Source organism: Massilia rubra (assembly GCF_011682065.1).
Lineage (GTDB): Bacteria > Pseudomonadota > Gammaproteobacteria > Burkholderiales > Burkholderiaceae_D > Telluria_A > Telluria_A rubra.
The window spans coordinates 57,672-173,014 of the sequence record NZ_VUYU01000003.1; the positions used below are offsets into that span (position 1 = coordinate 57,672).

Consider the following 115,343-nt stretch of genomic DNA (forward strand, 5'->3'; position numbering starts at 1 on the left):
CTGGCCCGTGCCACCGCTGGTTCCGCCTGCTCCGTTCATGTCCACATCTCCCGCTGTTGAAATAATGCCGACACTATAACAAAAAGTAATTTCGGTAAACATATCCGGTCAAGAGACGGATAAACAGGCAGTTGCCGGATGGCTTGTGTCTTTTCTTCGCTACACCAACGCCGCCACCGGCTCGCTGACCACGACCTGGTTGCGGCCCTGGTGCTTGGCCTGGTACAGCGCCTGGTCGGCCGCGCGCAGCAGGGCCGCGGCATCGTCGCCGGCGCACGGCAGGCCGATGGTCACGCCGATACTGACGCTCAGGCTGCCGAGGTCGCTGTCGGAATGCTCGATCCGCAGCGCCGCCACCGCCGCCGTGAGCACCTCGCCCATGGCCTGCAATTCGCCGGGGACCGGGTTATGCCAGATGACGGCGAATTCTTCGCCGCCATAGCGCGCGGTCAGGTCGAGCGGGCGGCGCGCCTGGGCGGCGATGACATCGGCCACCGCTTTCAGGGCCGCGTCGCCACGGGCGTGCCCATAGCGGTCGTTATATAGCTTGAAATAATCGATATCGATCATGGCGATCGCCACCGTTTGCCGGTCGCGCAGGGCCTGGCGCCAGACACGCTCGAGGTGGATATTCAGGGTGCGCCGGTTGGATAATCCGGTCAGGCCATCGAGCGCCGCCAGCTCGTGCAACAGGGTATTGACCAGGAAGGTGGTGCGGATGCTGTGTTCGAGGAAGTAGGCGCCGTAAGCACCCACCCCATTGGCCGCGCACATGAAGACGATCTGGTACAGGCGCGCGCGCGGATCGGTTTGCAGCCAGAATTCCATGATGACGAATGCGCACAAGGTCACCATATTGGCCAGCAGCGCGCGGCGCCATTCGAGGCAGGCGATCAGGTAGATGAACAACGCCACCAGCAAGATGCCTTCGTAGGGGATCTGGTAGCCGGCATCGAGCGCGCTGCCGATGACCGCGACGGTGCTCAGTCCCGTGACCAGCGCTGCCGAAAACACTGCCGTTCCAAGATACGGTCGCCAAGCGGCGCGATAGCTGGCCAGCAGCACCACGATAAAGCTCGGAATAATCAGCGCGATCCGGATGCTGACCGTGCGGATCGACACAAACCCCGGCAGCGTGGCCAGGTCGAGAATCACGAACATGATGAACAGGACAATGCACATATACGCGGCCAGGCGCACGCGCGCCACGTGTCCCTGTATATAGAAGTCGTGGAATTGCTGTTCCAGCCCGTCTTCGAAACGCAGCCAGCGATATCCCTGTTCCAGGGCGCGCCGGTGCGGCGACGGGCTGGCGTTATTCAGTAATTCAGGATCGATTTTCAGCATTGGCGGCGCGCAAGATGAGTTGGGACGGGCCAGCCAATCATACGCGTGCCAGGGTGCGCACAGCACATCGATTGCGCCATTTCATTTATCAGCACAAACGTGAGTGTGCCAGCCCGTCCGGGCTATGATGGGGCGTCTTCAATCAAGCGGGAACCAACGACAATGAAAATCGCCATTTTCAGCACCCAGGCCTACGACCGGCGTTTTCTGGACGAAGCGCTGGCGGCACGCGAAGAGCGCCGGCATATCGAGCTTGAATATCAGGAAGCGGCGCTGGCGCTGCATACGGTAGCCTTGGCGCAGGGCTGCGATGCGGTATGCGCATTCGTCAACGACCGGCTCGACGCGCCGGTGCTGGAAGCATTGCACCAGTTGGGCGTGCGCGCGGTGCTGATGCGTTGCGCCGGGTTTAACAATGTCGATATCGAGGCTGCGCAGCGGCTCGGGTTTTTCGTCGCGCGCGTGCCGGCCTACTCGCCGGAAGCGGTCGCCGAACACACGCTGGCGCTGATCCTGACGCTCAACCGCAACACGCACCGGGCTTACGCGCGTGTGCGCGAAGGAAATTTCGCGCTTGATGGGCTGCTGGGCAGCAATTTGCACGGAAAAACTGCCGGGGTGGTCGGCACCGGCAAGATCGGACTGGCGACGGCGCGCATCCTCAAGGGCTTCGGCTGCCGCGTGCTGGGCCATGATCCCTTCCCGGCGCCCGAGTTCGGTGCGCTAGGGACCATGGTTGACTTGCCGACCTTGCTGGCGGAATCGGACATCGTGTCGCTGCACTGTCCGCTGATGGATACGACCCGGCACATGATCAACCGCCACAGCCTGGCCGGCATGAAGCGAGGGGCGATGCTGGTGAATACTTCGCGCGGAGCGTTGATCGATACGCCGGCCGTGATCGCCGCGCTTAAATCGCGCCAGTTGGGGTTCCTGGCGATTGATGTGTATGAGCAGGAAGGATCGCTGTTTTTCCACGACCGCTCGGGCGATATCATCGAGGATGATGTGTTCCAGCGTTTGATGACGTTTCCGAATGTGCTGGTCACGGGGCACCAGGGGTTCTTTACTGTGGAGGCGATGCGCGAGATTGCGGAGGTGACGTTTGGGAATATTGAGTGTTTTATTGCAGGGAAGTGCAGCACTAACGAAATTTCTCCTTGATGCCTTCTGATCGACATTGCCTGAACCACCATGCCCGGCGCTCCTTTATGCGTATCAGCGTGCGGCTGAATTCGTGATCATGCTTAGATGCCACATGGAGCTACAGTGATAATTCCAAGCAGGTGTTTCCGCTCCCCGGGCTCCGACGCCGTCGTAAGTGAAAAGGAATCAGCGAATAGTCGATTTATTTATGAATGCGTTTAAGAATAACACCCATGGTTCCAAATGTTTTCCCTTCTCTACCTTTCCCCTTTAAGAATATTGGCAATATTAGATCTCCTCCTTTGGTGACCCACACCTCAAACGAATGTTGCTTACTTAGCGAAACCCATGAATAACTAACAGGTTTGACGTTAGTCCATAATTTTGCGCTTTTGATATTCTCAGCATGCCACTTAAAGATCTCTACGATCATAAAAGTATTTACCAATTCAGATTCATCGCCGCTGCAAACAAAGTTCCAATATCCTGTACACAGTTTTTTTTCTAAAGGCATTAGAAACGAAATGGACAGAGCCTCACCAACCGGGCCCTCGAACTTCATTCTCTCAGTGTTGTAACTGCCCGGCATCACGACCGCGCCATCGCAATCAATCGCCAATCTCTGCCCCACCGGAAATGATGCAGATTTTCGCTGCAACTGCGTATCCAAATCGCTTGGAATCTCGCTGAACTCTCGAAAATCGTACGCTTCTACACGCCACGTTCCGGCAAATTGAACGGCGGGGTTTTCAAATTTCTTCATGTGTGATTTTGCATTTGCAGAATTTAAGAGAAATATGATTGAAATGAAAGTAGGGACAATTATTCGCTTCATTTACGGCTCCTTAATTTTTCTTTTTTGCCTCCCATAGCGGCCAACAGATATTCATATTCTCGCACTGTTGGAGGTATTTCTTTTCCATTTTGGTGAATAATTGCCATAATTAAATCCATGTCTGGACTTCCTTTCTGATAACTATTCGAAAGAAGAGCCGTTTGCTGCTCAAGACTCAAGTTTAAAAATTTTTTACCATGATTCTGCGCAGCCAAGCCATCATATTTATCAATCGCTATCTTTAAGGCTTCTTCGTGTGCAACTTTATTTAAGAAATGTGACTCTTTCGCACTTAAAATCAGAGGATTTTCACGTAGAAATTTGCAAGCCTCACCTCCGAATTTTTGAAAATAAGGCCGAATTTTTTCGTGCAATTCACTCAGCTCTTTTTCAGAAATTTTTTGCGACCCCATATTCCCTGTCTTCATTTTTATCAAAAACGTTTGAGCCGACGATTGCCCCAGATCAACTCCAATTCCAATTGTGGCTCCCGATCTATTGTCTGGCTTTCCCTTGTAATAACCAGCAAGCCTCGGGATTTCTTTCGCTGTTGTTTTGGAATAAAATTTGATGGTTGGGCGATCGTTTTTTAAATATGGCCACCATGGTATATATGCAACAGTATGTTCCCCGCCTTCAAAAAAAGAAATTTTTTCAAAATCGATTTTTGTTCCGTAAGTTTCATTTATCTCTTCTCCCATAGATTTCGGGGCAATGATCTTTTTTGAAGTGTTGGAGGGGACACAACCAAAATGAGATACAGCACATTCTTTATTTGCTACAGCTTGGAGAATTCTTATTTTTTCGCCAATTTCCCTGGATAGAATACTCATGTCCGGATCTTTTTTCGCCAAACCGTTTCGTTGTTTATTTAACTTGGCCATTTCTAATCTGGCCAGCCTCGCATTTACTTGGCATGCCTTCGCTTCAGCAATCAAATTTCGCTCTTGTTGAAGCTCATACTTATCGGCCTCAGAAAGATTTTCTTCAGTTCTAGCCGGGCGGGACGAGATGGAAATTTTACGGGGCATGTCAAATAATTTCCTCTAGGTAAATCTCAATCCAATTCTTAGCATAATTTACATTATTGGCTTGTGCATGAAATAAGAAAAAGTTCGCAATGCACGCTACATCTTCATTGGAACAATTTAGCGTTTTTGCTTGCAGTACAATTAACCCCAACAACGAAATATCATCCAAATTTTGCATGTTCTCGTTATAGCAAGCGAAATAGATCCATTGCAAATCCGCTACTAACGCAACAGCTGGGTAGCTCGTTGCATTCGGGTAGTCACTCGTGTACCACGCACGAACCATCAGTTGTGTCCAGACCCGGCAGTCTCTCCGCATAGCTCTTCTTTCCTGATCCTCTGTGAACTCGATCATGGCTACCCTGTTCTGTATTGTTGAGTGCAGATATCTCGCACCTCGAACTGCATCATCCCTGGATCGAAAATCCGGCTGATCAGCGTTGTCTTCTTCCCTGCCAGCGCAATAATTTTCCCGCTACCGGCATCTTCAAAATAGATCGTGCGGCACACACTTCCAAAGAACTGGCCCAGCTGTTCGTTATTCGCCATCCTTACAAACCGTGCAAACGCCCGCGCGTCGTAATAGCGGAAGTAGCATTCCACTCCCTCGCTATTCCTGACGAAGCTGTTTTTCTTCAACTGAATTTTGAGCGCCTCGCACCCCGCATCGGATTCCACCAGCATCGTCACGCCCCGATGCCAGACCTGCTCGATGAATGCCGCCGCATCCGGTCCAAACTGCGCGCAGGGAATCAGGTACGGCGCCACGTTGCGTAGCGTGATTTCCTTGGTACCGCTATACAGGCACTCGTGCGTCACACCATCGCGCTGCAAATCGGACAGCAAACCGTTGTCCGCCGCCGCGTCATACAAGGCATATAGCGTCCCGCTACGCTCGCTGAGCAGCCCGTGTAACGCCTTACGCGTGGCGTCGTCCGTCATCATCATTTCCCTGGCTGGACCGTCATCGCGCCAGCTTCGGCGGCCTCGATCAGGCAGGTTTCGTCCTTGTCCTTCCCAAACAAAACCGTCATGCAGCCGCCGGTGATGATGCCGTGGCAGCTGACCCGGTCGCTCATGCACGCCGCCGGTTTGCCGTTGATCAGGACCGTCTTTTCGCCCTCGACGATGGTGTCGCGCGCGCCGTTGTGCTGGACCTTGTCGCCAATGCGCGATGCAGGCAGACTCCCGATCAGCACATTGACGCTGCCTTCCAGAATGGCGCCGCTTCCGCGCGGATGCGCCACGTCATCCGTTTGCCTGGCTGATGGTTTTCCCATTGCTGACACCTCCTCAAACTGAAACGATTAACTACCGCCGCCACCTTTGCCAGCGCCCTTCATCACTGCCGACGCGCCACCGACCACCGATCCCAGCACGCCGGCAATGGCGCCGACGTCGCCGTTTTTGACCGCTTTCGCTGTCTGCGCGAGATTCTTGAGTTCCTTGAATATGGCCAGGGGACTCATTTCTCCGCTCATCAGCTTTTCCAGGCCGGCATCCACGCCGGACGTGCCCGCACGTCCGCAATCGACCAGCGACGATCCCGCAGTTGCCGCTGTATCCGCAGGCGCTTCCTGCTTCGGCCCCGGCGCGGCCGGCGCGGCTTTGGCGGCGCCGCAATTGAGCTGCACCAGGCCACCATCGGCATTGATCTGCGCGCTGCCCTGCAAATGGATCTGGGTACCTTGCAAAAAAATGCTGCCATCGCTGCGCAGAACAATTTTGGCCGCGCCGCACACCAGTTCCAGATGCTCGCCCACCGACGTCACATGACTCTGGCCGATGGTCCGCGTTTCGGTTTTTCCGATACTGACTTCCTGCGTTTCGCCAATGGTCACCTTGCGCGATTTACCCACCGTCAGGAAGTCGCTCACTCCCACGGCGGTATTGCGTACCATCCCCACGATCAGCGAGTACGCAATGCCGATATTGGTCATGCGCGCCAGGCCGATATTTTCCAGATTGGCCATGCCGATGTTTTCCTTCTTCAGCTTCGCCACCTTGATCGACCAGTTTTTTCCGATCTTGTCGGTTTCGTTATTGCGCACGTGCTTGTCGCGGTTCTTGCCGATGGTGATGCGCTCGTTCTGATCGACCGTCTCGGTGCGGTTGCCGCCTATATGGATGGTTTCGTTCTTGCCCACGTCCTCATCGCGATGCTCGCCAATGCTGATGGTCTCGTTATGGTCTACCCGCTCGCTGCGGTTGCGATGAACCGTAATGGTTTCGTCGCGGTCGACCGTCTCCGTGCGGTCGCGCTTGATATGATTGGTTTCGTCGCGATCGACCGTTTTACGCCGGTCGTTGCCGACCCATTTGTCTTCGTCGTGCTCGACTTCGGTCAACTGGTCTTTTTCGGCGTGCAGCCAGAGTTGCTCCTCGCCTTTCTTGTCTTCGAATCGCAGCGCATTGGCGTTGTCGTACGCCCCGCCGGGCGTGGAACGGGTCAGGATGCCGGACTGGGTTTTGTTCTCGGGCAGCGTCCAGGGTGGCATGGTATTCACGTTCGGTACCATGCCGGTGATAATCGGCCGATCCGGATTGCCATCCATGAACTGCACCAGCACTTCCGTCCCGATGCGCGGAATGGTGGTCATGCCGAAATTGGCACCAGCCCATGGCGTTGCAACGCGAAGCCAGGTGGAGCTTTTCTCGTCATTACTACCCGCCCGGTCCCAGTGAAATTGCACGCGCACGCGCCCGTATTCGTCGGTGTGGATTTCTTCACCGGCGGGGCCGACCACGGTGGCGGTCTGGATGCCGTGAATGCGGGTGTCGCTGCTGTTATGCGCGTGCGGCGGGCGCCAGGTAATGATCTTGCGAATCGCCTTAAACCGGTTTTCATAATGCGATGGTGTGGCGGCGTGGCGGTGGTAGTTATTGCTCGCGCTGTGCTGGACTTCGGTAATCAGGAATTCGCGCGCCTGGGCATCGTCGCCGGTCGTGGCGGCATCGAAGTGGCCGCACAGCCGGAACCAGCGACCGGGCATGGCATGCCGGTTATTACCGCTGCCATCGAATTGCTTGCCGCCCGCTTCAAGCGCTTCGATCTGGCGCTGCGCGACTTCACGCGCATTGGCGCTGTTCTTGAAACCGTAAGCGCCGGCGTATTCGTACGATTCGATCTGAAGGACGTCGCCTTGCTGTTGCACCGTCGGCAGCGAGGTTGTCGCGGGTTGGCCGGTCTTGAAATCATAGGATGCCAGCGCCACGCTGCCCTGCGTAATCCGGCGCCCGGGCGACCATTCGCCAATGCCATCCTCTTCAGCCGATCCGCCATGGCGCTGAAAAGCCACATCGGGATCGCCATCAATGGCGGGCGCACTGGTCGAATCGTCCGAGAGCACCAATTTGTGACCATGTTCAGTATGCTCGAACCAGTACAAGATGCCCGCCGTAGCCCAGCGCCGTTCCAGGTAATTGCTATCGGTCTCGCCAAACTGGCAGGCGTCGGTCATCACCGTCGTGGCGCCGCCAACCCGCCAGTCCCAAGCGGCCAGGTTGCCGTAATCGCTGAATATGCTGGCGGTCTGCTGGTAAAGGGTGGTGTTATGAAACAGGTAGTTGTCCTGGCGCATACCCAAGTAGTTATACCAGGGGCCGAGGCGCGCCTCGTAATAAGAAACGCCGCCGTCGACCGTCTTCAGGCTGAATCCGAAAACAAGCCCGGTGAAATAGCGCATGCTGCCATCCTTGCGCACCAGCTGCACGCACAGCATCTTTCCCTGCATGCTTTTGAGCGGGATATTCGGGTCATCCGACAGCAGCTCGACAATGTACTCGAATGGACGGGACAATCCTTCCGATGCGTCGATCGCGTTGACCAGCAACGGCGCTGCCGGCCCGTCGTCGTGCGGAAACGAGAGCCGCAGCAGGCGGTCGTGCTGGCGGTCGCTGATGAGGTCGCGCAAGCTGTTCGGCGCTTCGCTCATGCCGGCGTCCTCCCCTGCGTCAGGTCATGGAGCGGGCTGCGGCAGGGGGCGACGAAGGCGGCGGCTGGCATGAGTATCCCGAAAATTGAACGATTGGCGAACGCGGATGTCTGACTTTAGGCTTCGCATGTCATCGCTCAGATGACCGAGCGCAAAGTTTCCATGAGGAATGTAAATCACGCTGGCCGTACGTGTCGGCGGGACTCAAACAGGAGGGGATTCGTGCGATAAATACGACAAATAGAAGACGTGCCAACGGCGGGGTGGTGCAAACAGCCTCACAGTCCGCACCCGTGCATGTTGCACCGGTGCGGATTGGCGATCAAGGCCTTAGCGCTTGCCGGCGTTCTGCTCGTTTGCATCGCCCACAACAGGCGGTTTGACTCCGGCGGCCGGGGCCGGTGTTTTGGCGCCCACCTTTGCCCCGCCAGGCGTTGCGCCATGTCCGGCGCCGCCTGCCGACGTGTGGTCGTTCGCTTCGCCCGTCACCGGGGCTTTGGCGCCTTTGGCGCCGCCCTTGGCGCCCGCCACGCCGGTCGCCGTGTGCAGGTGTTGTTCTACCGTCGGCAGCATTTTGGCGGCCAGGGCTTTGACGTCCGGGTCTTTGGCCTTGGCTTCAAATTTTTTCAACGCCGCGTGCACGGCCTTGTGATCGCCCACGCCCGCCTGGGCCATGTAGGCCTTGTCGAAGGCGTCGCCGTTCAGCTTGCCCAGCGTGGCGGCCATCGCCCTGTGTTTGCTGTCGAGCTCGGTTGGGAGTGTGATGCCTTTGGTTTGCGCCAGTTGCGTCACGTCGTTCAGGGCCTTGGTGTGGTCGTCAATCATTTGCTGGGCGAAGGTTTTGACTTGCGCACTCTGGCTGTTGGCCAGCGCCAGCTTGCCGGCCTCGATTTCCGCCATGTTGGCGCGCGCCATGTCGGCCACGATTTTCTGGTCCGCCTTGTTCAGCGCGCTCGCTGCGGGGGTGTTCATGGTCGCCGCGCCCGTCTGGGCGTAGCTGCTTACCGGCAGGGCGAAAGCGGTGGCAACGGCGGCGCCGAGTACATAGTTGATCAACGTCGTTTTCAGCATGCGGATCTCCTTGAATAGAAATAGTGTCATTGAAACAATAACGCTGCGGAGCCAGTCTAGCTGTGCAGGCATTTTCTGAGCGCTCGATAGCCAACACGCAAGCTTACTTTCTGGCTGGCGATGAATCGCAGCGGGCGCTATGTTCGCAAGGGGACAAAGGCGACGAGGAGATTAAAAGCGAGGGTCGTGAGGCGCCGTGCGCGCGCCGAGGGCGATAAGAGCCGAGGCTGGCGCGGCTATGCAGGTGTGGCGTGCGGGCACCGCGGCAGCGGCAGCCCTGCGATAAGACCCTGCGTACGCGGATGTGGGCGCGCAGCCTGCGCAGCTCGCACGCAACCGCACGCGAGTGACAAGCCTGCGCGGTCCGCCGCGACCACAAGCCGGCCGTCCTTCGCCGGCCTCAGATCCCGACCACGCTCTGGATGCAGGAATACAGCGTTTCCCATTCGAAGGGTTTGAAAATGTAGGCATCGGCGCCGGTCTTCAAGCCTTTCATGACCTGGTCGTCGGATACCTCCGAGGTCACCATCACCACCGGCGCCTTGGCCCAGCCCTCGTTGCGGCGGATCGCGGCCAGCAGGTCGAAGCCATCCTTGCCGGGAAGCCCGGGCAAGACGATGTCGAGCAGCACCAGATCGGGCGCTATCGCGGTTTGCACCACCGCCAGCGCATCGTTCATGTCGCCGACCGCATGCACGGTAAAGCCCTTCTCGCTCAGCAACACCACCAGCAATTCCGACAGTTCATCATCATCTTCCACCACCAGGGCGGTCAGCGCATGTTTGCTCACGCCCAATTGCGCCTTGTTCCCGTAAGAATAGAACCCGGTATTTTTCAACTCCGTGGCGCCGCGCCGCGCCTGGGCCCAGGCTTCCACGCTTTCTTGCGGGCTCAGCTCGGTCACGTCGAGGGTCGGCAGGATTTCCGAAAACTCGAATCCATCATCGTGCAAGGCTGCCTGCTGCCGGGCGGTGGGCAGGGTTTGCTGCGCGCCGCCAAACACGCGGATCAGGCCCTGTTTGGTGAGCGCGTCGAGTTCGCTGACGAGCTTGTCGAGCGACATCCCGCCGAGCGCGAGAAAATCGTGCACGCTGGAACGTCCGTTAATCATCGATAGCACGCGGGATGGATCGCGCGACAGGTTCTTGCACCCGTTTTTCAGCTCCGTCATGCCTTTGGAAGTCTTGCTGTAGATCGTCGATGTATCCATGATGTCCTGGTCCTGTTCCTGTTACTGCCTGATCTGTCTTTACGCTGCCGGCGCGGGCGGCGTCATGTGCGCAAGGGCTGCCAGGTCGGCGCCGATGTCATTCAGATTCTCGATGCTCCAATCGTTTTGGGCAAGCATCGTTTTGATCTTTTCCTCGATGCGGCGCGCCGCCAGCCCCATCTCGGGCGCGCCGAAAGTGCCGGCCGCGCCGCCCAGCGAGTGCAACAAGCGGTACAACTCCTGCCAGTGCGCGCTGTCGCTCATCTCGCCCTGGCACAGCGCATACGCCGCATTCATCTGCTCGAAACGGGCCGGCAGGCGCGTGCGGAAACCCTGCGCCAGCAAGGCCAGCTTCGCTTGCAGGTCGGTTGGCGCGCTCATCCCATGGCCTCGTCCCACAAGGCGCGCACCTGCACTGGCAATTGCATCGGATCGAACGGTTTGGCGATCACGCCGATGGCGCCCAGCGAGCGGTAATGCGCCACTTCGCTGGCCTGCACCTTGGCCGTCATGAAAATGACCGGGGTGGCGCTGGTGCCGGGCAGCTTGCGCAGTTCGGCCAGGGTCGCCATGCCATCCATCCCCGGCATCATGACGTCCAGCAGAAGCAGGTCCGGCTGGCATTCGGCCGCCGCCAGCAGCGCTTCGCGCCCGGAGCTACAGGTACGCAAAGTAAAGCCGCCGACCATCTCCAGCGCCATCTGGGCCACGGTCTGGATATCGGGATCGTCTTCGACGTACAGGACAAGGGAAAGGTCGGTCATGAAAGGGGCGTCCTGGAAAAAGGCGTTGATGGCGCCAGCGCCGCGAGCGGCAGTTCAAAGAAAAATTCGGTGCGCACGCCGCATTCGCTGACGAAATCAATGCGCCCGCGGTGCCGCTCGATAATCGCTTTCGAGATATTCAGGCCGAGGCCGGTGCCGCCTTTCGGACGGCTGTCCGACGCATCGGCCTGGGCGAATTTCTGGAAAATGCGCTCGCGGAACTGGACCGGAATACCAGGGCCGTGGTCGGTCACCGACAGGCGCGCATAGCCGGGCAGGCGCAGCAGGCGCACCTCGACCACGCCGCCGGCGGGCGCGAATTTGGCGGCGTTCGACAGCAGGTTGACGATCACCTGGATCAGCCGGTCGGAATCGGCGGCGACCATCAAGTCGCCGTTATCGGAGCGCAGGTCGAAACTGACGCGAAAGGGCGAGGCGAAGGCGTGGGTGGCGGCGATGGCTTGCTCGACCAGCGGCAGCAAGGGCTGCACCACCGGTTCGAAACGCATGTTCCCGGATTCGATTTTTTCGACATCGAGAATGTCGTTAATCAGGCGCACCAGGCGGTCGCAATTCTTGCTGGCGATATCGAGCAGGACCTTGGCGCGCACCGGTATTTCTCCCGCCGCGCCGCCGGCCAGCAGGCCGAGCGAACCTTTGATGGAGGTCATCGGGGTTCTCAGTTCATGCGAGACCGTGGAAATGAATTCGTTCTTCATGTTTTCCATTTTCTTGCGTTCGCTGATGTCCTGCGCGATGCCGACAAAGCCCGCCAGCGCATATTCATCGTCCCAGACGGCGGAAATCGACAGCAGCACCGGCAGGCGGCTGCCATCCTTGCGGATATAGGTCCATTCCGTTTCATCGGGAATGCCCGCGCGCGCCTTGGCGATGAACATGTCGGGGCCGGGACGGATCGGGCGCCCCAGTTCGAGCGAGAGCGCATGCACGCGCGCTTCCAGCTCGGCCGGGTCGTGCAGCACCAGCAGCGACGCCTGGGTGCGCATCTCGGCTTCGGAATAACCGAGCATGCGCTGGGCGCCGTCGTTGAACATGATGACCTGGCCATGCGCATTCACGTAAATGATGGCGTAGTTATTGCTGTTCAAAATCGCCTGCTGCAGGCTGAGCGTTTCCGCCAGGCGCCGGTTCAGGCGTTTCATTTCATCGGCATTGCGGCGCCGCGCCGAAATATCGCGGACCAGGCAGGTAAAGGCGCGGCGCCCGTCGATATGCATTTCGCTGACCACCAGGTTGGCCGGAAAACGCGTGCCGTCGCTGCGCTGCCCGACCACCTGGCGGTTGATGCGCACGCCGTCGCCGATGCCGTCGCGCGCCAGCACGCGCACATAAGCGCCGACGGCGGCGCGGTAATGCCGCGCGATTAACACGTCGAATGGCGCGCCGATCATTTGGTCGGCCCGGTAAGCGAACAGGCGCTGCGCCTCGGGATTGAAGGTTTCGACCAGGCCGTGATCGTCGATGGTGATGATGGCGTCGCCCGCGTATTCCACGATGGCCTGCAGGCGCGCTTCCTTTTCGCGGCTGATCCGGGTGGCCTGCTTGATGGTGTACACGTTCAGTTCGAGTTCGGCCCATTGCGCCAGGTCGCACAGGGTGGACAGATCGTCGTCGGAAAAGCCGCGCGAGACCTGGTCGATCAGGCACAGGGTGCCGACCAAAGCGCCGTTGGCGGCGCGCAGGGGAATGCCGGCATAAAAGCGGATATGCGGGGGGCCGAGCACCAGCGGATTATCGGCAAAGCGCGGGTCGAGGGCCGCGTCGGGAATAATGAAGGGAAAATCGCGCAGGATCGCGTGGCCGCAGAACGAGATATTGCGCGGCGTTTCGGGCACATCGAGACCGCGCCGCGATTTGAACCACTGACGCTCGCTGTCGACCAGGGTGAGCAGGGCGATCGGGCAGCCGAACGCGCGCTGGGCGGTACGCGTGATGCGGTCGAAGCGCTCTTCGGGCGGCGTGTCGAGGATATTCAGGCCGCACAGTGCGGCCATGCGCGCGCTTTCATCGGCGGGGACTGGGGCATCAAGCAAGATCATGGTTTCCAGGTATGGCGCCGGCCCCCGGACAATCAAGCCACGGGCGCTCAATACACGTCTGGCGCAGTCCCGCCGCTATCTTCCGCTTACGATTCTGATAGCTATCGGTAAGAATGAAATATACCTGATTCTCTCCCTTCATGGTGTCGCTTACACTAGGCAAGACGGGTGCCGGGCCGGCGTGTTCCAGCCCTGTGGTGTGTTTCCGCCGGGAAGTTATATATTAGTGAATACTGATCGGTTTACTATATTATCGCCACTGCCCGCACCTGCCGGCCCCTTATAAAAACGACGACACGAAGGAATTACATGAACATCACCTCCAAAGCATTGCTGTTTGCTTCATGCCTGTTTAGTGCGGTATTGCTGCAAGGCTGCGGCGCCACCAAAATCAAGGCTTCTTCGACCAATAATCCGCCGCCCGCCGAAGCGTTTTCGGCGTTCGGCCGCATCGAAGTACGGCCGGTGGTGTTCGGACCCGATGTCAGGGCCGATCCGGATGGGCTGAACAAGATCGAGGCGAATATTCAAAAAGACCTGTCGGCGTCGCTGCTGGAGTGGAACGCGCGCAAGGCCAACGGCCGCACCCTGGTGATCCAGCCCGTCATCGAACAGATGAGCTTCAAGCGCGGCGCCAAGCGCGTGTTCCTGGGGCCGCTGGCGGGCAGTTCCGGCGTGTTGCTGCGCCTGAACATCACCGACAACAAAGGCCGCACGATCGCCAATCCCGAATTCTTCCAGCGCGCCGGTGCCATGTCGGCCGGCTTTACCCTCGGTGTGCATGACAACCTGATGCTCACCCGCGTGGCCAACCTCGCCAGCCGCTATGTGATCAACAATTACAAGCGTGCCGAAGGCGGCGCGACCGGCGCCGACGAACAGGCGGTCGCGCAGTAAGCGGCAGCTGTCAAGCCAAACAAAAGCGGCCCCGCGCGGGCCGCTTTTCTTTGGGCGCCGTACAAACAGTTTGTTTGATCCAGTCGGCACAGCGCGGACCGGCACGGGTGGAAACTAGCTTCATGGCGGAGTAGCAAAATGGCAATGCACCAGCCTGCAAAGCTGGGGAAGCCGGTTCGATTCCGGCATCCGCCTCCACCTCCCAGCACGATCCGGCGAAAAGGACTTTGTTGATGAACCGATCCAGGCCCCACCACCCACTTCTGCCGGCGGCGCTGCTCGCCGGCCTGGCCCTGCCGCTGGCCGCGGCCAGCGCCCCTGCCGCCAGCGTTGCCGCGCAGAGCGCCAATTACCACTACTACGTCGCCAGCAACGGTTCCGATGCCAATCCCGGGACCGCGACCCAGCCCTTCGAAACCATCGTGCGCGCCTCCAGGGTCGCCCTGCCCGGCACCACCGTGCACGTGGCGCCGGGCACCTACGCGGGCGGCTTTCGCACCACCATGAGCGGCAGCGCCGGACGGCGCATTTCGTACATCTCCACCACGCGCGGCGGCGCCCGCCTGGTGCCGCCGCGCGGCTCGCTCACCAAGATGGCGTGGGAAAACCGTGGCGACTTCGTCGACATCGTCGGCTTCCAGGTCGACGGGCGCAACGCCCACGGCGGCGTGCGCTGGACCTACGGCATCTACAGCGCCGGCTCGGACTCGCAGATCCGCAACAACCACGTGCATCATGTCGGCCAGGATGTGCCCTGCACCAGCGCCGGCGCGGCCGGGATCAGCGTCGACAGCTACTACAAGGGCCGCCTGAGCACGGTCAGCGGCAACACCGTGCACGACATCGGCCCGACCGACTGTCGCTTCGTGCAGGGCATTAACATGAGCACCACCGGCAGCGTCACCAACAACGTGCTGTTTACCATCGGCGGCGCGGCCATCCAGATGTGGCACGACGCCACCAACGTCATCGTCAGCCACAACACGATCGCGCGTTCGATGACGGGCATCCTGGTCGGCGGCGGCGACCCCTATTACATCAAGGGGCCGAACGATTTCACCAACGTCCACAACAACATCGTGTACGACAATAAATACGGCATTTCGGAACAGGGATCGACCGGCCCGCACAACAGCTACCGTAACAACCTGGTGTATCTGAACGCCGCCGCCGACTGGCAATTGAACAATGGCCTCAAGCATCTGGGCACGGTGGCGCAAGCGCCCCAGTTCATGCGCTACGGCAAAGGCGCGCTGCCCGACTTCCGCCTGCGCGCCGGCTCGCCCGGGGTCGGCCATGGTACCGGCGAGCACGCGGCCACGGCCGACATCGCCGGCAAGCCGCGCGCCAGGGACGCGCCGATCGATATCGGCGCCTACCAGCGCTAGGCGGAGCGCCAAGGCGACGCGCTGGCAGCCTGCGCGGCGGGGGGAACGGCCGGGGAAATTGTCCCGGCTTTTTTGTTGGCGGGCGCACGCCGCGGGAGCTTCGATCCGTACGGCAACAGCGTGCAGGGAAACAGTTGTCTTCTGTAGAATCGGCCCACTCTCATCTTCGCGCCGACGCTTCTCATGACGACTACCCACTGGTTCATCCTGATCGGCTGCCTGATGCTGGCGCGGGGCCTGATGGCCACCAGCATTGCCCGCCTGCCGTTCACGTCGGCCATCGTCTATCTGGGCGTGGGGCTCGGGCTTGGGCCGATGGTGCTGGGCATTTTTTCCTTCAGCCCGGTCGAGCAATCGCACCTGCTCGAAACCCTCACCGAAATCGCCGTACTGGTCTCGCTGTTCTCGGCCGGGGTCAAGATGCCGGTGCCGATCTCGCGCCAGCGCTGGATGCCGGCAATCCGCCTGGCCTGGGTCTCGATGAGCCTGAGCGTGGGCCTGATCGCCGCCTTTTGCTACTACGTGCTGGACTTGCCGCTGGGCGCAGGCGTGCTGCTCGGCGCCATCCTCGCGCCCACCGACCCGGTGCTGGCGACCGACGTCCAGGTGCGCCATCCGGACGACCGCGACCGGCTGCGCTTTACCCTCACCTGCGAAGCGGGCATGAACGATGGCTCGGCCTTCCCCTTCGTGATGCTGGGCCTGGGTCTGCTCGGCGCGCATGAACTGGGCGACTTCGGCTGGCGCTGGGTGCTGGTCGACGTGCTCTGGGCCACCCTGGCCGCGATCGCCATCGGCACCCTGGGCGGGGCGGCGCTGGGCCGCATCGGATGGATGCTGCGCGGCAAAGACCCCAAGCACGAAGTGCTCGACGACCTGGTCGGCCTGGGCCTGATCGGCGTCGTCTACGGCTTGAGCGTGGTGTTCGTGGCCTGGGGTTTCCTGGCCGTGTTTTTCGCCGGCGTGGCCTTGCGCCAGACGGAACTGGTGTTGTCCGGCGCCCACAAGGACCGCCAGGGCTTGCTGGTGCCCGAAAAGGCAAGGGACGATCCGGGCGCCGAAGCAGCGCCGGTCGGGGTGCCGCTGACCGTCAGCGCCGAGTCGCTGGTGTTCAAGGAGCATCTGGAACGCCTGTCGGAACTGACCCTGGTGCTGCTGCTGGGCGGCATGGTGTCGATGCACGACTGGAACTGGCGCAGCGTCGGCACGGCCCTGTTCCTGTTCGCCGTGGCAAGGCCGCTGAGCGTGATGATCGGCCTGGCCGGCTCGGACAGCTCGATGCGCATCCGCGGCATTACCGCCTGGTTCGGCGTGCGCGGCATCGGCTCGCTGTATTACCTGATGTATGCCCTCAACCACGGCCTGCCGGCCTCGCTCACGCGCGAGCTGATCCAGATTACGGTGGTCGTCATCATGCTCTCGATCGTCGTGCACGGCACCAGCGTCAAGCCGCTGCTCGATCGCTTCTGGAAGCGCAAGCGGCAGTAAACCGGGCGCCGGCGCGGCCATCGCGGCGCACCTGCGCCAGGCCAAACCGGGCCGGCGCGACGCGCCTAGAATCGAACTCCTCCGTAGTATTTTTCAACGAGGCGGTGACGGTCATGGCTACTTTACCCAGTGCATCTTTAGCGTGGCTGGCGGCCACGCTCACCCTTTCCTGCGGCGCCGCGATGGCGCAGCCGCGCTTCCCGGACGACCTGGCCCGCTTCGGCATCGCCGACAGCGCCTGGCTGACCGAGCCGCCGCGCTACTACACCGGCGCGGCCGCCCGCATCACGAAGCCGGCCGCGGTCGGACTCGGACGCGAGCTGCGCCTGTCCTCCAGCGCCTGGTGGGGCATGGCTAACGGCAACGACAGCAACTACGCGGTGGGCGGCCTGACGATCATGCTGGGGCACGACGGGGCCTCCGCCGCGCCGCTGGAAATGGCGCGCCTGCTGGCACGGAGCGCCCTGGACACGCCCTTGCCGCCGTTCGCCACCAGCTCCTGGTCCTCGTCCTCGTCCCCGACCTGCGTGGTGCCGTGGCTGCAATGCGCCGCGTTCGGCAGCCTGGAAGCGCGCATGCGCGAGCAACATGCCTTCCTGAACGGCCGCCATGCCGGCGACGACGCCATGGCGGGCCGGCGCAATTTTGTACGCGCCCTGAGCGCCGGCATGCGCTTCAATTTCCCTTACACGCGCACCGGGCAGCACGGCCCCTGGTTCCTGCAACTGCGCGTGTCGCGCCGTTCGTCGGAGTTCAAAAGCACGCTGCCGAGGCCGCGCCGCGCGGGCCTGTCGTTGACCATGGGCACCGAGTTCTGATCTATACTTGCTGGCATTACTCCACAGGAAAGCGATCATGCGCAGGTTCTCGATTGTACTGACGCCCTTGCTGCTGGCCGGCTGCATCAAGGGCTCGGCCACCTACTACATTACCGAGAGCAGCAACGAGCACGTCATCACCGTGCGCGCCGAGCAGGAATACTTCTGGAAGAAGCAGATGACGCTCACGCTGGTGACCTCGCACATGCCGGAATGCCAACGCGCGTTTCCGATGGAAAGCGTGGCGCTCGACGAGGTGTCGGTCGAACTGTTCGCGAACGGCGACGACGTCTATTCGGTGCGCTCGAGCGGCGAGTTGATCCAGATCGATACGCTCACCTGCACCCAGCTGGCCGAGCCGAAGCCGACTGCGCTGGGGCAGCCGGTCGGCACCTTTTTCATCGATGAAAAAACAGTGACGTTCGAAAAGGCAGCCGCAGCGGCGCCCGCGGCGCCTGGGGCTGCCGAACCGGCGCCAGGCTAACGGCGTCCCAGTACCTTGTGCAGGGCCGCGACGGTGGCCGGGCGGCCGGCCTGCTCCAGCGCGACTTCCAGCAACATCGGTTCGCCGGGCCGGCGCGCCGTCCACTGGGTAAAATATTCATGCACCGTGCGCCAGGGCGGGAAGCCCTCCGGCACGCCGCGCCAGGCGCTGCCAGTTTCCAGCAAGTACAACACTGCGCAAAACACATCGTACAAGTCGTGCTTGCGCGGACGCGTCTTGCGGCGCGCCGCTTCCAGCATGCCGCGTACCGCTTCAAACTCTTCGCGCGAAACGTCGCTCGCGAACTCGGGTCGTGCCATCGTCTTTAACCTCAAATATCATTTGAGGGTCTGATCTGGAACAGGTTCCCTAAATTTATTCCTTGACGTGCGCCGACAAGGACTTTCTTACTATTTCGACTTGCTCGCTGGCACCATTCCAGCCGATCAGCTTGCTCAACATGCGTTTGCGCTGGGCGCCGTTGCGGCCACAGTTGGCGTCGAGCATGCCTTCCAGCTCGGGCAGCAGCGCGGCGGCGACGGCGCCGATGCGGCCGGCGTCGGCCGGTGTGGCCTCGAGCAGCGCCAGCAGGAAGGTGGCGCCCCATTGCAGGCGCGTGGCCGGGCCGCCGGACTGTTCCCAGGCGCGCTGGTACCAGTCGAGCATGGCGACAGTGTCGCCGCGTTTTTTGGCGACACTCGCCAGGTTGTGCATGAAGTAGAACGGCGCCAGCGAGCAGGCCACGGCCGCCAGCAGCAGGCCCTCGGCCTCGTCCGGCAGGCCGGCATCGACCAGCAGGCCGGCTGCGGTGTTGAGGATCTGATGGCGCCGCACGTGGTCATTGGCGCTGGCCAGGGCCATGCCGATACGCACGTTGAGCGATGCCGCGTCCAGCCCGGCAACAGGGCTGCCGAGGCGCGCCATGCGCACCCGTACGCGCAAGGCGGACAGTTGATCGTCCGGGCTCAGGGCGTCGGATGATTCCAGCTGCTCTAGCGCGTCCGACCATGCCGCCGTCAATGCCAGGCGCGGCGCCGACTGCGGCGCGGTCAAGCCGCGCACCAGGTCGACCGCGTAGCCGGTCACCAGGTCGACCTGCGCCAGCACCGCTTGCGGGTCGGCCAGCGTGCCCAGCAGCATGGCGCTGGCCTGGTGCTGGTCCGGCGCGGCCTTGGCCGAGACCGCCGCGTGCAGCGCGTGCCATGCCAGGCGCAGTGCCGATGCGGGCTCGTCGCAAGCCGCGCGCAAGATGGCCAAGGTGGCGGCCAGGTCGCGGCCGGCCAGCAACTGGTCTTCGTCGGTATCCCAGGAATACCACGCCAGCAGGCGCCATTCGTCGGCCGACAGCGCGCGCTGGCCCGACAGGGCGGCCTGCAGCGATTCCGACGCGGTCAACGGCGCCGCCAGCGCCAGTTGCAGCAGGTGAAGGAAGCGCGGCCCTGTCAGTTCGCATGGCAGGCGCGTGATTTCAGCGCCGTCGGGGCGGTACAGCACCAGGGTCGGATAGCTACGCAGTTGCAGACGATCGGCGGCGCGCTGCGCGCCGGCAGCATCGCCATCAATATGCAGTGGGACGAACGCAGTCCCCAGCGAGGCAAAGCCGGGCTGCGACAACACCGACGCCTTGAGCCGGTTGCAGGGCGGACACCACATGGCTCCCCAATACAGGAACACCGGCCTGGCCGTGGCGCGCGCGTCGGCAAAAGCGGCGTCGGCATCGTGATGCCAGCCGATGACGGTGGTTGTCTGCGTGTTAGCGTCGTTCGCCATATTCCGGTTCCGGGAGTGTTGAAAATGGCGAAAGTATATCGAAAACAGGGGCATGCCATCGGGCTTGCCCGGTGCTACACTCGACGCCTTTCCAGCCTCCGAGTTTCGCCATGCAAGCACGCATCAGGATCGCCGTCATCGCGCTGGGCGCCACCGTGCTGGTGCTGGGCAGCGCCGTGGGCATCGTGGCGGCGCGCTTCGACCCGAACGCCTACAAGAGCGCCATCGTCGAGCGGGTACACGAAAAGACCCGGCGCACGCTGACCATCGGCGGCGATATCCGGCTGGCGCTGTATCCGCGCCTGGGCGTGAACCTGGGCAAGGCGAGCCTGTCGGAACTGGGGGGCAAGGGCGAATTCGCCGCACTCGACAGCGTGCGCCTGTCGTTCGCGCTGATGCCGCTGCTGCTGCGCCAGGAAGTCGTGGTCGACCGCATCGAACTGCGCGGCATGCGCGCCACCCTGGTGCGCCAGATCGATGGCAGCATGAATATCGACGACCTGACCGCCGCGCGCGTCAAACATCCCGGCCAGCAGGCGGGCGCGGCCGGCAATGCCGGCGCCGGCCCGGCCAAGGTCCGCTTCGCGGTCGACAGCATCCGGGTCGACAACGCCCACCTGCGCTTCGACGACCGCAAGGCTGGGCGCGTGTTCGACATCGCCCGCCTGAACATCGATTCCGGGCCGATCGCGCACGGGGTGCCGAGCCGGGTTGCGCTATCGGCCAATATCGGCGTCGACAAGCCGGCGCTCAACACCGTGCTCATTTTCGAAAGCGGCTTTTCGCTCGACCGCGACACGCGCCGGGTGGCGATGACCGAGCTCGACGCCAATCTCGACCTGTCGAGCCGGGCCGGTATCGAGTCGCGCGCCAAATTGAAAGGCAGCATCGAGATCGACTTCGGCAAGGAAGCGATCGCCGCCGCGCTCAAAGGCAAGATCGACGACAGCACCGTGAGCGGCAAAGGCGCGCTGCGCGGCGGCCTGCTGCAGCTCGACATCGATATCGACCGGGTCGACCTGGCGCGCTACCGCGCCCGCACGGGGACGGTGGAGGTGGCGCCGGCTAGCGCATCGGCGACCGCGGCGGCTAGCGCGTCGGCTGTCGATACGGCAGGCGCCAGCGCGCCGGACCAGCCCATCGACCTGTCGGCGCTGGCCCGCCTGCGCGCCAGCGGCACCTTGCAAGTGGGCGAGCTGACCGTGGGCGGCCTGCGCGCCGCGAACGTGCATGCGGTGTTGCTGGCCGACGCAGGCAAGACCACCATCAAGCCGCTCTCGGCCACGCTGTACGGCGGCAACGGCACCGGCGCGCTGAGCATCGATTTCACGGACGACGCCGACACCCCGCGCATGACGCTGGTGCAAGACTTGCGCGGCATCTCGCTCGGCCCCCTGTTGCTAGACGCCACCGGCAAGACGCCACTGAGCGGCCGTGGCGACGTCCAGCTCGACCTGGACACGCGCGGCGCCAGCACCACGGCCCTGCGCGAAGCGCTCGCAGGCACGGCGGCGCTGCGCCTGCGCGACGGCGTCATCGCCGGCATCGACCTGGGCCGGCTGGTGCGCGAGGCCAAGGCGGCCGCCGGCGTGGGCAGCGAGGCGGAGTCGACCGGCTTTGGCGAACTGAGCGCGAGTTTCCGCATCGAGCGCGGCGTTGCCCAGAATACCGATTTGACTGCGAGCACGGCGCTGCTGCGCATTGGCGGCGAAGGCCAGCTCGACCTCGCGCACGCCACCATCGATGCCCGCTTGCGTTGCACGGTGATACCAGGCCTGGCCGGCCAGGAGGGTCCCGCCATCGGCGCCTTGGGCGGGCTGACGGTACCGGTCGCGCTCAGCGGCCCGCTGGCGCAGATGACGTGGCAGGTCGATGTGGCCGCGCTCGGCAACGAAGCGGCGCAAAAGACAGGCGCCAGCATCCCAACTGGCGGCAAGGAAAAACTGAAAGACCGCGTCAAGGACGCGCTCGGCGGGCTGTTTCCCCGTTGAACGTGGCGGGCACGCTACAGCGCCCCCTTTTGTTGAGCAAACCTGTGCCGTCGAGGTCGCCTTTGGGCTAGCGTCGGAGATAGCAAACCCCTTGCAAACTCATCGGGAGGATCTATGTTCGGCAGCACAGTCCTTGAAGTGGCGGTTGGCCTGACCTTTTGCTACGCGACAGTGGCATTAATTGTCAGCACGGTGCAGGAAGCGCTGGCGTCGGCGCTGAAACTGCGCGCACGCGGGCTGCTCGAAGGCATCAAGAGCATGCTCAACGATCCGGATTTCACCGCCCTGGCGCGCACCCTGTACGCGCACGCGCTGGTCAATCCGCACGGCAACCCGGCCCAGCCGGGGCAGGAACACATCGGCGCCAAGCCGTCCTACATCAAGCCCGAGCATTTCGCGATCGCCCTGATCGACGCGGTGCAGTCGATTCCGGGCGACTACGACCAGCTCGGGCGCGACATCGACGCCCTCCCGGACCCGCAAATCAAGCGTGCGCTGCAGAGCATCTACCAGCGCGCCGGGGGCGACATGGCGCGTTTCCAGGCCTCGGTGGAAAGCTGGTTCGACAGCGCGATGGAACGCGTGTCGGGCGTCTACAAGCGGCGTTCGATGATGATCAGCGTGTTGCTGTCGCTGCTGCTGGCGGCGCTGTTCAACATCGACAGCATCCACCTGTTCCGCACGCTGTGGGCGCACCCCTCGCTGGCGGCCCAGATTGGCGCGGCCCCGGCCACGCTGAACCCGCAGGCGCTGCAGATGCTGTGGGCCTTGCCGATTGGCTGGGAACAATTTCCACCGGCCCTGAACCGACAGTTCGCACTCAGTGTCGCCGGCTGGGCGCTGACCGCCTCGACAGCCTTGTTCGGCGCCCCGTTCTGGTTCGACCTGATGAAGCGCACGGTCCAGATACGCGGCACCGGGCCGAAGCCATAGGGCCGGCGCCAGCCCCGCTGCCTGGACGTGTCAGGCCGGGCGGTGGGCGTCGACCAGAATGGTGGAGACGGAAAAATGCGGTACGCGTTCGGGCCATTCGTCATGCGGCCCGAACCAGCGCGCTTCGATGATTTCGCTCGGGTCGACCTGGATCTCGCCGTCGCGGCCCCGGTGTCGCCCCGGTGTCGTCGCCCCGGTGTCAGGTCTGACTCGCCCCGGTGTCAGGTCTGACATTCCGACACGGTCTCATCGGTGCAGCCCCGGTGTCAGGTCTCTTAAGCAAACACCATAAGGACAGCGGTTTTCATATCTGCCAGTTATATAAGGTGCTTGCTTCGGCGCGATTTTCGGCGCACCCCGCCGATTACTGCGCTGACATTCAGACACCAGCTGAACATTGCAAACCAGCGGTTCCTGTTTTTACAGATGGGGTCGTGTCCGAATGTCAGACCTGACACCCACGGGTCAAGCGGTTCCTGTTTTTACAGATGGGGTCGTGTCCGAATGTCAGACCTGACACCCACGGGTCAGATGGGGTCGTGTCCGAATGTCAGACCTGACACCCACGGTACTGACACCCACGGTAGATACGCGGCACCGGGCCGAAGCCATAGGGCCGGCGCCAGCCCCGCTGCCTGGACTTGTCAGGCCGGACGGTGGGCGTCGACCAGGATGGTGGAGACGGAAAAATGCGGCACGCGTTCGGGCCATTCGTCATGCGGCCCGAACCAGCGCGCTTCGATGATTTCGCTCGGGTCGACCCGGATCTCGCCGTCGAGATAATCGGCGGTGAAGGCAATCATCAGGGAATGCGGAAACGGCCACGACTGGCTGGAAAAATACTGCAGGTTGTGGACCCGCAAGCCGACTTCTTCGAACACCTCGCGGTGCACCGCTTCTTCCACCGATTCTCCCGCTTCAAGGAAACCGGCCAGCGGCGTGAAGCGCTTGGCAGACGATGCGGTGTGCAATGCCAGCAAGACATGGTCGCCCTTGCGGATCAGCACCATCATCGCCGGCGAAATGCGCGGATACGCCATCATCCCGCAGGCGCCGCACACATAGCAGCGCTCGCCCGCCTTGAGCTGCATCGGCTGGGCGCAGGCGCCGCAGAACCGGTGCGTGCGCGCCCATTCGGCAATCTGGCTGGCGCGACCCGCCACACTGAGCAAGTCTTCATCGAGCGCGCCGAACAGCGAGCGCATGCTGCGCCAGGCGTAACCCGGCAAGGCCAGCTCCTCATTGTCGCACCAGAATGTCTGGCAATAACGCTCTCCCAACAGGCCAACCGGATGGGGTGCGCCGGCCAGATTCAGCCGCACCAGCTCGTCTGCGCAAGGCATGGCCAGATCCGCCTCGCGCAGCAACAGGCGGCTGCCGTGGAACACAAACGTGAGCGGGTCAGGATGGGATTGCGCCGTAATCAGCGGCGTAAAAGACGAGGGCATTTGCAGCATGCGGCCAACCTTGGATGTTGTGGACTGCAGGCAGCATACCGCATTTTCAAAGCACAGATTGCGCGGCCATGGTGATGTCACCCGCACCGGATACGATCTGCATCAAGCCGCTGCGCGCCGCGCTGAACGCAAACGCGCGCGCTGTGTCCTATCCCTGGTACGAACGGCGCCGCGCGACGGCGGCACAGACACTCCCATGAATGACGCCGGGCCATGACATCTTCCTGGTTACACCAGCACGACAGCAACAGCGTAGTCATTTTCCGCGCGCTCCAGCTTGGCGATATGCTGTGCGCGGTGCCGGCCCTGCGCGCCTTGCGCGCGGCCATGCCACGAGCGCGCATCAGCCTGGTCGGCCTGCCCTGGGCGGACCAGTTCGCCAACCGCTTCAGGCGCTATATCGACGAGTTCATCGCGTTTCCCGGTCACGAAGCGTTTCCCGAACAAGCGGCCAGGCTCGACCAGCTGCATGACTTTTACGCGGGCATGCGTGCGCGCCGCTTCGACCTGGCGCTGCAGATGCACGGCAATGGCCAGTACAGCAACGCCGTGGTGCGGGCCTTCGGCGCGCGCGCGATGGCGGGCTTCGGAGCGGTTGCGGGCGGCGAGGATGAATGCCTGATTCGTTTTCCGGAAACCGGGGCGGAGCCGCTGCGGCTGCTGGAGCTGACCACCGGGCTCGGTGCGCCGGCCTGCGGTCCGCAGCTCGAATTTCCGATCACCGAGGCGGACGAGCGGGAGCTCGAAGCGAGCGGCGTCACGCGCGCCCTGGCGCCGGGCAGCTACGTGTGCATTCATCCCGGCGCGCGCTCGGCCGACAAGTGCTGGCCGGCCGCACGATTTGCGGCAGTGGCGGACCAGCTTGCGATCGGGCCGGGGCTCACCACGGTGCTGACCGGCTCGCCCGCCGAGGCGCCGCTGACGGCTGCCGTGGGGCGCCTGATGCGGCGCGCACCGGTCGATGCGGCCGGGCCGCTGTCGATCGGCGCCATGGCGGCCTTGATGAGCCACGCGCGCCTGCTGATTTGTAACGATACGGGGGTGTCTCATATTGCGGCCGGACTCGGGCTGCGCAGCGTGGTTATCTTCAGCAAGGCCGATATCCGCCGCTGGGCGCCGCTCGACCAGCAATTGCACCGTTGCCTGTGGGACCCGTTCGGCGAGCAGGCCCAGACCGTGATCGATCAGGCAAGGGCCTTGCTGATGCTGCGGTAAGCGCAGGCAGACGGGCTTGCATCTGCATGCAGCGCAATGGTGTGCGTTGGTGTACACGTCATGTACACGTCATGTACACGTCAGCTTCGCCTATTGGCGCCAAAGGTTCATGGTTGCCTGTCACCCCCTGGCGGTTCGCGCCGCCCCGTCGTTCGCGCGCCAATCCACGCTACCTCCTTCACGCAGCAACTCAAGCGCCAGCGCATTGACCTCCTCCTGCGTCACGTCGTCGACAAAGCTGGCGTCGTGCGCACAGCGCCGCTGAATGTTCTCTTCGCCGCAGACCGCACAATGCACCCGCAGCGACACCGCCGCGCGATGGCCTTCCTGCCTGAGCGGCCCGGATTCGATCAGGTTGGTCAGCCAGTAAATGCCGACGGCGGGCGTGCCGATCGCCAGCGCCAGGTGCAGCGGGCCGGTATCGTTCGATACCACCAGCGCACTGCGCGCCAGTATCCCGCACAGCGCACCGAGCGAGGCCTTGCCACTCAGATCGATCGGCGGATAACGCATTGCCGCCACGAGCTCGCGCGCCAGCGCCGCCTCCTGCGCGTTGCCATTGACCGCCACCAGCGCGCCCTCCCGCGCCAGCAGGTCGCCGAGCGCTGCGAAACGCCGCACCGGCCAGCGCCGGCGCGGGTCGGTCGCGCCCGGCTGCAGCAGGACCAGCGGCCGCGCGCTCCCACGTGGCAGCAGGCGCGCCGCCTGCGCCAGGTCGTCTTCGGTGACGTGCAACTCGCGCCGCATCGGCCACGCCGCCGCACCGGCCAGGGCGGCCACTTCCAGCAATTGCAAACGCCGGTTGACCAATCCTTCGTGGCGGACGTTGCGGTCGAGCGGCTCGGCGTCGGCCGTGCACATGCCCACGGCGAGGCGCGCGCCAAGACGACGGACGAAGGGATTGGCATGGCGTCCGCCACCGAACAACTGCACGGCAAGATCGATTCTTGCGGCGCGCAGCGTTTCCACGAAAACGTCGGCGGCACGCGGGTCGGCTTCTCCCTGCATGCTCATGCCGGCGGTCGGCGGCATGACCGACACCGCATCGACCGGGCCCGGCCGCCCTTGCAGGAATGCCGCATGCCACGCAAGGCCGATGTACACCACGTGCGCCGCCGGATAACACTGCCTGAGCGCATGCAAGGCCGGCAGGCAGAACACAAAATCGCCCAGCGCGTTGGGACGCAGCACGGCAATGGTGCGCACGTCGGCCAGCGGGGCGCGCTCCACGCCGCTCATGGCAGCACCCTGGGCGCATCGACCCGGCGCGACACCACCGTGGTCGGCAATTCCATATGATAGGCGCCCGATGGAATGATGCCGCAGCCGCCAGAGCGCGCCATCACGCGCAGTTGTGCCAGCACATCTTCGCCGCAGTGGTCCGGCGGCAGCACGCTCCAAAAATCGAAGCCGCCGGCCGCGCGCAGTTTTTCCGTATCAAACAAAACGCAGCCGCCGATCCATGCGACCCGGTACGCGCGCGTGGCGTCGCGCCCGATGCCCAGCCGCCGTTGCACATGGAACAGGTTGGCCGCACTGTGCAGGTGATGCCGCTCCCACGCGCCGCCGCCCGGCGCAATTGTTTCCGGCTCCACCTGCCCGTCCCAGAAGTCGATGGCTTGCTGATGCGGCCGGAAGTCGTGCGCGTGGCTGAGCCCGTGCAAGGCGCTGCCGACGAAGCCGCAACGCTGTTGCCGCATGGTGCGCGCCATGCGTTCGACCAGGTCGCTTTCGATGATGACGTCGTCGTCGAGAAACAGGCAGTAAGGCGCCGTTACTTGCGCCAGCAAAAAAGCGCGCTGCTCGGCCATGCCGCGCCGTGGCAGGTGGCGCAGCAGGTCGACGCGCAACTCTTGCGCCGCCATGTAGCGCAGCACGGCGCGCACTTCGCCGCTGGCGGCGGCGCCCTCGCCATCGGACTGGTCGGAGACGACGATGCGCAAGTGGCGCTGCGTTTGCGCCGCCAGCGCCGTCAGCGTCACCGCCAGCGCCGCCGCGCGATTGCAGGTCGGTACCAGCACGTCGATGGCGTCGTCGCTCATGGCGCCGCCCCGCTGCCCTGCCGCGCGGGCGCCGCACCGTACAGCCAGGGATTGAGCGCGGGATCGTTGTACATCTTGAACTGGCGGTAGACCTTGAAGTAAGCAAGTCCGCCGGCGGCTTCGGCCAGCAGGCGATCAAGGCAGCAAGCCAGGTCGTGCCGCTGCGCCACCAGGCGCTGCAACTTGGCCGTGCAGGCGGCCACATGCTCCGCGCCCGCTTCGCTGCGCCGCGTCTGCGCGTGCATATGAAAAATTTTGAGCGCGAGGATGGACAGCCGGTCGATCATGGCGCCCGCCGTCTCGCTGCTCAGGCGCGCGCCGGCGTGAAGCGTGATGCCGCCCAGCTGCGCCAGCAAGGCTTCGTCGATGAATTCGACCGCATCGTTGCGCAACTGGTTGTGCTGGTCGATCAGGCGCTTGCTGGCGGCAATGGCGGCGCTGCCGGCATCGGTGCGGCGGGCGCGGTCTTCTTCATCCCACAGCAGGCGGTTGTGACGGTGATTGGACTCGATCCAGCGCCACAAGCGCGTGTTCGCCGGCACCGGCAAGCGGGCGTCGGCCAGCCTGGCGTCGTGCCACTGCACCAACGATACGGCGTCGACATGCTCGAGCATCGCACTCTCCTTGGGGAAAACACCCGGATGCCAGCGCAACCGTGTACAGCTTGGAGTGGTGCGGCGTGCGCGAAGTTCCGCGCGCCGGTTTAAGCGTCGTCAATGTCTCCTTTCAATGCCTGGCGCAGGTTCACGCCAATCTGCCAGCCTTGCTATGCCGGTTGCGCGATCGCGTGGCGCGACAGCGAACGCTCCAGTTCGGCCATGCCGGCCGGCAGGTCAAGGCTGGCGCCGCCGGCCTGCATGCTCGAACCGAAGGCGTGCAAGGTGCGGAACAGGTTGTGCGCGCGGCTTTGCTCGCCCATCTGGCCGATCCGCAAGATGTTCAGGCCGAAGGCGCCGGAAATTTCGACCTTGTGCACGCGCGACATGTGCGCGCGCACCACGTCGGACGAGACGTGATCGGGCGTGACGATGCCGATGACCGAATTGAGCCGGTGCTGCTTGGGCACCAGCAAGTCCAGCCCGAGCGCTTCGATGCCGGCCTGTAGCGCTTCCGAGCATTGCTGGTGGCGCGCGAAACGGCGCGGCAAGGTTTCGGCGCACACCAGGCGCAGCGCTTCGTGCAGCGCCAGGATGCCGGACACGGGCGCGGTGTAGTGATATGACTTCTGGTTCCAGAACTGGTCGGCCAGCTGCGCGTCGAGGCACCAGTGAAACGGCTGGTGGGTGCGCGTGGCAATCTTTTTGGCCCAGGCATGTTCCGAAAACGCCAGCAGGGACACGCCCGGAATCGAGGACAACCCTTTCTGCCCGCCGGTAATGACGGCGTCGACTTGCCAGGCATCCATGTCGAGCGTCATGGTGCTGAGCGTGCAGACGGCGTCGACGATGACCAGGCAGCCGTGCTCGTGCGCCATGCGGGCGATGCTGCCCAGGCTGTGGTTGCAGACCGTGTTCGAGGTCTCGCCCTGCACCAGGGTAATGGCCGCGTAGTCGCCCTTGGCCAGTGCGCGCTGCACCAGCTCGACGCTGGCGCTTTCGTTGTTGTCGATGTGCAGCAAAGTCGGCTCGCCGCGCACGCGGCTGACCATCTCGGCCATGCGCTTGCTGAAGTAGCCGTTGCAGATGCATAAGACCTTGTCGCCCGGATGGACCAGGTTGGCGATCGCCATTTCCATCGCCGCCGAGCCCGGCCCGCCGACGCCCATCACATGCGAGGAACGGGTCTGGAACACGTAGCGCCCCATCTCCTTCACCTGCGCGATGACCTGGTTCATGGTGTCGCCCAGGTGGTTGATGACGATCGAATTGGCGGCCGCCACGGCCGGCGGAATCGGCACCGGACCGGCGCCCATCATCAATAAGGGTTCATCCGGCAGGATGTGTTCGAGCGGGACGATGTCGGGAACGCGGATTGCCTCAAGCATTGAATGACTCCTCATAAGGATGTGTTAGGGATCATTCATCATAGCTTGCAATCGATTAACAAGTTTCCGATGAGGATTTTTAGCGCCGGCGGCGGGGCGCTCGCCGTCTGTTTTATGCAAACCGGATCACTTTTTCTTCCCCAGTATGATTCAGATCAATAATCTGTCGAATATGCGTAAATACAACCATGAGATGTGCCTTTTGGCATAGCACTGCGGATTTTCCATTACCTTTGCGCATATTTAATCGGCATCAGCACAATAAACAGGCAGACGATTATGACGAGGGGATGACAATTATGGTCTTTTTACCATAACAATTAATGTTCAATTAATTAATCAGGGAGCCTCGCCAGCGCTGCGACTTGTTCCCCGCGCGGCTTCCCGCCGATGCGCAAATTTTCAACATCCCAATTGGCGCAACAACAACAGCGTGAAATAGAAGCGAAAACCAAAACCTTTTAAATTCAATCACTTATACCACTTTCTTATGCGACACAAATTACCGCTAGTAATGACCTTGCAATATTGATTGACACTCCGATGGTAAATCGTTTTTAATCGCCCCGACGAAATAACAATATTTCGTAAAAATGCCGGATCCGGCATTAACACCGCGTTCCCGGCATGCGCAAACCGCGTGCCGCTTTCATTGATCCGTCCTGCGAGTGATGAATACGATGTCCATAATCGAATCTGTCGATGTGAAATGCCGAGCCCGGCAATTGGCGTTAGCACAATGTGACGCCCCTCCGCTTGCGGCCCCGCAAGCGGAGGGGCGCGCGGGAGGGCGCCGATGAGCGCCGCCCTGCCCACCTTTGCCGACCTGGCCGCGCGCGTGGCCGGCGGCGTGATGAGCCGGCCGCGCATCGCCATCATCGGCGCCGGCAGCAGCGGCATGGCGGCCGCCGCCGAAATGCTGCAACGCGGCCTGGACCCGGTGCTGTTCGAAGCGCGTTCCGAGCCGGGCGGGATATGGGGCAAGGATCCGCTGTCGGCGCTGTACCCGGACCTGGTCCAGAGCGCCGCCGCGCAACTGCCGCTGTCGCATCCGGGCGCCGCCAGCTGGGCCGCGTACACCGAACAATGCCTCGACACCATCAAGCGCCAGGGCCTGGCTTCGCGCATCTTCACCTCGACCAAGGTGCTGTGCGTGACACCCTCGCTGTATGACGGCGGGGCCGACCTGCTGATCGCCAGCGCCGACCAGGCCGCCGCGCCGCTGCTGCGCCACTTCGAACACGTGGTGTATGCGGGCGGGCTGTACCACACACCGCAGTTGCCCCTCATCGCCGGCGGCGCCAACTTTGCCGGGCGTATCATTCATTCGTCCGATGTGCGCGACCTCAGCCGCTTCGTCGGCCAGCGCGTGCTCATCATCGGCCTGGGCAATACTGCGATGGCGTGCGCCGCCAGGCTGTTTCCGGTGGCGCAGCAACTGGTGCTGTCGGGCCGCAGTCCCACCTGGCTGGTGCCGCGCCTGCTCCACGGCAGCCCGATCGACGTCGCCACCCGCGCGTTGAAGGAAACCTTCCGCCACAGCTATCAGGCGCGGCTGTGGGACGCCTGCCGCGAACACGGCGCGATCGGCCATGCGGTCGATCCGTCCAGTCACGAGATCGACGTCGGGCGCCAGCGCATCACCGTCAGCGACAGCATGCTCGGACCGGTGCGCAGCGGCATGGTGCCCTTGCGCCCGGCGCTGGCGCAGGTCGACCAGCGCACGGTCTATTTCGTCGACGGCAGCAGCTGCGAGGCCGACGTGATCGTGTGCTGCACCGGCTACCGGAGCCAGGAGATCCTGGCCGAAGGCAGCGAGCAGCCGCAGCAGTTGGTCGGCAACGTGCTGCACGCGCGCTACCCCGGCCTGTGGTTCACCGGTGCCCCGGCGCTGTGGGGCAGCCCGGCCCCGATCGCCAAAAAACAGGGGCGCCTGATCGCCCATGCCATCGCCATGGGCTGGCGCCGCGACGAACTGGCCCAGGCCGTGCGTCCCTACGTCAACTACGACAAGGCGGCCGCGCGCCTGCCGTTCGGCTTCGAAGTCGCCGACTTCAGCGGCTACGCGCACATGGTCGACCAGGCCAGCGCCGGCCCCAGCGGCGAGCCCGCGCCGCTGGCCGGCGACCCGGTCGACTACGCAGGATAGTTCTTGCGTGCCGTGCCGCGCCGCGCATCGGCCAGGGATGCGCGGCGCGGCAGGCAGTGGCCGCTGCGCACGCAATGGTGAAATCAAGGCTTTTTTTACCGTGAGTGAAGTTACAATTCCGCCTTGTCAAATGATCGCCAGCACGGTCATGCAAGCTGGCCGGCACGCGCTGTCATCGCCCGGCCACACTCCCGGAAAAATCCTATGCCTGCACAGTATGTCAACACGCTTCGCTATTGGTTCGATGTCGAAGCACTCATGTATCCGGATATTCCCAAGGCAGGCAAGCGGCCGGCGTTTTTCAAGCGCTACGACGAGCCGCTGCCGTGGCTGCCCGCGCCGCATGGCAGCCTGGCCGCCGACGCCGTGCACGGCCAGCACAAGTATTTCGTCTGGTTCGGCCTGGTCGAAAAAAGCGTGCTGGAAGCCGAACTGGCCGAGATGTTTCCGCTCGAGCCGAACCCGGACACCTTCAGCGGCAACCACCTGCGCCCGGCCAGGGGCAACACCTTTCTTTGCGCGATAGAAATCGGCTCGGATGGCCGGCCCGACGTCGACACCTTGCAGTTGGGCGCGTTCGCGCTCGCCTTTGCGGAAAAGAAAAACAAGGCCCCGATCGGCTTCAGCACCACCCTGTTCGGCCTGCAAAACAAGCTGCACGAACTGGCCATGGGCAACCACGGCGTCGCCGACGCCGACTGGTTCGCCCAGGTCACCGACCACCTCTTCGCCGAGCTGGACTGGAAACCGCGCACCCTGCTCGCACGCGCGCAACTGTGCGCGCACGAGGTCGCGCTGATCGACCGGCGCGGCAAGAAATTTTCGCGCGAACCGGAGATGGACCCGATCAACTCCTTCTACCTCGACGACCTCGAGCGCCTGCGCCAGGACGCCGAGAGCGGCCCCGGCTCGGCCCAGATCCAGGCTTACCTCGACGGCCACCAGCGCAGCGGCGCCCGGCGCGACATCACGCGCCCGGGCCCGATCAACGCCGCGCTCGACCCGCGCCGCTTTCCGGCAGGACGCTGGCCGAGTCCCTTCCCACTGTTCCTGATGCAACAGGTGGCCGTCAACATCGGCCTGGAAACCCTGGCCGAGGGCGGCATTTTTTCGGTCAACGGCCCGCCCGGCACCGGCAAGACCACCCTGCTGATGGACGTGATCGCCGCCCGCGTGGTCGAGCGCGCCAAAATCCTGGCGGAATTCGCCCATCCGGAAGCGGCGTTTTCGCGCAGCCAGCACCAGATCGCGTATCCGGCCAACAGCAATGGCGTCACGCTCAAGGGCAATAGCTACCACCTCGACGAACGCCTGCTCGACAGCGGCATCGTGGTTGCCAGCGCCAACAACAAGGCGGTCGAAAACATCACGCTCGACCTGCCCAGCATCAAGAAGGTCGCCCCGCAGCCGCTGCTGATGAACGGCGAACCGTTCGACTACTTTGCCGCCAGCGCCGAATCGATCCTCAACGAAGAAAAGAAAAAACTGCCGGGCGAGGCGGGCGAGGCCGACAGCGAGGAAGCCGGGGAAGACGACGCTGAGGAGCACGGCAAAATCCGCTGCTGGGGCCTGATTTCGGTCCCGCTCGGCAAAAAAGCCAACCGCAACCTGGTCGCCAACCGCCTGGGCTTTTTCAAGGAACTGGGACTGGCCAAGCAACTGGCGGGCGCCGGCGCCTCGCTCAACTGGGAAGCGGCGCGCGCGCACTTCAACAGCGCCGTGGCCAGGGTCGAAGCGATGCAGGCGGCGATCCTCGCGTACGACAGTGCGCTGCCCGAACGCAAGGCGGCCGAATCCCTGTGCGCCGCCGCCGATGCCGCCGCCGACCTCGCCGGCCGGCGCAACGCCCAAGCGAGCGCGGCGCTGACAGCGCTCGACACGCAATCGGCCGACAACGCCGCCGCCCTCGCCGTCAACCTGCGCGAGCGCGAACTGCACGCGAGCGAATGGCCGGCCTGGCGCCAGTTGCTGGCGCGCTTTTTCGGCAAGGCGCGCTACGCCGGCTTCGTGGCGCGCCAGCAAGCGCTGTCGGACGAATACGACCACCTGCGCAGCGAACGCGCACGCCTGGCGCTGGCGCGCCTTGAAGCGGGCAGCAGCGCCAGCACCTGCGCCGCCGACTGGGAATCGGCCCGGCGCGACGCCGACACCCGCGCGCAAGCGCTGCACACGGTGGCCGAACGGGTCGACGCGCTCGCGGCCAGCCTGGGCGAGGCCGCGTTCGATCCGGCCGCGTTCGCCGCGCTGCCGGTCGAACAACAACAGAAGTCCCTCCCGCGCAGCAACGCCGACTACCATGCCGCGCGGGCCGACGTATTCATCGCCGCGATGCACCTGCACAAAGCGTTCCTCAAGCATGCCGGCAAACCGTTCGAGACCAACTTCCGCCTGGCCTTGTCCATGCTGGCGCAGGAAAGCCACATCAAGGCGCACCTGCCGGCCATGGCGCGCCACCTGTGGGCCAGCTTCTTCCTGGCGGTGCCGGTGGTGTCGAGCACCTTCGCCTCGGTGTCGCGCTGCTTTGCCGACCTGGGCGAAGGCGAGATCGGCCTGCTGCTGGTGGACGAAGCCGGGCAGGCGGTGCCATCGCACGCGCTGGGCGCCATCTGGCGCGCCAAGCGCGCGCTGATCGTGGGCGACCCGCTGCAAGTCGAACCGGTGATCACGATGGACAAGCAGCTCGACTACGGCATCCTGTCGTACCACGGGGCTCCGCCCGAGCACCAGTTGACGGCCTACTCGGCGCAGCACCTGGCCGACCGCGGCAACCGCTTCGGCGCCAACGTGGTGCAGTACGACGGCAGCGACCTGTGGGTGGGTGCGCCGCTGCGCGTGCACCGGCGCTGCGCCGACCCGATGTTTTCGCTGTCGAACCGGATTGCCTACAACGGCAAGATGGTCTACGGCCCGGCGCGCGCCGAAGAAGAACAGGCCACGGCCAGCCGGCCGCTGCTCGGACCGTCGTGCTGGCACGATGTCGGCGCGGGCGAATTCGACGAGCACTACAACGGGCGCGAAGGCGCGCTCGCGGCCGATATCGTGGTGCGCTACGCCAGCGAAGGCTGGGTTGGCAAAGCGCACGGCTTGCCCGAGCTGTTCCTGATTACCCCGTTCAAGTCGGTGGCGCAAGGGCTGACCGCCTTGTTGAAAGCGCGCGTGGACGACTGGGCGGGCGAGGCGGACGACGACGCTGTCGGCGCGTGGCTGCAAGGGCACGTCGGCACGGTGCACACCTTCCAGGGCAAGGAAAGCGAAACGGTGGTGCTGGTCCTGGGCGGCAAGAGCGACAGCGCGCGTCAATGGGCGGCGGGGCGGCCGAACATCATCAACGTCGCCGCCACGCGCGCCAAGCGGCGCCTGTACGTGATCGGCAACCGCCAGCAATGGTCACGTACGCCGTTCGGCAGCCAACTCGCCGACGCCCTCCCCCAACCGGGGTCAGAGCTTTAACTTGCAACTTTTTGCTGCCTGACAGGTACCGGAGCTTGGTTTTAAGCCATTTTCGCTGAAACTGGCGCGTTTAGCGAGGTATGACTGTTCTTGTAGGCCGTTTTCGTTTCGGGTGAACTTTTGTTTCCAATTAAAGCTCTGACCCCGGTTGTAGGGGGATGCCGATCGGCGTGTCGGGGTATTCGTAATTGGTGGTTTGGAATCTGCGAACCCGGCGCCAGTTTATCTGACAGGGACTCTGGGTAACACTGATGCCTCTCTCATCACTGTTCCAGGGGTTTCATGAAAACGCTACTGATCATCGATATGCAAAACGCGTGGCTTAACAATCCGGCCAGCCCGTGCCACGACACCGACGGCGTGGTCGAGCGCATCAATCACGCCGCCAAACACATCCGTGCGCAGGGCGGCAAGGTGATCTTCATCCAGCATGTGAATGCGGATGCCCCGCTCGGCTCGGCCGCGTGGCAAGTGATCCCGACCCTGCAACAGGCCGCCACCGACGGCACCGTGCAAAAGCTGGCCGCCGATGCGTTCGCCGCGACCGACCTGGCGGACCAGCTTGCAGCCAGCGCGACCTCCACCTTGTATATCAGCGGCTTCGCCTCCGAGTTCTGCATCGATACCGCCGTGCGCGCGGCAGCCTCGCGCCCCCTGCAGGTGGTGGCCCTGGCGGACGCGCACACCACCGCCGACCGCCCGCACCTGGCCGCGCCGGCCATCATCGCCCATCACAACTGGGTGTGGGCAGGCTTGCCGGTCACCGCCGGCAGCACCCTGGCCGTGCGCACGACGGCCGAGGCCTTCCCCGGCTGACGCGCCCGCCGCCGCGCGCGTCACAGATGCGGCAGCCACAGGATCATCGCAGCCGCGGCCACGCCGGCCGCTGTCGCCACGCTCAGCACCAGCATGGCGGCGGCCATTGCGATGCGCGCCGCCTTCCGCCCGCTCGCCTGCGCCCGCGCATACAGCTCCAGCAGCGCCAGCGGCAGCAGGTATTGGGCAAACGACAGGAAGCTCAGGAACGGCCCCTGGAAGGTCTCGGGATCGAATCCGACCGGCCCCCGGTTGGCGACGATCCATGCCATCAGGCCGATCCGGAAGAACCACACGCCACTGACCGCCAGGAACAGGCGCAGCGCCCAGCGCCGGTGCTGCGCGATGCGGCCGGCGCGCGCATGATGCACGGCCAGCGCCGCGCACAGCACGATCAGCACGGCATTGCCGCTGATGCCCAGGTGCTGCGCCAGGCCGCCCAGCGCGCCGCGAAACCACACCATGTACAGGCCGATCAGGCTCGACCCCACCGCCAGCAGCACGTAGACGCGCCCGTTCCAGCGGTGGAACGACGGCGCCAGTCGCCGCAGCGCCGGCAGCAGTTGGAGCGCGCCGCCGACGGTGATCAGCACCATCACGAGGACATGCACGCCAATGGCGGCATTGCCGGCCGTGTCGCCGGCGACATACCCGCGCGGCATGACCTTGTTCCATTGCGCCAGCTCGCCACGCACCAGGGCGCCGCCGTAGAAAACGGCGACGTACCAGGCAAACAGCAGTTGCCCGGCCACGGCCACGCCAAACCACAGGCGCGCCGACCACGCCAGCGCGCCGGCGCCGGTAGCGCGCCGCGCGGGTGCGCCCGCTTGGGCCGGCGCGGTGCGCGGCTGGCCGGCGGCAGTGTGCAAGATCATGGGATGCTCCTTGTGGTGTGATGGTCTGTACCCGCACAGTAGAAGCAGGCGGCGGCGCTGGCGAGCATGCGCGGCGAATGGCGCGACGGGCGGCGGTTTTCCGGGCTTGAACGACGCGCGCCGAACGGTTATTGTGACGGGATGACCACGCCGCCGCTCCTCTCCCCGCCCGCGCGCCATCCGGCCCTGCCGACCCTGCGCCAGTCGTTGGTGGCGCTGCTCATCACGCTGCAACTGTCGTGGGTGCTGTCGGCCTTGTCGTCCGGCCCTTTCCTGTCGGTGCTGCTGCGCATCGGGTTCATCGGCGCGCTCTTGCTGCTCACTTACACGGCGAGCGGCGCCTTGCGCTGGCGCCCGCTGCCGCGGCTGCTGGCGGTGGTACTCGTGGCGCCAGTGGCGACGCTGGCGATTTTCGTGCTGACCGAGCACATTCCGGCCCGGCGCGAGCTGGTGCTCGGCTACATCATGCTGGCCATCCTGTCGGTCGTGGTCGGCACGCTGGTGACGCTGGCGGCGCTGCGGGTCGAACGCAGGGCCAAGGAGCGCGCCGCGCGCCTGCGCGAGGAGCGCGAGCGCGACACGCTCGAGCGCGAACTGACGGCCGCGCGCCTGCGCTTGCTGCAGGCACAGATCGAGCCGCACTTCCTGTTCAATACGCTGGCCAATATCGCCGCGCTGGTCGAGGCCAAGTCGGACAATGCCGGCCCGGTGCTGCGCCACCTGATCGCCTACCTCAAGGCCGCCATGCCGCGCCTGAACGATGCCGACGCCACGCTCGACACCGAACTGCAGCTGGTGCGCGCCTACCTGGAGCTGATGCACATGCGCATGCCCGACCGCTTGCGCTTCAGCGTGCGGGTGGCGCCGGAACTGAACAGCCTGCCGTTTCCGGCGATGGCCCTGCTGACCCTGGTTGAAAACGCGGTGCGCCACGGCATCGATCCGAGCCTGGAGGGCGGGCGCATCGAGGTCGGCGGCAAGGCCGACGCCAGCGGGCGCGTCAGCCTGTGGGTGGGCGACAGCGGACAGGGCATGTCGGAATCGGCCCAGCCGGGCACGGGACTGGCCAATGTGCGCACGCGCCTGCAAGCGTTCTACGGTCCCGGCGCGCGCCTCGACCTGCATGAAGAAACGCCGCACGGCGTGCACGTCGAACTCACTTTTACGCCACGGAGCGCTACATGAGCCGCTTGAGCCACCCCACCGCCCTGATCGCCGACGACGAACCGCTGCTGCGCGAGCACCTGCGCGCGCAACTGGCGCGGCTGTGGCCGCAACTGGAGATCGTGGCCGACGCCCGCAACGGCGCCGAAGCGGTCGAGCTGTTCGACCAGCATGCGCCGGCGATCGTGTTTTTGGATGTGCATATGCCGGGGCTGAACGGGATCGAGGCGGCGCGGGCGCTGGCGCGGCGCGCGCAGATCGTGTTCGTGACCGCCTACGAGCAGTACGCGGTGCAGGCCTTCGAGCAGGGCGCGATCGATTACCTGGTCAAGCCGGTCGATGCGGCGCGCCTGGCTGACACGGTGCGGCGCTTGCAGGCGCGGATGGAAACGGCGCCCGCCGCCGGCCCGGCCTTCGACGCCGTGCTCGAGCGCATGGCCAGCGAGCTGCGCCAGCGCGCCGGGCCGCGCAACTGGCTGCAGTGGATCAAGGCCTCGGTCGGCAGCCGCGTGCGCTTGATTCCGGTGGAGCAGGTGGCCTTCATGCGCGCGGAGGGCAAGTACACCTCGGTCGTGTGGATGGACGGCGAGGCCCTGATACGCAAGAGTATCCGCGAACTGGGCGATGAACTCGATCCGGAGCGTTTCGTGCAGATCCACCGTTCGGCGATCGTCAATCTGCATTGCGTGAGCGAAGTGGTGCGCGGGGTGAACGAGACGGCCGAGGTGCACCTGCGCGGGCGTAGCGAGGTGCTGCCGGTCAGCCGCAGTTACCTGCATCATTTCCGGCAGATGTAGCGCGGGCTGCCGATACGGCGAAGCGTACCGGACGCGAATTCACCCGGCCAGGCGGAATGCGCAGGCCATGTCGTCCTGCTCGCGATCCGGGAGCTTGAGCGCGGTGGCCACTTTGCGCCATTGGCCAACCACGCTGACGCAGCGCCGGATGATCGTCCGCGCCTCGTCCTCGGTCACGCGAAAGTAAGGCGCTACCGACAGCACAAGGTCAAGGTCGAGCGCATTGTCATGCTCGCTGATGTTCAGCTTCAAGCCCGACGATTCCGGTACCGGATTCATGTCGTACGCTGGCGACAAGCGCCAGCCACGCCCTGGTTCAAGTAGAAATCCGTGATTGCGCAAATGATCGTCCGTGTTCGATACAAGTACGTTAAACACGATCCTGGTCCACAACTCGCGCAGGTCGACGTTGGTCCGGGCGCCATGATCGATCAGGACCCGCGCCAGTTCCAGGTAGCTGACACCGGTGTCGGCGTCATCACCGTCGTTGTGGCCGGTCAGCGTCATGGCGGAAGCAAAATGCAGACGGCGCCCGTCGACAGTGCGGTCGAAGCGCTTGACGAGAAAAGTGTGGTACGGGCTGGCGAACTGCCGCGCCAGGCTGGCCGGCACGGCAAGACCGCACTGTCTTGCGAGCGTTTGTGCCACCAGCTCCCATGCGCCAATGTTGCGCTCATCCTGCAAGCTCGGAAATTTGGCGATCCACAGCCGGCCGTCGGGGTCCACCACGCTGGCCTTGGGCCGGGCGCCACCCAGCGATCCACCGGGAGCAATCAACATGTTTAACCAATGCGCTCCGGCGGGAGCGGTATTGTCCCGGTCGCGCTCGAGCGCCAGGACGGCTGCTTCCAGTTCGCGCAGCTTGACGAATGGCGGCGCAGCCAGTTCCGACCTGCTGTCGAGAAAATCGCCCCGGTCGCCGACGCGAAACCTCAGCGCCCCGACGCGATATTGATCATGCACACCGAGCAGATAATCCGATTCCAGCAGACGGCGGCGCGGGTCGGCCATGCCAGCGCGCTGCTCGCGCTCCAGGCGTCGCCGCATCAACATTCGCCCCCAGCGGTCGGGGCTGGCATCGGCGAACAAGCCAAATAGCGTTCCCTGAGCTGGATATTGCCGGCCAGGGTAATAAGCCAAGCGAGGATCCAGGGATACACCAGCGATCTGCGAACTGGCTATGGCGTTTGGATCGAACTCGAACTCGAAGACCTCCTTACCGGCTCCCAGGTGCGCGTAAAGGGTGCCTACATTGCTTGGGCCGGCGAGCCCCTCCCAATCGGCATACACCGCGATGCTTCTGGTCACGGTCAACGCCCCTTCTTGACGACCTGGGTATCCGGCATGATCAGCTCCGCAAGGACTTCCGCACTGGAAAAACCACCTTCTTCGATCCAGTTGTCACCGGGCGCCAGCGCCGGGACGTCCGGCAAGGGCGCAGCGGCTTGCGGTACTGCATTCCTCATCTGTTTTCGTGGTGACGGCTCAGGAACTTTTTTCATCCGCTTGCCGGATGCATCGTGCAGCAATTGATCGACGCTTCGGCGCACCCGCGCATGCAGCCGCGCATCTTGAAGGTCCCTGCCCGTCTCATCTGCCTTGGCAAGCAAGGCGAAGTCACTCTCGAGGCCAAGGATTTGCATGACGGCGAGGTAGGCGCCGATCGTCACGCCCGCGCCACCGCGCTCAACCGCGCGCAGCGTCATCGGCGCCATTCCCGCACGTTGCGCCACTTGCTTGGCCGTGAGCTTGCGGCGCAGGCGAGCCAGGCGCAAACGTTCGCCGAAGTCACGCAACAGCGCATCGGTAGTGGGCAGTAAGGGAGAGATTGTCTTGGCCATAGCGCAGTGTATTTAGCAGGTTAACGACCCTGCTGAAAATAGTAGCACAACAGCGACGTTCATTAGCAATGCTATTATTTTAGATAATTTGCTATTAAAGCGCTAGAATAATGGCACTTCTGCCGTCATGCCGGCGGCTGGCAAAAGCGGATGCGGTTGCCGAAAGGATCGCCGACCTGCATCACCCTGCCCCACGGCAAATCGTCCACGCCCGGGCGCGCATACGGGTAATTCTTCGCCGTCAGTTCCTGGTGCAGCGCGTCGATATCATCGACGTGGACGAAGATGGTCGAGCCCGGCGTGGCGTCGCCGTGGTGCTCGCTCAGGTGGATGACCAGCTCGCCGCGTTTGACTTCCATGTACAAGGGCATGCCCTCCTCGAAACGGTGCTCCCATTCGCAGCTAAAGCCGAGAAAATCCAGGTAATGCTCGCGCGCTTTTTGCTCGGAAAAGATGCGCAGGATGGGAATGGGCGGGGAAAGATGCATGCGTCGCTCCTGATGGGTTTGATCCTCCCAGACTGCGCCATGTGGCGCGCCTTGTCAACGCAGCAGCGCTTCGAGTTCGTGCATCGCCTTGGGCACGCCGGCGCTCATCACTTCCCGGCCCGCCGGCAGCACCGCCACATCATCCTCGATGCGGATGCCGATGTGCCAGTACTGCTCCGGCACGCCCGGCCCCGGCCGGATGTACAGGCCCGGTTCGACGGTGAGCGTCATGCCGGGCTGCAGGATGCGCCAGGCGTCGCCGCCCGGCTCGCGGTAGCTGCCGACGTCATGCACGTCCATGCCGAGCCAGTGGCTGGTTTTGCACATGAAAAACTGGCGCCAGGCGCCGCTGCCGATGACGTCGTCCAGCGCGCCGACGCGGTCGGCCTGCAACAGTCCGGTATCGAGCATGCCCTGGGCCAGGATGCGCACCGCCGCCTCGTGCGGCGCCATGACATCGGCGCCGGGACGCACGGCGGCGATGGCGGCCAGTTGCGCATCGAGCACGATCTGGTAGATCCGCCTTTGCGCCGGCGAAAACCGCCCGCTGACGGGGAAGGTGCGCGTGATGTCGGCCGCGTAACTACCCAGCTCGCAACCGGCATCGATCAGCAGCAGCTCGCCATCCCGCAACACGGTGCGGCCGGGATTGTGGTGCAGCACGCAGGCATTCGCGCCCGCCGCCACGATCGACGGGTAGGCCGGCGCGGCCGCCCCCTGGCGGTGGAATTCGTACAGCAGCTCGGCCTCGACCTGGTACTCGGCCAGTCCGGCGCGGGCCATGCGCATGGCGCGCAGGTGGGCGTCGGCCGAGACGGCGGCGGCGCGCCGCATGAGGTCGAGTTCGCCGTCATCCTTGACCAGCCGCATCTCGTCGAGCAGCATGTGGACGTCATGGATGAGCGCCGGCGCACGCACGCCGGCGCGCCCGGCCTGGCGCACGCCGCGCAGCCATCCGTGCAGGCGCTGGTCGAAGGCGGCGTTGCGGCCCATGCCGGCGAACAGGGCCGGCGCGTTGGCCAGCAGGGCCGGCATCTGCTCGTCGAGCGCGGCGATCGGAAACGCCTGGTCGAAGTCGAAATGCGCGCAGGCTTGCTGCGGGCTATGGCGCGCGCCATGCCAGATTGCGTGCGCCGGGTCCTGGTCGCGGCAAAACAAGATGGCACGCGACTGCGCCCCGGCGACCAGGACGATCACCGCTTCCGGTTCGGTCACGCCGGACAGGTAATGGATATAGCTGTCGTGCCGGAACGGATACTCGACATCGTTGTTGCGCATGACTTCGGGCGCGGTGGGAATGACGGCCACGCCGCCGCCATGCTGGTGCATCTGCGCGATCAGCTGCGCGCGCCGGGTGCGGTAGGGATGCATCATGCCCCCTTCACGGCAGGGAATAACTGCCATTGCAGGTTGACGCCGAGCGTGGCGCAGGCGATCAGCCCGAAGCCGGCCAGTTGCAAGGCGCCGAGCGCGTGGCCGTAGACCAGGTAGTCGACCACCAGCGCGCAGGCCGGATACAAAAAGGTGAGCACGGCGATGGCGGCGGTGTGCATGCGCGGGGTGGCGCCGTACACCATCACGTAGGCGAGCGCGGTCGGGATCAGTCCCAGCCCGGCCAGCCAGCCCCACTGGGCGCCACCGATGCCGCCGGCCGGCATGCTGACAAAACCGGCCGTCAGCACGGCGCCGGTGAGGCAGTGGGTCAGGGCGGTGAGCTGGGGCGGCATGCCGCGGATGGCGCGCGTGGTGAGCGTCACCCCGGCATAGGCGATGGCGGCGCCGAGCGTGAAGGCGATGCCGGTCAGGTAGGCGGAATCGAGCGTCAGGCCGCTTTTCATCCCGCATGCCAGCACCAGGCCGGCGAATCCCAGCGCGACCCAGCCGACATTGCTGGCGCCGACCCGTTCCTTGAGCAGCAGCGAACCGAAGATCAGCACCAGGAACGGCTGCACGTGGTACACGGTGGTGGTCATGGAAATGCCGATGCGGGCGATGGCTTCGAAGAACATCACCCAGTTCAGGCACATCAGGACGCCGCTGCCGAGCGCCAGTCCGAGGTCGTTGAGCGAGACATTCTTTTTCGTGAGCAAGCCTTTGCAAGCGCAGTACGCCAGCAGGATGGCGGCGCCGAAGGCGCAGCGAAAAAACACGGTGATCACCGGCGCCAGGGCGGCTTCGTGGAAGAAAATACCGAGCGTGCCAAGCATGATCATGGCGGCGGCGAACGATACGGCGGGATGGGACATGGATGCTCTCCTGTGCGTGGTTTCAGGCTATGATCGGACAGCGCCACACATCAAACAAGCTGATTTATTTGATGAAATTCATTCGATAATCGAAACCATGACTTCCGACCTGAACCTGAACCAGCTGCGCACCTTCGTTGCCGCGTCCGACAACATGAGTTTCATCGGCGCGGCCGACGCCGTGCACCGTTCGCAGGCGGCGGTGAGCATGCAGATCATGAAGCTTGAAGAAACGGTCGGCCAGGCGCTCTTTGCGCGCCACACGCGGCGCATCGAACTGACGGCGGCGGGCGAGCGCCTGCTGCCGTACGCGCGCCAGATGCTGGCGCTCGAGGCGCAGGCGCTGGCCGCGCTGCGCACCCAGGAAGTGGTCGGGCGCGTGGTGCTGGGCGCGCCGGACGATTACGTGGCGTCCCTGCTGCCGCCGGTGCTGGAGCGCTTCACCAAGCTGTTCGCCAATGTCGAGATCGAGCTGGTGTGCCTGCAAAGCACGCTGCTCAAGCCGCTGCTGCAAAAAGGGCAGATCGACCTGGCGCTGGTGACCCGCGCCGACGACCTGGAAGGGACCCTGATCCGGCGTGAAGAGATGGTCTGGGTCGGCTCGCAACGGCATGCGGTGTGGAAAAAATCGCCGCTGCCGGTGGCGCTGTTCGACAAGGGCTGCATGGCGCGCGAGCACACCCTGGCCGCGCTGGCGAAAAGTGGCAGGCCGTATGGGGCAACTTACAGCAGCCCGAGCCTCTTGGGCATCGTGGCGATGGTCGATGCGGGCCTGGCGGTGGCCGCGCTGGCCGAGTGCAGTGTCCCGCCGCACCTGGCGCGCCTGGGCGACGCGGAAGGCTTGCCGCCGCTCGAGCCGCTCGAGGTGGTGCTGATCCGGGGCCGCAGCAGCAGTACCCCGGCGGTGGAGTGCCTGGCCGGCGAAATCATGGCGGCCTTACGGCCCTGGCGCGCGGTGGCGTGAGCTGGCCGCCGGCGCAAAAAAACCAGCCCCGCGAGGCTGGTTTTTAGTGACGGCAGCGGGAGCCGCCGCTGGCGCGCATCAGCGGCGCAGCCAGGGGAATTTCCAGAGCAGGACCAGGGTAAATCCAGCCGCGGCCACCAGGCCCATGCCGGCCGCCATCAAAATCGCGCCCCAGACACTTTCGCTGCGATCATGCGTATCGTATTCGGTCTTGAAAATGCCATTGTCCGGCTTGCCGGCGGCAAAGGCGACCTGCACCGGCTCGGACGCCATCTTTTCGGCTTGCTCAACCGTCTTGACCCAGTCCGTGTCGATCTTGTAGGTGGCGCCATCGACAGCGTACGTGTAATTGACCTGGTAGCTGGTGCTGAGCTTCTTGGTTTTCTTGGTGATGCCTTCCGGCGTGGCCAGCACGAATACCGGCGCCTTGGCGATCGCGCTGTGGGTATCGATCTTCTTGATGTTCATCAAGACGAACGCGGCAAAGAACCCGACAAAGGTGACGAGTAAGGTAAGAAACGGTTTCTTCATGATGACTCACGGATATTATGTAGTTAAAAACGCAACAAGTATCCCATATCGCTCGTCAATACGCCCGTTAATTATTGCATTTTTGCGATTTCTGTTTCATTATTGCAACGTGATCAGTTTGCCCATTCTTGCAGCTTCATCGGTCTTTTTCATGCATTTCACAATCAACGTGGCCCGGACGGGCATCGTGCCACGCCAGGAACTCCATGCTTTCCATCCATGACAGCCTGCTGCGTGCCGACGATGGCCGTGCTTGCCGGCTACGCTCGCTCGCGTGGCCGGGGGCGGCGATTGTCGATGCCTGCGCGGTCGACGCGCCGTATGGCGCCAATCCATGGGAAACCGAAGATGGCGCCGTCGGCCCGCACGCCATCGTCGAATGGCCGCTGGCATGGCTGGAAAACAATACAAAAGGAAACGAACATGATCACGATCAATGAAAGCTTCTTGCAGGCAGCACATGGCGCGGCTTATCCGCTGCGCTCGCTCGCATGGCCCGGCCCGCCCATCGTGGATGCCTGCCCGGTGCAGGCGCCCTACGGCCAGGTACTGGTGCTGACCACGGACGGCGCGCTGCACGGGGTCGATCTCGACAAGGGAACCAGCGTTGAACTGTGCCGGGTGGACGTTCCGGCAGTGCCGGCCCCGACTTGCAGCTTCCGGCCGGGCCTGCGCCTGCACGCGGCTGAGGACGGCGCGCATGCGGCCGTGGTGGTCGACGGCGGCCGGCACGGGATCGTGCTGGAGACGCAGTCCGGCGCCATCACGATGCGGCTGGACTGCGGCGACTACCACCCCGAACAGGTGCCCTTCAGTGCGTGCTTCCTGCGCCATCAAGGGCGCAATGTGATCGTCCACCGCAGCGCCTGGAACCGCCTCGATGTTGCCGATGCGGCGAGCGGCAAGTCGCTGACCGAACGCGTCATTGCAGACGTTGAGGCTGGCAAGGGCTCCCCTGAACATAAGCTCAACTACTTCCATGGCCAACTCCGGCCCAGCCCGGACGGCAGCCGCCTGCTCGATGATGGATGGATCTGGGCGCCGGTGGCGAAAATGCGGATCTGGTCCGTGGCCGACTGGCTCGACGCCAATCCGTGGGAAAGCGAAGATGGCGCCTCGATGGTGGAAGACGCCCAGCGCGACGACTGGAACACGCCCGCCTGCTGGATCGGCGAGCGCCACGTCGCGCTGTGGGGCACCGGCGAGTGGGTCTTCGACGAATTCGAGGAAAGGGGGAAAGGCCCGGGCGTGCGCATGTTCGATGCGTGCGTGGAGACGGCGCCGCCTGCCGGCTCGCCCTGGCCGATGGCGCTCGACGAGAACCTGCGCGTGTCCGATCTGTTCAGCGACGGCCGGCGCCTGGTCATCGCGGCCGATACCGGCAGCACCGTATGGGACCTGGCGACGCGCGCACACATCGCCGACCTGCCCGGTTTTACGCCGCGCTACCATGACAGGTCGCGTGCCAGCCTGGTGGCGGTCGGCGCGGCGGCGATCGTCGAGTTGCCGCTGGCGTGGGCGGACCGGGCATGAATGTATGTCGAGCGCGGGCGATAGTAGAATAACCGCCTTCTCATCGTTTTGACATTTGAAAGTACCTCACCCATGTTTCCCCGAAAAGATCTTCCCCGCGCAGCACTGGCTTTGTTCACCGCCCTGGTCGTTGCGGGTTGCGCCGCCCGGCCAGAAACATTGCGACGGCCCGCCAACGAGCAGGTATTGCAGGTCAAGGAGGAGGTGAAATGGAAACTGGGGTTTTGGGACGTCACACTCGTGCCGGGAACGTATGTTGGAAAATTCGAGGATGAGGCAGGAACCTACTTCGTCGGTCCCCCCATGTGTGTGTATCTGGCCGGTCGGCCGCGCAAGGAAGACGCCCTGGCCGGCAGCGCGTGGGAATGCGGCATCCTGCTGCCGAAAAAGCCGGGCAATGAACCGACCGTGTTCCAGATTATCGGAACCAATCGGCCATTGATGGTCTTCCATCCGGACGACAGGCCCGATTTTTCGAAAGTTGCGCCACTCGCGCCGCGCCCGGACGATATGTCAGGCGCGAAGACGGCCTTGGCCTTCACGCCTCTCAACAGCGGCGCTGGCATTGTCGGGGGCGCCCTGACCGGTGCCGTCCTGGGAGCACTAATCGAGGCCGAAAAAGGCACGTTCAGGGATTTTAAGTCGCAACCGGCAAAAGGCTGGTTGTTGCAAGCGCCGGCAAGCGCTCTCGTGCCATAAGCGCATCGCGCCGGCGTCAACCCGCGCCCGGCCTCCTCCTCAGGCTGCGGCGGGGTCGAAGTAGCTGCGCGACAAACCGCTGCGCCCCGGAAAGAACTTGAAGTAGGGCCGCGCCTGCTCGATGGTGAGCGCGACCGAGGGGTGCGCCATCAAGCGTTCGACATAGCTTGCCAGATGGACCTGCCGCGGCGGCAGCGGCACGTACGCCATGGCATAGAACAAGGCTGGCGCGGCGGCGCAGTCGGCCATGCTAAACGCCTCGCCGGCGACCCAGGTGCGGCCTTCCAGCTGGCGCTCGATGAACGCGTAGGCCGACGCCAGGCCATCGCGCGCCTGGGCCACGGCGCGCGCGTCGCGCTCGCTTTCGGGGCGCAGCAGGTCGGCTGTGAGCGCCTGCATCGGCGTCATCACGTACAGGTCGAACAGGCGGTCCCACAAGCGCACCTCGAGCGCCGCGTCGGGCGCGGCCGGAATGAGCGTGCGGCCTGGGGCGGCATGGTGGCGCTGCAGGTATTCGATGATGATGCTCGTTTCAGGCACCGCGCGCGGCCCGTCCATCAGGAGCGGCATCTTGCCGGTCGGGCACAGCGCCAGGTGCGCGGCGCGCTCGTCGGGGTCGCCCAGGTTGAGCAGCCGCTTGTCGAACTCGATGCCCAGCACGTCGAGCGCGATCAAGACCTTGTGGCAGCAGGATGACAGGGGGTGGTAGTGGAGCGTGAGCGCATTCATGGGAGGCCTTTGCTTGTCCGAAGTGGAAAAGTATGTGCCCGATAGCGCGCCGCGTCAAAAACCGGCTGTCGGGATGTGCGCACGCGGCAGTGTCGGAAAACTTTACACTGCCAGGAAGATGTGACGCGACCACTAATTTATCCCAATTGCAACTTATTGAATATTAACAACTTACTCATTTCTTGCGTAAATGGCATGAAATTTGCTTGTATAGATGATTACTTACCTCATCGGAACAAGCGCAATGAAATTCAAGATCGGCAAAGCCCTCCTCATCGCATCGACCCTGCTGGCCGCATCGAGCCAGGCTTCGGTGGCCCACTTCACCATGAACGGCACCGAGGGCGACTGGATTACTATAGGAAAGACGGTCGACAACGTGTATTCGTCGGCGGATCCTCTGCTGTATTGGAATACGGCCCGGTTCGACAATATTGGGACGGATGCGGCTCCGGCGACCAACTACCTGCGCTTCATTTTCCTGCTCGACCCTCAGCTCAGCGCTGAAGACCAGTTAACCACCCTGGATTTTTCGACCAGGCGCCTGGACACGCCATTGACGGCCGGGGTAACGTACACGGATGCGCAACGCGCGCCTTTCGACTTGCTGGGCCATCCGGGCCTCGACGTGAGCTATAACCACCGAGGCTGCAACAAGCTGAGCGGCAATTTCACCGTCAATGAATTGAGTTTCAAGAGCGGTGCCGTGGACACCTTTGGCGTATCGTTCAGCCAGTCTTGCGATGGCGGCCCGCTCATGGACGGCACTTTTTACTACAACGCCAGCCTGACCGCGCTGCCGACCAACAATGTGCCGGAACCGGGCTCGCTGGCCTTGCTCGGCCTGGGTATTGCCGGGATTGGTATCGCACGGCGCCGCAAGCAGGCGCACTAAGCTGCGCCAGAAGTCGACAAGCCCTGGCACTTGAGAGAGTGACAGGGCTTTTTCACAGACAGAACCTCATCGGGTCATGGCGCAGTTCTCCGTCGTGACATGCCCGCCATTCAGGCTGCGGCCGTCAAGTAGTTGCTGCCCTTGGCCGATGCCCGCACCGATTGCCAGATCATCAGCTTGCCTGCCAGGCTGCCCAGGAAATAGCCGTTAAAGACGCCGAACAAGGCGCACACCAAGGTCGAGAACAAGGCATTGTGGCTGGCGCCAGGATGCATCACCAGCGTCACCGCCGTGGCGTACTTGGTGAAGAAAATCGCCATCATCATCACCAGCGGCATCGCACTGCCATGGACGCGCATGCTGCCGGGCGTGGCGCCAGCGCTCGCCCCTGCCCTGCTGAACTTCGCAACGAGCAAGGTCAGCGCCACCGTAGCGCCAGCCCAGGCGCACAGCGGGAGGAAAGTGGCACCGAACTTTGCCACGATATCCTGCAGCGACAATGCCAGCATGATGACGGGAATGATGAACAGCTTGCGGATCGCCATCTCGCGATCACGCATGGCGATCACGCCGCGATACACCAGCAAGGCCAGAATGGCCCAAACGTAGAATGGGGTGTGGGTCAGGATCTGAATCAGCATGGTGGGCTCCGCAAAGTTGGTTAAGTTGGTGCCACTTTGCCAGCGACAGGAGCACGGAGGGAAGTTATGCGACGAATCACCGGATACCGGCGCGAAATGCAGTTGGGCAGCGCCAAATGCAGAGGCGCGCAATGCCGATGCCCAGGCTGCAAGCGCCGGTACGCACAGCCCGCACATAGAGAAAAGCCCCGGTAACGTCAATCCGTTACAGGGGCTTTTTCACAGAAAGGGCGTCACCGTTCTCAGAACGGAATGTCGTCATCCATGTCCGAGAAATTCGGCGCTGGCTTCGGCGCCGGACGGGCCGCTGGCGCAGGCGGAGCCTGGCGCTGTGGCGCCGGACGGCTCTGCTGCGGCTGCGAATCGTAGCCGCCGCCATCGTCCATGCCGCCGCCGGCGTCGCCGCCCATGCCCTGGCGTCCGCCCAGCATCTGCATCTGCTCGGCGACGATTTCGGTCGCGTACTTCTCGACGCCGTCCTTGTCGGTGTATTTACGGGTCTGCAGGCGACCTTCGACGTAGACCGAGGACCCTTTTTTCAGGTACTGCCCGACGATTTCGGCCAGGCGGCCGAAGAACGAAATGCGGTGCCACTCGGTCAGCTCTTTTTGCTCGCCGGTGTTGCGGTCCTTCGACTTGTACGAGGTCGCGACGGCGATGTTGGCGATAGCGTCACCGCTGGGCATGTAGCGGATTTCCGGATCGCGCCCCAAGTTGCCGACGATGATGACTTTATTGACTGATGCCATGTATTGCTCCTGTTGAACTGCTGCGGCGTGCGTCCCGCGGCGCGATGATTTTTTGCCAGAGGAGGATTATATGTCAGCCGGGATTCCAAATGTCTATTCTCTCCCGCACCGGCACCCTCCCCGTCCAGCCGCCTGGCCATGCAAACTGTAAGATCAGACAACAAAGCCGGCACGGAGTTCAGCCCTTGTCGACTCGTCATCCGTTTGCTGGCGGCATGAATACTGGTATTATGTACAGTAGAAGCACAGTAAAAGCTGCAAAATCCCTGAGCAAAATCAATACGCCCCTGGCGCACCTGTGGACGCGGCAATCGTCCCCGCAGACGTCGCTTTCGAAACACAGCTATAGTATGAGCTGACCCGTTTAAGGCACACAACACATGGAACAGATCCGCATTCGCGGCGCACGTACGCACAACCTGAAGAACATCAATCTCGACCTGCCACGCAACAAGCTCATTGTGATCACCGGCTTGTCCGGCTCCGGCAAGTCGTCGCTGGCGTTCGACACCTTGTACGCCGAGGGGCAGCGCCGCTATGTCGAATCGCTGTCGGCCTACGCGCGCCAGTTCCTGCAGTTGATGGAAAAGCCCGATGTCGATCTGATCGAAGGCCTGTCGCCGGCCATCTCGATCGAGCAGAAGGCCACCTCGCATAATCCACGCTCCACCGTCGGCACGGTCACCGAGATCCACGATTACCTGCGCCTGTTGTACGCGCGCGTCGGCACGCCTTACTGCATCAACCACCCGGACCATGCGCTGGCCGCACAGACGGTCTCGCAGATGGTCGACGCGGTGCTGGCCATGCCCGAGGACACCAAGCTGATGATCCTGGCGCCCGTGGTGGCCAACCGCAAGGGCGAGCACAGCGACCTGTTCGAGTCGATGCAGGCGCAGGGCTTCGTGCGCTTTCGCATCCAGAGCGGCACCCACGACGCCAAGATCTACGAGATCGACGACCTGCCCAAGCTGAAAAAAACCGAGAAGCACACCATCGACGTGGTCATCGACCGGGTCAAGGTGAACGCCGAGATCAAGCAGCGCGTGGCCGAGAGCTTCGAGACCGCGCTGCGCCTGGCCGACGGGCGCGCCGTGGTGCTCGAAATGGATGGAGGGGCCGAACACGTCTACTCCAACAAGTTCGCCTGCAACACCTGCGGCTACTCGCTGCAGGAGCTCGAACCGCGCCTGTTCTCGTTCAATAATCCGATGGGCGCCTGCCCCGAATGCGACGGCCTCGGTCACATCGAATTTTTCGACCCGCGCCGCATCGTCGCCTTCCCCAACCTGTCGCTCGCCTCGGGCGCGGTGAAGGGCTGGGACCGGCGCAATCAGTTCTACTTCCAGATGCTGTCGAACCTCGCCAGCCACTACGAGTTCGATATCGACATGCCGTTCGAGCAGCTCGACCTGGCGTCGCAGCAGGCGGTGTTGTACGGCTCCGGCAAGACCTCGATTCCGTTCACCTATGTGAACGAGCGCGGTCGCACGGTCATTCGCGAGCATACGTTCGAAGGCGTGGTCACCAACCTGCAACGGCGCTATCGCGAAACCGATTCGATGGCCGTCAAGGAGGAGCTGGCGAAGTTCATCAACGAGAAGCAGTGCCCGTCGTGCGAAGGCGCGCGCCTGCGCGTGGAAGCGCGCCACGTCAAGGTCGGCACCGGCAAGCAACAGCGCGCCATTTACGAGGTCGCGCGCAAACCGCTGCGCGAATGCCTGGAGTTCTTCGAGAAGCTCACGCTCAAGGGCGCCAAGAAAGAGATCGCCGACCGCGTGGTCAAGGAGATCGTCTCGCGCCTCAAATTCCTCAACAACGTGGGCCTCGATTACCTCTCGCTCGACCGCAGCGCCGATACGCTCTCGGGCGGCGAAGCGCAGCGCATCCGCCTGGCCTCGCAGATCGGTTCGGGCCTGACCGGCGTGATGTACGTGCTCGACGAACCGTCGATCGGCCTGCACCAGCGCGACAACGACCGCCTGATCGAAACGCTCAAGCACCTGCGTGACATCGGCAACAGCGTGCTGGTCGTCGAGCATGACGAAGACGCAATCCGCACCGCCGACTACATCGTCGACATGGGGCCGGGCGCCGGCGTGCATGGCGGCGAGATCATCGCCGAAGGCACGCTCAAGGACATCCTCAAGAACAAAAAATCGCTGACCGCGCGCTACCTGAATGGCTCGCTCAAAATCGCGGTGCCCAAGAAGCGCCACGTGGCCGACGCCAACAAGCAGGTGGTGATCACCGGCGCCACCGGCAACAACCTGAAAAAGGTCACGCTCAAGCTGCCGGTCGGCCTGATGACCTGCGTGACCGGCGTGTCCGGTTCGGGCAAGTCGTCGCTGGTGAACGACACCTTGTACCCGGCCCTGTCGCGCCACCTGTATGGCTCGCAGACGGAACCGGCGCCGCACGACTCCATCAGCGGCCTGGAACACTTCGACAAGGTCATCTCGGTCGACCAGGCCCCGATCGGGCGCACGCCGCGCTCGAACCCGGCCACCTACACCGGCTTGTTCACGCCGATCCGCGACCTGTTCTCGGGCGTGCCGGCGGCCAAGGAGCGCGGCTACAGCGCCGGGCGCTTCTCGTTCAACGTCAAGGGCGGGCGCTGCGAAGCGTGCCAGGGCGATGGCGTGATCAAGGTCGAGATGCACTTCCTGCCGGACGTGTACGTGCCGTGCGATGTCTGCCACGGCAAGCGCTATAACCGCGAAACCCTGGAAGTGCAGTACAAGGGCAAGAACATCACCGAAGTGCTGGGCATGACGGTGGAAGAGGCGCACGAATTCTTCAAGCCGGTACCGCTGATCGCGCGCAAGCTGCAAACCCTGCTCGACGTGGGCCTGGGCTACATCCGCCTCGGCCAGAGCGCGACCACCCTGTCGGGCGGCGAAGCGCAGCGCGTCAAGCTGTCGCTGGAGCTGTCCAAGCGCGACACCGGGCGCACCCTGTACATCCTGGACGAGCCGACCACCGGCCTGCACTTCCACGATATCGACCTGCTGCTCAAGGTGATCCACCGCCTGCGCGACCAGGGCAATACCCTGGTCATCATCGAGCACAATCTCGACGTGATCAAGACCGCCGACTGGATCGTCGACCTCGGCCCCGAAGGCGGCGCGGGCGGCGGCAAGATCATCGCCGCCGGCACGCCGGAAGACGTGGCGGCCAATCCGGAGAGCGTCACCGGCAAATACCTGGTGCCGCTGCTGGCGTAAAGGAGCTGCGATGCGCGTTCTGATCATGGGCAATTCGGGATCGGGCAAGTCGTCGCGCGCGCGCCAGCTGGCCGCGCAATACCAGTTGATGCACCTCGATCTCGACACCATTTTCTGGGTGCCGGGCGAGGTGGCGGTGGCGCGGCCGTCCTACGAAGTGCTGGCCGACCTGTTCGCCTTCGTGCGCAGCCATCCCGACTGGGTGGTGGAAGGCTGCTACGGAGACCTGATCGAACAGGCGCTGCCGTTCTGCACGCAGCTGGTGTTCATCAATCCGGGCCAGGACGCCTGCCTGGCCAACAACGCGCAGCGGCCGTGGGAGCCGCACAAGTACGCGTCCAAGGAAGAACAGGACAGCATGCTGCCCTACCTGTTGAAGTGGGTAAGCGAGTACGATGCGCGCGACGACACCTGCTCGTATGCTTTCCACCGCCGCGTGTACGACGCCTTCCCGGGCGCCAAGCGCGAAGACGCGCCGCTGTCAGGCGACGCTGCCTGAACAGGGCGTGATCAAGCCGGCGCCGGCTCGTCGCCGAACACCGCCGGCAGGCTGGACGCATCCAGGCTGCGCTCGCACCACTGTTCCAGTTGCGCTTGCGTAGCCTCGTCGATGCGTTGCGTTGCCGACTGCGGGAGTTCGCCGAAACGCTTGTGCAACAGGGCGCCAAGCACGCCGCGCAGCGCGCTCACCCGCCCTTCAAGCTTGCCTTGCGCCACTCCTTGCGCCACCCCTTTCGCCACGCCTTCTTCCCTGGCTTTTTCCGCCAGCGCGAGTCCGCGCTGGAAGCCGATATCTTCGAATTCTTCGGACCAGGTTTCAAATTTACGTTCCATGTCAACCACCTTTTCCACACTGTCAAACGCGAACGAATCCGGGTTGCCGCGCCGCTGCGCCAGGTGCTTTATCCATTGCGCGACCGAGAGCCGCAGGCTTTCCTGGGGTGCGTCGTCGAACCAGGTAAGCAGCGCGGGCAACACCATGTTTCTGACTTCGGAAGCGCTTGAAAGTTCCAGCCGAAACAACAGCGCCAGCAGGGTGGAATTCGCTTCCAGCGCCGCCCTGTCCAGGCGCTGCTGGTCGATCAGCAGGTAGCGCTGGGATGGCTGGAACAACGCCAGTTCGGCGGGCCCGTCCATGAGCAGCGTGGCCAGGTCCGTGCTGGCGCTCCAGCCCGGCGCACCGTTGTAGAACACCAGCGGCAGCACCGGCGGCAATAGCAAAGACGGCGGCAATTGATGCTGCTTGACCAGGTTCTGGCACAGTAAACCAACATAGTTCTGCATGCGCAAGGCCATCCAGCGGTCCACGCCGGACTGGAATTCAAGCAGGATATACACGTACAGAAATTGTTCGCCGATCCGCACGCGCCAGACGATGTCGTTCTGGCGCGCCGCCAGGCGCTCGCTCACATACACCGGATCGACCGGTTCGAAGCAGGACAGCGCGATGTTGTCAAACAGCTTGAAGGGCGTAAAGTGCGTGACCAGTTCGCGCACCAGCTCCGGGTGGGCGAACAGCGAACGGTAACCGAGGTCGTTATAGGCGGGCATGGGGCATTCTAGCCAGCGTCCCCACCCTGGCCTTGCGCTATATCAGGCGTGCGCGAGGCCCGGTTCAAGCCTGTTACCGCGCCCCGGCGCTCCAGCCGCCGCCCAGCGCGCGGTACAAGGCCACCATATTGTTCACCTGGTTCTGGCGCAGGGTCACCGCATTGAGTTCGACCTGGTACAGATTGCGCTGCGCATCGAGCACTTCCAGATACGAGGCATAGCCGGCCTGGTAGCGGTCCTTGGCAAAGTCCAGCGTGCGCGTGAGGATGTCGCGGCGCTTTTGCGCGTGCGCCATCTGGGTTTGCAGGCGCGTCACGCCGGCCAGGGCGTTTTCGACTTCGCTGAAGGCCGTCAGCACCACGCCGCGATAGGCAAACGCCGCCTGGTCGCGCTGCGCGGTGGCCGCGTCCACCAGCGCGCTCAAGCGCCCGCTTGAAAAGACCGGCGCCAGCACGCTGCCGCCCAGGCTCCACAAGGTCACCGGATCGTAATCGCGGCCGTTGGTCAACAGGCTGCCGAACTTGGCGCTGATGGTCACGTGCGGCAAAAAATCGGCGCGTCGCACCGCCAGGTTGGCATCGCTCGCGGCCAGCAGCAACTGGCTTTGCGCCACGTCGGGCCGGCGCGCCAGCAAGCTTGATGGCAGCGACGCCGGCGCCGGCAGCAGCGGCAAGTCCTGGAAGCGGCGTTCGCGCAGCACCGCGCCGGGCAGCTCGCCCACCAGCACGCGCAGGCTGTTTTCCTGGCGCCGGATGGCCAGCTCCAGTTCGGGAATCGCTTGCAGCACCGTTTCGTTTTCGTTTTGCGCCTGGGTCAGTTGCAACTGCGAGGTGTAACCCACGCGCGCCTGGTCGGATGCGAGCCGCAGCGCTTCGGCGCGCGAGGCCGCCGTTCCTTTGGTGATCCGCAGCTGGGCGTCCAGCGCCAGCAAACCCACATAGGCCTGCGCCGTGCTGGCCGCCACCGACAGCGCCACGCCATCGCGTTCGGCCTGGCTGGCTTGGTACTGCAGCGACGCCGCGCGCGACTGGTCGCGCAGGCGGCCGAACAGGTCGAGCTCCCAGCTCGCCTGCAGTTCCGGTTGCAGCGAGCGCGAATTGACCAGCCCCGCACCGGCCGGCACGCGCGCCGACGCGGCGCCCAGCACCGCGTTCACGGCCGGCAGCGCCGCCGCATCGGCCACGGCAACGAGCGCGCGCGCCTGGTCGACCCGGGCCACGGCGGCCAGCACGTTGGTGTTGTGCGCCAGCGCCGCTTCCACCAGCGCGCTCAAGGCCGGGTCGCCGAAGGCGCGCCACCATTGCGCATCGACCGCGGCTGGCCCGGCCGGGCCGTCGCGCCAGGCCTCGGGCACGGTCACTTTCGACAGCGGCGGCGCGGGACGCAGGGCCGGCACGCAGGCAGTCAGGCCGCAGGCCATGCCTGCAACAAGGAAGACGCGGCGCCTCACGGCTGCTGCTCCGCCGCGCCGACGGTATCGACCTTGACGATCACCGACATGCCGGGCCGCAGGCGCTTGGCCAGCTCCTGGCTCGGATCGATGGCGATGCGCACCGGCAGGCGCTGGACCACCTTGGTGAAGTTGCCGCTGGCGTTATCGGCGCGCAGCACGGAAAATTCCGAGCCTGTGGCCGGCGCGATCTGTTCGATATGCCCCGTCAATGCGGCGCCGTTGAAGGCGTCCACCGTGAACGTGGCGCGCTGGCCGATGCGCATTTTCCAGGTCTGGTTTTCCTTGAAGTTCGCCACGATCCACATGCTGTCGGGCACCAGGAACAGCAGCTGCGAGCCGGCCGTGACGTACTGGCCCAGGCGCACCGACGCTTCGCTCACCTGGCCGTCGCGCGGGGCCTTGACCACCGTATTCGATAAATCGATCTTGGCCAGCGCCAGCTGCGCTTCGGCCGTCTTGACCTGGGCTTCGAGGCCGCCGCGCGAGACAGTGGTGGCCTTGACGGTTTCTTCGGCAATCGCGATATCGGCCTTGGCCTTGAGCACATTGGCGCCGGCCAACTGGGTCGTCATGCGCACGCGGTCGCGCTCATTGAGCGACACCGATCCCTTGGCCGCCAGTTCCTCGACCCGTCCCAGTTCGGCCGCGGCGCGATTGCGCTCGGCCTGCACCGCCACCAGGGTGGCGCGCGCGGCGCCGCCACGGGCGCGGTTCTGGGCCTGGGTCTGGGTGAAGTTATCCAGCGCGGCGATGGCGCCGTCGCGCTGGGCCTCGGCCTGCTCCACGCGCGCCTTGTAGATGCGGTCGTCGATGCGCAGCAGCGGCTGGCCGGCCTTGACGAACTGGAAGTCCTTGACCAGCACTTCGGCCACGTAGCCATTGACCTGCGGCGCGAGCACCGTAATCTGGCCGCGCACGTAGCCGTTGTCGGTCTGGACCAGGGTGCTGTTAAAAGGGCCGAGGCGCCACGCCCACATGATCAGCACAATGCCGACCAGCGCGACGAGCGCCATCAGCACCACGCTCCACAGCTTGGGCTTGATGTACTTGGGTGGAGGTTCGGGAGCGACCGGCACGGCGGCCGGCGGGATCGGCGCGGCGGTGTTGCTGGAGTCGCCCGGTACTGGCGGATTGGCCTCGTCGGCGGGAGTGTCAACAGCGCGTTCGCTGCGCGAAGGAGGAAGTGGATTGCTCATATTTTTATCTGGCGGGTGCCTGGTTGAGTAAGGCTGCGGCTTCGCGCTTTTGGCGGCGCGCGAGGCGCACGGCGACAAACAGCGACCAGCCGAGGAAAAGGATGGCGATCACGCCGCTCAGGGCGAAGACATCGTTGAACGCGAGGACATTCGCCTCGCGCCGGCTGATCTGGGCCAGCTGGCCCACGCCCTGGGCAGCGCGCAGGGCCGGATCGGTGTTGACGCCCTGGTAGACCTGCTGCTGCAGGCGCAGGCGCTGGGCGACGACGGGATCGGCCGGGTTGAGCTGGGCGTTGATCTCGGTCGAATGCACATGCTCGCGGTGCAGCTGGTAGGTACTGAGCGCGGCGGCGCCGGTAAAGCCGCCCAGGCTCTGCGTCATCGCCAGCATGACCACGAAAGTGACCACATGGTCGGCGCCGAATTTGAGCGCCTGCATGATGCCGATCATGATCATCGGCCCCATGAACATGCCCGCGCCCAGCGCCACCAGGAACTGGCTCACAAAAAAGTCGTGCGGACGATCGAGGCTCGTGCGGCCGTAATCGAGCCAGGCGGCCACGCCGAACAGCAGGATCGAGAACAGGATTTGCGGGATCACGGTCTTGGGGCTGAAGGTGATGGAACTAGCCACCATGCCGCAAATGGTGCCGGCCAAAATCACCGCGAACAGCGGCTGCATCTGGTCCGGTCCCATGCCCAGGGTGCGCAGCAGGCCGACCGCGCCGTAGGTCTGCTCGGACGTCAAAAAGCGGATCAGGAACGCCCCGATCATGAAGCGGATGGTGGGACCCATCATCAGCCAGCGCGTCTGGATCAGCGGATTGGCGCGGTGGTGCTCGATGAACAGCGCCACCGTCAACAGCAGCACGGCGGCGATCAGGAGGTAGGCCAGCCAGGGCGTATCGAACCACCAGCGCGTGAAGCCCTGCGCCAGCACCGCCACGATCATGGCCACGGCCGGCGCGACCAGCGCAAAGGTGACAAAATCGAGCGGCTCGATCACCTTGATGTGGATCCCCGGCGGCAGCTTGAGCACCACCACCGCAGCCAGCGAACACAGGGCCAGGCCGGCTTCGAACAAATACAGGTTGTGCCACTGGCCCATGTCGAGCAAGGCCGGCGACATCAGCCAGGCCAGCGGCGTGGCGATCTGCGCGATGCCCACCCCGAGCACCAGCATCTTGCCGGTATATTTTTTGGGTGCGGCCTGCAGCATGTAGAGCATGGCGAGGGTGCTGGTGGTGGCGGCGGCCAGGCCGCTGACGGCGCGCACCAGGATGGCCATCTCGAAGCCGCCCACCAGCAGGTGCAGCAGGGTGACGAAGGCGTACAGCGACAGGCCGATCTCGGCGAACAGGCGCAGGCCGTACTGCTGGCGGAACTTGAACACCATCAGGTTCGAGGTCACGTTGACCATGATGTAGGCGGCCGGCAGCCAGGCCGCTTCGGCTGGCGTGAGGCCCAGGGTGCCCTGGATGGCCGGCAGGTTGGCCGACACCAGTGCATTTCCCAGGCCGCCGGTAATGCCGACCAGCAGCGCCACGCAAGCGTAGGCAAAGCGGATATGGGGCGGATGCCAGGGCATCGACGCCGAACCCGGCATGGTGGGTTTTTCGTGCTCTTCCCAGGCGGGAGTCGGTTTCAGGTACTGGGGCGCTGCTGCCATGCTGGCGGACTCCGGGCGACGGGCCGGCGATGTCGAGCGCATCGGCTCTGGGATTGATAATGGGAAAATTATAAGATAAATTGCCTGCAACCGTAGCGCGCCGGCAGTCAAGCGTGCGGACCCGCTTGTTGTCAACCCAACTGGTGTCAACCCAATCGGTGTCAGGTCTGACATTCGGACACGAGCTGTGCTGTAAAAATGGCATCGCTTGGCGAATAGCCGAGGTCGTGTCCGAATGTCAGACCTGACACCGGGGTGGCGGGGTGGCGCGCGGGGCCGTCAAACGTGCGGACGAAAAAAAGCGCGTCCGAAGACGCGCTTTTTTCATCCGGTCTTAGCCGGGGTCAACGCTATTTACGCTGCCAGACGCTTTTCCAGCGCCGCTTTGGTCTCCACCAATTCTTGCGGCAGGTGATAGGCCAGCTTCTCGAACAGCTCGTTGTGCAGCTTGAGCTCTTCGTTGAAGGCGCCCTTGTCGATCGAGGTGATGGTGTCGAACTGCTCCTGCGTGAAGTCGATGCCGTCCCAGTTCAGGTCGGTGAACTCGGGCGTGGTGCCGAACACGTTCTCGGTGCCGCCCGCTTTGCCTTCGATACGTTCCAGCATCCACTTGAGCACGCGCATATTGTCGCCGAAACCAGGCCAGACGAACTTGCCTTCCGCATCGGTACGGAACCAGTTCACGCAGTAGATCTTCGGCAGCGCGGCCGGGTTCATGGCTTCGATCTTCTTGCCCATGTTGAGCCAGTGCTGGAAGTAGTCGCTCATGTTGTAGCCGATGAACGGCAGCATCGCGAACGGATCGCGCCGCACGATGCCCATCTGGCCGGCGGCGGCGGCGGTGGTCTCGGAACCCATGGTCGCGGCCATGTACACGCCTTCGACCCAGTTGCGCGCTTCGGTCACCAGCGGCACCGTGGTCGAACGGCGGCCACCGAAGATGAAGGCCGAAATCGGCACGCCCGCAGGATCGTCCCAGGCTGCATCGATGACCGGATTCTGGGTCGCGGCCACCGTGAAGCGCGCGTTCGGGTGCGCGGCCTTGGCGCCGGAGGCCGGGGTCCAGTCCTTGCCCTGCCAGTCGATCAGGTGCGACGGCGCTTCCTTGGTCAGGCCTTCCCACCAGACGTCGCCATCGTCGGTCAGCGCGACGTTGGTGAAGATGGTGTTCTCGGTCATCGAGGCCATGCAGTTCGAGTTGGTGCGGGTGTTGGTGCCCGGCGCCACGCCGAAGTAGCCGGCTTCCGGATTGATCGCGTACAGGCGGCCATCGGCGCCCGGCTTGATCCAGGCGATGTCGTCGCCGATGGTGGTCACTTTCCAGCCGCCGAAGCTCGCTGGCGGAATCAGCATGGCGAAGTTGGTCTTGCCGCAGGCCGATGGGAAGGCTGCCGCGACATAGTGCTTTTTGCCTTCTGGCGATTCGACGCCGAGGATCAACATGTGTTCGGCCAGCCAGCCGGTGCCGCCGGCCTGGGCTTCCTGGTGGCCCATGTTCGAGGCGATGCGCAGCGCGAAGCACTTCTTGCCCAGCAGCGCGTTGCCGCCGTAGCCGGAACCGTAGGACCAGATTTCGCGGGTTTCAGGATAGTGAACGATGTATTTGGTCGCATTGCATGGCCATGCCACGTCTTTCTGGCCGGCCGCCAGCGGTGCGCCGACGGTGTGTACGCACGGAACGAACTCGCCGTCCGCGCCCAGCACGTCATATACCGCCTTGCCCATGCGCGTCATGATGCGCATGTTGACCGCCACGTAAGGCGAGTCGGACAGTTCGACGCCAATGTGGGCGATCGGCGAACCCAGCGGACCCATCGAGAACGGCACCACGTACAGGGTGCGGCCGGCCATGCAACCGTCGAACAGGCCGCTCAGGGTGGTGCGCATTTCCGCAGGGGCCATCCAGTTGTTGGTCGGGCCGGCCTGCTCTTTGGTGGCCGAGCAGATGTAGGTGCGGTCTTCCACGCGCGCCACGTCGGTTGGATCCGAACACGCCAGATAGGAATTCGGGCGCTTTTCAGGGTTCAGCTTTTTCATCGTGCCGGCGGCCACCATCTCGGCGCACAGGCGGTCGTACTCGTCTTGCGAGCCGTCGCACCAATAGATGCGCGCCGGCTTGGTCAGGGCAGCAATTTCGCTGACCCAATTGATGAGCTTTTGATGTTTGATGTAAGCTGGGACGTTGAGTGTTGCAACGCCACCCATAACGGGCTGATTCATAGTACCTCCAATGCCAATAAGAATTCTTTCTTGTCCCGGCACGGCAGGATCGTCGTCAGCGTTTCAGCTTGCGCTCAAGAATCCATTCCCTAAGAAAGGTTCGGCGATACGGCGGTCATGTCGACAACCTCGGATGACGGCGAGGCTGGTGGAACGGTAGTGCGGGGACTTGACAGGGCGGAAATCAGGGTCCGCAGCCGGGGCCAAATCCCGAAATGAGGGGCGATTGTACACCCGCTATTACCTGTTTTAAATGCTCAAACGTCAAAAATGTAGGAATAATAGTTGAGCAATGTAGTAGGCTATTTCGAATATTCCGGATCGTGTTATTTACCTACGAAGATTTATTTAACTTCTGCCATCTCCCATGAAAATAGCTATTCTTGATGATTACCAGGACGCGGTGCGTCAACTCGACTGCTTCAAGCTGCTCGACGGCCACGATGTCAAAATATTTAACAGTTCAGCCCGCGGTGCGGGGCAATTGGGCATCCGCCTAGCGCCGTTCGAGGCGCTGGTGCTGATCCGGGAGCGCACGGCGTTTCCGGCAGGATTGCTGGAAAAACTGCCGAACCTCAAGCTCATTTCCCAGACCGGCAAGCTGGCCGGGCATGTGGATGTGGCCGCCGCAACGGCGCGCGGCGTGGCCATCGCCGAAGGGGTCGGCTCGCCGGTGGCGCCGGCCGAGCTGACCTGGGCGCTGATCATGGCGGCCAGCCGCAAGATCGTGCCTTACGCGAATAATCTGAAGGACGGACTGTGGCAGACGGCCTCGGTCAACCCGCTGCTGAACGGCGTCGGGCGCACGCTCAAGGGACGCACCCTGGCGATCTGGAGCTACGGCAAGATCGGGCGCATGATCGCCGGCTACGGCAAGGCGTTCGGCATGCGGGTGCTGGTCTGGGGTGGCGAGGCCAGCCGCGCGGCGGCGGTGGCTGACGGGTTCGAGGCGGCGTCCACCCGCGAGGAGTTCTTCGAACGCGCCGACGTGCTGAGCCTGCATTTGCGGCTGGCCGACGGCACCCGTGGCATCGTCACGGCCGGGGACCTGGCGCGCATGAAGCCCGATGCGCTGTTCGTCAACACCAGCCGCGCCGAGCTGGTCGCACCGGATGCGCTGGAAGCGGCGCTGCGGCTGGGGCGGCCGGGCAATGCGGCCATCGACGTGTTCACCAGCGAGCCGCTGGCGGCGGACGCGCCGCTGCTGCGCATTCCAACCGTGCTGGCAACACCGCACATCGGCTACGTGGAAAAAGATAGTTACGAGTTGTACTTCCGGACCGCGTTCGAGAATGTGCTGAACTTCGCCAACGGCGCCCCGTCGAATATCTTGAACCCGGAAGCGTTGCAAGGGGTCTGACCCCGGTGTCACCGCGAGGGGTCAGACCCCGGTTTTTCCTTTAGGGGTCTGACCCCGGTGTTAGCCACTGCCCCGTTATCGGCAGGACCCCGGTGTCGCAGGTCTCGCCGCAGGAAGGGGTCTGAGCCGGTGCCACCAACTCCCACTCGCTACGACGTCTCACGCAACTTGCGCTCGCCGGTGATATCGATCGGCGGCACCGGCATCACATGCGCGCGCGTCCACAAACCGGCCCAGCCGGGCGGCCACCCAAGTGCCGGCCCATCGTAGGCAGGCAGGCTGGCGCGCACCGGCACCACCGGCACCGGTGGCGCATCCTGCAAGCCGCCGGCGCCGGGGCGCTCCACGTTCAGGCTGTACATATAGCCCGGCAGCAAGAGTTTGCACGCCCCTTCGAACCACGCCGTGTGGTCTTCGTCGCGTCCGAGCGCCTGCGCCAGGCCTTGCGGGTCGAAGCGCGCCAGCGCGGTGACCAGTTCGTCGGTGGTGGCGCCAGGCGAATCGCCCCAGCCCATCACCGGGTTGACGTTGTAGTCGGCGCCCGACCCGTACCAGCCCTCGCGCCAGGGGCGTTGCATCCAGTCGCGCTGGGCGGTGAACAAATGCCAGCGCCAGTGCAGGCCCGAAGGCTTGGGCCAGGAGTAGAGATAGAGTTTTTCGTAGCCGGCCTGGTGCAGTGCGCGCACCATCGCCATCAGGCGCGCGTGCGGCATGCGGTCGGGCGGGGCGCGCCGGAACAGGATCGCTTCGCCATCGGCATGCTGCACGTCGTCGGTCGACAGATTCAGGTCGAGCGTGCGCGCTTCGCTGCCGAAGCGCGCGGAGATCCAGCCGGTCAGCAGGTTGACGTGCGTAATGACGCCATAGCCACGATGGCGATGGAAAATAACAGTTCCTGGGGCAAGGGCTTTCATGGCTTCTTGAAGGACAAAAAAATGAGTGGACTCATGCGCAGACAACGATTCTAACGCACCGGCAAGTTGCGCGTTTTGCTTTGCGCGCACAAGGCCAACGCTACACGTTATCATACGGCACCTTCTCTTTACGAATTCCAGATCACTATGAGCTTGCGCATCATCGCCACCGGCGGCACCTTCGATAAACATTATGATGAACTGACCGGTAAGCTCGGCTTTGCGGAAAGCCATCTGCCTGCGGTACTGGCGCGCACGCGCATGACGGTTCCCGTTGAACTGGAGCAGCTTCCCCTGCTCGACTCGCTCGACATGCAGGACGCCGACCGCGCGCGCGTGCTGGCCAGTTGCCAGGCGGCGCCGGAGAAGGCGATTGTGATCGTGCATGGCACCGATACGATGCCGGAAACGGCGGCCGTGCTCGGCGCCGCCGCGCTCGGCAAAAGCATTGTGTTGACTGGTGCAATGATTCCGTACGAAATTGCGAATTCGGATGCGCTGTTCAATCTCGGCTGCGCAAGTGCCGCCGCGCAAATCTTGCCGCCGGGTGTGTACGTGGCGATGAACGGGCAGATTTTCACGTGGGATAACGTGACCAAGAATCGCGCGGCGGGGGTGTTTCAGCCGTTGTAACCTCGGTTGGGACAACGGCGTCCGAGCGTGCTCTCTGGGGCCGCTACGACTCAAGCAAATATTTGCGCTACATAAAAAACCGTCTTTCCCGCGTAGGCGGGAATCCAAGGCACCGTCGCTTAGCGTAGATGCCTTGGATTCCCGCCAAGGGGGCCACCGAGGCCGGGAAAGACGGTTTGGAGTGTAGCTAAAAACCGGACAGGGCGGCTGCTTCCGGAGGCGGAGACAGGAAACATAAAGCACCCTGTCCACGCGCTTTTATTCGGCCATCAAGCCTTCGCTTCCCCACCCAGCGCTTCCACTACTTCGCTCATCATCTTGGCCAGTTCGCCGGTCATGAGCATCATGTCGTTGTCGAAGCGCTCTTCATCGTTACGCGTGCTGGTGTCGCTTTCCTTGATCACGTCGAGCGGCTTGATGCCCTTGATCGCCAGCGACTCGGTCAGCACGAACGAAATCTTGTTGTCCCACGTCATCGCCAAGCGCGTGCATTGCTTGCCTGCCGCGATGTGACGACGGATATCGTCCACTTCCAGCGCATGTTTCACGTAACGCACGGCCGCCTTGCTCTCGCCAGTGGCGCGCAGCTCGGTATCCTGGTCGATCGTGAAGCCCACCGGCGCTTCGTCGGTTTCCAGCCAGGCCGTCATGACGGCCACCGGCGAGCGTTGCACGCGCAGGCTTTCGAGCGGCATGCGGTCGACCGCTTTCAGCAGCAGCTTGATGACTTCGTCGGCCTTGGCCGGGCTGGCGGCGTCGACCACCAGCCAGCCATTGACCGGATCGATCCAGGTAAAGGTGTTGCTGCGGATGCTGAAAGCGCGCGGCAGCAATTCATCGGCCACGCGTTCCTTGAGTTCCTTCATGGCTTTCTTGCCTGGGGCGAAGCCCTGGGCTTCTTCCAGCTCGGCCGCCTTGGCCTTGGCCACCTGGTTGATCACCGACGATGGCAGCAGCTTCTTTTCGGTGCCCAGCAGGATCAGCATCTGCTTGTTGACGGTGTGAACCAGGATGCCGTTGTTGCGCGGCGAATCCCAGCCCTGGCGCAGCAATTCGTTACTGGTGGCCGGAACAAAACTCATGGGCGCCAGCGCCGCTTCGAGTTGCTCGGGAGTGTATGCCCACGGTGCGGGAAGACGGTAAATCTGAAGATTCTTGAACCACATTATGCTTTACCTTGTTTGAGTCAGTATTTACAGCGGGGTGAAGCAGGAAGGCGCGCAAAACCGCTTTCACTTCCTGCGTAACGGCCTGCCCCGGAGGCAGGACTTGCGTCGTCCGCGACAAATCATCTGTGCGAAGGGAACGACATTTTACACGTCCGCATCGGCGAACAGGCTTAACTGTTCGAGGTTTTCGGCCTCGCCCAGGCGGACTCCGACACCCAGCAAGCGTACAGGCTGCATGCCGCGCGCGTAGCCGGTTTCCATCAGTTTGGCGTATTGCCCCACGTGTGGCGCGGTGCCAACACATTCCACGGTGGTCTGGTGAAAATCGGCAAATTTGAGTTTAACAAACAGCTTTTGCACGCTTTTCCCGGCGCCGGCGCGGGCAATGCGGGCATTGAGGTTGTCGAACAATTCCGGCAGCAGGGCGATGCAGGCCGGCAAGTCGGGCACGTCCGGCGTGTAGGTTTCTTCGACGCTGACCGACTTGCGCTCGCGCTCGTTGCACACGGCGCGGTTGTCGATGCCCCGGCACAAGTCGTGCAGGCGGGTGCCGAAGCTGCCGAAGTGATGTTGCAGTTCGAGCATGGTCCAGCTGCGCAGGTCGGCGCAGGTATGCGCGCCCAGGTTGTTGAGCTTGGCGGCGGTGACCTTGCCGACGCCATGCAATTTTTTGACCGGCAAGGCGGCCACGAAAGCGTCGACCTCGTCCGGACGCACCAGGCACAGGCCATCGGGCTTGTTCCAGTCGCTGGCGATCTTGGCCACGAACTTGTTGGGCGCCACCCCGGCCGAGGCGGTGATGCCGACGGTCGCGAAGATGCGTTTGCGGATTTCCTGCGCGATCAGGGTGGCGCTGCCTTTGCAGTGCGGCGAGTCGGTGACGTCGAGATAGGCTTCGTCGAGCGACAGCGGCTCGATCAGGTCGGTGTAGTCGCCGTAGATGGCCAGGATCTGGCGCGAGGCGATGCGGTATTTTTCCATGGCCGGGGGAATCACGACCAGGTCCGGGCACAGCTTGAGGGCCTGGGCGGTGGCCATGGCGGAGTGGATGCCGTAGCGCCGCGCTTCGTAGTTGCAGGTCGCCACCACGCCGCGCTGGTCCGGGCGGCCGCCGACCGCCAGCGCCACCTCGCGCAGGGCGGGATTGTCGCGCATTTCGACGGCTGCGTAGAAGCAGTCGCAATCGCAATGGATGATTTTTCGGGCTGGGGCGTTCACGCGCTCTGCTGTGCCCGGTTGAGGGCAACTACTGTAATTGCATACAGTATTCACTGAAACTGGATTTGTTGCAAGCTGGAAGGCCCGGCATGGCGGCGGGCGAGCACCAGCTTAACTCAGATGGCTGCGGATCATGGCCAGGATACTATCGGCAAAATCATCCACATGCACCTTGGCCGCGCGGTATTTCCAGCGCTTGATGTACCAATCCTGGAACATCGCCACGATATGCCCCGCCAGCAAGTCCGGATTGCCGGCCGGCACAGGCTTGAGCTGGCCGATCATGTCCGCAATTTCGGCCTGGATCGACAGCTCCGAATTTTTCGCCATGCCGCGCTGCTCGAAACTGAGCACGCGCGAGTCCATGTAGACGAAGTAAAACCACGGCTGCAAGATCTCGGACAGGTAAATCGTCGCCCGCACCAGCGATTCGAGCCGTTCCAGGGGCGCCTGCACATGCAGGAACATGCGCGGCAATTCCTGGCTGGCATGCCGCACCACGTCCTCGATCATTTCCGCCAGTTGATCCTTGCTGTCGATGTAGCCGTACAGGCCGCCCATCGACAAGCCGGTTTCGCGGCACAGGTCGCGCAAGCTCATCGCGCGAAAGCCCACTTCATTGGCCAGGCGGAAAGTGGCGCCGAAAATTCTTTCCATGTTTTCCAGCGCCGGCTTGCGGCGCTTGACGCCGATCCGCTCGGCGTGACGGTCAACAAGATAGGCCCAGATAGTGTCGCTCGTGAGCGGCGTCATCTTTTCAAACTGGGCGAAGTCGAAGCGGGTGGACACCAGCGTTCCCATAGTTGCGTCTACCGCTAGAGTTGGTTTCGGGAATGATTATAGCTCGTTAAAACCACAGATCAATTCAAACCGCAAAACAAGGCCTCCGTATGCTGCACTGCGCGATGCTTTCCGCATACGCCAGTGCTACATTCAAAAAACCGAGCGCTCGCTCTAATTCATAAAACAGCCTAAGCAGGGGCGTTTGCCGGTAGCCGGAGGAATGTGCAGCTTGAACTGCGCAACTCCGGTTCCAGTAGTTCATTTCATACAAAAACCATCAATGGAGACAACAATGATGAATCGCTTTTGGAAGTGCCTGTCCGTTTTGCTTATCGCCATCCACGTCGTACCCGCCCCGGCCCACGCCGCCGGCTACACCCAAACCAAGTATCCCATCGTGCTCGTGCACGGCCTGTTCGGCTTCGAAAAACTCGGACCGGTCGAGTACTTCTACGGCATCCCCTCGGCCCTGCGCAGCGGTGGAGCGAAAGTCTATACCGTCACGGTCTCGGGCGCCAACAGTACCGAAGTGCGCGGCGAACAATTGCTCTCGCAAGTCAAACAAATCATGGCGGCCACCGGCGCCGCCAGGGTCAATTTGATCGGCCACAGCCATGGCGGGCCAACCGTGCGCTACGTCGCCTCGGTGGCGCCGAACCTGGTGGCGTCGGTCAGCTCGGTGGCGGGCGTGAACAAAGGCTCGAAGATCGCCGACATCCTGACCGGCAACGCGCCTGAAGTCGGCAATGCGCTGGCCAACGCGGTGGCCGCGCTGATGGACTTCCTCACCGGCCGTTCCGGCTTGCCGCAGGATGGCGCGGCCGCGCTCAAGTCGCTCAGCACGGCCGGCTCGGTCGCCTTCAATAAGCGCCATCCGCAAGGGGTGCCGACCAGCGCCTGCGGCGAAGGCGCCAACCATGTCAATGGCGTGTATTACTTTTCGTGGAGCGGGGCCCAGCCCTACACCAATGTGTTCGATGCGATCGACCCGTTCATGGCGCTGACCGGCGCGGCGTTCGGCGGCAAGAACGATGGCCTGGTCAGCAGCTGTTCCAGCCGCCTGGGGCGCGTGATCCGCGACGACTACGCCATGAACCACCTGGACGAAGTGAACCAGTTCATCGGCATCGTGAACCTGTTCGAAACCAGTCCGGTGACCGTGTTCCGCCAGCAAGCGAACCGCCTGCAGGCGCTCGGTCTGTAAGGGGGCCGCCATGACCGCACGCATGCGATGGAAAATGTTCGGGGCCGGCGCGCTGGTGGCCGCTTTGCTGGTGGCCGCTTATCCGAGGCCGGAGGTGGCCGCCGTGGCGGCGGCGCCGCCGGCGCCGACGGACCCGTTTGCGTTCGTGCGGTCGATGGAAGGCACCAGGCCGGACGGCGACGTGCGCCTGGACGCCGATGGCCAGTTGGTGGTCGACGCCGAACTGGGGCATCTGTTCGACTACTACCTGGCCGGGCTGGGCGAGAAGGATTTGCAGGCGATCCGCGCCGAAATCGAGCGCGAGCTGGAGCGCCGCTTCGCTCCCGGCCCGGCGGCGCAGGCCAAGCGCTTGCTGGCCAGCTATCTCGATTACAAGCGGGCCCTGGCCGATGCCGAAAAGACGCTGGCGCCGCAGGCCGACCTGGCCAAGGCGGCACGCGCGCGGCTGGCGCTCAAGCAGCGCTTGCGGCCGCAGTTTTTCAGTGCAAGCGAGGCGACGGGACTGTTCGGCGCCAGCGACGCGTACGACGCCGATGCGCTGGCGCGGCTCGACATCGAGCAGGACGGCGCGCTGACGGCGCTCGAACGCGAGCAAAAGATGGCGGCGCTGGACCAGCGCATGCCGGCGTCGTTGCGCGAAGATCGCGAGGCGCCGACCAAGGTGATCCGGATGGAAGCGTCGGTGCAGAAGCTGCGCGAGCAGGGTGCGGGCGACGACGAGGTGTATCGATTGCGGGCGACGGCGTTCTCGCCGGAAGCGGCCAGCCGGCTGGCCGATCTGGATCGCGAAGAGGCGGCGTGGAAGGGGCGCATCAAGGCCTATCTGGCGCAGCGGGCGAGCGTGGGAACGGGGTCGGAGGCGGTGTTGCAGCAGGTGCGGAACCAGCATTTTTCGGCGGAGGAACAGCGCAGGCTGGGGGCGTATGAGTAAAACGGCCAAGGCTGACGCGATTTTTCCTTAGAAGCCACTAAGCTACAAACCGTCTTTCCCGCGCAGGCGGGAATCCAAGGCACCTTCGCTTAGCATAGATGTCTTGGATTCCCGCCTGCGCGGGAAGTCTTTTCTGCTAGTGGCAGAAAACACGGTTATCAATTTGGTTGCTATAAAAAGGGGACGAGCGGCAAGCCGGTCGTCCCCTTTGTCATGCAGCGGCCAGGCCGCCGCATTGACTTACATTACCACGACAGTTTCAGCGAGTACGCGCCGCTGGTGGCGCCCGTGCCGCCGTCGTAGTACTTCACGCGGACATAACGGGTGGTGGTGGCGGTGCCGGTGTTGGCGGTGTTCAGGCTGTCGGCTACGCCGGCGCCGTTTTCACTCGACGCCACCTGCGTGCCCGCGCTGTTGTAGGCATACAGATCGTAGTCGGCGGTGCTGCTGCCGATCGTCATTGTCGCCGACAGGGTTTTACCCGCTGGCAGTTGAACCACGAAGTAGTCGGAGTCGGTGGTCGAACCCATGTTGCCTTTAACAACCGTGCCGCTGACCGTCACCGCATTCGCCGTTGCGGTCGCGTTGTTCGCTTCCGTTTCGTTGATGGTGGTGCCGGCTGGCGGCGTGGTGCCGCCGGTGACCGACTTCACGGCCGCCAGCGCATCGACGATCCCCGTGCCGCAGCTGTTGCAGGTGGCCGGGAAGGCGCGTGCGGTCGACTTCAGCTTGCTTTCGATCTCATCCGGCGTCAGGGCCGGGTTCTTCGACAGCATCAGCGCGGCAACACCAGCGACGTGCGGGGTCGCCATCGAGGTACCGGCGTAGCTGGCGTAGCTATCCGCGCCTGGCGCGCCGGTGCCGGCGTTCAGGGTCGACAGGATCAGGCCGCCGGTGTCGCCACCAGGCGCCGCCACGTCGATCAGGGTGCCGTAGTTCGAGTACGAAGCGCGGCCGCCCGCCTTGTTGGTTGCGGCAATCGCAATCACGCCCGAGCAGTTGGCCGGGCTGGCGTTGCTGACGTTAACGTTGTCGTTACCGGCGGCGACAATCACCACGGTGCCGCGCGAACGGGCGCCGTTGATGGCGTTCTGGGTCGTGGTGTCGCAAGCGCCACCGCCGCCGAGCGACATGTTGATCACGCGCGCCTTGTTGGCATTGGCCGGCACGCCGGCAACGGTGCCGCCCGAGGCCCAGGTGATCGCATCGGCGATGTCGGAGGTGTAGCCGCCGCATTTGCCCAGCACGCGCAGCGGCAGGACCTTGGCGTTGAACGCCACGCCCGCCACGCCGAGACTGTTGTTGGTCTTGGCGGCGATGGTGCCGGCCACGTGGGTGCCGTGCCAGCTCGAATTCTGCGCCTGCAGCGGACGGCCGTTGCCGCACGCGCCGGCGGCGACTGCGTCGCCCGGATCGCTGGCGTCGCTGTCACGGCCATTGCCGTCGTTGGCGATGGTGGTGTCGGTGATGAAGTCGTAACCCTGGACAAACTGGCCGGCGAGGTCGGCGTGCGGACGGAAGCCCGTATCGATGACGGCAACGACGACGCCGGAACCGGTGGCCAGGTCCCAGGCCGCCGGCAGGCGCAGGCCGCCGGTGGTGTCGCCGTAGTGCCACTGCTCCGCGTAGCGCGGATCGTTCGGGGTGTACAGCGGCTGCATGATGCGGTCCGGCTCAGCGTACTCTATGCTGGCGTCGCGCTCCATCAGGTCCTTGGCGATGGCTGCCACGTCCTTGACGTCCATCTTCTTGTCGAGCTTGAGAATCTGGGCGCCATTGGCGGTGGTGTGCAAGGCTTGCATGGTCAGGCCGAACTGCTGGCCCGAACGCTGGACGATCGCCAGGCGTTCCTTGCTCGGCGCAGCCCGGAGGGTTGCGCCCGGCACGACAGGGCCGGTTTCCTTGTACTTGACGATCATGCGGTCGGTGCTCGTCGCTGCCGGGGCGATCTTCGCGTTCGACTCAATATCGAGCACGCTGGCGTGGGCAAACACCGGGCCGACCGTGATCACGGCGGCGGCGCAGAATGTCAGAAAGGATGGGTACTTCGATTGCGAATGCTTCATTGTCGTTCCTTAAGTTTTCCGATGAACATTTTATAAAGGGATCGTCGGCAGCGCGTGGCCGTCGCCGTCCCATTGTCTCCACGTTGTTCTGCAACGTAGCCCCGCCTTTTGTCAGCGAGCGTTGTACATTACTTGGATTCATGTCGATTTTTGGAAATTTCCAACAGGATTCGGCTGTTTCGCAACACAAAAAGCCAAAAAAATTTCTGCGGGCAAAGTTAATTTGGCAATCTTTGCTTTTTCCCAAATGCAAACTTGTTCATTTTTGTCTATTTCTGAACATTCGACTGATAATTGTCTAAAAATGAACAGTTTTTGACAAGCAATGAACATTGCGTCTCCCGCCGTAAGGCCGAGATCGGATGAATGATTCAGAACAATTTCCTGTGCTACCGTGAATATGCAGTAGACCGCTGAAGCCTGCCAAAAGTTCAGGCAGGCTCATACGGACGAGGACGGTTTTATCAGCGGATAACAATGGCGGCGATGCGCCTGGAAAGTGGGGGCCGCAGCGGCCCAAGCCGGCGCTTTTCCCCTATGGGAAGGCGGCTGCGCTGCGGAAAACAAGCTGCCCCCGAGGAGAGCGCCCGGCGTCTGGTCCGACAGGCCGATACGATGATGGCTTACCTAAAACTGATCCCCGCTCTGACAGATGGGCACGTATTTATCCTACGACCTTCGGCGAATTCTTACTCCATGGACGTAAAAAAGCCGCGATCGCTCGCGGCTTTGCTGACAGCGGGACGGGCTTAGAAGTTGCCCTTGAACTGCATCCCCCACTGACGCGGCTCGTTGGTGAAGCCGGTCAGGTTGTTGAAGTCGATCCCGCCCACAAGCCGTTCGGTGCCGGTGATGTTGCGACCGTACGCGGCCACTTCGTACTTGCCGCTATCCCAGGTGTAGCCGACGCGCAGGCCGCCTTCCACCAGCGGCTTGCCGGTAAATTCCTTCGCTTCGTACAGGAAGAAATTGATCTTGCTGCGGTACGCCCAGTCGGTGAACACGAACAGCTGACCTTCGGCCAGGTCCATCGAGTAACGCGCGGTGCCGTTGATGATCCACTTCGGCGCCTGCGGCAAAGGATTGCCGTCGATGACGACCCGGCCGGCGGCATTGATCGGATTGGTGATCGTGCACTGCGCGCATTTGTTGACCGAGATGCCGCCATCGCGGATTTCGGTGAAGTTGTAGCTGCCGCCCGCCGATACCTTGAAGCTGCTGGTGACAAAGCCTTCAAAGTCCAGCTCGGCGCCACGGCCGTTGGTCTTGGCCGCGTTGATCAGGCGGTTGACGTTCGAGTTGCCGCCGACCACGGTCAGCTGCTGGTTCTTGACCTGGTAATCGTACACGCTGAAGGCCACGCGCGCGCGGCGGTTCCACAGGTCGGCTTTCACGCCGGCTTCGACCGAGGTGATGGTTTCGGCGTCGGCCACGGTGATCGGTACCGCAGCCGAGGCCGCCGCGATACTCGGCGCGCGGAAGCCGGTCGCCACGCGGGCATACACGTTGACATCCTTGTTCAGCTTGTAGGTACCGCTCAGGTCCCAGTTGGCCTTGTTGCTGCTCTCGCCCACCGAACCCGGGCCGATCTGCGCCACGTTCCACGCCGTGACGGTATTGAAATCCTTCTTGTCGTTGGTGTAGCGCAAACCGCCGCGCACGTTGAAGGCATCGCTGATGACGTAGTTGACCGAGCCGAACGCCGCCCAGGCGGTATTCTTCTGGTGGCTCACCAGGCGCGACGTCTGGGCGCCGCTGGTGCTGTTGTAATTGTCGGTCGAGCCGGTGGCGTCTTCGTTGAAGTAGTACAGGCCGGCCTGCCAGTTCATCGGGCCGCTGTTCTTCGATTCGACCCGCACTTCCTGGCTGTATTGCTTGACGTCGCCAATGCCGCCGGCGGTTTCAACCTGGAACGGGATCACGCCCGGGCCGGTCGGCACGCCGCCGTCGATGTCGCCGCGGCTCAGGTAATGGTCCACGCCTTCGTAGCCGGTGATCGAATACAGCTTGAGCGCACCCAGGTCCCACGACAGGCGCACGTTGGCGCCGTTGGTGCGCAGGGCCTGGAAGTTCAGGCCGTTGTTGGCGATCTTGTCGGCGTCGAAACCGTCGACCAGCTCGTTCGTGCCTTTTTTGATGATATTCGCGCGGAACAAACGCGAGCTGCCCGTGGTCGAACGCTGGTGCACATTGAACAGGGCATTGAACGTCGTGCCTGGCTTGTACAGCACTTGCAGGCGTTCGGCGTGCTCGTTGTAGCCTTCCAGCGCGTCTTCCTGCTTGGTGAAGCTGTTGTCGACGAAATCGTCGCGGTGCTGGCGCAGGGTCGAGAAGCGCGCCGCCCATTCTTTGCTCAGCGGAATATTCACGGCGCCGTCAACGTTGACCGTGTTGTGGGTCGCGACGGAGGCGTTGTAGTAGCCGCCGAAGCTGTCGAGCTTCGGTTTTTCGGATTCGAACTTGACCACGCCAGCCGGGGTGTTGCGGCCGAACAGGGTGCCCTGCGGGCCGCGCAGCACTTCCACGCCGGCCAGGTCGAAAATCGGGAAGCCCTTCAGGATCGGGTTCTCTTGCACCACGTCGTCGTAGATCAGCGATACAGGTTGCGAGGCGAAGGTATTGAAGTCGGTGTTGCCGTAGCCGCGGATGTAAAAGCGCGGGAAGGTGCGGCCGTTTGACGATTCCACGTTCAGGCTCGGCACTTTGCCGGCCAGCACGCGAATGTCCTGTCCGCCGGACACGAGCACGTCGAGCTTCTCATCCTTGAGCAGGGTGACGGAGACCGGCACTTCCTTGATGTTCTCGGTACGGCGCTGGGCGGTCACGGTCACGGTTTGCAGTTCCGGAGCAGCTTGGGCTTGGGCCTGGACTTGGGCCATGGCCGACCCGATCGGCAGCAGTGCGGACAGGGCCAGCACGGCGCCGTGGGCGCCGATAACGCGCTTGTGCATCTTGGACATCTTGATCATTCGAGTTCCCTGGAAAAAGTTGATGAAGCGTACGACGAAGGTATTCTTGTCTCCTGCTTGTGCTCTTTTTCTGGACGTACTCGCATGCAAACGCGCGGCGATGGACGCCGTCGGCACCGCATCTTGTCGATGTCTGTGTTGCCGACTTTATAAAGCCGGTATTTTCTGCCATCACTGCTGTGAATGGCAAGGAAGTTCACTTGCAGCGTGATCTTCACGCAACATTTTTTGCAATAAACCACTGTTTGCTGTGTTCGTCGGCGGGAAAGAACGATTCGAGACGCAATTCATGCACCGTTACATCGTGCGGCGTGCCCATGGTGGTGATGGTCGTAAACACGTTCAGTTCGACGCCGTCCTTGCGGATGGCCAGCGGCAAAAACGGCAGCGCGCGCCGGTCGAGGTTGGGTGCGTGGGCCGCTATGCCGATGGCGTCGATGCCGGGCAAGGCCGCCAGTTCGGCCAGCAGGGTCGTCGCTTCGCTGCCGGGTCCGTCGCCCATGGCTTCGCGCTGGATCCAGTGCAGGGCGTCGGCGCACACCGCGTCCCAGTTGACGAGGTACTGGCGCAGGCCGTCAGGGTCGAGCATGAGCTTGAGGACGTTGAGGACGCCGTTGCCGGGAATCGGCTGGCCGGCAGGCAAGTCGAGCAGCCAGCCGAACAGGCGGGCGGCGGGGGCGTTGTGGAGTTGCAGGTTCCACAGGCGGTCGACCACCAGCGCCGGGTATGGCGCCTGTTGAGCCAGCATGAAGTCGAGCGCCTGGCGCACTGCGGCCAGTTCCGGGTCGGACAGGTTGCGCTCCTGGTAGGCGGGCGCGAAACCGGCGGCCAGCAGCATGATGTTGCGCTGCCTGAGCGGCACGTCGAGCGCCACGCCAAGCTTGAGGATCAGTTCCTTGCTGGGCTGGGCGCGGCCGCTTTCGAGGAAGCTGATATGGCGCTGCGAGACCGCGCTGACGGTGGAAAGATGCAGCTGGCTGTACCCGCGCTTGCCGCGCCAGTAGCGCAGCGCGGCCGAAAAGTCGCCGAAGTACTGGTCGCGCGAGGGGGGCGATTGGTTTGCTGCTGTCATTGCGCGCTCCTTCATCGTTCCTGTTCATACGGATTCGCATGCCGCCATGCGCGGCGGCCTTGCGGCGGGTCATGTACGACCGCCACCCCGGGGGGACTACGTCACGGCGCCGCTAACGCCGGACCCGACCCGATAAACGCCATCAGGTCCGCATTGACCCGCTGCGCATGCGTCACGAACATCCCGTGCGCCGCGTCATCGTACACCGTCAGGCGCGCCCCTGCGATCATGGCCGCGGTCCGCCGCGCCGTCAGCGCCAGGGGCGCGCTCACGTCCAGCGCGCCAGCGATAATCAGGGCCGGCACGTCCACCTTCGCCAGGTCGGCACGCATGTCCGCATGCTGGACCGCCACATGGCAATCATGCAGCGCCTTGTGCGAGCACGCCAGCGCCATCTGGCGCAGCCACCCGATCATCCCCGCCGGCGCATCGGGCGTCAGGAACGGCAGCGCATTCTCGTCGATCCAGCGCGGGAAATCGCGGTCCAGCTGCTGCTCCCGAAACGCCTCGAACAGCGCGCCATCGATGCCCTCCGGGTTGTCGTCGGCGCGCATGATCATCGGCGTCATCGGTCCCATCAACACAAGCCGCGCCACCCGTGCGCTGCCGTGCCGGCCCAGGTAGCGCACCACCTCGTTGCAGCCCATCGAATGCGCGACCAGGGTCACGCCGCGCAGGTCGAGCGTGCCGATCACCGCGGCCAGATCGCCGGCCAGGGTGTCGAAGTCGTAGCCCCTTCCCGGATCGCTGGAGCGCCCATGCCCGCGCCGGTCGAAGGCGATACAGCGCAGCCCTTGCCGCGACAGGGCCATCATCTGGTAGTTCCACGCATCCGACGGCAGCGACCAGCCGCCCACGAACAGCACCGGCGCACCGCTGCCCCAGTCGCGGTAGAACAGGTCGACGCCATCATTGGTACGGATAAAACCGGGGGCGGGGGAATGGGTCATGGCAGTTCTCCTTGGTTGGCTTGACCCCATTTTCACGCACCCTTGCCGGCCTGGCGATTACCTCCCAGGTAATCGATCCGCCGCCTCCACCAGGATCGCGCGGAAATCGTTGACGTTGGTGCGCGTCGGCCCCGTCAGCACCAGGTCGTCCAGCGCCGCAAAGAAGCCGTAGCCATCGTTATCGCGCAGGCGCGCCGCCGCATCGATGCCGGCCAGCGCGGCGCGTGCCAGCGAGTCGGGATCGAGCAGCGCGCCGGCGTTGTCCTCGGTGCCGTCGATGCCGTCGGTATCGCAGGCAATCGCATGCACGCCTGGCATGCCCTTGAGCGCGATGGCCAGCGCCAGCAAAAATTCGGCATTGCGCCCGCCCCGCCCCTGGCCGCGCAAGGTGACGGTGGTTTCGCCACCCGACAAAATCACGCACGGCGCTGCCACCGGCTGCCCGTAGCCCGCCACCTGGCGCACAATGCCCGCGTGGACGATGGCCACCTCGCGCGCCTCGCCCTCCATGCACCCGCTCAGGATCAGCGGCGTGTAGCCGGCCGCGCGCGCGGCAGCGGCAGCGGCGTCGAGCGCATGCTGGGCGCTGGCGATGACCACCGCCCGATTGCCGGCCAGGCGCGCATCGTCGATGGCCGGTGCGGCCAGCGCCGCATCGGCCAGCACCGCGCGCACCGCCGGCGGCGCCGCGATGCCGTATTTGGCGAGCAGCGCCAGCGCATCGGCCGCGCAACTGCCATCCGGGATGGTCGGCCCGGACGCCACCACCGCCGGATCGTCGCCCGGCACGTCGGACACCACCAGGGTCAGCACGCGCGCCGGATGGCAGGCCAGCGCCAGGCGCCCGCCCTTGATCGCGGACAGATGCCGCCGCACGCAATTGATCTCGCCGATCGGCGCGCCGCTGGCCAGCAGGCGGCGCGTGAGTTCGCGCTTTTGGTCGAGCGAGATGCCTGGCGCGGGCAGCGACAGCAGCGCCGAGCCACCGCCGGACATGAGGCACAGCACCAGGTCGTCCTCATTGAGGCCGCGCACCAGCGCCAGCATGCGCTGCGCCGCCATGCTGCTAGCCTCGTCCGGCACCGGATGGCCCGCCTCGATCACCTCGATATGCCGGGTCGGCGCGCCATGGCCGTAGCGCGTGACCACCAGGCCGTTGATCTCGCCCTGCCAGTGCCGCTCGACCGCCTGCGCCATGCGCGCGGCCGCCTTGCCGGCGCCGATGACGATGGTGCGCCCCTTGGGCGCGGCGGGCAGGTGCGGCGCCAGCACGGCCAGGGGGTCGACCGCCGCCAGCGCACTGTCGAATAGGTGCATAAGCAGCTGATGCGCCGGACTGCGCGGCGCGCTTGCAGGGTTCATGTCGTCCTCGTTAATTGGGTTGCAAGGCCGGCGCGAAAGAGCTATCTTTTTTCGCGCTGCCCAGCCTATGATATTGACACAAAAATATCTTCCAGGAGTGTTCGTGCCTTCCCCAAAAATCCCCGCCATCCTCACCGCGCTGATGATCGCCATGAGCAGTACCCTCCCCGCTTTTGCCGCCGACAGCGCGGCGCCGCCCATCGCAGCCAAGGCCGCGTGGCAGGAAACGCGCCACGGCGAGGTCGTCACCGACGACTACCGCTGGCTGCAAAAGAAGGAAGACCCGAAGGTGATCGCCCATCTTGAGGCCGAAAACGCCTACACCGAGGCGATGACGCGCGATATCGCGCCGCTGGCCGACAAATTGTTCGCCGAGATCAAGGGCCGCATGCAGGAAGTGGACCTGTCGGTGCCGGCGCGCACCGGTAAATACTACTACTACACGCGCTTTGAAGCGGGCAAGCAGTACCCGATCAACTGCCGCCGCCTGGCCGGCGCCAACCTGGCCTACGACGACAAGGCGCCGGAAGAAATCCTGCTGAACCAGAACGAGATGGCCGAAGGCCAGAAGTTCTTCGCCGTCGCGGGCACGTTTGTGAGCCCCGACGATGCGCTGCTGGTGTACCTGACCGACACCACCGGCTACCGCCAGTTCGAGCTGCACGTCAAGGACCTCAAGACCGGCAAGCTGCTGCCCGACAGCGTACCGCGCGTGACCTCGGTGGCCTGGGCGCTTGACAACAAAACCATCTTCTTCGTGCAGGAAGACGCCACCACCAAACGCTCCGACCGGGTGTTCCGCATGACGCCCGGCAGCGCGCCGGTCGAGGTGTATCACGAGCCGGTGGAGCAGTTCAGCGTGCAGGTGGAAGCCTCGCGCGACGGCAAGTTCATCCTGCTCGATATGGTCGCGACCGACACCACCGAGACGCGCATGCTGGCGGCGGACAAGCCGCTGGGCCCATTCCGCCCGGTGCTGGGACGCGAAAAAGGCCATCGCTACAGCGTCGAACACCGCAAGGGCGAGTTGTTCATCACGACCAACAAGGAGGCGAAAAACTTCCGCCTGGTGCGCGCGCCATTGGCCACGCCCGGTCCCAAGTTCTGGAAAGAGCTGGTCAAGCACGACAAGGCGGTCATGGTGCGCGAAGTCGACGCCTTCCGCGACTTCCTGGTGGTGATGGAAAAATCGAATGCGCTCAATCGCGCGCGCATCTACAACTTCAAGAACAAATCGTGGAAGACGGTGCAGTTCGACGACCCGGTCTACATGGCCACGCGCATGCGCACCCCCGCCTACGACGCCACCAGCTACCGCATGGCCTACCAGTCGCCGGTGACGCCGGCGACCGTGCTCGATGTGGACATGGCCAGCGGCGCGCGCAAGGTCCTCAAGCGGGTCGAGGTGGTGGGCGGCTACGACGCGAGCCGCTTCGAAAGCAAAGGCCTGTGGGTGACCGCGCGCGACGGCGCCAGGGTGCCACTGTCGGCCGTCTACAAAAAGGGCGTGAAGTTCGACGGCAGCGCGCCGATGCTGCTCACGTCCTACGGCTCGTACGGGATTGCGACGGAAGCGAATTTTTCGATCGGGCGTCTGAGCCTGCTCGAGCGCGGCGTGATCGTGGTGCAGGCGCACATCCGCGGCGGCACCGACATGGGCGAGGCCTGGCATGACGACGGCATGCTGATGAAAAAGAAGAACACCTTCTACGACTTCATCGACGCCGCCGATTTCCTGGTCAAGGAAAAGTGGACCAGCCCGAGTCGCCTGGTGATCCAGGGTGGCAGCGCCGGTGGCCTGTTGATGGGCGCCGTGGCCAACATGCGCCCGGAGCTGTTCCGCGGCGTGCACGCGGCCGTGCCGTTCGTCGACGTGATGAACACCATGATGGACGCCACCCTGCCCCTGACCACCGGCGAGTACCTCGAATGGGGCAACCCGACCGAAAAAGCGGCCTACGACTACATGCGCAGCTATTCGCCGTACGATAACATCGAGCGCAAGGCCTATCCGGCCATGCTGGTGACCACGGGCCTGAACGACAGCCAGGTGATGTACTGGGAGCCGGCCAAGTACGTCGCCAAGCTGCGCGCGCACAAGACCGACAACAACGACCTGCTGCTCAAGACGAACATGGGCGCCGGCCACGGTGGCGCGTCCGGGCGTTACAACGCGGTCAAGGAAAGCGCTTTCAACATGGCGTGGATGCTGTCGCAGTGGGGCATCAAGGAGTAACAGGAGACGGGAGCCGGCGACCGGCGCCGGGAATTTTGCGGGAATTTTCACTTTTTTCGCAAAAACCCTTGCGCACTTTCCGATCTCTGGATATGATTCGTGCCTCTTCAGACGTGGTGACAAACGTCGGATGCAGTCTCTGAGGTAAGCGAAGTTTTTGGGTGCTTAGCTCAGTTGGTAGAGCAGCGCCCTTACAAGGCGCGGGTCGGGAGTTCGAGCCTCTCAGCACCCACCACCATCAGAGACGGGGCATCATGATCAGCAGTACCGATCAGAGTAACACGGAGTGGTAGTTCAGTTGGTTAGAATACCGGCCTGTCACGTCGGGGGTCGCGGGTTCGAGTCCCGTCCGCTCCGCCAGCATCAAGAAAGGGTCCGATTCGTCGGGCCCTTTTTCTATTTCCCTTTTTGTTTTCTCCTTCACTTCCGGAACCGCCTTGGCCCACGCCTACGTTACGTTTCGCCGCCGTCTCGCCCTGCACGCGTTCCAGCGCTTTGCCGCCAGCCTGAAAGGTTCGGCCGAAATCGTGCTGCTGGTGTTCGCCCAGGTTCTGATCGGCCTGTTCGCGCTGGTCGCCCTGCCCCCCATGTACGCCGCCTCGCAACCGGCCTTGCAAGCCATTGGCCTGCTGCTTGCGCACGGCCTGGCGATGGCGCTGCCGGCGCTCCTGGTGCGCAAGCGCGTGCTGCCGCTCGACGTGGTGTACTGGCTGCGCCGCCTGCCGGTGCCGCCGTCCACCCAACTGGCGGCCGATGCGCTGGTCGCCGCCATGATGGTCGGGCCGCTGGCGCTGCTGTACGCGGTCTCGGCGACGGTCTGGGTTTATCAAAGCCCCGACTGGCTGCTGCCGCTGCGCGGCGTGCTTGGCACGCTGTTCTCGCTGATGCTGACGTATGCCTGCACCATCGCCGTGCTGTCGCTGCGCGCGCGCCGCGTGCCGTCCAGCGCGCGCTGGCAGCGCCGCCTGGCGCCGCCGCCGGCGCGCTATGCGGCGCGCCAATGGCGCTCGCGCGTGTTCATGCTGTGGCATCGTTTGTTCTGGCTGCCCTTCTGGCGCAACGAGAACATGGTGGGCCGCCAGCAAAGCCTGATGCTGGCCGCGGCCGTGGGCGCGGCGCTGCCGTGGATGCAGGCGCCGCCCGGCATCGCGCGCGCGGTCCTGGCGCTGGTCACCAGCGCGCTGATGGTGCTGCTCACCGACCGTGGCGACAAGGCCGTGCGCGAGCAGATCGCCGCGCTGCGCCCTGTCATGGCGGCCTGGCCGCTGCAAGCGCGTTCGGTGGAACTGGCGGCGCGCGCGTTTGCGCCGCTGCCCGCGCTGCTGGTGCTGGCGATGGTGTTCGCCGGTGGCCTGGCGCATGGCGTATGGGCGCGTCCGGCCGGCCGCGCTTATCTGGTGCTTGGCTGCGTGGCGCAGGTGCTGCTGGTGGCGATTCCGCGCTTTACGGCACGCGCGCGGGTAGGCCTGGTGGTGGTGCAGATTCTGGTGTTGACGGCGGTGGGGAGCGAAATATGGCAGTAGAACAGAAGGACGGCCCGGTGCTGCGCATCCGGGACCTGCATTTTCATTTCGATACGCGCCCGGTATTCGTCGATTTCTGTGCGCAGATCGAGCCGGGCATCACCTGGCTGCGCGGCGCCAACGGCATGGGCAAGACCACCTTGCTCAAGCTGGTGGCCGGCGCGCTCACGGCCAACCGCGGCACCATCGCATTGGACGGCATCGATTGCGCGGCGCAGCCGCTGGCCTACCGGCTGGCGGCGTTTTACTGCGGCGGCGACCTGCCGGACTTACCGTGGCTGACGGTGCAGGAGTTCCTCGACCTGCACCTGGCGCTGTATCCGGCCGCCCAGGCGCGCCTGGTCGAGCGCCAGCTCGACGCGTTCGGCGTGACCGGCACGCTGGGGCAGGCGCTGTCGACCCTGTCGCTGGGGCAGCACAAGAAGGTGCAGCTGTCGTTGGCGCTGGCCCTGCCGGTGCGCCTGCTGCTGCTCGACGAGCCGTTCAACGGGCTCGATGCGGCGGCGGTGGCGTATTTGCGCGGGCAACTGGCGGAACTGGGGGCGCGCCAGGATGTGTGCGTGCTGCTGACCAGTCACCTGGAGCCGCTGGTGGCGGTGCGGCGCATGCTGGACCTGGATCGCCCGCAGCAAGCCTAATTGGCCTGCCCCGCCTCGACCCGGTTGCGTCCCGCGCTCTTGGCCACGTACAGCGCGTGATCGGCGCGGGCCAGCGCGGCGTTGATATGCTCGCCCGGCTCGATCGTCACCACGCCGATACTGACCGACATCGCATACTCGTCCTGCAGCGCCGGCAAGCGCGCCGCCAGCACGGCCAGGCGCAAGCGCTCGGCCGCCTGCAGCGCGCCCGCCAGGTCGGTCCCCGGCATCACCAGCGCGAATTCCTCGCCACCGAGCCGGCCCATGATGTCATGCTCGCGCAAGCTGGCCTGGGCCGTGGCGCTGAACACGCACAGCGCCTCGTCGCCGGCGGCGTGGCCAAAGCGGTCGTTCAGGCTCTTGAAGTGGTCCAGGTCGAGCATCATCAGCGACACCGGGCTGCGCAGGCGCGCGGCGAGCATGCGCGCGCTCTCGGTGCGCTCGAAGAACGCGCGCCGGTTGACCAGGCCAGTGAGGCTATCGATGGTCGCCAGCAGCGCCATCGCGCGGTCGTCCTTTTCCTTGCACAGCAGCAGAAAGCCGAAGCCGTTCACGATCATCAACAGGTAGCCGGCGATATAGGCGACGCTTTGCACCACCCCCGGCGCGCCGCCGACCACGCCCAGGCTGGCATGGCTGAAGCAGGCGCGCAGCGCCATCGCCGCCGCGAACACCAGGTTATTGACGCCGATGATGCGCTGCAGGGCAGACGCCGCGCGTCCGGGACGCAGCAGCGCCCCCGCCATGGCGCCGCTGAACAGGGCGATCATCAGCGACAGCATCATGCCCAGGTCGCGCGCGCTGGCGCCGGCCAGCGGCGCCAGGTAATACAGCAGCAGCGCCAGCACCGTCAGCGGATAGAGCAAACGGCGCCAGCGCTCGTAACCCAGGAAGGTGCAGTAGGCGGCCGCTTCGAGCGTGATCCCCAGCACCAGCACCGAGGCCGTGGCCACCCCCATCCACAGCGGCGCGCCGGCGCTCTGCAGATAGGCCAGCAGGTTGGCAACGCCCTGCACCAGCTTGGCCCACTTCCACATCCGCATGGCCGGATGCACGGCGCCCGAACGCGCGTAACCCGCCATCAGCATGGCGAAGGCAATATTGCCCACCGCCAGTACCAACATGAAGGTCTTGATATCGATCACTGCACGTTCCTTGTGGATCAAACACGGCCTGTCCGCAACGCATGCGAGTAATTCGCTGGCGCCGGGAAGGGAATGAGGTAAACAAATGATAACAAATATTACGTTGAGGCATCATATTACACTAGTTATCGACTCGCTTCTTGCTGTGGCAAAATAATGGTAAACATGGACGACAGCGGCGCGGGCGGCAAATCTGCTGCACGGCCCGGTTGCATGGCGCATAATCGACATCGTGCGTGACATTCCCCCTCTGGAGTTAATTTGATCTTTGGTTTTCTGAAATCGCCGCCGCTGTCGCCCCGCCTGCACCGCCTCAAGAGTTCGGTCCTGTTCAATTCCCTGACCCCGCTCGAGCTGAAAATTGTCGATGGCCTGATGCACGAGCGCCGCTACCTGCTCGACGAAATCGTGTTCGACCAGGGCGAGGAAGGCCAGGCCCTGTACCTGGTCACGTCGGGCAAGGTGGCCATCAGCCGCGCCCAGGGCGGCGCCTTCATGGTGGTGTCGGAACTGGGGCCGGGCAGCGTGTTCGGCGACATGGCGCTGCTGGACGACTCGCCGCGCACCGCGCAGGCGCGCGCAATGGAGAATTGCGAGCTGGCGGTATTCTTCCGCGCCGATTTCCTGGGCCTGATGGAGACCGACGCCATCATCGGCTATAAAATTTCGCTGACCCTGGCGCGCCTGGTCGGCCAGCGCCTGCGCGACTGGATGGGCGGCAGTCCGCAGGTGGAAGCCTTATGACCTCGCGCGAGCGCGCGGGACCGGTGGTCTGGTGCGGCATCATCGCCGTGACCTGCCTGCTCCTGATCCTGCTCGAGCACATGCTGTGGCTGGCCATTCCCTTCATCTTCGGCACGGTCCTGTACTACATCCTGCTCGCGCCCATGCAGCGCCTGATCCGCGCCGGCGTCGGCCAGGACCTGGCCGCGCTGACCGTCGGCGGCGGCTTCGTCGCGGCCATCTCGCTGGTGCTGGTGCTGGTGTTTTCGTACGTGGCCGTGCCGGAAGAATCGTGGCAGGCGCTGCTCGGGCATTACCTGGAAGGCGGCGTCACGTTCGTGCGCAACACGATGCAGCTGCTGGAGCAAAAATTCCCGGTGCTCGAACAGATGAAGCTCACGCGCCTGGTGAACCGGCGCTTCAAGTCCTTCACCGACAACTTCGCGCAGCAGCACCTGGCCGGCCTGTTGGTGGTGATCGCCGGCTGGCTGCCGTCGCTGCTGCTGGCGCCCTTCCTGACCTTCTTCTTCCTGCGCGACGGCGCCAGCTTCAAGCGCTTTCTGGCGCGCGCGGTGCCGAATGCGTTTTTCGAAAAAACCCTGTTCCTGCTGCACGAAGTCGACCAGACCGCGCGCCGCTACTTCCAGGGGCTGATCAAGCTGACCGTGATCGACACCATCATGCTGGCGCTCGGGCTGTGGCTGATCGGCGTGTCCTCGCCGCTGGCGCTGGCGCTCATTTCGGCGATCCTGGCGTGGGTGCCGTTCGTCGGCTCCGTGGCCGGCTGCATTCTGGTGGTGGTGGTGGCGGCGACCGACGCGCCCTCCAATCCGGTGATCGGCTACGGCGCCATCGGGGTGTTCGTGGCGGTACGCCTGCTCGACGACTTCATCTTCATGCCGCTCACGCTCGGGCGCAGCCTGCAGATCCATCCGCTCATGACGGTGCTGATGATCTTCGTGGGCGGCTCGCTGGCCGGCGTGGCCGGCCTGATGCTGGTACTGCCGCTGCTCGGCGTGGTGATGGTGGTCGGCGAGACGCTCGGCTGCCTGGTGACCAATGCGCGCCTGCGCGCGCGCCACCGCAATGCCATGGCGCTGCGGGTCAGGCAGGCCAGCGTGGGATTGGCTAAGTAGGCTGGGTGGCAGCGGCGGCCGGCGCGCGCGATTCGGCGACCAGCAAGGCGTCGAATTCCTCGGCCGGCAGCGGGCGCGCGAACAGGTAGCCCTGGCCGTAGTCGCAGCCGGCGGCCAGCAGCAGGTCGCGCTGTTGGTGCGTCTCGACCCCTTCGGCGATCACGCGCAGGCCCAGCTTGTGGGCCATGACGATGATCGCTTCCGACAGCGCCATGTCGCTCGACTCGGGCGCCAGGTTGCGCGTGAAGGAGCGGTCGATTTTCAGGTAGTCGATGTCGAATTTTTTCAGGTACGACAGCGACGAGTAACCGGTGCCGAAATCGTCCAGCGCCACCTGGATGCCGGCGTCGCGCAGTTGCAGCAGCTTGTCGGTCACGCCGCTGCTGGCGTCGAGCAGCAAGCCTTCGGTAATCTCCACCACCACCGCCTGGCCCGACAAGCCCAGCTCGCGCAGGTGCGCCAGCCAGCCTTCGTAGCCCTTGCCTTCGCGCTGGAATTCGAGCGGTGACTGGTTCACGCTGACCTGGAACTCGGGATGGTGCGCGCGCCGCCAGCGGCTGGCCCAGCGCGCCGATTCCTTGAACACCCACTCGCCGATATCGATAATCAGGCCGCTCGACTCGGCCAGTGGAATGAATTCCAGGGGGCTCACCAGCCCGCGCTGCGGATGCTCCCAGCGGATCAGCGCTTCGGCCTTGTGGATCTTGCCGCTGCGCAGATGCACGATCGGCTGGAAGTACACGCGGAACTGGCCGCCCTTGAGGGCGCTGCGCAAGTCGTTCGTCATGCGCATGCGGTTGATCGCCGCCACCTGCAGCGCCGGCGTGAAGTAGCTGAAGCGGTTGCGGCCCGCGTTCTTGGCCGCGTACATGGCCTGGTCGGCGTGCTTGAGCAGGTCATCGATGTCGCGCGCGTCGTCCGGATACAGGGTAATGCCGACGCTGGCCGATATATAGGCTTGCTCCTGGCCGAGCGCGAACGGCGCCTGCAGCACGTCGAGGATCTTTTGCGCGATCACGCCCACGCTGCCGGTTTCATTGAGTTGCGGCAGGATCACCGTGAATTCGTCGCCGCCCAGGCGTGCCACCGTGTCCGAGTCGCGCACGCAGGCGCTGATGCGGCGCGCGGCGTCGACCAGCAGCACGTCGCCCTGCTGGTGGCCGAGGGTGTCGTTGACTTCCTTGAACTGGTCGAGATCGATGAACAGGATCGCCACGCGCGTGCCCTCGCGCCGGCAGCGCAGGATGTCGTGCTCGAGGCGGTCGTGGAACATGCGCCGGTTGGGGAGGTGCGTGAGCGGGTCGAAATTGGCCTGCTGCCAGATCAGCGCTTCCGAGGTTTTTTTCTCGGTCACGTCTTCGATCATGCACAGGTGGTGCGCGGCGTCGTCGGGGGCGTCGATGGCGGCGATCGACATGTCGACCCAGACCACGCTGCCGTCGGGACGCAGCAGGCGGCGCGCGCTCTTGAAGCTGGCGATGGCGCCGGCGCCCAGCTGCGCCATGCGCGCCGCTTCGCTTGCCACGTCGTCGGGGTGGGTGATGTCGTCGCAGCGCCCGCGCTTGAGCTCTTCCGACGAGCGCCCGGTGATCTTGGCAAAGCGCGGGTTGATGTCCTTGAACTGGCCGCTGGCCGAATCGATCAGGGCGATGCCCATCGGCGCTTCTTCGAACATGGTGCGAAACCGCAGTTCGCCCTGGCGGATGCTTTCCTCGGCGCGGCGCCGTTCGCGCGCCAGCAGCGACACGTGCACGATGGCGCCGCCGACGAGCAGCAGGCCGGCCGCCAGCAGCGAGCGGTACAGCCAGGTCAGGGAGGTGGCCGCCGGGTCGCTGCTGTACATGAAGCCGTCGAAGGCCGCGCCGCGTGGAAGCATGCCCAGGTCGGCGTAGATATCGGCGATGTGGCGCCAGCGGTCCGGGTTCATGTAGCCGATTTCGACCAATACCGGCTGCACCAGCGGCTCCATCTGGCGTGCCTCGAACAGCAGGTGCTCGCGGTCGTGGCGACGGGTGTACCTGGACAGGATCAGGTCGGCGATTTCTTCCTGGTTGGCCATGGCATAGGCCCAGCCCTTCATGCTGGCCGCGCGAAAGGCGCGCACCCTTTCCGGGTGGGACGCGATCTGGCGCTCGTTGGTGAACAGGTTGTCGCCGTAAAAATCGATGCCGGCCTCGCGCGGGCTGTGCACGTCGTAATCGAAGCCGAGGCGGTCCAGGTAATCGGGCTCGTTGGTCATGTAGGCCGAATAGGCGTCCACCTTGCCCTTGACCAGGTCGTCCGGATTGAAGCTGTGCTCGACGCGCACCAGGCTTTTGAGGGGGACGCCTTCCTTGTTCAGGTAAGCGATCAGCTCGTCGGCCTGGGTCAGTTCGTCGATGAGCGAGCCGATCATGACGCGCTTGCCCTTGAGGTCGCGAATGTCGGGGGTGCCCGCGCTTTTCCGGACCAGCAGAACATAGGGGGAATGCTGGAACACCACGCCCAGCACCACCAGCGGTTTGCCGGCCAGGCGCGCCAGCAACAGGCTGCTGCTGCCGACGCCGAATTCGGCCTTGCCGGCGCTGACATTGCGCTCCGGTTCGTTGCCGTCGGTGCCTTCGGCGATGTGGACGTCGAGGCCGGCGTCGCGGTAATAGCCTTTTTCGAGGGCGGCGTAGTAGCCGGCGAACTGGAACTGGTGAGTGTGCTTGAGCTGGAGCGTGACCTTGTCGCGCGCATGGGCGGGCGCGACGATGCCCATGGCGAGCGCCAAGGCGAAAGCGGACGCCAAGGCGCTCGCCGTCGACGCGCGGCAGGCCAGGGGAAATCGGATCATCAGTCGGTCACACGGCTAGGTGTGCACTAAAGCAACGTATGGATACGATTGTACTGACCTTCCCGGCCAGGGCGGCGGAAAATGCGGACTGTGTGCGTGGTACAACAATCGGTGTTGCAAAAGCGACTGCCAGCCTCCTCAAAACCGTCGCCCCCGCGAAAGGCGGGGGCCCAAGTTCGGGTATCCGCGACTGAGCGGAAAACTTGGGCCCCCGCCTTCGCGGGGGCGACGGTAGAGACGGTTGGTATTGCGGCAGGCTGCAGCCCTTACTTGCGGCGCGCCCCAGCTTTTGCCGCCGGCGCCGCCTTCGGCTTGCTCTTGATGGTGGCCAGGATCGACGGGCGCACTTTTGACTCCGGCGCAATGAAGGGCGACGGCGCCAGCGCGCGCTCGGTCTTGCGCTTGGGCGCGGCCACGAACTTGTCGAGCGTACCGGCGCCCGAGGTCTGCCGCTTGCGCTCGCCCGCCGCCAGGCCGCCGTCTTCCGACGCCTGCCAGCTCGGCACCAGGTGCTTGTCGCCATTGCCGATCAGGTCGCCCCGGCCCATCTTGACCAAGGTTTCGCGCAGGATCGGCCAGTTGGCCGGGTCCTGGTAACGCAGGAAGGCCTTGTGCGAGCGGCGTACCTTGCCGCTCTTGGCCGTTTCCACGATTTCGGAGTCGGCCGTCACTTTTTTCAGCGGATTCTTGCGCGAGTGGTACATGGTGGTGGCCATCGCCATCGGCGTCGGCATGAAGGTCTGCACCTGGTCGAGCTTGAAGTTGTTTTTCTTCAGCCACAAAGCCAGGTTGAGCATGTCTTCATCCGTCGTGCCCGGATGCGCCGCGATGAAGTAAGGAATCAGGTACTGCTTCTTGCCAGCTTCCAGCGAGAAACGGTCGAACATTTCCTTGAATTCGTCGTAGGCGCCGATGCCCGGCTTCATCATCTTCGACAAAGTGCCTTCTTCGGTGTGCTCAGGCGCGATCTTGAGCAGGCCGCCCACGTGGTGGGTCACCAGTTCCTTGACGTATTCCGGGGAGCGCACCGCCAGGTCGTAGCGCAAGCCCGAACTGATCAGTACTTTCTTGATGCCCGGAATGGCGCGCGCCTTGCGGTACAGCGAAATCAGCTTGCTGTGGTCGGTGCCGAGGTTGACGCAGATGGTCGGGTACACGCACGACAGGCGGCGGCACGATTCCTCAATGCTTTTGTCCTTGCAGGCCAGCCGGTACATATTGGCGGTCGGGCCGCCCATGTCCGAGATGGTGCCGGTGAAACCCTTGGTCTTGTCGCGGATGTGCTCGATTTCGCGCAGGATCGACGGTTCCGAACGGCTCTGGATGATGCGTCCTTCGTGCTCGGTGATCGAGCAAAAGGTGCAACCGCCGAAGCAGCCGCGCATGATGTTGACCGAAAAGCGGATCATGTCCCAGGCCGGAATCTTGGCCTTGCCGTAGCTCGGGTGCGGGGCGCGCGCGTAGTTCATGTCGTACACGCCGTCCATCTCGTCCATGGCCAGCGGCAGCGGAGGCGGGTTGAGCCAGACATCGCGTTCGCCGTGCGCCTGCACCATCGCGCGCGCATTGCCGGGGTTCGATTCGAGGTGGAACACGCGCGACGTGTGCGCGTACATCACCGGGTCGATGCTCACTGTTTCGTAGGACGGCAGGCGGACCACGGTCTTGTCGTGCTTTTCCTTGGCCATGGCCAGGCGTTCTTCGCGCGACATGATGCGGATCGGCTTGATCACTTCCTTCGGCTGGGCGTTGTCGGTGGCGCAGGCGGACTTGTCTTCCTGGGCCATCGCGTACGGATCGTGGTGGGCGTCGACCTTGCCGGGCACATCGACCCGGGTCGAGTTGTGCACGCCCCAGTCGTCGCCCGGCAACCAGCCCGCCGGCGCCATGAAGGCGGTGCCGCGCAGGTTGCGGATATCCTTGATGTTTTCGCCAGCGGCCAGACGGTGGGTCAGGTCGACCAGGGCGCGTTCTGCGTTACCGAACAGCAGCATGTCGGCCTTGGAATCGGGCAGCACCGAGCGCCGCACCTTGTCGGACCAGTAATCGTAGTGGGCGATGCGGCGCAGCGACGCTTCGATACTGCCGATGATAACCGGCACGTCCGGAAACGCTTCGCGCGCGCGCTGGGCGTAGACGGTCACGGTGCGGTCCGGGCGCTTGTTCGGCTCGCCGTTAGGCGTGTAGGCGTCGTCGGAGCGGATCTTGCGGTCGGCCGTGTAGCGGTTGACCATCGAATCCATGTTGCCGGCGGTAACGCCGAAGTACAGATTGGGTTTGCCGAGCACGCGGAAGGCGTCGGCCGACAGCCAGTCCGGCTGGGCGATGATGCCGACGCGGAAGCCTTGCGCCTCCAGCAGGCGGCCGACCAGGGCCATGCCGAAACTCGGATGGTCGATGTAGGCGTCGCCCGTCACGAGGATGACGTCGCACGAATCCCAGCCCAGGGCAGCCATTTCGGCGCGGGACATGGGAAGGAATGGCGCAGCGGGAGCGCGGCTAGACCGTTTCGGGACGGTCGCAAACAGGTTGGTTGGGGAGCTCATTGGGCGGTATTGTACCGGAAAACATCCCGGAGCAACTTGTGCCGCGCTTTTTTCAAAGCCGATTACAACGAAAAAACGTCTTATGTTTCAATAACTTGTGACGTTTCTGCTACATAAACAGGCAGCTGGCGGGGCGCGCGGGAACTGCCTGGCGCCCCGGCGTTCAAATACCCATGTTCGACAGCATGCGGCCCAGCTCGCGCAACGCCGGCTCCAGGCGCGGGTGTTCGGCGGCGAATTTGGCCGTGATTTCCTGGGTCCGCTCGGCCAGGCCGTAGGTGGTGGTCTCGGGCGGTTCGGCCAGCAGATGGGCGGCCGGGTCGGCCAGCTCGGCCGCTGCGGCCTGCTCGGCCAGCGCTTCGTCGCTCAGGGCGGCCTGGGCGGCGGCGGCGCGCTTGTCGAGCAGGGCCTGGATGTCGCCGTCGAGCTGCATCAGCAAGCCTTGCAGTTCTTCATCGACCTGTTCCGTCTGCGCCAGGTTGGCATGCAGGGTTTTCAGGTGCGACTTCAGGTTCGCTGTGTCGTCGTTCAACATGTCATCCTCATTCATCGGTAAATTGTGTTTCCAGGAACAGTTCTTCGACCTTGGTGCGCGCCCACGGGGTCTTGCGCAGGAATTTGAGGCTCGACTTGATGCTCGGATCGCTGATGAAGCAATTGATATCGATCCGCTTGCCGAGCTCGTCCCAGCCGTAATGCGCGACCAGCTTGGTCAACAGCGATTCTAAGGTAATACCGTGTAAGTCGTGAACACTCATTGCTGCGGTCGATCCTATGGCGGGTGAAGGGAAAGCTGATACCGTCCTTATACACCCAAATCGCGGCGCGATCCATGGCGCGCCGGGGCAAAGTTGCCCGCCATGCGAGCGGGCTCAGACGCAGGTGAAGTTAAACATGAGCTCCAGGTCGAGCAACTTGATCAGTTCGGTGGACGACTTTCCCGCGCGGATCATCGGATACGGCACTTCCGACAAGCATCCCAGGCACAGATCGGCCCAGGCCGCTTGCGCGATGACTTCCTTCAGGAAGCCGGCATGCGGTGCCAGGGCCTGGAGCAGCCAGTCGACATGGTCCTCGAGCGGCAGGGTTTCATCCAGCGGCGAGGCCAGCACCCAGATATCTTCTTTGGCAAGAAACGTGGAACCGGGACGGCGCGGCTGGCCGGCCAGCCGCGCGATTTTTGGCTCCAGCCCGGTGACTTCGCCGATCTGCTCATGGAACTTGCCTGCCCCACCGATACGCAGCGCTGCATCGTATTCAAAGAAGGGCGATGTATGGCGCTCAAGCTTTTTGGTGGAAAAGGTTTCCTGGCGCTTGTGGATGCGGCTCATCTTGCGCTTGAGCGAGGCGCGTACGTGGGACATGGAGGTTCCTGTTGATGATTCATTCGCGGAAAATCTGCACCTCGGTCCAGCACGTCTTGGCGTGCTCGACCATGTGGACGGTGCCGCGCGCGCAGCCGGGCTTGCCGTAATCAGCGTGGAAGGCCAGCACCAGGTCGACGCCGGTGGCCAACATGCGCTCGTTCAATCCGCGCCAGGCTTGGCCGGGAAAGGCCCGGTGATCGGCACGGTTCTTTTTCATGCGGCTCACCTCCAGGCCCAGTTCGGCGGCCACCGTCACCGCGCAGGCGTCGGCGCCCGGCGTGTCGCCGGTCACGATCTTGCTGCCCGGCGGCAGCGCCGCCAAGGCGCGCCGGATCGGCTCGGGATTGTCCCAGGTGGTCGAGCCCGTAACCAGGACGCAGCGCGGCATGTTGTCACGTATCGGCCAGCGCCACGTCCATTTACATCACCACCGAAAAATTGAACTTGCCGTTGACCGCCACCGCTTCCTGGGCGTAGGCAATGCTTTCTTCGAGTTCCTGCACGATGTCGTCATGCGCATTGTCTTCGTCGCCAAAGGCGATGTTCTTGTCCCGGATCAGCGCCAGCAATTGTTCGAGGGCGTCGACGGCCACGCCGGCGTCGGTCCAGACGCCGTCGGCAGCCATCAGCTCGTCGGTCGATTCGATGCCGTCGGGAAGTTCGTCCTCGTCACCGATGTTGAACGCCAGGTCGGTGGAGTCGCACCACTCGGACAGCGGCGCCAGGCCGGCGTCGCGGCAGAGCTCATCCAATTGGTCGATATGTTCGTGCAAGGCGTATTTGTCGGACTCATCGGAACTGACGACGCCATCGACCAGGTAATTGGCCCACAACACTGTGCTCATAAGGCTCCTCGAAAAATTGATTGCGAATCGGAATCACATTAAACCATGAATCAGGACCGGCCAGACCAGCGCGCCAGCAACGCCGCCAGGCCGACAGGACCGTGCGCAGCCTCATTCTAGCCAGGGGGACGGGCATCGTCGCCCGGCGGCAGGACGATGCCGCGCGCCCGCGCTTCGGTGGCCAGCACCAGCCGTTCGAGCAAGCGTGAATTCTTGTCGAAGCAACCCATATGCTCCTCCATCAGCAGCACCGCCTTGTAACTGCTCGACTGCTTGCCGACCAGCTTTTTCAACAAGTACACCAAAAAGCCGAGCAGCACCAGCAAGGGTACCCAACTGACCAGCATGTCGCGCAGGAACGGGTTCATCTCCGGTTCCCCCGGCTTGACCGGTTTGATCGCTTCGGCCGAGACAATCCGGACTTCCTGCGCTACGTAGGGTGTCATGAAATCGTAGATATTTTCGCGGATGCGCCAGCCTACCTCGCCGGCCGGCGGGGCGATCACATTGTCGACACAGCGCGTGAAGGTGTCGACCAGCACATGCTTTTCATTGAAGAAGCGCAGCTCCAGCATCACGTTCCTGAGCCTGTGGGGGGACCCGTTTTTCAGGATGCCGAACACCAGCAGCTTGCGCCCGTCGCCGGACGGCGTGAACGTGACCTTCTGGAGCGAGACCTGGTCGAGCGGCACCGGCAGCGCGCCGTCCTGGCCGCAAGCAGATGCCGTCCCGGAAAAAGCCAGCAGGCAGGCGGCGCTTGCGATATTGGCCCACCACACTGTGCTCATAAAGCCCCTCGAAACAATCGATTGCGAATCGGAATCATATTCAACCATGAATCAGGACCGGCCAGACCACCGCGCCAGCGGCGCTGCCGGCCCCGATCCATGACAGCAACAGGTGAGCGGCGCCCAGGCCCGCGAACAGCAAGGCGCGCAGCGTCATGTCAGTCTTGCGGCGCAGGCTGCGTAGCGCCATGGGACCGTGGGCCGGCCGCAGCGCAGTCGGCCGGCGTAAAGCGCGCGCCGGCCAGCATCGCGCCGGCCTGGAACCAGCCCCACGCGGCCAGCACCAAAGGGAGCAGCACCAGCAGCAGGCAGGCGGCGCCGATCAGGGTGGCGCGCCGGCCGCGCCGGATGCGCATGGGCCGCCACACCTTCACGCCGGCGGCCGGAAATTGTCCGCTGCGCAGGCTCTTGTAACCGGGTACGCCCAGGATCGCGCCGAACACCAGCGCCAGCAGCAGCGGCATGCCGACGAACACGCCATAAAAAACCAGCTTGACGCCGTTCACGCCGCCCATCTCGCGGCACTCGGCCGACGCCGCGAACGCCGCCAGCCAGGGGAAGAACCACAGCTTCATCGCCACCAGCAGGGCGAGCCCGGCAGGCAGGATCAGCAGCGCCAGGCGCCGCCGCTCGGCGCGCGTGTATTGCTCGGCAAATTCATTGGCGTGCTGCACGATGTCCCTTCCGTCGCGGCCCGGCTTACTTCTTCTTGCGTGCGGCGCGCGGCGCCGGCGTGGCGCACTGCTGGGCGGCGTCATGCGCGTCGAGCACGAACAGTTTGGCCTCGTCATCCTTGGCGCTCGACGGCTCCAGTTGCGCGGCGATGCGCCGCACTTCGGCGTCGAGCGCGCTGCCGCCGGCGCAACCGGCGATCTTGCGCTTGAGCGTGGCCGCCAGCAGGGCCGAGCGGCCGTGCTTGACCGTGTTGGGCATGCTCACGCGCCGGATCGCCAGTACTTCCTCGAAGCGCAGCAAGGCGGCCTGCGACTGGCCCTGGTGCTGCTGCATATTGCCGATGTCGTTGAGGATGGCCACCGTTTCTTCGGACTGCGGGCCGAAGGTTTGCAGCGCCTGCGGCAGCATCGCCTCGAGCAGTTCCTGGGCGCGCTTGTGGTTGCGCTCGGCGCTGTAGCTCATCGCATGCGCGGCGCGCACTTCCAGCGTCACCGGATCGGCCATGCCGAGCGTGGCGCCGTACACCGCGATGGCGCGCTCGTACCACGCGCGCCCGGCCGCATTGTCGTTCACGCGCATGTAACTGCCGCCGAGGTTCACGTAACTCATGCCGGTCTGGTAACTGTTCTCGCCGTAGGCTTTGCGCCGCATTTCCATGCCCTCGGTCAGCAGGCGGCGCTCGGCGCTCACGTCGCCGCCGATGCCCATCAGGCGCCCGAGTGCGTCGGTGGCGTCGGCTTCGATCTGGGCATTGGCGTTTTTGCGCGCCAGCACCAGTACCGCAGCGAGCTCCTCGCCGATTTTGGCGGACTCTTCCTTGCTTTGCAGACGTTGTTCTGCGCTGTCGAGCATGGCTTGCGCGGCCTGGTTCGATTCCTTGCCGAAGCCGGCGCGGCAGGCTTGCACGGCGGCGGCCAGCCCGGTGCGGGCGGCGGCTGCCTCGCCGCGGTCGCCGGCGCGCTGGGCGTCCAGCGCATACGCGTGGCACAGCACGCCGGAGGCGTCATGGGTGCGGATTTTTTCGGCGCGGGCGCCGGCGATGGCGTCTTTCAGGGCGCTGGCCGAGGCCGGGGCCTTGCCTTCGTTGTCCAGCGCCAGCGCGCTGCAATACTGGCGCTGCGGCGCGAATTCGAGCGCTTCGGCATCGGCGCAGCAGTCGGCGCCGCTGCAGCGCGGGCCGGACTCGCCCGGCTCTTCGGTCAGTTGGACTTCGCGCGGCCCTACCGGTTCGGTAGTACAGGCCGCCAGGCCAAGGGCGCACAACAGGACGGAAACGAGGGGGAGAAGGCGAGGTGTGAGCATAGGGGGCAACGTTCGGAATGAGGGACGTGCCATATTATAAAGCATTGTTCCTATGCTAATTTTACATCGCTGGCGCTTGCTTCAGATGGCCGATCAGGCGCTCCACATGGCGCACCTCGTCGATGCCCATGAAACCGTGGCGGTGCAGCTGCGTCTCGATCGGGGTGGTATCGCCGAAGCCGGCTTCGAGCAGCAGGTCGCCGCTGTCGTGCGCGCCGTCAGCACACAGGGCATGCACCAGGCCGGCCGGTGCATAGGTGCGCACGACCAGCGGGCCATTCATGGCGATGGTCAGGGCGCGCGCGCTCGTGATGGCGTGCACCACGCCGAGCGCGTCCCTGCGCATGCGCAATGGCTGCACCAGGTGGTAGATGCCTATCCACAGCAATAGCGAGGGCACGCCCACCACCAGCAGCAGGTCCCATCCCCGCACCTGCACATTCCACACGGCCATGGCGCTCAGGACGCCGATGATCAGCGCAAACAGCGTCCATGGAATATAGAAGAACCACTTGCGGTATCCCTTTTTCAGATAGCTGGCCGGGATCGGCTGCGCCGCCCACACCAGGCGCTCGTCCGGCCCCAGTTCGTCGCGCAGCGCATGGCGCAGCCTGGCGGGCAAGGCGGGGATGGCGGGCGCCGCGAGCGCGCTGAGGAAGCTGGGATGCGGGGTGCCTGGGGCCAGCGGCAGGGTGGCCGCCAGCGCCGCGACCAGCCCGTGCGTGCGCCGCACATCGGCCACCGCAAGCAGGCCGTGGCGCTCGGTGGTGTAGCCGCCGTCGCCGTCGGAGACGTAGTCGGTCTCGAGTATCAGGTCGCCCCAGCCGCCCTCGTGCTCGCTGCGTTCGAGTTGCTGCAGTTGCGCCGGGGCGTACGACCTGACGCTGTCGGGTTGGTCGCCGCCGCCGAGCAGGAGCACGCGCGCGCTGGTGATGGCGTACACCGTCGAGCCAGGCAAGGCCGGGTAACCATAGGCGAATTTCATGTAGTGCGCTGCGATCGGCTGGCCGACCCACACTAGGCGCTCGCCCGGCGTCAAGGCCGCCCGCAGGCGGTTTTGCAGAAGTGTCGAAAGGTCCGCGATGTCGGTCACACTGGCTCCATGGGGGAAATCGGCGCGCCCATTATCGCGCACGGCAAATCTGCGGACGAAAAAAATGCCGTTCGCGCTGAACGGCATTATTTGGGTGCGGCAGGCTTACTTGGCGTTCAGGCCACGGCGTTCCAGCAGCGGTTCGATTTTCGCGTCGCGGCCACGGAAGTTGCGATACATCTGCATGGCGTCGAGCGTGCCGCCTTTGGACAGCAGCGTCTTGCGGAAATGGTCGCCGTTCTTGCGCGACAGGCCGCCGTTTTCATTGAACCATTCGACGGTGTCGGCATCGAGCTTTTCACTCCACAGGTAACCGTAGTAACCGGCCGAATAACCGCCCGAGAACACGTGCGAGAAGTAGGTGGTGCGATAGCGTGGCGGCACCGGCGCAAAGTCGACGCCGGCGTCTTTCAGCGCGGCCGCTTCAAAGGCCACCACGTCGGTCGGGATCTGCGCGGCGCTCAGCTGGTGCCAGCGCTGGTCCAGGATCGACGAGGCCAGGTACTCGGTGGTGCGGTAGCCTTCGTTGAACTGTTTCGAGGCGATCACCTTGTCGAGCAATTCCTTCGGCATTGGTTCGCCGGTCTTGTAGTGCTTGGCGTAGTTACCCAGCACTTCAGGCCAGACCGCCCACATTTCGTTGACCTGCGACGGGAACTCGACGAAGTCGCGCGGCACGCCGGTGCCGGCGAAGCGCGGGTATTTGACGTCCGAGAACATGCCGTGCAGGGCGTGGCCGAATTCGTGGAACAGGGTGCGCAGTTCATCGTAGGTGAGCAGGGTCGGCTCGCCGGCGGCCGGTTTTGGAATGTTCAGGTGGTTGCCGATCACCGGGCGCGTGCCCATCAGCTGCGACTGGGGCACGTAGGCGTTGGCCCAGGCGCCGCCGCGCTTGTTGCCGCGCGCGTAGAAGTCGGCCACGAAGATCGCCAGCGGCTTGCCGTTGGCGTCGATCACGTCGAACACGCGCATGTCGGGGTCGTACACCGGCAAGTCCTTGCGTTCCTTGAAGGTCAGGCCATACACCTTGCCGGCGGCGTAGAACACGCCGTTGGTCAGCACGTTGTTCAGTTCAAAGTAGGGGCGCAGCTGGCTCTGGTCGAAATTGAAGCGCTCGGCGCGCACCTTGTCGCTGTAGAAGGCCCAGTCGTGGGCGGCCAGCTGGAAGCCGCCTTTTTCCGCATCGATGACTTTCTGGATGTCGGCCGCTTCCTTGCGCGCGTTGGCCACGGCCGGCTTGGCCAGCTCGCCCAGCAGCTTGTTGACGGCGCCGGTGTCCTTGGCGGTCTGGTCTTCGAGCATGTAGGCGGCGTGGTTGGCGTAGCCGAGCAGTTCGGCGCGTTGCGCACGCAGTGTCGCGATCTTGAGCACGACGCCGGTGTTGTCGAACTCGCCGCCACGGCTGCCGCGTGCCAGCGAGGCCGCCAGCAGGCGTTCGCGCACGCTGCGGTTGGTCAGCACCGACAGCGGCGCCTGGCCGGTGGTGTTGGTCACGGGAATGGCGAACTTGCCTTCCAGGCCGCGTTTCTTGGCGACGTCGGCGGCGACCACGATGGCGGCGTCGGACATGCCGGCCAGTTCGGCGCGGGTATCGACCACCAGCGCGGCGGCGTTCGCTTCGCTCAGCACGTTCTGGCTGAAGGTGGTTTGCAGGCTGGCCAGTTCGGCGTTGTAGCCTTTGAGCTTGTCTTTGTCGGCGGCGTTGAGCTTGGCGCCGGCGCGCACGAAGTCCTTGCGGTAGCGTTCCAGCAGGAAGGCCGATTCGGCATCGAGGCCCAGTTTGGCGCGTTTGGCGTACAGGGTTTCGATGCGGTCGAACAGTTTCTGGTTCAGCAGCATGGCGTCGCGGTGGACGGCCAGCTTGGGCGCCAGCTCGCGTTCCAGGCCCTTGATGGTGTCGTTGGTGTTGCCGCCGGCGAAGATGCCGAAGGCGCCGCCGGTGCGCGCGAGCAGCTTGCCCGAGCGTTCCATGGCGACGATGGTGTTCTCGAACGTGGCCGCTTTGCGGTTGTTGGCGATGGCCTCGATTTCAGCGGCGTGCTGGCGCATGCCTTCGGCAAAGGCCGGGGCGAAGTGCTCGTTCTTGATTTTGTCGAAGGCCGGGTAGTTGAACGGCAGGGTGCTGATTTTCGCGAACGGATTGGCGGCGTCGAGCGCGGCAGAAGCAGGCGCAGGCGCGGCGAAAGCGAAGTTGGCGACGGCCAGGCTGGCCGCGATGATCATCAGTTGGGGGCGGGTCATGGGATTCTTTATTGAGATGACCCGTCGTTCCGGCGACGGCGGGAATCCATAGCACACATGCTGAGCGAAGGTGCTATGGATTCCCGCCTTGCGGGAACGACGGTTTTGAGGGTAGCGAACTGATTAGAAACAGTGACGTCAAACGTGGCGTCTTCGTTCCTTCGACCGGCGCAGGCTTAGTTGCCGGTCAACCCACGGCGGTTCAGCAGCGGTTCGATTTTCGGCTCGCGGCCGCGGAAGTTGCGGAACAGGTCGAGCGCATCGGCCGTGCCGCCGCGTGAGAGCAAGGTCTTGCGGAAATGGTCGCCGTTCTTGCGCTGCAATCCGCCATTTTCCTTGAACCATTCCACCGTGTCGGCGTCCAGCTTCTCGCTCCACAGGTAAGCGTAGTAACCGGCCGAGTAGCCGCCCGAGAAACTATGCGAGAAGTACGTCGTGCGGTAGCGCGGCGGCACCGGCGCGAAATCGACGCCCGCTTCCTTCAGCGCGGCCGCTTCGAAACCGAGCACGTCGGTCGGCACTTGCGCCGCGCCCAACTGGTGCCAGCGCTGGTCCACCAGCGACGCCGCCAAGTACTCGGTGGTCAGGAAACCCTGGTTGAATTTTTTCGAGGCAATGACCTTGTCCAGCAATTCCTTCGGCATCGCCTCGCCGGTCTTGTAGTGCTTGGCGTAGTTGGCCAGCACTTCCGGCGCGATCATCCACATTTCATTGACCTGCGATGGATACTCGACGAAGTCGCGCGGTACATTGGTGCCCGAGAAACGCGGATACTTTACGTTCGAGAACATGCCGTGCAGCGCGTGACCGAATTCGTGGAAGGCGGTCTTGACTTCATCGACCGTCAGCAAGGTCGGCTCGCCCGCCGGCGGCTTGGGAATGTTGAGGTGGTTGGCAACGACCGAGTGCGTGCCCATCAGGCCCGACTGCGACACGTATTCGTTCATCCATGCGCCGCCTTGCTTGTTGCTGCGCGCGTACATGTCGGCCAGGAAGATGGCCAGTTGCTTGCCGTTGGCGTCGAACACGTCGAACACGCGCACGTCCGGGTTGTACACCGGCAGATCCTTGCGTTCCTTGAACGTGAGGCCGTACAGCTTGCCGGCGGCGTAGAACACGCCGTTGACCAGCACGCTGTCGAGCTCGAAGTACGGCTTGAGCTGGCTCTCGTCGAAATTGAAGCGCTGGGCGCGCACCTTGTCGGTGTAGAAGGCCCAGTCGGCCGCGCCGACCTTGAAACCACCTTTCTCAAGATCGATGACCTTCTGGATATCGTCCGCTTCCTTGCGCGCATTGGTCACGGCCGGCTTGGCCAGTTCCGACAGCAGCTTGTTGACGGCGCCCGTATCCTTGGCGGTCTGGTCTTCCAGCGAGTAGGCCGCGAAGTTCGGGTAGCCGAGCAGGGCCGCGCGTTCGGCGCGCAGCTTGGCCAGCTTGATGACAACGCCACGGTTGTCGAACTCGCCACCACGGCTGCCGCGCGTGAGCGAGGCGGTCATCAGGCGTTCGCGCACGGCGCGGTTGGTCAGCACCGCCAGCGGCGGCTGGCCGCTGGTGTTGACCAGGGCGATGGCGAACTTGCCTTCCTGGCCGCGCGTCTTGGCGGCGGCGGCGGCGGCGTCGATGGCCGCCTCGCTCATGCCGGCCAGTTCGGCGCGGGTGTCGACGATCAGCGCCGAGGCGTTGGTTTCCTTGAGCACGTTCTGGGTGAACGTGGTCTGCATGGTGGCGATTTCGCTGTTGAAGGCTTTCAGCTTTTCCTTGTCTTCAGTCGACAAGTTGGCGCCGGCGCGCACGAAATCCTTGTGGTAACGCTCGAGCAGGTATTTGGATTCGGCATCCAGGCCGAGCTTGGCGCGCTTGTCGAACAGGGTCTTCACACGCTGGTACAGCTTGGCGTTGAGGAACACGGCGTCGTTGTGCGCGGCCAGCTTGGGCGACATTTCGCGGTCGATGGAATCGAGCGTATCGTTGGTGTTGGCGCCCTGCAGGGCCGAGAAGGTGGTCGCCACGCGCGTGAGCAGCTGGCCCGAGCGTTCCAGCGCCACCACGGTGTTATCAAAAGTAGGCGCCTTGCGGTTGTTGGCGATGGCGTCGACTTCGCGCAGGTGGTCGCTCATGCCGGCCGCATAGGCGGGCAGGAAGTGCTCGTCCTTGATCTTGTCGAAGGCCGGGTAGTGGAACGGCAAGGTGCTCAGTTTGGCGAAGGGGTTGGTCGCGGCCAGCGAGGTCGCGGGGGCGACAGGCGCGGCAACGGCGGCGACATTGACCAGCGCCAGGCTGGCGGCAACGATAAGCATGTTTGGACGGTTCATGGCATCTTTCACGGGCGCTAAGTAAAGCTGCCGACGGATAGCCGGCAGCGCATCAGCGCACGATCATATCAGCATGGTCACACGCCTGTCATCCGCAACGAGATATGCATGTTCCGGTAAAGATACCCGTATTGACGGACGGATGGACAGGGAAACTCAGTAATGCGGCGGGCGGTCGTTGAGCATGTTCGGTCCCGACTGGGCATTGTTGCGGATGTGTTCGGCCAGCTTGTTGACCATCGCTTCGAGCTGGTCGATGCGACGGCCTTGCTGGTACACCATCTGGTTCAGGGATTCGACCAGGTCTTCCTGGTGCGCGAGCTTGATCTCGATATCGACAAAACGGTCTTCCTGGCTCACGGCGGCGTCCTTGGGGGCAAAGCCGCCATTATGCCAGTCGCTCACATCGGCGCATCGCCCCAGTCGGCAGCGGCCACGCCGACCAGTTGCAGCGGCGCAGACATGGCGTCATCCGGGGGCGGCGCGCCGAACACGGCGTTCAGTTCGCCGGCCATCACCGACAGCATCTGCTTGATGACCGCCTGGAACGGCCCGAGGTCGGTCTCGGCGCTGACGGTAGCGAGCATGGCGCGCACCATCGATGCGGCCAGCTTGCCCGCGTAGCCAGCGATTTCGGTGGGCCGGTCGAGCGCCAGGGTGAAGTCGGACGCCACCGCCAGGGTGTTGTCGATGCGTTTGGCGTCGAGCAAACCCTGCGGGCTGGTGTTTTCCAGCGCCCCGGCCATGATCGACAGGGCGGCATTGGCTTGCGAGAGCGCGCCGCTGTCGATCGCCTTGCTCCAGAACGCCAGGCCATCGGCGTCGGCGCTGCGCCCGAGCACGTTCTTGTACACGGCGCTGACAAAGGCGCCCACGCCGTCCGGATACAGCGCGTCCGATTCGGCGCTCTTGCCGAAACTGTCGATCAGCTGGCGCAGGGCCGGATTGCTGCCGTAGGCGCTGTTGATGCCGACGATATCGTGCGGCGCGTCGAGTTTGGACAGCTGTTCCTGGAAGTTTCGCATGCCGCCGGCGTCGGCGGCGCGGCCGAAATAGGCCACGTACAGCGCTTGCACCACCTCGTCGTATTCGACGTTGACGGTGGTGTCGGAAAACTTGAACAGCTCGAAGTTGACCAACTGCGGCATGGCGCTGGCCGTACCGTTCTTGGGCAACACCGCATAGCCGCCGCCGGCGGTGCTGGTGATGTTGTAATCGGCGCGCGCGCCGGCAAAGCCGAACAGGTCGACACCGGCGCCGCCGTTAACATGAGCTTGCATGGAAAGTCCCTTCGATCCGAACACGACGGCGCCACCACCACGGCCAGCGCCTGCCCTCACTATACCAGCGTCGGCTCCCACGACTGGTAGCCGACGCCAATCAGTTCCGCATGGCTCATAGGCAGCTCATGCTCGACGCTGGCGGCGGCCTTGGCCGGCCCCGTCATCCCGTTGAGGGTGGCGACGATGGTGGCCTGGTAATCGACCAGGTCGGTGGTGGCGGTAACGCCGCCGAGCATGCCGCGCACCTTGGCGGCCGCTGCCGCGCCGCCATAGCCTTGCACTTCTTGCGGCGTATCGATGAGCAGGGTGAAGCCGGAGGCGACGGTCAGCTTGTTGTTGACCAGCTTGGCGTCGAGCACGCCCTGGGCGGTCTTGTTATCGAAGGCCCCGGCCATGATCGAGAGCGACGCGTTGGCGCGCGACAAGCCGCCGCTGTCGATCGCCTTGCTCCAGAAGCCCAGGCCGGCGGCGTCCGCGGCGCGCCCGAACACGTTCTGGTAGAGCGCCTGGATGAAGGTGGCGGTATTGCCCGGATACAGGGCGGCCGACTCGGCGCTGCTGGCGAAGCTGTCGATCAGCTTATGCAGGCCGGCATCCTTGCTGTAGGCGCTGGCCAGGTCGCGCAGGTTGTCGGGCGCGTTCAGGGCGCCCAGCTGCTGCTGGAAGCTCTGCATGCCGCTGTAATCGGCCGCGCGGCCGAAATAGCCGACGTACAAGGCTTGCACCACCGCCTCGTAGGCGAAGTTCACCGTACGGTCGGCAAACACCACTTTTTCGACGTTGACCAGCACGTCCTGGCCTTCGTTGCCGACCTGGTCGATGACTACATAGCCTTCCGCGATCTTGGTGATATCGTAATCGGCGCGCAGCCCCTTGTAGCTGGCTTCGTCGACCCCGCCGTAGCCGTTGATGACGTCGTTGCCGCCGGCCCCTTCCAGCCGTTCATTGTCGGCGTCGCCGCTGATGACTTCGTCGGCGTCGGTGCCGGTGAGGTAATCCATCGCGCCGTGGGCGCCATACTTGCCGCCCAGGCCGTCGCCGCCGTAGATCCAGTTCAGCGCGGCCAGGTCGTACTGCCCGTAGGTGCTGTGGAAAGTCGGGCTGATGGCATCGTAGGACATCAGCGTATTGTCGGTATGGTCGTCTTCGTAAGGCAGCTTGATGCCGCCTTCGAAGGGGTGCTTCAGGCCGAGCATGTGCCCTAGCTCGTGCAGCAAGGTTTCGTAGCCGGCGCCGCCCGGGGTGAGGTCGGCATTTTCGGCGCGAAATTGTACGTTGTCGATGTAGACATACGCCTCGGCGCTGTAGTCGAGCACGTAATTGAGGTACTTGCTGGTCGGGGGCGTATAACTGGTGTGCCAACTCGACAGGCCAGTGACGTCGGCAGCGGGAATATCGATCGACGCCAGGTGAATGTCGGCGCTCGTGCCAAATTGGGTTTCGACAAAGCGGATGCCGGTCACCTGCTGCAGGTAGGTAAAGGCGGTGCGGGTGGCCGCTTGCTGCGCTGCGGAAAACGCGGTTTGCCCGCGTTGTCCGTCTTCATTGCCGGTGGCGACGGAAAAGGTGTAGCGCAAATCGGTCGGCGGGCTGATGCCGAGAAAATTCCAGTCGGGGCCTTCGCTGATCAAGGCGTCGATATGGTTGGCGCCGGACAGGCGCAGGTTCTTGATGTCGGAGAGAAGGGTAAAGGGCATGAAACGCAATTCGTAAAGACGAGCCGGGAACGCGCAGCGCCGCGCACGGGCGCGGACCGGAAGACTGGCGAGGGCATGGGCCGGAGACGTTACCGGCAGATACCACAAGTATCTCAAAGGAAAGTATTGACGTCAAACACTTGCTTACAAAATAGGCAGCCAAGGCCGCATTTTGTTCAAAAAACCACATTTTCCCAATCACACCAAGGCAACAGGCAGGTGCCACCCGCATCCGGTAACGCGACTGTAGACACGGGTAAGTGGGACCCTGAGCCTACAACAGCGGGTCAATCCAGACCGGGTGCTGACCAAACGGACTGCTGACGCTTGGGAATGGCATGCGGGAATTGCTATGGCCAAAGCGGCTCTTCCCTACCAGGCTCATCAGCCCTATGTTGATATCCCGTTGGCTTCTCACGGTCGTAAATCGCGGGGGGCCTGCTTGGCGTATCGTCGAAGAGCTTCAGGTATCCTCGAAAGCGGAACATGCGATTGCGTTTCCGGCCGGTAGTCTCCTCAACCAAGCCTGCTTTTTCGAGTGACGAGAGCGCATTATTGGCTGTTGCATAAGTCACTTCAAGCAATTTCTCCGCAGTGCGCGCATCCATGATCGGGTGCTTGAAGAGATGATCGATGAGCGCCAGTTCAGGCTTGCCCATTTTGGCGGCCGCCTGTTGCGCCTCAGTACGGAACTGAACAATTCTTTTTGCAGTATCCGCAGCTTCATTGCCGACGGCTGCTACACCGGTAAGGAAGAATTTAACCCATCCTTCCCAGTTGCCATTCACGCGCACGTCCATCAAGCGGTCATAGTATTCGTGCCGGTTCGCCTTGAGGTAGTGACTGATGTATAGCAGCGGCTTGGCCATCACTTCGCGTTGATGAAGCATCAATGGAACAAGCAATCGGCCAATACGACCATTTCCGTCAAGAAATGGATGGATTGTCTCAAACTGGAGATGCGTGACTGCACATTGGATCGACACGGGGATGGAATGCCGGTCATGCAGGAATTGTTCGAGATCGGCAAGCGCCTCATTCATTTCCGGAACTGGCGGAGGGACAAAGGCCGCATTACTGAGTGTGGATCCCTGTGGCCCGATCCAGTTTTGCGTTTTCCGAAATTCACCGGGGGCCTTATGCTCCCCACGAACGCCATTCATCAACCGCGAATGCGTTTCGCGGATTAAGCGCAACGATAAAGGCAGAGTCGTGAGTCTCTCCATCCCATAGTTCATTGCATCCACATAATTCACAACTTCGGCAATGTCTTTAGTCCGAATGCCGTTCTCATCGATTTCAGCCTCCAACACCTCATCGAGCGTACATTGAATGCCTTCAATCTGAGAGCTCAGCACGGCCTCTCGGCGCACATACATTGCGACAAACAATTCTGGATTCGGCAGGATTTCGGTGATACCGGCAAGACGGCCCAAGGCGATATCGGCATCGGACATGAGCCTGATCATCTCGCCGTCGAAAGCAATGGGCGGAGGCAATTTTGCTGGTACAAAAGCTAAATAGCCGCTTCCTTGGGGAATGGTTTTGCCAGCTCTGGAATGACAGGGTTGCATGAGATAGCGATCCGCGCGTGGCGCCGTTATTATAAATTTTATCTATTTTCTATAATAAATGCCTGTCAGGGCCATCCTATATCAAGAGATTACAATAACGACCGCCAAACTGCTGGGTTGGCTACTGAAAGCCTACGTTGACGCAGACCTCAGATAATGACATATCTTCCAAAAACGGGATGTCTGCTACGCTCACTGCACATGCGCTGGCAGGCGCGCTCTGCCAGCGGCCGACAGCGATCCAGCCCAACCGCCCCCCCTTTTTCTACTGTGGCCGACTACGCCAGATCGATCAGGTCGTTCAGTCCGACCAGCGCGATATGCTGGTCTGGCGGCGCGGCCTCATAAGCAGCCCAGGAAGCGCCGCTTTGCCCCCTGCCATTGACCATCTCCTGCAAGGTGCCGGCGATGGTGCCCTGGAAGGCCGCGATATCGGTCGCGGCCGTCACCGTGCCGAGCATGGCGCGCACCGTGGCCGCCGCGCCGGCGCCGACATAGCCGTTCACTTCAGCCGAGTTGTCGATGGCCAGGGTGAAGTCGGAAGCGATGGTGATCTTGTTGTTGACCAGCTTGCCGTCGAGCAGGCCCTGGGCCGTGGTATTTTCCAGCGCGCCGGCCATGATCGAGAGCGAGGCGTTGGCGCGCGACAGGTTGCCGCTGTCGATCGCGTTGGTCCAGAACGCCAGGCCGTCGGCGTCGGGGGCGCGGTTGAAAATATTCTGGTAGACGGCGGCGATGAAGCTGTTGGTGCTGCCCGGATACATGGCGGCCGATTCGGCGCTGCCGCCGAAGCTGTCGATCAGGCTGTGCAGGCCGGCATTGCCGGCGTAGGCCGCGCTGATGGCCGAAAACGTCAGCGGCGCCTTCAGGTCGGTCAGCTGCGACTGGAACGATGCCAGTCCGCCCGAATCGGCCGCGCGCCCGAAGTAAGCCAGGTACAGCGCCTGCACCACCTCGTCGTAGTCGAGCTGGAGAACGCCGCCGTTGAAGCGAATGGATTCCACATTGCGCAGCACGTCCACGCCGCCGTTGCCGGCTTTGTCGGTGACGACGAAACCGCTGTCGTCGCGCACCACGTAATAATTGCCGCGCGGGCCGTCGTAGCTGACCGAGTCGGCGCCGGCGAGGCCATCGATGAGATGATTGCCGCTGGCCGACAGCAACAGGTCGTTGCCGGGCGTGCCCGTGAGCGTGCTCGATGCGCCCAGCGCGAACAGCAGGTGCTTGGCGGCCGTGCTGGTGTTGCCGGCCTTGTCGAGCGCGCTGACCAGGACGTCGTAATTGCCGTCGGCCAGGGCGCTGCCGCCCAGGCTCCAGTTGCCATCGGCGCCAACCGTGCCTTCGGCGAGGGTGGCGCCGGCGTTGCTCAGGCGGATCGTGCTGCCGGCTTCGCCGCTGCCACTGAAGCGGACCACGCTGCCGGCGGCCACCAGCGCGCTGCCCGAGGGCGCCGCCGGCGCCACGGTATCGACGCCGAACACCAGGGCCGCGCTCGGGACCGAGACATTGCCGGCGGCGTCGGTGGCGCGCACCGTGAGCGCCAGGTTGGGGCCATCGGCCAGGACCGAGGTGGCGACCGCCCAGTCGCCGCCAGCGCCAGCCTTGGTGCTGGCCACCAGCGTGGCGCCGCTGTACACATCGATCTTGGCATTGGCTTCGGCGCTGCCGCTCACCATGGGTTTGTTGCCGGACACGAAACCGTTGGGATTCTTGGCCAGGCTGGCAGTCGGCGCGGCCGGCGCGGTGCTGTCGGCCGCCGGGGGCGTGACCACCGGCGGCGGGGTGACCACCGGCGGTGGCGTAACCACCGGCGGTGGGGTGACCACCGGCGGCGGCGTGACGACTGGCGGCGGGGTGACTACCGGCGGTGGCGTCACGACCGGCGGTGGCGTGACCACCGGCGGCGGCGTCACCACCGGCGGGGTGACCACCGGCGGCGCCACCACCTGGGTCGACTGTACGCTGCGGTCGTCGAACTTCAGCACTTCGACCGAGCTCAGGGTATCGACGCCGTCGGCGCCGCTCACGCGCAGCTTGCCGCCGCCCAGGTCGGTGAAGGCATACGCGGAGAACTTGCCGCGAAAGACGGCGGTATCGGTGCCGTTGCCGCCGTTGAGCGTATCGTTGCCGCCGTCGCCTTCGAGGCGGTCGTTGGCGGCGCCGCCGGCCAGGGTGTCGGCCCCGTTGGTGCCGGTGACGTAGCGCCCGCCGTCGGTCGAGTTGATGCCGAGTGCGCCGCCCAGGCCGTCGCCGCCGTACAGCCAGTTGAGGGCGGCAATGTCATACTGGCTGAAGGTGGCGTACGGACCGCCCTTGGTGGTGTACGAGAGCAGCGTGTTGCTGGTGTTGTCCTCGGCGGCCGGCAAGCGGATCGCGTCGTCGAACGGGTGCTTCAGGCCCAGCATATGACCAAGTTCGTGCAGCAGGATCTGCAAACCGCCCGAGCCGGGCGCCAGGGTGGCGTTCTCGGGCAGGGCGGCGGCGACGTCGTCCAGATACACATAGGCTTTGGCGCTGTAACCGAGCAGCTTTTCGCCCGAGTACGACATGCTCGATTTCCAACTGGCCAGGCCGGCCGTGCCGCCGCCCAGGTCCTTCGAGGCCAGGTGCACGTCGGCGGCGGCGGTATCGGCCGTTTCGGCGAACACGATGCCGGTGATCGTACCGAGGTAGGACAGGGCCGCGCGCGTACCGGCTTGCTGGCCCGCACTGAAGGCCAGCAAGCCGTTGGCGGCGCTGTTGGCGCCCTCGTTATTGGCGGCAATCGAAAAGGTGTAGCGGATGGTGTTGCCGACAGGCGTCACATAGTTCCAGTCGGGGCCGCCACTGAGCAGGGCGTCGATGTGGTTCAGGCCGGAGAGGACGGTATCGAGATCGGAGATATTGGGCATGCAGTGGCTAGTGTTGGATGTGGAAAGGTTTCCAACCGCGAACCGATCTTGAACGTCCGGCAAACAGATATGGAATATTGCCGCGTTTTACTCGACAAGCGCCGCAGTATTCCAAATTTATGTAATGACGTCAATTAAATTATGAAATGTGCATCTTCGGCTGTGCACACCGCGCCGCTGCCCGCGCATGGCAAAAAGCCGGCGTCGCCCGCAAGGGACGACGCCGGCCGCGGGCCCGGCAATCTGGCGCGGCAAGCCGGTGCGCTTACAGCGGCAGGTCGACCAGGGACGTGTGGTTGACGCCGACCAGGCCGATGGGCAGGTCCGGCAGGTCGGCTTCGTAGAAGGACGAGGAAGCCGCCCCCTGCACCCCGGCCCCACTCATCTTCAGCAAGGTGCTGGCGATGGTGGCCTGGAAGGCCGCGATATCGGTCGTGGCCGTGACCGTGGCGAGCATGCTGCGCACCGTGGCGGCCGCCGTGTTGCCGACATAGCTGCCCAGCTCGGCCGGGGTATCGATGGCCAGGGTGAAGTCGGAGGCGATGGTGATCTTGTTGTTGACCAGCTTGCCGTCGAGAATGCCTTGGGCCGTGGTGTTTTCCAGCGCCCCGGCCATGATCGAGAGCGAGGCGTTGGCGCGCGACAGGTTGCCGCTGTCGATCGCGTTGGTCCAGAACGCCGCGCCGCCGGCGTCGGGGGCGCGGTTGAAGATGTTCTGGTAGACGGCGGCGATGAAGCTGGCGGTGCTGCCCGGATACAGGGCCGCCGATTCGGCGCTGGCGCCGAAGCTGTCGATCAGATTGTGCAGGCCGGCATTGTTGGCGTAGGCCGCGCTCACGCCCGAAAACGACACGGGCGCCTGCAGGTCGACCAGTTGCGACTGGAAGGACGACAAGCCGCCCGAATCGGCCGCGCGCCCGAAGTAGGCCAGGTACAGGGCCTGCACCACGTCGTCGTATTCGAGCTTGAGGGTGCTGTCGCTGAACTTGACCGCTTCTACGTTGCGCAGCAAGTCGACGCCGTCGGTGCCGCTGCGGGCGGTGAGCACGAAACCGCTGTTGTCGCGCACCACGTCGTAGTTGCCGCGCGGGCCGGTGTAGTTGACCGTGTCGGTGCCGGCGCCGCCGTCGATGACGTTGTTGCCCGCGGTCGGCTGCAGGGTATCGTTGCCGGCGCTGCCGCCGATGGTGCTGCTGGCCCCGACCGTAAACAACAGGTGCTTGGTGGACGTGGTGTTGTTGTCGGCCTTGTCGAGCGCGCTCACGGTGACATCGTAATTGCCGTTGGCCAGGGTGCTGCCGCCCAGGCTCCAGCTGCCGCCGGCGCCAACCGTGCCTTCGGCGATGATGGCGCTGGCGTTGGTCAGGCGGATGGTGCTGCCGGCTTCGCCGTTACCGCTGAACAGCACTGCGCCATTGGCCGAGACATTCACGCTCGCCGTCGGCGCCGTCGGCGCCACGGTGTCCACACTGAACTGCAGCGCCACGCTGGGGAGCGAGACATTGCCGGCGGCGTCGGTGGCGCGCACGGTCAGCGCCAAGTCGAGCCCATCGGCCAGGGCCGAGGTGGCAACCGCGTACGTGCCGTTGGCCGCCGCCGTGGTGCTGGCGACCAGGCCGACCGCGCTGTAGATGTCGATCTTGGCGTTGGCTTCGGCGCTGCCGCTGACCAGCGGCTTGTTGCCGGACACGAAACCGTTGGCGTTCTTGACCAGGCTGGCAATCGGCGCGCCCGGCGCGGTGATGTCGCCACCGGGCGGCGTCACCACCTGCGACGACGGCACGCTCTGGTCGTCGAACTTGAGCAGTTCCACCGAGTTCAGGGTATCGGTGCCGTCGGCCCCGGTCACGCGCACGCTGCCGCCGCCGAGGTCCAGCACGGTGTACGAGGCGTAATTGCCGCGGAACACGGCGGTATCGGTGCCGCCGCCACCGTTGACAATATCGTCGCCGCCGTCGCCCTCGAACCGGTCGGCGCCCGTGCCGCCGGTGAGGGTGTCGGGCAGGCTGGTGCCGACCAGGTAGCGCCCGCCGCCGGTCGAATTGATGCCGAGCGCGCCGCCCAGGCCGTCGCCGCCGTACAGCCACTTCAGGGCCGCCACGTCGTACGGGCTGAAGTCGGCGTACGGGCCGCCCACGCTGGTGTACGAGAGCAATGTGTTCGAGGTATTGTCGTCGCCCACCGGGAGATGGGTGGTACCTTCGAAGGGATGCTTCAGGCCCATCATATGGCCCAGTTCATGCAGCAGGGTCTGGTAGCCGCCGGTGCCGGGCGCGAGGCTGGCGTTGGCGGCTCCGAACTCGACGTTATCGAGATAGACATAGGCTTGCGCATCGTACGCGGTCACGGTGCTGCCGCTGTAGTTATAGCTCGAACTCCAGCTGCACAAACCGCTCGTGGAGGCGCCGCTGATATTGACCGAGGCCAGGTGCACATCGGCCGCCAGGCCGCTCATCGTTTCCGTAAACGTGATACCGGTCAGCGCGGCCAGGGTGGCAAACGCCGCGCGCACCCCGGTTTGCTGGGACGCGGAAAACGCGCTCTGGCCGCTCTGCGTCGCTTCATTGCCGGTCGTGACAGAGAAGGTGTACAGGATGGTATTGCCGGCCGGCGTGAGGTAGTTCCAGTCCGGCCCCGAGTCGAGCAGGGCATCGATGTGGATCAGGCCGGAGGTAGGGGTTACGGTGATGTCGGATACGGTCGCCATGCTTGTGTGCTCGTCATTGGAAGTGAAGGGGTCCAAATGACGCGCGACCGGTGCGCTGACAAGCCCGGCAGGCGATTTGGAAAGTGGCGGGCGCATGCGCCGGCGGTGAATTCAGTATTTCAAACTCGGAAGTTACCGTCAAACAAAATTTGAATCGTGCGTGCAATTTATCGCAAATAAACACCACCGCAGATGATCACATCCTCGCTCGGCTGGCAATACATTGCCTTTGGTTCAATCTTACCGCTCACAGGATTAGTGAACTTATATTCTTGCCAAAAAGAAGGATTCTTTTTAGCCATCTCGACCCGTTCTTTCACGAACGCCTTGCCGTCGATGTCCTTTAACTCCATCAGATTCTTGTTCAGCATTTTCGGATTGGCGCCATGCGCGCGCACCACGCCATCGAAGCCGTAAGCGACCATGTACAGGTCGCGGTCGGTGAAGGGACCGTCCTTGCGGTTGATCTCGCTGTAGGTCTTGTCCTTGCCGTTGGCCTTCATGAAGACGAGGGTTTTCTTGACCATGGCTTCGGCTTCCGGCTTGGTGGCGAACTCCTCGGCCATGGCGGGCGCGGCCACGGCCCAGGACAGCATCGCGGCGGCGAGGGTAACAACTGCGCCGCGCGCTACGGTGGTGAATGTCGACATGGAAACTCCCTTCGGGGACGCGCGCCAGGGCGGCGCGTTGGTCAATCCTAGCACTTCTGTGAGGTGCTGCCGAGTGTTAAGTTTTCGGTGTTGCAAGCAGCGCCTTCAGGCTGGCCAGGCGGTCCTTGGGCGAGATCGTTTCGGCTTCGGTGGGCGCAGCGGCGCCGACGTCGAGCGCCATTTCCTTGATGAAACGAGAGACGTCGCAATGGACTTGTTCGCCGGCGCGCTTGCGTTTCTTGCACCAGGTAATGTGCAAGGTGCGCTGGGCGCGCGTGATGCCCACGTACATCAGGCGCCGTTCTTCCTGGATGCGCGCGCCGATGGTTTCCACCGACGCGTCCGGATCGCCCTTGTGCGGCAGGATGCCCTCCTCCACGCCGACCAGGAAGACGTGCGGAAATTCCAGTCCCTTGGACGCGTGCAGGGTCGACATGCGCACCGCGTCCGGCTCTTCGTCCTTGCCTTCCAACATGCTCATCAAGGCCACCATCTGGGTCAGTTCCAGCAGGTTTTTTTCCTCGCCGGATTTATCCTTGCCGCCACAGCCGCGCTCCTTGAGCCAGTTGGTAAATTCGAGCACGTTTTGCCACTTGCTTTGCGCCGCGCGGTCGTCGAAGGTATCGTACAGATAACTCTCGTAGGCGATCTCTTTCATCATGTCGTCGAGCACGGCGGCTGCGTTCTCGCCGCTGCCGGACGGACCGGGCCGGCTGGCGCGCGCTTCGAGCTGGTTGATGAAGTTGCAAAAGGATCGCAAAGGCAACAACTGCCGGTCCGGCAACTTCGCTTCGATGCCGCCCTTGAAGGTTGCTTCAAACAGGGAACAGTTCCACTGCTTGGAAAACGCGCCCAGCACTTCCAGGGTGGCCATGCCGACCCCGCGCTTGGGCGTGGTGACGGCGCGGATGAAGGCCGGGTCGTCGCCATCGTTGGCGATCAGGCGCAGGTAGCTGATGATGTCCTTGATTTCGGCCTTGTCGAAAAAACTCTGGCCGCCCGAAATCGTGTAGGGAATGCGCTCCTTGCGCAGGCATTGCTCGATCACGCGCGCCTGGTGGTTGCCGCGATACAAAATGGCGTAATCGGACCACTTGTTCTTGCGCTGGAAGCGGTCGCTTGAGATCATGATCGCCACCTGCTCGGCTTCCTGGTCGTCGCTCTGCATGCCCAGCACCGAGATCGGCTCGCCCAGGCCGTGCTCGGACCACAGGGCTTTTTCGAACAGCTTGGGATTGTTCGAAATGACCGCGTTAGCCGCCTGCAAGATGCGCGTGGTGGAACGGTAATTCTGTTCGAGCTTGATGACGCGCAAGTCCGGGAAATCGTCGCCCAGGGTTTTCAGGTTTTCCACCGACGCGCCGCGCCAGGCGTAGATGGCCTGGTCGTCGTCGCCCACGGCGGTAAACATCGGTTTCTTGCCGATGCCGGTGACCAGCAGCTTGACCAGCTCGTACTGGCAAGTGTTGGTGTCCTGATACTCGTCCATGAGCAGGTAGCGCAGGCGGCGCTGCCATTTGTCGCGGATCGGATCGTTATTGCGGAACAATTCCACCGGCAGGCGGATCAGGTCGTCGAAGTCGACCGCCTGGTAGGCCGCCAGGGTCGCCACGTAGCTGCGGAACACGCGCGCGGCCTGGGCTTCGTCCTCATCCTTGGCGTTGTTGACGGCATCTTCGGGATCGATCAGGGCATTTTTCCACAGCGAAATTGAATTCTGTATGCTGCGGATCAATTGCTTGTCGGTGGTAATGGCCAGATCCTGGACCAGGCCGAAGCAGTCGTCGCTGTCCATGATCGAAAAGCGGTCCTTCAGGCCCACCCCGGCCGCTTCCTGGCGCAGGATTTTCACGCCCAGGGAATGGAAGGTGGACACGGTGAGCTGCTTGGCCTGGCGTGGTTGCTTGAGCAGCTTGGCGATGCGCTCCTGCATTTCCAGCGCGGCCTTGTTGGTGAAGGTCAGGGCGGCGATGGTGCGCGGATCGTAGCCCCGGTCCTCGATCAGGTGCGCGATTTTCTGGGTGATGACGCGCGTCTTGCCCGAGCCGGCGCCGGCCAGCACCAGGCAGGGGCCGTCGAGGTACATGACCGCCTCGCTCTGCGGAACGTTCAGGCCGAAACTGGGAGTGGTGGACATCGGGCGGGGCAATCAGGTGGGGGACGACCGGGCATTGTAACGCACGCGCCCGGTGCTTCCGGTGACGCCATCGTGCTCGCGCCGGAGCGGGCCTGGCGTCAGCCCGTCTCAAGCAATTCGACACACGCGAGCGGATTGGCGGCATCGGCCAGCGCCAGGGCCACGTTGGCTTTGGCGACCAGATCGAGCGGCTTCAGATGCTGGACATAGTGTCCGTGCGTGACACGATCCATCCCGGCACCGGCCAGTTTTGCCACAGTGCGCAGACCCGGAGTCAGCGCCACGCTATCGAGCTTACCCGCATGCAAAATCAGGTTTCTCTGCCGATACAAACGGTGAAACGCATCGGAACTCACTTCGCGAATGACGTCCAGTTCCACCTTGGGATTTTGAAACAGTTTGCGCATCCGCGTCACAGCAGCCTGGTCGCTCAAGCCCGGCAGCAACGGCATGTTGCCGGCAATAATCATCGCTCCGACAAGGCGCGAACGTTCGCGATTGCTCTGCGCACTGTCGAGTGCCGGCGAAAGACCCGGGCAGTGCCGCCGGACCAGGTGCGCCAATCTGGTCAGTTCGGCGCGCGGGAAGGAACAGGTAACGAGCGCGGCCAGGTTGTCCGCCGCGCTCGATCGA

The 115,343-nt window shown here is 63.8% G+C and carries 97 protein-coding genes, 3 tRNA genes and 1 pseudogene (2 of these 101 cut by a window edge); 33 read left to right on the forward strand and 68 right to left on the reverse strand.

Annotated features, from left to right (window positions below; genetic code table 11):
- A protein-coding gene (locus F0185_RS05325; RefSeq protein WP_167222291.1) for a hypothetical protein crosses the window boundary here: on the reverse strand, positions 1-39 show its start. 378 nt of this gene lie to the left of the window's left edge; the window shows 39 of its 417 coding nt (coding positions 1-39); the start codon lies at positions 37-39; its stop codon lies off the left edge, out of view.
- A 120-nt stretch (positions 40-159) separates the two neighbouring features.
- A complete protein-coding gene (locus F0185_RS05330; RefSeq protein ID WP_167222293.1) occupies positions 160-1,347 on the reverse strand; it encodes a GGDEF domain-containing protein in 1,188 nt (395 codons plus the stop codon).
- A gap of 162 nt (positions 1,348-1,509) precedes the next feature.
- Between F0185_RS05330 and F0185_RS05335 the strand changes: the two genes are divergently transcribed.
- Positions 1,510-2,511, forward strand: coding sequence for a 2-hydroxyacid dehydrogenase (locus F0185_RS05335; RefSeq protein WP_167222295.1), 1,002 nt, complete (start codon positions 1,510-1,512; stop codon positions 2,509-2,511).
- Between the two features lie 184 nt (positions 2,512-2,695).
- Here F0185_RS05335 and F0185_RS05340 read toward each other — a convergent pair whose 3' ends face one another.
- From F0185_RS05340 to F0185_RS05390, 11 genes are all read right to left on the reverse strand, one after another.
- The gene (locus tag F0185_RS05340; protein WP_167222297.1) at positions 2,696-3,256 is read right to left on the reverse strand and encodes a hypothetical protein; all 561 of its coding nucleotides are present in this window, start codon (positions 3,254-3,256) and stop codon (positions 2,696-2,698) included.
- Between the two features lie 68 nt (positions 3,257-3,324).
- Complete coding sequence (locus tag F0185_RS05345; RefSeq protein ID WP_167222299.1) at positions 3,325-4,359, reverse strand: pesticin C-terminus-like muramidase; 1,035 nt, start codon at positions 4,357-4,359, stop codon at positions 3,325-3,327.
- A gap of 1 nt (position 4,360) precedes the next feature.
- Positions 4,361-4,714 (reverse strand): hypothetical protein, encoded by a 354-nt coding sequence (locus F0185_RS05350; RefSeq protein ID WP_167222301.1) that lies wholly within the window; start codon positions 4,712-4,714, stop codon positions 4,361-4,363.
- Between the two features lie 2 nt (positions 4,715-4,716).
- Positions 4,717-5,301 (reverse strand): DUF4123 domain-containing protein, encoded by a 585-nt coding sequence (locus tag F0185_RS05355; protein WP_167222303.1) that lies wholly within the window; start codon positions 5,299-5,301, stop codon positions 4,717-4,719.
- Positions 5,302-5,303: 2 nt separating this feature from the next.
- Positions 5,304-5,639 (reverse strand): PAAR domain-containing protein, encoded by a 336-nt coding sequence (locus F0185_RS05360; protein ID WP_167222305.1) that lies wholly within the window; start codon positions 5,637-5,639, stop codon positions 5,304-5,306.
- 27 nt (positions 5,640-5,666) lie between these two features.
- Entirely contained in the window at positions 5,667-8,294 is a 2,628-nt protein-coding gene (locus F0185_RS05365) for a type VI secretion system Vgr family protein (protein ID WP_167222307.1), read from the reverse strand.
- Between the two features lie 330 nt (positions 8,295-8,624).
- Positions 8,625-9,365, reverse strand: a complete 741-nt coding sequence (locus tag F0185_RS05370; RefSeq protein WP_167222309.1) for a DUF4142 domain-containing protein — start codon at positions 9,363-9,365, stop codon at positions 8,625-8,627.
- Between the two features lie 400 nt (positions 9,366-9,765).
- Positions 9,766-10,575 carry a response regulator gene (locus F0185_RS05375; protein ID WP_167222311.1) on the reverse strand — a complete coding sequence of 270 codons (810 nt, stop codon included), beginning with the start codon at positions 10,573-10,575 and terminating at the stop codon, positions 9,766-9,768.
- 39 nt (positions 10,576-10,614) lie between these two features.
- A complete protein-coding gene (locus F0185_RS05380; RefSeq protein WP_167222313.1) occupies positions 10,615-10,956 on the reverse strand; it encodes an Hpt domain-containing protein in 342 nt (113 codons plus the stop codon).
- A complete protein-coding gene (locus F0185_RS05385) occupies positions 10,953-11,339 on the reverse strand; it encodes a response regulator (RefSeq protein WP_167222315.1) in 387 nt (128 codons plus the stop codon). Before F0185_RS05385 ends, F0185_RS05380 begins: the two co-directional genes overlap by 4 nt.
- Positions 11,336-13,399 carry a PAS domain S-box protein gene (locus F0185_RS05390; RefSeq protein WP_167222317.1) on the reverse strand — a complete coding sequence of 688 codons (2,064 nt, stop codon included), beginning with the start codon at positions 13,397-13,399 and terminating at the stop codon, positions 11,336-11,338. The genes F0185_RS05385 and F0185_RS05390 overlap by 4 nt, the downstream gene beginning before the upstream one ends.
- A 309-nt stretch (positions 13,400-13,708) precedes the next feature.
- On the opposite strand from F0185_RS05390, the gene F0185_RS05395 reads away from it, so the two are divergent.
- The 6 genes from F0185_RS05395 (at position 13,709) to F0185_RS05420 (ending at position 18,474) form a co-directional block, all read left to right on the forward strand.
- On the forward strand, positions 13,709-14,296 hold the full coding sequence (locus F0185_RS05395; RefSeq protein ID WP_167222319.1) for a hypothetical protein: 588 nt from the start codon (positions 13,709-13,711) through the stop codon (positions 14,294-14,296).
- Positions 14,297-14,420: 124 nt separating this feature from the next.
- Positions 14,421-14,494 (forward strand) — tRNA-Cys (locus tag F0185_RS05400).
- A 35-nt stretch (positions 14,495-14,529) separates the two neighbouring features.
- Entirely contained in the window at positions 14,530-15,684 is a 1,155-nt protein-coding gene (locus tag F0185_RS05405) for a DUF1565 domain-containing protein (protein WP_167222320.1), read from the forward strand.
- 183 nt (positions 15,685-15,867) lie between these two features.
- The gene (locus tag F0185_RS05410; protein WP_167222322.1) at positions 15,868-17,172 is read left to right on the forward strand and encodes a cation:proton antiporter; all 1,305 of its coding nucleotides are present in this window, start codon (positions 15,868-15,870) and stop codon (positions 17,170-17,172) included.
- Between the two features lie 113 nt (positions 17,173-17,285).
- The gene (locus tag F0185_RS05415) at positions 17,286-17,990 is read left to right on the forward strand and encodes a hypothetical protein (protein ID WP_167222324.1); all 705 of its coding nucleotides are present in this window, start codon (positions 17,286-17,288) and stop codon (positions 17,988-17,990) included.
- A 37-nt stretch (positions 17,991-18,027) separates the two neighbouring features.
- Positions 18,028-18,474, forward strand: a complete 447-nt coding sequence (locus F0185_RS05420) for a hypothetical protein (protein ID WP_167222326.1) — start codon at positions 18,028-18,030, stop codon at positions 18,472-18,474.
- Between the two features lie 44 nt (positions 18,475-18,518).
- Here F0185_RS05420 and F0185_RS05425 read toward each other — a convergent pair.
- Together F0185_RS05425 and F0185_RS05430 are read right to left on the reverse strand one after the other, a co-directional pair.
- A pseudogene (locus F0185_RS05425) lies at positions 18,519-18,794 on the reverse strand (transposase); the annotation flags it as partial.
- 55 nt (positions 18,795-18,849) lie between these two features.
- Positions 18,850-20,244, reverse strand: coding sequence for a thioredoxin family protein (locus tag F0185_RS05430; RefSeq protein WP_167222328.1), 1,395 nt, complete (start codon positions 20,242-20,244; stop codon positions 18,850-18,852).
- Positions 20,245-20,354: 110 nt separating this feature from the next.
- Between F0185_RS05430 and F0185_RS05435 the strand changes: the two genes are divergently transcribed.
- Complete coding sequence (locus F0185_RS05435; protein ID WP_167222330.1) at positions 20,355-22,235, forward strand: AsmA family protein; 1,881 nt, start codon at positions 20,355-20,357, stop codon at positions 22,233-22,235.
- A gap of 114 nt (positions 22,236-22,349) precedes the next feature.
- A complete protein-coding gene (locus F0185_RS05440) occupies positions 22,350-23,168 on the forward strand; it encodes a hypothetical protein (RefSeq protein ID WP_167222332.1) in 819 nt (272 codons plus the stop codon).
- A 30-nt stretch (positions 23,169-23,198) separates the two neighbouring features.
- Here F0185_RS05440 and F0185_RS34695 read toward each other — a convergent pair whose 3' ends face one another.
- Both F0185_RS34695 and nudC read right to left on the reverse strand, forming a co-directional pair.
- Positions 23,199-23,402: a hypothetical protein gene (locus F0185_RS34695; protein ID WP_229476762.1), complete on the reverse strand. Its 204-nt coding sequence runs from the start codon at positions 23,400-23,402 to the stop codon at positions 23,199-23,201.
- 410 nt (positions 23,403-23,812) lie between these two features.
- Positions 23,813-24,625, reverse strand: coding sequence for an NAD(+) diphosphatase (gene nudC / locus F0185_RS05450; protein WP_167222334.1), 813 nt, complete (start codon positions 24,623-24,625; stop codon positions 23,813-23,815).
- Between the two features lie 213 nt (positions 24,626-24,838).
- On the opposite strand from nudC, the gene F0185_RS05455 reads away from it, so the two are divergent.
- Entirely contained in the window at positions 24,839-25,840 is a 1,002-nt protein-coding gene (locus tag F0185_RS05455; RefSeq protein ID WP_167222336.1) for a glycosyltransferase family 9 protein, read from the forward strand.
- A 120-nt stretch (positions 25,841-25,960) separates the two neighbouring features.
- On the opposite strand, the gene F0185_RS05460 is transcribed toward F0185_RS05455, so the two are convergent.
- The 4 genes from F0185_RS05460 to F0185_RS05475 form a co-directional block, all read right to left on the reverse strand.
- On the reverse strand, positions 25,961-27,079 hold the full coding sequence (locus tag F0185_RS05460; RefSeq protein WP_167222338.1) for a glycosyltransferase family 9 protein: 1,119 nt from the start codon (positions 27,077-27,079) through the stop codon (positions 25,961-25,963).
- Entirely contained in the window at positions 27,076-27,882 is an 807-nt protein-coding gene (locus F0185_RS34700; protein WP_167222340.1) for a glycosyltransferase family 2 protein, read from the reverse strand. Before F0185_RS34700 ends, F0185_RS05460 begins: the two co-directional genes overlap by 4 nt.
- Positions 27,879-28,496, reverse strand: coding sequence for a DUF4254 domain-containing protein (locus tag F0185_RS34705; protein WP_167222342.1), 618 nt, complete (start codon positions 28,494-28,496; stop codon positions 27,879-27,881). Before F0185_RS34705 ends, F0185_RS34700 begins: the two co-directional genes overlap by 4 nt.
- Before the next feature lie 152 nt (positions 28,497-28,648).
- Entirely contained in the window at positions 28,649-29,866 is a 1,218-nt protein-coding gene (locus F0185_RS05475) for a pyridoxal-phosphate-dependent aminotransferase family protein (protein WP_167222344.1), read from the reverse strand.
- A gap of 796 nt (positions 29,867-30,662) precedes the next feature.
- Here F0185_RS05475 and F0185_RS05480 point away from each other — a divergent pair.
- The 3 genes from F0185_RS05480 (at position 30,663) to F0185_RS05490 (ending at position 36,281) form a co-directional block, all read left to right on the forward strand.
- Positions 30,663-32,015: an FAD-dependent oxidoreductase gene (locus F0185_RS05480; protein ID WP_167222346.1), complete on the forward strand. Its 1,353-nt coding sequence runs from the start codon at positions 30,663-30,665 to the stop codon at positions 32,013-32,015.
- A gap of 204 nt (positions 32,016-32,219) precedes the next feature.
- On the forward strand, positions 32,220-35,465 hold the full coding sequence (locus F0185_RS05485; RefSeq protein WP_167222348.1) for an AAA domain-containing protein: 3,246 nt from the start codon (positions 32,220-32,222) through the stop codon (positions 35,463-35,465).
- Positions 35,466-35,747: 282 nt separating this feature from the next.
- Positions 35,748-36,281 carry an isochorismatase family protein gene (locus F0185_RS05490; protein ID WP_167222350.1) on the forward strand — a complete coding sequence of 178 codons (534 nt, stop codon included), beginning with the start codon at positions 35,748-35,750 and terminating at the stop codon, positions 36,279-36,281.
- Positions 36,282-36,301: 20 nt separating this feature from the next.
- Here the strand turns inward: F0185_RS05490 and F0185_RS05495 are convergent, their stop codons facing one another.
- A complete protein-coding gene (locus tag F0185_RS05495; protein ID WP_167222352.1) occupies positions 36,302-37,156 on the reverse strand; it encodes a DUF2306 domain-containing protein in 855 nt (284 codons plus the stop codon).
- A 141-nt stretch (positions 37,157-37,297) separates the two neighbouring features.
- Between F0185_RS05495 and F0185_RS05500 the strand changes: the two genes are divergently transcribed.
- Positions 37,298-38,341 carry a sensor histidine kinase gene (locus F0185_RS05500; RefSeq protein WP_167222354.1) on the forward strand — a complete coding sequence of 348 codons (1,044 nt, stop codon included), beginning with the start codon at positions 37,298-37,300 and terminating at the stop codon, positions 38,339-38,341.
- Entirely contained in the window at positions 38,338-39,117 is a 780-nt protein-coding gene (locus F0185_RS05505) for a LytR/AlgR family response regulator transcription factor (RefSeq protein ID WP_167222356.1), read from the forward strand. The genes F0185_RS05500 and F0185_RS05505 overlap by 4 nt, the downstream gene beginning before the upstream one ends.
- 39 nt (positions 39,118-39,156) lie before the next feature.
- Here F0185_RS05505 and F0185_RS34710 read toward each other — a convergent pair whose 3' ends face one another.
- The 5 genes from F0185_RS34710 to F0185_RS05530 form a co-directional block, all read right to left on the reverse strand.
- The gene (locus F0185_RS34710; RefSeq protein ID WP_167222358.1) at positions 39,157-40,425 is read right to left on the reverse strand and encodes a type II toxin-antitoxin system HipA family toxin; all 1,269 of its coding nucleotides are present in this window, start codon (positions 40,423-40,425) and stop codon (positions 39,157-39,159) included.
- A gap of 2 nt (positions 40,426-40,427) precedes the next feature.
- Entirely contained in the window at positions 40,428-40,958 is a 531-nt protein-coding gene (locus F0185_RS05515) for a helix-turn-helix domain-containing protein (RefSeq protein WP_167222360.1), read from the reverse strand.
- A gap of 125 nt (positions 40,959-41,083) precedes the next feature.
- Entirely contained in the window at positions 41,084-41,446 is a 363-nt protein-coding gene (locus F0185_RS05520; RefSeq protein ID WP_167222362.1) for a glyoxalase superfamily protein, read from the reverse strand.
- 54 nt (positions 41,447-41,500) lie between these two features.
- Complete coding sequence (locus F0185_RS05525; RefSeq protein ID WP_167222843.1) at positions 41,501-42,817, reverse strand: aminopeptidase P N-terminal domain-containing protein; 1,317 nt, start codon at positions 42,815-42,817, stop codon at positions 41,501-41,503.
- Positions 42,817-43,692 carry a DMT family transporter gene (locus F0185_RS05530; protein WP_167222364.1) on the reverse strand — a complete coding sequence of 292 codons (876 nt, stop codon included), beginning with the start codon at positions 43,690-43,692 and terminating at the stop codon, positions 42,817-42,819. Before F0185_RS05530 ends, F0185_RS05525 begins: the two co-directional genes overlap by 1 nt.
- Before the next feature lie 97 nt (positions 43,693-43,789).
- Between F0185_RS05530 and F0185_RS05535 the strand changes: the two genes are divergently transcribed.
- The gene (locus F0185_RS05535) at positions 43,790-44,656 is read left to right on the forward strand and encodes a LysR family transcriptional regulator (RefSeq protein ID WP_167222366.1); all 867 of its coding nucleotides are present in this window, start codon (positions 43,790-43,792) and stop codon (positions 44,654-44,656) included.
- Between the two features lie 78 nt (positions 44,657-44,734).
- Here F0185_RS05535 and F0185_RS05540 read toward each other — a convergent pair whose 3' ends face one another.
- A complete protein-coding gene (locus F0185_RS05540) occupies positions 44,735-45,187 on the reverse strand; it encodes a DUF3592 domain-containing protein (protein WP_167222368.1) in 453 nt (150 codons plus the stop codon).
- 206 nt (positions 45,188-45,393) lie between these two features.
- Here F0185_RS05540 and F0185_RS05545 point away from each other — a divergent pair, with 206 nt between their 5' ends.
- The 3 genes from F0185_RS05545 to F0185_RS05555 all read left to right on the forward strand — a co-directional run bounded on the left by F0185_RS05545 (position 45,394) and on the right by F0185_RS05555 (position 47,419).
- Positions 45,394-45,627, forward strand: coding sequence for a hypothetical protein (locus F0185_RS05545; protein ID WP_167222370.1), 234 nt, complete (start codon positions 45,394-45,396; stop codon positions 45,625-45,627).
- Positions 45,611-46,720 carry a hypothetical protein gene (locus F0185_RS05550; RefSeq protein WP_167222372.1) on the forward strand — a complete coding sequence of 370 codons (1,110 nt, stop codon included), beginning with the start codon at positions 45,611-45,613 and terminating at the stop codon, positions 46,718-46,720. Before F0185_RS05545 ends, F0185_RS05550 begins: the two co-directional genes overlap by 17 nt.
- Before the next feature lie 72 nt (positions 46,721-46,792).
- Positions 46,793-47,419, forward strand: a complete 627-nt coding sequence (locus F0185_RS05555; protein ID WP_167222374.1) for a hypothetical protein — start codon at positions 46,793-46,795, stop codon at positions 47,417-47,419.
- 39 nt (positions 47,420-47,458) lie between these two features.
- On the opposite strand, the gene F0185_RS05560 is transcribed toward F0185_RS05555, so the two are convergent.
- On the reverse strand, positions 47,459-48,148 hold the full coding sequence (locus F0185_RS05560; protein WP_167222376.1) for a glutathione S-transferase family protein: 690 nt from the start codon (positions 48,146-48,148) through the stop codon (positions 47,459-47,461).
- Positions 48,149-48,392: 244 nt separating this feature from the next.
- Here F0185_RS05560 and F0185_RS05565 point away from each other — a divergent pair, with 244 nt between their 5' ends.
- Positions 48,393-49,043 (forward strand): PEP-CTERM sorting domain-containing protein, encoded by a 651-nt coding sequence (locus F0185_RS05565; protein WP_223164454.1) that lies wholly within the window; start codon positions 48,393-48,395, stop codon positions 49,041-49,043.
- A gap of 110 nt (positions 49,044-49,153) precedes the next feature.
- Here the strand turns inward: F0185_RS05565 and F0185_RS05570 are convergent, their stop codons facing one another.
- Positions 49,154-49,684, reverse strand: coding sequence for a DUF6622 family protein (locus F0185_RS05570; RefSeq protein WP_167222378.1), 531 nt, complete (start codon positions 49,682-49,684; stop codon positions 49,154-49,156).
- Positions 49,685-49,926: 242 nt separating this feature from the next.
- Positions 49,927-50,433, reverse strand: a complete 507-nt coding sequence (gene ssb / locus F0185_RS05575; protein ID WP_054265190.1) for a single-stranded DNA-binding protein — start codon at positions 50,431-50,433, stop codon at positions 49,927-49,929.
- Positions 50,434-50,813: 380 nt separating this feature from the next.
- Here ssb and uvrA point away from each other — a divergent pair, with 380 nt between their 5' ends.
- Positions 50,814-53,660: an excinuclease ABC subunit UvrA gene (gene uvrA, locus F0185_RS05580; protein WP_167222380.1), complete on the forward strand. Its 2,847-nt coding sequence runs from the start codon at positions 50,814-50,816 to the stop codon at positions 53,658-53,660.
- 10 nt (positions 53,661-53,670) lie between these two features.
- Positions 53,671-54,159, forward strand: coding sequence for a P-loop NTPase family protein (locus tag F0185_RS05585; protein WP_167222382.1), 489 nt, complete (start codon positions 53,671-53,673; stop codon positions 54,157-54,159).
- Positions 54,160-54,170: 11 nt separating this feature from the next.
- Here F0185_RS05585 and F0185_RS05590 read toward each other — a convergent pair whose 3' ends face one another.
- The 5 genes from F0185_RS05590 to F0185_RS05610 all read right to left on the reverse strand — a co-directional run bounded on the left by F0185_RS05590 (position 54,171) and on the right by F0185_RS05610 (position 61,749).
- Entirely contained in the window at positions 54,171-55,211 is a 1,041-nt protein-coding gene (locus F0185_RS05590; protein WP_167222384.1) for an Rpn family recombination-promoting nuclease/putative transposase, read from the reverse strand.
- A gap of 73 nt (positions 55,212-55,284) precedes the next feature.
- A complete protein-coding gene (locus F0185_RS05595; protein ID WP_370663979.1) occupies positions 55,285-56,661 on the reverse strand; it encodes an efflux transporter outer membrane subunit in 1,377 nt (458 codons plus the stop codon).
- A complete protein-coding gene (locus F0185_RS05600; RefSeq protein ID WP_167222386.1) occupies positions 56,658-57,860 on the reverse strand; it encodes an HlyD family secretion protein in 1,203 nt (400 codons plus the stop codon). The genes F0185_RS05595 and F0185_RS05600 overlap by 4 nt, the downstream gene beginning before the upstream one ends.
- A 4-nt stretch (positions 57,861-57,864) precedes the next feature.
- On the reverse strand, positions 57,865-59,529 hold the full coding sequence (locus tag F0185_RS05605) for an MFS transporter (RefSeq protein ID WP_229476763.1): 1,665 nt from the start codon (positions 59,527-59,529) through the stop codon (positions 57,865-57,867).
- A gap of 354 nt (positions 59,530-59,883) precedes the next feature.
- On the reverse strand, positions 59,884-61,749 hold the full coding sequence (locus F0185_RS05610) for a phosphoenolpyruvate carboxykinase (GTP) (protein ID WP_167222388.1): 1,866 nt from the start codon (positions 61,747-61,749) through the stop codon (positions 59,884-59,886).
- 367 nt (positions 61,750-62,116) lie between these two features.
- Between F0185_RS05610 and F0185_RS05615 the strand changes: the two genes are divergently transcribed.
- Positions 62,117-63,109, forward strand: a complete 993-nt coding sequence (locus F0185_RS05615) for a D-2-hydroxyacid dehydrogenase family protein (protein ID WP_167222389.1) — start codon at positions 62,117-62,119, stop codon at positions 63,107-63,109.
- A gap of 149 nt (positions 63,110-63,258) precedes the next feature.
- On the opposite strand, the gene F0185_RS05620 is transcribed toward F0185_RS05615, so the two are convergent.
- Positions 63,259-64,023, reverse strand: coding sequence for an L-asparaginase (locus tag F0185_RS05620; protein ID WP_167222391.1), 765 nt, complete (start codon positions 64,021-64,023; stop codon positions 63,259-63,261).
- Positions 64,024-64,170: 147 nt separating this feature from the next.
- Between F0185_RS05620 and F0185_RS05625 the strand changes: the two genes are divergently transcribed.
- The gene (locus F0185_RS05625; protein ID WP_126074765.1) at positions 64,171-64,656 is read left to right on the forward strand and encodes an asparaginase domain-containing protein; all 486 of its coding nucleotides are present in this window, start codon (positions 64,171-64,173) and stop codon (positions 64,654-64,656) included.
- 269 nt (positions 64,657-64,925) lie between these two features.
- Here F0185_RS05625 and F0185_RS05630 read toward each other — a convergent pair whose 3' ends face one another.
- The 3 genes from F0185_RS05630 to F0185_RS05640 form a co-directional block, all read right to left on the reverse strand.
- Complete coding sequence (locus F0185_RS05630; RefSeq protein WP_167222393.1) at positions 64,926-65,822, reverse strand: recombination-associated protein RdgC; 897 nt, start codon at positions 65,820-65,822, stop codon at positions 64,926-64,928.
- A gap of 147 nt (positions 65,823-65,969) precedes the next feature.
- Positions 65,970-67,043, reverse strand: coding sequence for a DNA polymerase IV (dinB, locus tag F0185_RS05635; RefSeq protein WP_167222395.1), 1,074 nt, complete (start codon positions 67,041-67,043; stop codon positions 65,970-65,972).
- A 111-nt stretch (positions 67,044-67,154) separates the two neighbouring features.
- Positions 67,155-67,832, reverse strand: coding sequence for a TetR/AcrR family transcriptional regulator (locus F0185_RS05640; RefSeq protein ID WP_370663980.1), 678 nt, complete (start codon positions 67,830-67,832; stop codon positions 67,155-67,157).
- Positions 67,833-68,118: 286 nt separating this feature from the next.
- Between F0185_RS05640 and F0185_RS05645 the strand changes: the two genes are divergently transcribed.
- Both F0185_RS05645 and F0185_RS05650 read left to right on the forward strand, forming a co-directional pair.
- The gene (locus F0185_RS05645; protein ID WP_167222397.1) at positions 68,119-69,030 is read left to right on the forward strand and encodes a lipase family alpha/beta hydrolase; all 912 of its coding nucleotides are present in this window, start codon (positions 68,119-68,121) and stop codon (positions 69,028-69,030) included.
- A gap of 10 nt (positions 69,031-69,040) precedes the next feature.
- Positions 69,041-69,961, forward strand: a complete 921-nt coding sequence (locus F0185_RS05650; RefSeq protein ID WP_229476767.1) for a lipase secretion chaperone — start codon at positions 69,041-69,043, stop codon at positions 69,959-69,961.
- A 245-nt stretch (positions 69,962-70,206) separates the two neighbouring features.
- Here the strand turns inward: F0185_RS05650 and F0185_RS05655 are convergent, their stop codons facing one another.
- From F0185_RS05655 to F0185_RS05675, 5 genes are all read right to left on the reverse strand, one after another.
- Positions 70,207-72,027 carry a S8 family serine peptidase gene (locus F0185_RS05655; RefSeq protein ID WP_167222399.1) on the reverse strand — a complete coding sequence of 607 codons (1,821 nt, stop codon included), beginning with the start codon at positions 72,025-72,027 and terminating at the stop codon, positions 70,207-70,209.
- A 749-nt stretch (positions 72,028-72,776) separates the two neighbouring features.
- Complete coding sequence (locus F0185_RS05660) at positions 72,777-74,996, reverse strand: TonB-dependent receptor (protein WP_167222401.1); 2,220 nt, start codon at positions 74,994-74,996, stop codon at positions 72,777-72,779.
- Positions 74,997-75,210: 214 nt separating this feature from the next.
- Entirely contained in the window at positions 75,211-76,068 is an 858-nt protein-coding gene (locus tag F0185_RS05665) for a helix-turn-helix domain-containing protein (RefSeq protein WP_167222403.1), read from the reverse strand.
- 101 nt (positions 76,069-76,169) lie between these two features.
- Positions 76,170-77,018 (reverse strand): alpha/beta fold hydrolase, encoded by an 849-nt coding sequence (locus F0185_RS05670; RefSeq protein WP_167222405.1) that lies wholly within the window; start codon positions 77,016-77,018, stop codon positions 76,170-76,172.
- Between the two features lie 57 nt (positions 77,019-77,075).
- Positions 77,076-78,380: a glycerate kinase type-2 family protein gene (locus F0185_RS05675; protein WP_167222407.1), complete on the reverse strand. Its 1,305-nt coding sequence runs from the start codon at positions 78,378-78,380 to the stop codon at positions 77,076-77,078.
- A gap of 103 nt (positions 78,381-78,483) precedes the next feature.
- Between F0185_RS05675 and F0185_RS05680 the strand changes: the two genes are divergently transcribed.
- The 5 genes from F0185_RS05680 (at position 78,484) to F0185_RS05700 (ending at position 82,777) form a co-directional block, all read left to right on the forward strand.
- On the forward strand, positions 78,484-80,616 hold the full coding sequence (locus F0185_RS05680; RefSeq protein WP_370663981.1) for a S9 family peptidase: 2,133 nt from the start codon (positions 78,484-78,486) through the stop codon (positions 80,614-80,616).
- A 159-nt stretch (positions 80,617-80,775) separates the two neighbouring features.
- Positions 80,776-80,851 (forward strand) — tRNA-Val (locus tag F0185_RS05685).
- Between the two features lie 48 nt (positions 80,852-80,899).
- Positions 80,900-80,976: transfer RNA gene (locus F0185_RS05690), tRNA-Asp, on the forward strand.
- 77 nt (positions 80,977-81,053) lie between these two features.
- Complete coding sequence (locus F0185_RS05695) at positions 81,054-82,139, forward strand: hypothetical protein (protein WP_167222411.1); 1,086 nt, start codon at positions 81,054-81,056, stop codon at positions 82,137-82,139.
- Positions 82,130-82,777 (forward strand): ABC transporter ATP-binding protein, encoded by a 648-nt coding sequence (locus F0185_RS05700; RefSeq protein WP_167222413.1) that lies wholly within the window; start codon positions 82,130-82,132, stop codon positions 82,775-82,777. Before F0185_RS05695 ends, F0185_RS05700 begins: the two co-directional genes overlap by 10 nt.
- On the opposite strand, the gene F0185_RS05705 is transcribed toward F0185_RS05700, so the two are convergent.
- Positions 82,774-83,922, reverse strand: coding sequence for a GGDEF domain-containing protein (locus tag F0185_RS05705; RefSeq protein ID WP_167222415.1), 1,149 nt, complete (start codon positions 83,920-83,922; stop codon positions 82,774-82,776). The genes F0185_RS05700 and F0185_RS05705 overlap by 4 nt on opposite strands.
- A 261-nt stretch (positions 83,923-84,183) precedes the next feature.
- Here F0185_RS05705 and F0185_RS05710 point away from each other — a divergent pair, with 261 nt between their 5' ends.
- Positions 84,184-84,666: a cyclic nucleotide-binding domain-containing protein gene (locus F0185_RS05710; RefSeq protein ID WP_166885557.1), complete on the forward strand. Its 483-nt coding sequence runs from the start codon at positions 84,184-84,186 to the stop codon at positions 84,664-84,666.
- A complete protein-coding gene (locus F0185_RS05715) occupies positions 84,663-85,781 on the forward strand; it encodes an AI-2E family transporter (RefSeq protein WP_167222417.1) in 1,119 nt (372 codons plus the stop codon). Before F0185_RS05710 ends, F0185_RS05715 begins: the two co-directional genes overlap by 4 nt.
- On the opposite strand, the gene F0185_RS05720 is transcribed toward F0185_RS05715, so the two are convergent.
- The 22 genes from F0185_RS05720 to F0185_RS05825 form a co-directional block, all read right to left on the reverse strand.
- Entirely contained in the window at positions 85,774-88,599 is a 2,826-nt protein-coding gene (locus F0185_RS05720; protein ID WP_167222418.1) for an EAL domain-containing protein, read from the reverse strand. The two genes, F0185_RS05715 and F0185_RS05720, sit on opposite strands and share 8 nt — an antisense overlap.
- Before the next feature lie 266 nt (positions 88,600-88,865).
- The gene (locus F0185_RS05725; RefSeq protein WP_166885562.1) at positions 88,866-91,145 is read right to left on the reverse strand and encodes a YgiQ family radical SAM protein; all 2,280 of its coding nucleotides are present in this window, start codon (positions 91,143-91,145) and stop codon (positions 88,866-88,868) included.
- Between the two features lie 163 nt (positions 91,146-91,308).
- Entirely contained in the window at positions 91,309-91,680 is a 372-nt protein-coding gene (locus F0185_RS05730; protein ID WP_167222420.1) for a DUF4404 family protein, read from the reverse strand.
- A gap of 7 nt (positions 91,681-91,687) precedes the next feature.
- On the reverse strand, positions 91,688-91,903 hold the full coding sequence (locus F0185_RS05735; RefSeq protein WP_167222422.1) for a VF530 family protein: 216 nt from the start codon (positions 91,901-91,903) through the stop codon (positions 91,688-91,690).
- Positions 91,904-92,017: 114 nt separating this feature from the next.
- Positions 92,018-92,509, reverse strand: a complete 492-nt coding sequence (locus F0185_RS05740) for a DUF4279 domain-containing protein (RefSeq protein ID WP_167222423.1) — start codon at positions 92,507-92,509, stop codon at positions 92,018-92,020.
- A 19-nt stretch (positions 92,510-92,528) separates the two neighbouring features.
- A complete protein-coding gene (locus tag F0185_RS05745; RefSeq protein ID WP_167222425.1) occupies positions 92,529-92,900 on the reverse strand; it encodes a DUF2493 domain-containing protein in 372 nt (123 codons plus the stop codon).
- A 31-nt stretch (positions 92,901-92,931) separates the two neighbouring features.
- Positions 92,932-93,357 carry a hypothetical protein gene (locus F0185_RS05750; protein ID WP_167222427.1) on the reverse strand — a complete coding sequence of 142 codons (426 nt, stop codon included), beginning with the start codon at positions 93,355-93,357 and terminating at the stop codon, positions 92,932-92,934.
- A 116-nt stretch (positions 93,358-93,473) separates the two neighbouring features.
- Entirely contained in the window at positions 93,474-94,145 is a 672-nt protein-coding gene (locus tag F0185_RS05755) for a hypothetical protein (RefSeq protein ID WP_167222429.1), read from the reverse strand.
- Between the two features lie 158 nt (positions 94,146-94,303).
- The gene (locus F0185_RS05760) at positions 94,304-94,819 is read right to left on the reverse strand and encodes a hypothetical protein (protein WP_167222431.1); all 516 of its coding nucleotides are present in this window, start codon (positions 94,817-94,819) and stop codon (positions 94,304-94,306) included.
- 25 nt (positions 94,820-94,844) lie between these two features.
- Positions 94,845-96,122, reverse strand: coding sequence for a tetratricopeptide repeat protein (locus F0185_RS05765; protein ID WP_167222433.1), 1,278 nt, complete (start codon positions 96,120-96,122; stop codon positions 94,845-94,847).
- 61 nt (positions 96,123-96,183) lie between these two features.
- Complete coding sequence (locus F0185_RS05770) at positions 96,184-97,215, reverse strand: hypothetical protein (RefSeq protein ID WP_167222435.1); 1,032 nt, start codon at positions 97,213-97,215, stop codon at positions 96,184-96,186.
- 105 nt (positions 97,216-97,320) lie between these two features.
- The gene (locus tag F0185_RS05775; protein ID WP_167222437.1) at positions 97,321-99,456 is read right to left on the reverse strand and encodes a M3 family metallopeptidase; all 2,136 of its coding nucleotides are present in this window, start codon (positions 99,454-99,456) and stop codon (positions 97,321-97,323) included.
- A 176-nt stretch (positions 99,457-99,632) separates the two neighbouring features.
- Entirely contained in the window at positions 99,633-101,771 is a 2,139-nt protein-coding gene (locus F0185_RS05780; protein WP_229476770.1) for a M3 family metallopeptidase, read from the reverse strand.
- Positions 101,772-101,927: 156 nt separating this feature from the next.
- On the reverse strand, positions 101,928-102,131 hold the full coding sequence (locus F0185_RS05785) for a SlyX family protein (RefSeq protein ID WP_167222857.1): 204 nt from the start codon (positions 102,129-102,131) through the stop codon (positions 101,928-101,930).
- 41 nt (positions 102,132-102,172) lie between these two features.
- Positions 102,173-103,051 (reverse strand): DUF4214 domain-containing protein, encoded by an 879-nt coding sequence (locus F0185_RS05790; RefSeq protein WP_167222439.1) that lies wholly within the window; start codon positions 103,049-103,051, stop codon positions 102,173-102,175.
- A gap of 59 nt (positions 103,052-103,110) precedes the next feature.
- The gene (locus tag F0185_RS05795; RefSeq protein ID WP_167222441.1) at positions 103,111-104,751 is read right to left on the reverse strand and encodes a DUF4214 domain-containing protein; all 1,641 of its coding nucleotides are present in this window, start codon (positions 104,749-104,751) and stop codon (positions 103,111-103,113) included.
- A 350-nt stretch (positions 104,752-105,101) separates the two neighbouring features.
- A complete protein-coding gene (locus F0185_RS05800; protein WP_167222443.1) occupies positions 105,102-106,325 on the reverse strand; it encodes a Fic family protein in 1,224 nt (407 codons plus the stop codon).
- Positions 106,326-106,603: 278 nt separating this feature from the next.
- Positions 106,604-109,216 (reverse strand): Ig-like domain-containing protein, encoded by a 2,613-nt coding sequence (locus F0185_RS05805; protein WP_167222445.1) that lies wholly within the window; start codon positions 109,214-109,216, stop codon positions 106,604-106,606.
- A 265-nt stretch (positions 109,217-109,481) separates the two neighbouring features.
- Positions 109,482-111,923 carry an Ig-like domain-containing protein gene (locus F0185_RS05810; protein ID WP_167222447.1) on the reverse strand — a complete coding sequence of 814 codons (2,442 nt, stop codon included), beginning with the start codon at positions 111,921-111,923 and terminating at the stop codon, positions 109,482-109,484.
- Positions 111,924-112,090: 167 nt separating this feature from the next.
- Positions 112,091-112,573 (reverse strand): cache domain-containing protein, encoded by a 483-nt coding sequence (locus F0185_RS05815; protein WP_167222449.1) that lies wholly within the window; start codon positions 112,571-112,573, stop codon positions 112,091-112,093.
- 76 nt (positions 112,574-112,649) lie between these two features.
- Positions 112,650-114,710 (reverse strand): UvrD-helicase domain-containing protein, encoded by a 2,061-nt coding sequence (locus F0185_RS05820; protein WP_167222451.1) that lies wholly within the window; start codon positions 114,708-114,710, stop codon positions 112,650-112,652.
- A 98-nt stretch (positions 114,711-114,808) separates the two neighbouring features.
- Positions 114,809-115,343, reverse strand: the 3' end of a protein-coding gene (locus tag F0185_RS05825) for an integrase (RefSeq protein WP_167222453.1). 1,031 nt of this gene lie beyond the right edge of the window; 535 of the gene's 1,566 nt are visible here — the last part of the coding sequence; its start codon lies beyond the right edge, outside the window — the gene reads right to left on this strand; its stop codon occupies positions 114,809-114,811.

Excerpts from the sequence above, each read along its gene's own strand:
- F0185_RS05330 (WP_167222293.1), bottom strand. The coding sequence starts at position 1,347 with ATGCTGAAAATCGATCCTGAATTACTGAATAACGCCAGCCCGTCGCCG.
- F0185_RS05335 (WP_167222295.1), top strand. The coding sequence starts at position 1,510 with ATGAAAATCGCCATTTTCAGCACCCAGGCCTACGACCGGCGTTTTCTG.
- F0185_RS05340 (WP_167222297.1), bottom strand. The coding sequence starts at position 3,256 with ATGAAGAAATTTGAAAACCCCGCCGTTCAATTTGCCGGAACGTGGCGT.
- F0185_RS05345 (WP_167222299.1), bottom strand. The coding sequence starts at position 4,359 with ATGCCCCGTAAAATTTCCATCTCGTCCCGCCCGGCTAGAACTGAAGAA.
- F0185_RS05350 (WP_167222301.1), bottom strand. The coding sequence starts at position 4,714 with ATGATCGAGTTCACAGAGGATCAGGAAAGAAGAGCTATGCGGAGAGAC.
- F0185_RS05355 (WP_167222303.1), bottom strand. The coding sequence starts at position 5,301 with ATGACGGACGACGCCACGCGTAAGGCGTTACACGGGCTGCTCAGCGAG.
- F0185_RS05360 (WP_167222305.1), bottom strand. The coding sequence starts at position 5,639 with ATGGGAAAACCATCAGCCAGGCAAACGGATGACGTGGCGCATCCGCGC.
- F0185_RS05365 (WP_167222307.1), bottom strand. The coding sequence starts at position 8,294 with ATGAGCGAAGCGCCGAACAGCTTGCGCGACCTCATCAGCGACCGCCAG.
- F0185_RS05370 (WP_167222309.1), bottom strand. The coding sequence starts at position 9,365 with ATGCTGAAAACGACGTTGATCAACTATGTACTCGGCGCCGCCGTTGCC.
- F0185_RS05375 (WP_167222311.1), bottom strand. The coding sequence starts at position 10,575 with ATGGATACATCGACGATCTACAGCAAGACTTCCAAAGGCATGACGGAG.
- F0185_RS05380 (WP_167222313.1), bottom strand. The coding sequence starts at position 10,956 with ATGAGCGCGCCAACCGACCTGCAAGCGAAGCTGGCCTTGCTGGCGCAG.
- F0185_RS05385 (WP_167222315.1), bottom strand. The coding sequence starts at position 11,339 with ATGACCGACCTTTCCCTTGTCCTGTACGTCGAAGACGATCCCGATATC.
- F0185_RS05390 (WP_167222317.1), bottom strand. The coding sequence starts at position 13,399 with ATGATCTTGCTTGATGCCCCAGTCCCCGCCGATGAAAGCGCGCGCATG.
- F0185_RS05395 (WP_167222319.1), top strand. The coding sequence starts at position 13,709 with ATGAACATCACCTCCAAAGCATTGCTGTTTGCTTCATGCCTGTTTAGT.
- F0185_RS05405 (WP_167222320.1), top strand. The coding sequence starts at position 14,530 with ATGAACCGATCCAGGCCCCACCACCCACTTCTGCCGGCGGCGCTGCTC.
- F0185_RS05410 (WP_167222322.1), top strand. The coding sequence starts at position 15,868 with ATGACGACTACCCACTGGTTCATCCTGATCGGCTGCCTGATGCTGGCG.
- F0185_RS05415 (WP_167222324.1), top strand. The coding sequence starts at position 17,286 with ATGGCTACTTTACCCAGTGCATCTTTAGCGTGGCTGGCGGCCACGCTC.
- F0185_RS05420 (WP_167222326.1), top strand. The coding sequence starts at position 18,028 with ATGCGCAGGTTCTCGATTGTACTGACGCCCTTGCTGCTGGCCGGCTGC.
- F0185_RS05430 (WP_167222328.1), bottom strand. The coding sequence starts at position 20,244 with ATGGCGAACGACGCTAACACGCAGACAACCACCGTCATCGGCTGGCAT.
- F0185_RS05435 (WP_167222330.1), top strand. The coding sequence starts at position 20,355 with ATGCAAGCACGCATCAGGATCGCCGTCATCGCGCTGGGCGCCACCGTG.
- F0185_RS05440 (WP_167222332.1), top strand. The coding sequence starts at position 22,350 with ATGTTCGGCAGCACAGTCCTTGAAGTGGCGGTTGGCCTGACCTTTTGC.
- F0185_RS34695 (WP_229476762.1), bottom strand. The coding sequence starts at position 23,402 with ATGTCAGACCTGACACCGGGGCGAGTCAGACCTGACACCGGGGCGACG.
- nudC (WP_167222334.1), bottom strand. The coding sequence starts at position 24,625 with ATGCTGCAAATGCCCTCGTCTTTTACGCCGCTGATTACGGCGCAATCC.
- F0185_RS05455 (WP_167222336.1), top strand. The coding sequence starts at position 24,839 with ATGACATCTTCCTGGTTACACCAGCACGACAGCAACAGCGTAGTCATT.
- F0185_RS05460 (WP_167222338.1), bottom strand. The coding sequence starts at position 27,079 with ATGAGCGGCGTGGAGCGCGCCCCGCTGGCCGACGTGCGCACCATTGCC.
- F0185_RS34700 (WP_167222340.1), bottom strand. The coding sequence starts at position 27,882 with ATGAGCGACGACGCCATCGACGTGCTGGTACCGACCTGCAATCGCGCG.
- F0185_RS34705 (WP_167222342.1), bottom strand. The coding sequence starts at position 28,496 with ATGCTCGAGCATGTCGACGCCGTATCGTTGGTGCAGTGGCACGACGCC.
- F0185_RS05475 (WP_167222344.1), bottom strand. The coding sequence starts at position 29,866 with ATGCTTGAGGCAATCCGCGTTCCCGACATCGTCCCGCTCGAACACATC.
- F0185_RS05480 (WP_167222346.1), top strand. The coding sequence starts at position 30,663 with ATGAGCGCCGCCCTGCCCACCTTTGCCGACCTGGCCGCGCGCGTGGCC.
- F0185_RS05485 (WP_167222348.1), top strand. The coding sequence starts at position 32,220 with ATGCCTGCACAGTATGTCAACACGCTTCGCTATTGGTTCGATGTCGAA.
- F0185_RS05490 (WP_167222350.1), top strand. The coding sequence starts at position 35,748 with ATGAAAACGCTACTGATCATCGATATGCAAAACGCGTGGCTTAACAAT.
- F0185_RS05495 (WP_167222352.1), bottom strand. The coding sequence starts at position 37,156 with ATGATCTTGCACACTGCCGCCGGCCAGCCGCGCACCGCGCCGGCCCAA.
- F0185_RS05500 (WP_167222354.1), top strand. The coding sequence starts at position 37,298 with ATGACCACGCCGCCGCTCCTCTCCCCGCCCGCGCGCCATCCGGCCCTG.
- F0185_RS05505 (WP_167222356.1), top strand. The coding sequence starts at position 38,338 with ATGAGCCGCTTGAGCCACCCCACCGCCCTGATCGCCGACGACGAACCG.
- F0185_RS05515 (WP_167222360.1), bottom strand. The coding sequence starts at position 40,958 with ATGGCCAAGACAATCTCTCCCTTACTGCCCACTACCGATGCGCTGTTG.
- F0185_RS05520 (WP_167222362.1), bottom strand. The coding sequence starts at position 41,446 with ATGCATCTTTCCCCGCCCATTCCCATCCTGCGCATCTTTTCCGAGCAA.
- F0185_RS05525 (WP_167222843.1), bottom strand. The coding sequence starts at position 42,817 with ATGCATCCCTACCGCACCCGGCGCGCGCAGCTGATCGCGCAGATGCAC.
- F0185_RS05530 (WP_167222364.1), bottom strand. The coding sequence starts at position 43,692 with ATGTCCCATCCCGCCGTATCGTTCGCCGCCGCCATGATCATGCTTGGC.
- F0185_RS05535 (WP_167222366.1), top strand. The coding sequence starts at position 43,790 with ATGACTTCCGACCTGAACCTGAACCAGCTGCGCACCTTCGTTGCCGCG.
- F0185_RS05540 (WP_167222368.1), bottom strand. The coding sequence starts at position 45,187 with ATGAAGAAACCGTTTCTTACCTTACTCGTCACCTTTGTCGGGTTCTTT.
- F0185_RS05545 (WP_167222370.1), top strand. The coding sequence starts at position 45,394 with ATGCTTTCCATCCATGACAGCCTGCTGCGTGCCGACGATGGCCGTGCT.
- F0185_RS05550 (WP_167222372.1), top strand. The coding sequence starts at position 45,611 with ATGATCACGATCAATGAAAGCTTCTTGCAGGCAGCACATGGCGCGGCT.
- F0185_RS05555 (WP_167222374.1), top strand. The coding sequence starts at position 46,793 with ATGTTTCCCCGAAAAGATCTTCCCCGCGCAGCACTGGCTTTGTTCACC.
- F0185_RS05560 (WP_167222376.1), bottom strand. The coding sequence starts at position 48,148 with ATGAATGCGCTCACGCTCCACTACCACCCCCTGTCATCCTGCTGCCAC.
- F0185_RS05565 (WP_223164454.1), top strand. The coding sequence starts at position 48,393 with ATGAAATTCAAGATCGGCAAAGCCCTCCTCATCGCATCGACCCTGCTG.
- F0185_RS05570 (WP_167222378.1), bottom strand. The coding sequence starts at position 49,684 with ATGCTGATTCAGATCCTGACCCACACCCCATTCTACGTTTGGGCCATT.
- ssb (WP_054265190.1), bottom strand. The coding sequence starts at position 50,433 with ATGGCATCAGTCAATAAAGTCATCATCGTCGGCAACTTGGGGCGCGAT.
- uvrA (WP_167222380.1), top strand. The coding sequence starts at position 50,814 with ATGGAACAGATCCGCATTCGCGGCGCACGTACGCACAACCTGAAGAAC.
- F0185_RS05585 (WP_167222382.1), top strand. The coding sequence starts at position 53,671 with ATGCGCGTTCTGATCATGGGCAATTCGGGATCGGGCAAGTCGTCGCGC.
- F0185_RS05590 (WP_167222384.1), bottom strand. The coding sequence starts at position 55,211 with ATGCCCGCCTATAACGACCTCGGTTACCGTTCGCTGTTCGCCCACCCG.
- F0185_RS05600 (WP_167222386.1), bottom strand. The coding sequence starts at position 57,860 with ATGAGCAATCCACTTCCTCCTTCGCGCAGCGAACGCGCTGTTGACACT.
- F0185_RS05605 (WP_229476763.1), bottom strand. The coding sequence starts at position 59,529 with ATGGCAGCAGCGCCCCAGTACCTGAAACCGACTCCCGCCTGGGAAGAG.
- F0185_RS05610 (WP_167222388.1), bottom strand. The coding sequence starts at position 61,749 with ATGAATCAGCCCGTTATGGGTGGCGTTGCAACACTCAACGTCCCAGCT.
- F0185_RS05615 (WP_167222389.1), top strand. The coding sequence starts at position 62,117 with ATGAAAATAGCTATTCTTGATGATTACCAGGACGCGGTGCGTCAACTC.
- F0185_RS05620 (WP_167222391.1), bottom strand. The coding sequence starts at position 64,023 with ATGAAAGCCCTTGCCCCAGGAACTGTTATTTTCCATCGCCATCGTGGC.
- F0185_RS05625 (WP_126074765.1), top strand. The coding sequence starts at position 64,171 with ATGAGCTTGCGCATCATCGCCACCGGCGGCACCTTCGATAAACATTAT.
- F0185_RS05630 (WP_167222393.1), bottom strand. The coding sequence starts at position 65,822 with ATGTGGTTCAAGAATCTTCAGATTTACCGTCTTCCCGCACCGTGGGCA.
- F0185_RS05645 (WP_167222397.1), top strand. The coding sequence starts at position 68,119 with ATGATGAATCGCTTTTGGAAGTGCCTGTCCGTTTTGCTTATCGCCATC.
- F0185_RS05650 (WP_229476767.1), top strand. The coding sequence starts at position 69,041 with ATGACCGCACGCATGCGATGGAAAATGTTCGGGGCCGGCGCGCTGGTG.
- F0185_RS05655 (WP_167222399.1), bottom strand. The coding sequence starts at position 72,027 with ATGAAGCATTCGCAATCGAAGTACCCATCCTTTCTGACATTCTGCGCC.
- F0185_RS05660 (WP_167222401.1), bottom strand. The coding sequence starts at position 74,996 with ATGATCAAGATGTCCAAGATGCACAAGCGCGTTATCGGCGCCCACGGC.
- F0185_RS05665 (WP_167222403.1), bottom strand. The coding sequence starts at position 76,068 with ATGACAGCAGCAAACCAATCGCCCCCCTCGCGCGACCAGTACTTCGGC.
- F0185_RS05670 (WP_167222405.1), bottom strand. The coding sequence starts at position 77,018 with ATGACCCATTCCCCCGCCCCCGGTTTTATCCGTACCAATGATGGCGTC.
- F0185_RS05675 (WP_167222407.1), bottom strand. The coding sequence starts at position 78,380 with ATGAACCCTGCAAGCGCGCCGCGCAGTCCGGCGCATCAGCTGCTTATG.
- F0185_RS05700 (WP_167222413.1), top strand. The coding sequence starts at position 82,130 with ATGGCAGTAGAACAGAAGGACGGCCCGGTGCTGCGCATCCGGGACCTG.
- F0185_RS05715 (WP_167222417.1), top strand. The coding sequence starts at position 84,663 with ATGACCTCGCGCGAGCGCGCGGGACCGGTGGTCTGGTGCGGCATCATC.
- F0185_RS05720 (WP_167222418.1), bottom strand. The coding sequence starts at position 88,599 with ATGATCCGATTTCCCCTGGCCTGCCGCGCGTCGACGGCGAGCGCCTTG.
- F0185_RS05725 (WP_166885562.1), bottom strand. The coding sequence starts at position 91,145 with ATGAGCTCCCCAACCAACCTGTTTGCGACCGTCCCGAAACGGTCTAGC.
- F0185_RS05730 (WP_167222420.1), bottom strand. The coding sequence starts at position 91,680 with ATGTTGAACGACGACACAGCGAACCTGAAGTCGCACCTGAAAACCCTG.
- F0185_RS05735 (WP_167222422.1), bottom strand. The coding sequence starts at position 91,903 with ATGAGTGTTCACGACTTACACGGTATTACCTTAGAATCGCTGTTGACC.
- F0185_RS05740 (WP_167222423.1), bottom strand. The coding sequence starts at position 92,509 with ATGTCCCACGTACGCGCCTCGCTCAAGCGCAAGATGAGCCGCATCCAC.
- F0185_RS05745 (WP_167222425.1), bottom strand. The coding sequence starts at position 92,900 with ATGCCGCGCTGCGTCCTGGTTACGGGCTCGACCACCTGGGACAATCCC.
- F0185_RS05750 (WP_167222427.1), bottom strand. The coding sequence starts at position 93,357 with ATGAGCACAGTGTTGTGGGCCAATTACCTGGTCGATGGCGTCGTCAGT.
- F0185_RS05755 (WP_167222429.1), bottom strand. The coding sequence starts at position 94,145 with ATGAGCACAGTGTGGTGGGCCAATATCGCAAGCGCCGCCTGCCTGCTG.
- F0185_RS05765 (WP_167222433.1), bottom strand. The coding sequence starts at position 96,122 with ATGCTCACACCTCGCCTTCTCCCCCTCGTTTCCGTCCTGTTGTGCGCC.
- F0185_RS05775 (WP_167222437.1), bottom strand. The coding sequence starts at position 99,456 with ATGACCCGCCCCCAACTGATGATCATCGCGGCCAGCCTGGCCGTCGCC.
- F0185_RS05780 (WP_229476770.1), bottom strand. The coding sequence starts at position 101,771 with ATGAACCGTCCAAACATGCTTATCGTTGCCGCCAGCCTGGCGCTGGTC.
- F0185_RS05790 (WP_167222439.1), bottom strand. The coding sequence starts at position 103,051 with ATGCAAGCTCATGTTAACGGCGGCGCCGGTGTCGACCTGTTCGGCTTT.
- F0185_RS05795 (WP_167222441.1), bottom strand. The coding sequence starts at position 104,751 with ATGCCCTTTACCCTTCTCTCCGACATCAAGAACCTGCGCCTGTCCGGC.
- F0185_RS05800 (WP_167222443.1), bottom strand. The coding sequence starts at position 106,325 with ATGCAACCCTGTCATTCCAGAGCTGGCAAAACCATTCCCCAAGGAAGC.
- F0185_RS05805 (WP_167222445.1), bottom strand. The coding sequence starts at position 109,216 with ATGCCCAATATCTCCGATCTCGATACCGTCCTCTCCGGCCTGAACCAC.
- F0185_RS05810 (WP_167222447.1), bottom strand. The coding sequence starts at position 111,923 with ATGGCGACCGTATCCGACATCACCGTAACCCCTACCTCCGGCCTGATC.
- F0185_RS05815 (WP_167222449.1), bottom strand. The coding sequence starts at position 112,573 with ATGTCGACATTCACCACCGTAGCGCGCGGCGCAGTTGTTACCCTCGCC.
- F0185_RS05820 (WP_167222451.1), bottom strand. The coding sequence starts at position 114,710 with ATGTCCACCACTCCCAGTTTCGGCCTGAACGTTCCGCAGAGCGAGGCG.